102 protein-coding genes and 4 tRNA genes (2 of these 106 cut by a window edge) are annotated in these 115,343 nt (G+C 37.3%); 55 read left to right on the top strand and 51 right to left on the bottom strand.

Translation table 11 applies throughout. The features are described from left to right. The 5 genes from NDQ75_RS12830 to NDQ75_RS12810 all read right to left on the bottom strand — a co-directional run. A protein-coding gene (locus tag NDQ75_RS12830; RefSeq protein ID WP_202029460.1) for an OmpA family protein crosses the window boundary here: on the bottom strand, window positions 1–379 show its start. The gene continues 1,541 nt to the left of window position 1, outside the view; the window shows 379 of its 1,920 coding nt (coding positions 1–379); its start codon is at window positions 377–379; its stop codon lies off the left edge, out of view. A 14-nt stretch (window positions 380–393) separates the two neighbouring features. Next, window positions 394–1,323, bottom strand: coding sequence for a PorP/SprF family type IX secretion system membrane protein (locus NDQ75_RS12825; RefSeq protein WP_202029461.1), 930 nt, complete (start codon window positions 1,321–1,323; stop codon window positions 394–396). Window positions 1,324–1,344: 21 nt separating this feature from the next. Then, a complete protein-coding gene (locus NDQ75_RS12820; protein ID WP_251762029.1) occupies window positions 1,345–2,532 on the bottom strand; it encodes a gliding motility-associated C-terminal domain-containing protein in 1,188 nt (395 codons plus the stop codon). Between the two features lie 130 nt (window positions 2,533–2,662). After that, window positions 2,663–5,053 carry a hypothetical protein gene (locus NDQ75_RS12815; protein WP_202029463.1) on the bottom strand — a complete coding sequence of 797 codons (2,391 nt, stop codon included), beginning with the start codon at window positions 5,051–5,053 and terminating at the stop codon, window positions 2,663–2,665. Between the two features lie 46 nt (window positions 5,054–5,099). Further along, complete coding sequence (locus tag NDQ75_RS12810) at window positions 5,100–10,895, bottom strand: beta strand repeat-containing protein (RefSeq protein WP_202029464.1); 5,796 nt, start codon at window positions 10,893–10,895, stop codon at window positions 5,100–5,102. Window positions 10,896–11,671: 776 nt separating this feature from the next. Here NDQ75_RS12810 and NDQ75_RS12805 point away from each other — a divergent pair. From NDQ75_RS12805 to NDQ75_RS12770, 8 genes are all read left to right on the top strand, one after another. After that, on the top strand, window positions 11,672–12,640 hold the full coding sequence (locus NDQ75_RS12805) for a helix-turn-helix domain-containing protein (protein ID WP_251762028.1): 969 nt from the start codon (window positions 11,672–11,674) through the stop codon (window positions 12,638–12,640). 5 nt (window positions 12,641–12,645) lie between these two features. Beyond that, window positions 12,646–13,596, top strand: a complete 951-nt coding sequence (locus tag NDQ75_RS12800; protein ID WP_202029466.1) for a helix-turn-helix domain-containing protein — start codon at window positions 12,646–12,648, stop codon at window positions 13,594–13,596. A 137-nt stretch (window positions 13,597–13,733) separates the two neighbouring features. Next, window positions 13,734–14,087: a DM13 domain-containing protein gene (locus NDQ75_RS12795; protein ID WP_242513716.1), complete on the top strand. Its 354-nt coding sequence runs from the start codon at window positions 13,734–13,736 to the stop codon at window positions 14,085–14,087. Next, entirely contained in the window at window positions 14,087–14,359 is a 273-nt protein-coding gene (locus NDQ75_RS12790) for a peptide methionine sulfoxide reductase (RefSeq protein ID WP_202029468.1), read from the top strand. The genes NDQ75_RS12795 and NDQ75_RS12790 overlap by 1 nt, the downstream gene beginning before the upstream one ends. Before the next feature lie 54 nt (window positions 14,360–14,413). Further along, on the top strand, window positions 14,414–15,358 hold the full coding sequence (locus tag NDQ75_RS12785) for an aldo/keto reductase (protein ID WP_202029469.1): 945 nt from the start codon (window positions 14,414–14,416) through the stop codon (window positions 15,356–15,358). A gap of 11 nt (window positions 15,359–15,369) precedes the next feature. Continuing rightward, the gene (locus NDQ75_RS12780; protein WP_202029470.1) at window positions 15,370–15,768 is read left to right on the top strand and encodes a DoxX family membrane protein; all 399 of its coding nucleotides are present in this window, start codon (window positions 15,370–15,372) and stop codon (window positions 15,766–15,768) included. Window positions 15,769–16,362: 594 nt separating this feature from the next. Then, the gene (locus tag NDQ75_RS12775) at window positions 16,363–18,054 is read left to right on the top strand and encodes a GMC oxidoreductase (protein WP_202029471.1); all 1,692 of its coding nucleotides are present in this window, start codon (window positions 16,363–16,365) and stop codon (window positions 18,052–18,054) included. 1 nt (window position 18,055) lies between these two features. Beyond that, window positions 18,056–18,649: a gluconate 2-dehydrogenase subunit 3 family protein gene (locus tag NDQ75_RS12770; RefSeq protein ID WP_202029472.1), complete on the top strand. Its 594-nt coding sequence runs from the start codon at window positions 18,056–18,058 to the stop codon at window positions 18,647–18,649. 7 nt (window positions 18,650–18,656) lie between these two features. On the opposite strand, the gene NDQ75_RS12765 is transcribed toward NDQ75_RS12770, so the two are convergent. Together NDQ75_RS12765 and NDQ75_RS12760 are read right to left on the bottom strand one after the other, a co-directional pair. Continuing rightward, on the bottom strand, window positions 18,657–19,094 hold the full coding sequence (locus NDQ75_RS12765) for a GNAT family N-acetyltransferase (RefSeq protein ID WP_202029473.1): 438 nt from the start codon (window positions 19,092–19,094) through the stop codon (window positions 18,657–18,659). 11 nt (window positions 19,095–19,105) lie between these two features. Further along, window positions 19,106–19,393: a GNAT family N-acetyltransferase gene (locus NDQ75_RS12760; protein ID WP_202029474.1), complete on the bottom strand. Its 288-nt coding sequence runs from the start codon at window positions 19,391–19,393 to the stop codon at window positions 19,106–19,108. A gap of 129 nt (window positions 19,394–19,522) precedes the next feature. Between NDQ75_RS12760 and NDQ75_RS12755 the strand changes: the two genes are divergently transcribed. After that, window positions 19,523–19,595, top strand: a tRNA-Gly gene (locus tag NDQ75_RS12755). Between the two features lie 57 nt (window positions 19,596–19,652). Continuing rightward, window positions 19,653–20,381, top strand: coding sequence for a 23S rRNA pseudouridine(2604) synthase RluF (gene rluF, locus NDQ75_RS12750; protein ID WP_202029475.1), 729 nt, complete (start codon window positions 19,653–19,655; stop codon window positions 20,379–20,381). Between the two features lie 9 nt (window positions 20,382–20,390). On the opposite strand, the gene pepE is transcribed toward rluF, so the two are convergent. After that, complete coding sequence (pepE, locus tag NDQ75_RS12745; RefSeq protein ID WP_202029476.1) at window positions 20,391–21,104, bottom strand: dipeptidase PepE; 714 nt, start codon at window positions 21,102–21,104, stop codon at window positions 20,391–20,393. A gap of 245 nt (window positions 21,105–21,349) precedes the next feature. On the opposite strand from pepE, the gene NDQ75_RS12740 reads away from it, so the two are divergent. The 5 genes from NDQ75_RS12740 (at window position 21,350) to NDQ75_RS12720 (ending at window position 26,935) form a co-directional block, all read left to right on the top strand. Then, window positions 21,350–22,096, top strand: coding sequence for a carboxypeptidase-like regulatory domain-containing protein (locus NDQ75_RS12740; protein ID WP_202029477.1), 747 nt, complete (start codon window positions 21,350–21,352; stop codon window positions 22,094–22,096). Between the two features lie 109 nt (window positions 22,097–22,205). After that, window positions 22,206–22,766, top strand: coding sequence for a DUF6702 family protein (locus NDQ75_RS12735; RefSeq protein ID WP_242513717.1), 561 nt, complete (start codon window positions 22,206–22,208; stop codon window positions 22,764–22,766). Between the two features lie 62 nt (window positions 22,767–22,828). After that, complete coding sequence (locus NDQ75_RS12730; RefSeq protein ID WP_202029478.1) at window positions 22,829–25,138, top strand: M1 family metallopeptidase; 2,310 nt, start codon at window positions 22,829–22,831, stop codon at window positions 25,136–25,138. Window positions 25,139–25,332: 194 nt separating this feature from the next. Next, window positions 25,333–26,154 (top strand): type I methionyl aminopeptidase, encoded by an 822-nt coding sequence (gene map, locus NDQ75_RS12725; protein ID WP_202029479.1) that lies wholly within the window; start codon window positions 25,333–25,335, stop codon window positions 26,152–26,154. Window positions 26,155–26,161: 7 nt separating this feature from the next. Next, window positions 26,162–26,935 (top strand): class I SAM-dependent methyltransferase, encoded by a 774-nt coding sequence (locus NDQ75_RS12720; protein ID WP_202029480.1) that lies wholly within the window; start codon window positions 26,162–26,164, stop codon window positions 26,933–26,935. Between the two features lie 11 nt (window positions 26,936–26,946). On the opposite strand, the gene NDQ75_RS12715 is transcribed toward NDQ75_RS12720, so the two are convergent. Together NDQ75_RS12715 and NDQ75_RS12710 are read right to left on the bottom strand one after the other, a co-directional pair. Beyond that, on the bottom strand, window positions 26,947–27,990 hold the full coding sequence (locus NDQ75_RS12715; protein ID WP_202029481.1) for an FAD:protein FMN transferase: 1,044 nt from the start codon (window positions 27,988–27,990) through the stop codon (window positions 26,947–26,949). Further along, window positions 27,971–28,330: a Na(+)-translocating NADH-quinone reductase subunit F gene (locus tag NDQ75_RS12710; RefSeq protein ID WP_202029482.1), complete on the bottom strand. Its 360-nt coding sequence runs from the start codon at window positions 28,328–28,330 to the stop codon at window positions 27,971–27,973. Before NDQ75_RS12710 ends, NDQ75_RS12715 begins: the two co-directional genes overlap by 20 nt. Window positions 28,331–28,549: 219 nt before the next feature. Here NDQ75_RS12710 and NDQ75_RS12705 point away from each other — a divergent pair, with 219 nt between their 5' ends. Beyond that, the gene (locus tag NDQ75_RS12705) at window positions 28,550–29,080 is read left to right on the top strand and encodes an RNA polymerase sigma factor (RefSeq protein ID WP_202029483.1); all 531 of its coding nucleotides are present in this window, start codon (window positions 28,550–28,552) and stop codon (window positions 29,078–29,080) included. Beyond that, entirely contained in the window at window positions 29,080–29,874 is a 795-nt protein-coding gene (locus tag NDQ75_RS12700) for an anti-sigma factor (protein WP_202029484.1), read from the top strand. Before NDQ75_RS12705 ends, NDQ75_RS12700 begins: the two co-directional genes overlap by 1 nt. A gap of 61 nt (window positions 29,875–29,935) precedes the next feature. On the opposite strand, the gene NDQ75_RS12695 is transcribed toward NDQ75_RS12700, so the two are convergent. Then, window positions 29,936–30,661, bottom strand: coding sequence for a TrmH family RNA methyltransferase (locus NDQ75_RS12695; RefSeq protein WP_202029485.1), 726 nt, complete (start codon window positions 30,659–30,661; stop codon window positions 29,936–29,938). Between the two features lie 44 nt (window positions 30,662–30,705). Between NDQ75_RS12695 and tamL the strand changes: the two genes are divergently transcribed. The 3 genes from tamL (at window position 30,706) to accD (ending at window position 35,347) form a co-directional block, all read left to right on the top strand. Continuing rightward, complete coding sequence (tamL, locus tag NDQ75_RS12690) at window positions 30,706–33,246, top strand: translocation and assembly module lipoprotein TamL (RefSeq protein ID WP_202029486.1); 2,541 nt, start codon at window positions 30,706–30,708, stop codon at window positions 33,244–33,246. Between the two features lie 106 nt (window positions 33,247–33,352). Beyond that, window positions 33,353–34,420 (top strand): class II fructose-bisphosphate aldolase, encoded by a 1,068-nt coding sequence (gene fbaA / locus NDQ75_RS12685; protein ID WP_202029487.1) that lies wholly within the window; start codon window positions 33,353–33,355, stop codon window positions 34,418–34,420. A gap of 69 nt (window positions 34,421–34,489) precedes the next feature. Beyond that, entirely contained in the window at window positions 34,490–35,347 is an 858-nt protein-coding gene (accD, locus tag NDQ75_RS12680; RefSeq protein ID WP_202029488.1) for an acetyl-CoA carboxylase, carboxyltransferase subunit beta, read from the top strand. Between the two features lie 79 nt (window positions 35,348–35,426). On the opposite strand, the gene NDQ75_RS12675 is transcribed toward accD, so the two are convergent. Beyond that, window positions 35,427–36,290 carry a hypothetical protein gene (locus tag NDQ75_RS12675; RefSeq protein WP_202029489.1) on the bottom strand — a complete coding sequence of 288 codons (864 nt, stop codon included), beginning with the start codon at window positions 36,288–36,290 and terminating at the stop codon, window positions 35,427–35,429. Between the two features lie 147 nt (window positions 36,291–36,437). Between NDQ75_RS12675 and rpsO the strand changes: the two genes are divergently transcribed. Next, a complete protein-coding gene (gene rpsO / locus NDQ75_RS12670) occupies window positions 36,438–36,707 on the top strand; it encodes a 30S ribosomal protein S15 (protein ID WP_202029490.1) in 270 nt (89 codons plus the stop codon). Window positions 36,708–37,011: 304 nt separating this feature from the next. Further along, window positions 37,012–39,228, top strand: coding sequence for a polyribonucleotide nucleotidyltransferase (locus NDQ75_RS12665; RefSeq protein WP_202029491.1), 2,217 nt, complete (start codon window positions 37,012–37,014; stop codon window positions 39,226–39,228). A 102-nt stretch (window positions 39,229–39,330) separates the two neighbouring features. Here NDQ75_RS12665 and NDQ75_RS12660 read toward each other — a convergent pair whose 3' ends face one another. The 3 genes from NDQ75_RS12660 to NDQ75_RS12650 form a co-directional block, all read right to left on the bottom strand. Further along, window positions 39,331–40,698 (bottom strand): Gfo/Idh/MocA family protein, encoded by a 1,368-nt coding sequence (locus tag NDQ75_RS12660; RefSeq protein ID WP_202029492.1) that lies wholly within the window; start codon window positions 40,696–40,698, stop codon window positions 39,331–39,333. Between the two features lie 236 nt (window positions 40,699–40,934). Beyond that, window positions 40,935–41,684, bottom strand: a complete 750-nt coding sequence (locus NDQ75_RS12655; RefSeq protein ID WP_202029493.1) for a C40 family peptidase — start codon at window positions 41,682–41,684, stop codon at window positions 40,935–40,937. A gap of 23 nt (window positions 41,685–41,707) precedes the next feature. After that, the gene (locus NDQ75_RS12650) at window positions 41,708–42,883 is read right to left on the bottom strand and encodes a thiolase family protein (RefSeq protein WP_202029494.1); all 1,176 of its coding nucleotides are present in this window, start codon (window positions 42,881–42,883) and stop codon (window positions 41,708–41,710) included. A 231-nt stretch (window positions 42,884–43,114) separates the two neighbouring features. Here NDQ75_RS12650 and NDQ75_RS12645 point away from each other — a divergent pair, with 231 nt between their 5' ends. From NDQ75_RS12645 to NDQ75_RS12630, 4 genes are all read left to right on the top strand, one after another. Then, window positions 43,115–45,163, top strand: coding sequence for an HD family phosphohydrolase (locus tag NDQ75_RS12645; protein ID WP_202029495.1), 2,049 nt, complete (start codon window positions 43,115–43,117; stop codon window positions 45,161–45,163). 137 nt (window positions 45,164–45,300) lie between these two features. Next, window positions 45,301–45,384: transfer RNA gene (locus NDQ75_RS12640), tRNA-Ser, on the top strand. 128 nt (window positions 45,385–45,512) lie between these two features. Next, window positions 45,513–45,587: transfer RNA gene (locus NDQ75_RS12635), tRNA-Pro, on the top strand. Between the two features lie 524 nt (window positions 45,588–46,111). After that, window positions 46,112–46,185, top strand: a tRNA-Arg gene (locus tag NDQ75_RS12630). A gap of 162 nt (window positions 46,186–46,347) precedes the next feature. On the opposite strand, the gene carB is transcribed toward NDQ75_RS12630, so the two are convergent. Together carB and rpmH are read right to left on the bottom strand one after the other, a co-directional pair. Beyond that, on the bottom strand, window positions 46,348–49,200 hold the full coding sequence (gene carB / locus NDQ75_RS12625) for a carbamoyl-phosphate synthase large subunit (protein ID WP_202029496.1): 2,853 nt from the start codon (window positions 49,198–49,200) through the stop codon (window positions 46,348–46,350). Between the two features lie 102 nt (window positions 49,201–49,302). Further along, window positions 49,303–49,464 carry a 50S ribosomal protein L34 gene (gene rpmH, locus NDQ75_RS12620; protein WP_008615344.1) on the bottom strand — a complete coding sequence of 54 codons (162 nt, stop codon included), beginning with the start codon at window positions 49,462–49,464 and terminating at the stop codon, window positions 49,303–49,305. 165 nt (window positions 49,465–49,629) lie between these two features. On the opposite strand from rpmH, the gene NDQ75_RS12615 reads away from it, so the two are divergent. Next, entirely contained in the window at window positions 49,630–50,145 is a 516-nt protein-coding gene (locus NDQ75_RS12615; RefSeq protein ID WP_202029497.1) for a DUF2892 domain-containing protein, read from the top strand. Window positions 50,146–50,241: 96 nt separating this feature from the next. On the opposite strand, the gene NDQ75_RS12610 is transcribed toward NDQ75_RS12615, so the two are convergent. Both NDQ75_RS12610 and NDQ75_RS12605 read right to left on the bottom strand, forming a co-directional pair. Continuing rightward, window positions 50,242–51,642 carry a M20/M25/M40 family metallo-hydrolase gene (locus NDQ75_RS12610; protein ID WP_202029498.1) on the bottom strand — a complete coding sequence of 467 codons (1,401 nt, stop codon included), beginning with the start codon at window positions 51,640–51,642 and terminating at the stop codon, window positions 50,242–50,244. Window positions 51,643–51,651: 9 nt separating this feature from the next. After that, window positions 51,652–52,530 (bottom strand): PPK2 family polyphosphate kinase, encoded by an 879-nt coding sequence (locus tag NDQ75_RS12605; protein WP_202029499.1) that lies wholly within the window; start codon window positions 52,528–52,530, stop codon window positions 51,652–51,654. A 153-nt stretch (window positions 52,531–52,683) separates the two neighbouring features. On the opposite strand from NDQ75_RS12605, the gene NDQ75_RS12600 reads away from it, so the two are divergent. Next, window positions 52,684–53,547 carry a hypothetical protein gene (locus NDQ75_RS12600; RefSeq protein WP_242513718.1) on the top strand — a complete coding sequence of 288 codons (864 nt, stop codon included), beginning with the start codon at window positions 52,684–52,686 and terminating at the stop codon, window positions 53,545–53,547. A gap of 850 nt (window positions 53,548–54,397) precedes the next feature. Here the strand turns inward: NDQ75_RS12600 and NDQ75_RS12595 are convergent. Genes NDQ75_RS12595 through NDQ75_RS12585 form a run of 3 tightly spaced genes read right to left on the bottom strand, consistent with a single transcriptional unit; the run spans window position 54,398 to window position 56,195 of the window. Next, complete coding sequence (locus NDQ75_RS12595; protein WP_202029500.1) at window positions 54,398–54,856, bottom strand: COG2426 family protein; 459 nt, start codon at window positions 54,854–54,856, stop codon at window positions 54,398–54,400. A gap of 40 nt (window positions 54,857–54,896) precedes the next feature. Further along, complete coding sequence (gene ribH, locus NDQ75_RS12590) at window positions 54,897–55,379, bottom strand: 6,7-dimethyl-8-ribityllumazine synthase (RefSeq protein WP_202029501.1); 483 nt, start codon at window positions 55,377–55,379, stop codon at window positions 54,897–54,899. 51 nt (window positions 55,380–55,430) lie between these two features. After that, entirely contained in the window at window positions 55,431–56,195 is a 765-nt protein-coding gene (locus tag NDQ75_RS12585) for a tetratricopeptide repeat protein (protein ID WP_202029502.1), read from the bottom strand. A gap of 196 nt (window positions 56,196–56,391) precedes the next feature. On the opposite strand from NDQ75_RS12585, the gene recF reads away from it, so the two are divergent. After that, a complete protein-coding gene (recF, locus tag NDQ75_RS12580; protein WP_202029503.1) occupies window positions 56,392–57,474 on the top strand; it encodes a DNA replication/repair protein RecF in 1,083 nt (360 codons plus the stop codon). 3 nt (window positions 57,475–57,477) lie between these two features. On the opposite strand, the gene NDQ75_RS12575 is transcribed toward recF, so the two are convergent. The 4 genes from NDQ75_RS12575 to NDQ75_RS12560 all read right to left on the bottom strand — a co-directional run bounded on the left by NDQ75_RS12575 (window position 57,478) and on the right by NDQ75_RS12560 (window position 61,070). Further along, window positions 57,478–58,869 (bottom strand): DUF4932 domain-containing protein, encoded by a 1,392-nt coding sequence (locus NDQ75_RS12575; protein ID WP_202029504.1) that lies wholly within the window; start codon window positions 58,867–58,869, stop codon window positions 57,478–57,480. A gap of 158 nt (window positions 58,870–59,027) precedes the next feature. Continuing rightward, entirely contained in the window at window positions 59,028–60,200 is a 1,173-nt protein-coding gene (locus NDQ75_RS12570; RefSeq protein WP_202029505.1) for a hypothetical protein, read from the bottom strand. Between the two features lie 216 nt (window positions 60,201–60,416). Next, a complete protein-coding gene (locus tag NDQ75_RS12565; RefSeq protein WP_202029506.1) occupies window positions 60,417–60,713 on the bottom strand; it encodes a hypothetical protein in 297 nt (98 codons plus the stop codon). 60 nt (window positions 60,714–60,773) lie between these two features. Next, entirely contained in the window at window positions 60,774–61,070 is a 297-nt protein-coding gene (locus NDQ75_RS12560; RefSeq protein ID WP_202029507.1) for a hypothetical protein, read from the bottom strand. Between the two features lie 256 nt (window positions 61,071–61,326). Here NDQ75_RS12560 and NDQ75_RS15930 point away from each other — a divergent pair, with 256 nt between their 5' ends. Then, window positions 61,327–61,449: a hypothetical protein gene (locus tag NDQ75_RS15930; protein WP_262895561.1), complete on the top strand. Its 123-nt coding sequence runs from the start codon at window positions 61,327–61,329 to the stop codon at window positions 61,447–61,449. Between the two features lie 75 nt (window positions 61,450–61,524). On the opposite strand, the gene NDQ75_RS12555 is transcribed toward NDQ75_RS15930, so the two are convergent. Next, window positions 61,525–62,442 carry a DUF6807 family protein gene (locus NDQ75_RS12555; protein ID WP_202029508.1) on the bottom strand — a complete coding sequence of 306 codons (918 nt, stop codon included), beginning with the start codon at window positions 62,440–62,442 and terminating at the stop codon, window positions 61,525–61,527. Window positions 62,443–62,466: 24 nt separating this feature from the next. Beyond that, window positions 62,467–64,908, bottom strand: coding sequence for a M14 family metallopeptidase (locus tag NDQ75_RS12550; protein WP_202029509.1), 2,442 nt, complete (start codon window positions 64,906–64,908; stop codon window positions 62,467–62,469). 687 nt (window positions 64,909–65,595) lie between these two features. Between NDQ75_RS12550 and bshC the strand changes: the two genes are divergently transcribed. Beyond that, a complete protein-coding gene (gene bshC, locus NDQ75_RS12545) occupies window positions 65,596–67,209 on the top strand; it encodes a bacillithiol biosynthesis cysteine-adding enzyme BshC (RefSeq protein WP_202029510.1) in 1,614 nt (537 codons plus the stop codon). Window positions 67,210–67,238: 29 nt separating this feature from the next. Here bshC and NDQ75_RS12540 read toward each other — a convergent pair whose 3' ends face one another. After that, complete coding sequence (locus NDQ75_RS12540; RefSeq protein WP_202029511.1) at window positions 67,239–68,315, bottom strand: BamA/TamA family outer membrane protein; 1,077 nt, start codon at window positions 68,313–68,315, stop codon at window positions 67,239–67,241. 176 nt (window positions 68,316–68,491) lie between these two features. Between NDQ75_RS12540 and NDQ75_RS12535 the strand changes: the two genes are divergently transcribed. Together NDQ75_RS12535 and NDQ75_RS12530 are read left to right on the top strand one after the other, a co-directional pair. Continuing rightward, window positions 68,492–69,064 (top strand): non-canonical purine NTP diphosphatase, encoded by a 573-nt coding sequence (locus tag NDQ75_RS12535; protein ID WP_202029512.1) that lies wholly within the window; start codon window positions 68,492–68,494, stop codon window positions 69,062–69,064. Between the two features lie 16 nt (window positions 69,065–69,080). Continuing rightward, window positions 69,081–69,572 carry a GNAT family N-acetyltransferase gene (locus tag NDQ75_RS12530; RefSeq protein ID WP_202029513.1) on the top strand — a complete coding sequence of 164 codons (492 nt, stop codon included), beginning with the start codon at window positions 69,081–69,083 and terminating at the stop codon, window positions 69,570–69,572. Between the two features lie 708 nt (window positions 69,573–70,280). On the opposite strand, the gene cls is transcribed toward NDQ75_RS12530, so the two are convergent. The 3 genes from cls to NDQ75_RS12515 are packed head-to-tail and all read right to left on the bottom strand — an operon-like array spanning window position 70,281 to window position 73,399. Beyond that, the gene (gene cls, locus NDQ75_RS12525) at window positions 70,281–71,735 is read right to left on the bottom strand and encodes a cardiolipin synthase (protein WP_202029514.1); all 1,455 of its coding nucleotides are present in this window, start codon (window positions 71,733–71,735) and stop codon (window positions 70,281–70,283) included. Then, on the bottom strand, window positions 71,735–72,691 hold the full coding sequence (locus NDQ75_RS12520) for a lytic transglycosylase domain-containing protein (RefSeq protein ID WP_202029515.1): 957 nt from the start codon (window positions 72,689–72,691) through the stop codon (window positions 71,735–71,737). Before NDQ75_RS12520 ends, cls begins: the two co-directional genes overlap by 1 nt. Window positions 72,692–72,733: 42 nt before the next feature. Next, window positions 72,734–73,399: a lipase family protein gene (locus NDQ75_RS12515; protein WP_202029516.1), complete on the bottom strand. Its 666-nt coding sequence runs from the start codon at window positions 73,397–73,399 to the stop codon at window positions 72,734–72,736. A 198-nt stretch (window positions 73,400–73,597) separates the two neighbouring features. Here NDQ75_RS12515 and NDQ75_RS12510 point away from each other — a divergent pair, with 198 nt between their 5' ends. Next, window positions 73,598–73,891 (top strand): GNAT family N-acetyltransferase, encoded by a 294-nt coding sequence (locus tag NDQ75_RS12510; protein WP_202029517.1) that lies wholly within the window; start codon window positions 73,598–73,600, stop codon window positions 73,889–73,891. 127 nt (window positions 73,892–74,018) lie between these two features. Here the strand turns inward: NDQ75_RS12510 and mtaB are convergent, their stop codons facing one another. The 3 genes from mtaB to NDQ75_RS12495 form a co-directional block, all read right to left on the bottom strand. Then, window positions 74,019–75,356, bottom strand: a complete 1,338-nt coding sequence (gene mtaB / locus NDQ75_RS12505; protein WP_202029518.1) for a tRNA (N(6)-L-threonylcarbamoyladenosine(37)-C(2))-methylthiotransferase MtaB — start codon at window positions 75,354–75,356, stop codon at window positions 74,019–74,021. Between the two features lie 167 nt (window positions 75,357–75,523). Then, window positions 75,524–76,699, bottom strand: a complete 1,176-nt coding sequence (locus NDQ75_RS12500; protein ID WP_202029519.1) for a GlmU family protein — start codon at window positions 76,697–76,699, stop codon at window positions 75,524–75,526. A gap of 472 nt (window positions 76,700–77,171) precedes the next feature. Further along, on the bottom strand, window positions 77,172–77,423 hold the full coding sequence (locus tag NDQ75_RS12495) for a type B 50S ribosomal protein L31 (RefSeq protein WP_202029529.1): 252 nt from the start codon (window positions 77,421–77,423) through the stop codon (window positions 77,172–77,174). Window positions 77,424–77,590: 167 nt separating this feature from the next. Here NDQ75_RS12495 and NDQ75_RS12490 point away from each other — a divergent pair, with 167 nt between their 5' ends. The 4 genes from NDQ75_RS12490 (at window position 77,591) to NDQ75_RS12475 (ending at window position 82,955) form a co-directional block, all read left to right on the top strand. Beyond that, the gene (locus NDQ75_RS12490; protein ID WP_202029530.1) at window positions 77,591–78,103 is read left to right on the top strand and encodes a DUF4199 domain-containing protein; all 513 of its coding nucleotides are present in this window, start codon (window positions 77,591–77,593) and stop codon (window positions 78,101–78,103) included. 39 nt (window positions 78,104–78,142) lie between these two features. Continuing rightward, window positions 78,143–79,129 carry a glycosyltransferase family 2 protein gene (locus NDQ75_RS12485; RefSeq protein ID WP_202029531.1) on the top strand — a complete coding sequence of 329 codons (987 nt, stop codon included), beginning with the start codon at window positions 78,143–78,145 and terminating at the stop codon, window positions 79,127–79,129. A gap of 69 nt (window positions 79,130–79,198) precedes the next feature. After that, window positions 79,199–80,917 carry a phospho-sugar mutase gene (locus tag NDQ75_RS12480; RefSeq protein WP_202029532.1) on the top strand — a complete coding sequence of 573 codons (1,719 nt, stop codon included), beginning with the start codon at window positions 79,199–79,201 and terminating at the stop codon, window positions 80,915–80,917. Window positions 80,918–81,116: 199 nt separating this feature from the next. Next, window positions 81,117–82,955, top strand: a complete 1,839-nt coding sequence (locus NDQ75_RS12475) for an ABC transporter ATP-binding protein (protein WP_202029533.1) — start codon at window positions 81,117–81,119, stop codon at window positions 82,953–82,955. Between the two features lie 39 nt (window positions 82,956–82,994). Here NDQ75_RS12475 and NDQ75_RS12470 read toward each other — a convergent pair whose 3' ends face one another. Then, on the bottom strand, window positions 82,995–84,029 hold the full coding sequence (locus tag NDQ75_RS12470; RefSeq protein ID WP_202029534.1) for a WD40/YVTN/BNR-like repeat-containing protein: 1,035 nt from the start codon (window positions 84,027–84,029) through the stop codon (window positions 82,995–82,997). Window positions 84,030–84,113: 84 nt separating this feature from the next. Between NDQ75_RS12470 and NDQ75_RS12465 the strand changes: the two genes are divergently transcribed. Continuing rightward, the gene (locus NDQ75_RS12465) at window positions 84,114–85,325 is read left to right on the top strand and encodes an RsmB/NOP family class I SAM-dependent RNA methyltransferase (protein WP_202029535.1); all 1,212 of its coding nucleotides are present in this window, start codon (window positions 84,114–84,116) and stop codon (window positions 85,323–85,325) included. 90 nt (window positions 85,326–85,415) lie between these two features. On the opposite strand, the gene NDQ75_RS12460 is transcribed toward NDQ75_RS12465, so the two are convergent. Both NDQ75_RS12460 and NDQ75_RS12455 read right to left on the bottom strand, forming a co-directional pair. Further along, on the bottom strand, window positions 85,416–85,886 hold the full coding sequence (locus tag NDQ75_RS12460; protein ID WP_202029536.1) for a hypothetical protein: 471 nt from the start codon (window positions 85,884–85,886) through the stop codon (window positions 85,416–85,418). Between the two features lie 145 nt (window positions 85,887–86,031). Further along, window positions 86,032–86,397, bottom strand: coding sequence for a hypothetical protein (locus tag NDQ75_RS12455; protein ID WP_202029537.1), 366 nt, complete (start codon window positions 86,395–86,397; stop codon window positions 86,032–86,034). Window positions 86,398–86,506: 109 nt separating this feature from the next. Here NDQ75_RS12455 and NDQ75_RS12450 point away from each other — a divergent pair, with 109 nt between their 5' ends. After that, complete coding sequence (locus NDQ75_RS12450; RefSeq protein WP_202029538.1) at window positions 86,507–87,067, top strand: PAS domain-containing protein; 561 nt, start codon at window positions 86,507–86,509, stop codon at window positions 87,065–87,067. 13 nt (window positions 87,068–87,080) lie between these two features. Here NDQ75_RS12450 and prmC read toward each other — a convergent pair whose 3' ends face one another. After that, a complete protein-coding gene (gene prmC, locus NDQ75_RS12445) occupies window positions 87,081–87,944 on the bottom strand; it encodes a peptide chain release factor N(5)-glutamine methyltransferase (protein ID WP_202029539.1) in 864 nt (287 codons plus the stop codon). A 17-nt stretch (window positions 87,945–87,961) separates the two neighbouring features. Next, window positions 87,962–88,438, bottom strand: coding sequence for a GNAT family N-acetyltransferase (locus tag NDQ75_RS12440; RefSeq protein WP_202029540.1), 477 nt, complete (start codon window positions 88,436–88,438; stop codon window positions 87,962–87,964). Window positions 88,439–88,478: 40 nt separating this feature from the next. Between NDQ75_RS12440 and ribD the strand changes: the two genes are divergently transcribed. The 3 genes from ribD to NDQ75_RS12425 are packed head-to-tail and all read left to right on the top strand — an operon-like array spanning window position 88,479 to window position 90,835. Further along, complete coding sequence (ribD, locus tag NDQ75_RS12435) at window positions 88,479–89,540, top strand: bifunctional diaminohydroxyphosphoribosylaminopyrimidine deaminase/5-amino-6-(5-phosphoribosylamino)uracil reductase RibD (RefSeq protein ID WP_202029659.1); 1,062 nt, start codon at window positions 88,479–88,481, stop codon at window positions 89,538–89,540. A 5-nt stretch (window positions 89,541–89,545) separates the two neighbouring features. Next, on the top strand, window positions 89,546–90,169 hold the full coding sequence (locus NDQ75_RS12430; RefSeq protein WP_202029541.1) for an HAD family hydrolase: 624 nt from the start codon (window positions 89,546–89,548) through the stop codon (window positions 90,167–90,169). Window positions 90,170–90,217: 48 nt separating this feature from the next. Then, on the top strand, window positions 90,218–90,835 hold the full coding sequence (locus NDQ75_RS12425; protein WP_202029542.1) for an IMPACT family protein: 618 nt from the start codon (window positions 90,218–90,220) through the stop codon (window positions 90,833–90,835). Between the two features lie 98 nt (window positions 90,836–90,933). On the opposite strand, the gene NDQ75_RS12420 is transcribed toward NDQ75_RS12425, so the two are convergent. After that, complete coding sequence (locus NDQ75_RS12420) at window positions 90,934–91,329, bottom strand: acyl-CoA thioesterase (protein WP_202029543.1); 396 nt, start codon at window positions 91,327–91,329, stop codon at window positions 90,934–90,936. Between the two features lie 201 nt (window positions 91,330–91,530). Here NDQ75_RS12420 and dnaA point away from each other — a divergent pair, with 201 nt between their 5' ends. From dnaA to NDQ75_RS12405, 3 genes are read left to right on the top strand one after another with little or no spacing between them, the layout of a single operon-like run. Continuing rightward, the gene (gene dnaA / locus NDQ75_RS12415) at window positions 91,531–92,958 is read left to right on the top strand and encodes a chromosomal replication initiator protein DnaA (protein WP_202029544.1); all 1,428 of its coding nucleotides are present in this window, start codon (window positions 91,531–91,533) and stop codon (window positions 92,956–92,958) included. Beyond that, entirely contained in the window at window positions 92,958–93,419 is a 462-nt protein-coding gene (locus NDQ75_RS12410; protein ID WP_202029545.1) for a low molecular weight protein-tyrosine-phosphatase, read from the top strand. The genes dnaA and NDQ75_RS12410 overlap by 1 nt, the downstream gene beginning before the upstream one ends. A 34-nt stretch (window positions 93,420–93,453) precedes the next feature. After that, complete coding sequence (locus NDQ75_RS12405; RefSeq protein WP_202029546.1) at window positions 93,454–94,176, top strand: SAM-dependent methyltransferase; 723 nt, start codon at window positions 93,454–93,456, stop codon at window positions 94,174–94,176. Window positions 94,177–94,245: 69 nt separating this feature from the next. Here the strand turns inward: NDQ75_RS12405 and NDQ75_RS12400 are convergent, their stop codons facing one another. The 4 genes from NDQ75_RS12400 to dapF form a co-directional block, all read right to left on the bottom strand. Then, entirely contained in the window at window positions 94,246–94,896 is a 651-nt protein-coding gene (locus NDQ75_RS12400) for a lysozyme family protein (protein ID WP_202029547.1), read from the bottom strand. Window positions 94,897–95,016: 120 nt separating this feature from the next. Continuing rightward, entirely contained in the window at window positions 95,017–96,060 is a 1,044-nt protein-coding gene (gene mltG / locus NDQ75_RS12395) for an endolytic transglycosylase MltG (protein WP_202029548.1), read from the bottom strand. Continuing rightward, window positions 96,060–96,584, bottom strand: a complete 525-nt coding sequence (locus tag NDQ75_RS12390; protein ID WP_202029549.1) for a GNAT family N-acetyltransferase — start codon at window positions 96,582–96,584, stop codon at window positions 96,060–96,062. The genes mltG and NDQ75_RS12390 overlap by 1 nt, the downstream gene beginning before the upstream one ends. Next, entirely contained in the window at window positions 96,584–97,360 is a 777-nt protein-coding gene (gene dapF / locus NDQ75_RS12385; RefSeq protein ID WP_202029550.1) for a diaminopimelate epimerase, read from the bottom strand. The genes NDQ75_RS12390 and dapF overlap by 1 nt, the downstream gene beginning before the upstream one ends. A gap of 309 nt (window positions 97,361–97,669) precedes the next feature. On the opposite strand from dapF, the gene NDQ75_RS12380 reads away from it, so the two are divergent. The 9 genes from NDQ75_RS12380 to NDQ75_RS12340 all read left to right on the top strand — a co-directional run bounded on the left by NDQ75_RS12380 (window position 97,670) and on the right by NDQ75_RS12340 (window position 108,697). Then, window positions 97,670–99,076, top strand: coding sequence for a S1C family serine protease (locus tag NDQ75_RS12380; protein ID WP_202029551.1), 1,407 nt, complete (start codon window positions 97,670–97,672; stop codon window positions 99,074–99,076). A 134-nt stretch (window positions 99,077–99,210) separates the two neighbouring features. Continuing rightward, window positions 99,211–100,665: a glyceraldehyde-3-phosphate dehydrogenase gene (locus NDQ75_RS12375; protein ID WP_202029552.1), complete on the top strand. Its 1,455-nt coding sequence runs from the start codon at window positions 99,211–99,213 to the stop codon at window positions 100,663–100,665. Between the two features lie 274 nt (window positions 100,666–100,939). Beyond that, window positions 100,940–101,434: a hypothetical protein gene (locus NDQ75_RS12370; protein WP_202029553.1), complete on the top strand. Its 495-nt coding sequence runs from the start codon at window positions 100,940–100,942 to the stop codon at window positions 101,432–101,434. Between the two features lie 148 nt (window positions 101,435–101,582). After that, entirely contained in the window at window positions 101,583–102,062 is a 480-nt protein-coding gene (locus NDQ75_RS12365) for a hypothetical protein (RefSeq protein ID WP_202029554.1), read from the top strand. 631 nt (window positions 102,063–102,693) lie between these two features. Continuing rightward, window positions 102,694–103,551 carry a hypothetical protein gene (locus tag NDQ75_RS12360; protein WP_202029555.1) on the top strand — a complete coding sequence of 286 codons (858 nt, stop codon included), beginning with the start codon at window positions 102,694–102,696 and terminating at the stop codon, window positions 103,549–103,551. A 161-nt stretch (window positions 103,552–103,712) separates the two neighbouring features. Beyond that, window positions 103,713–104,357, top strand: a complete 645-nt coding sequence (locus NDQ75_RS12355) for a hypothetical protein (protein WP_202029556.1) — start codon at window positions 103,713–103,715, stop codon at window positions 104,355–104,357. A gap of 252 nt (window positions 104,358–104,609) precedes the next feature. Next, window positions 104,610–106,169: an ATP-dependent nuclease gene (locus NDQ75_RS12350; protein ID WP_207190473.1), complete on the top strand. Its 1,560-nt coding sequence runs from the start codon at window positions 104,610–104,612 to the stop codon at window positions 106,167–106,169. Then, a complete protein-coding gene (locus tag NDQ75_RS12345) occupies window positions 106,151–107,173 on the top strand; it encodes a DEAD/DEAH box helicase family protein (RefSeq protein ID WP_202029558.1) in 1,023 nt (340 codons plus the stop codon). Before NDQ75_RS12350 ends, NDQ75_RS12345 begins: the two co-directional genes overlap by 19 nt. Window positions 107,174–107,395: 222 nt before the next feature. Then, on the top strand, window positions 107,396–108,697 hold the full coding sequence (locus tag NDQ75_RS12340; RefSeq protein WP_202029559.1) for a 3'-5' exonuclease: 1,302 nt from the start codon (window positions 107,396–107,398) through the stop codon (window positions 108,695–108,697). A 173-nt stretch (window positions 108,698–108,870) separates the two neighbouring features. Here the strand turns inward: NDQ75_RS12340 and bshA are convergent, their stop codons facing one another. From bshA to NDQ75_RS12310, 6 genes are all read right to left on the bottom strand, one after another. Then, window positions 108,871–110,013 carry an N-acetyl-alpha-D-glucosaminyl L-malate synthase BshA gene (gene bshA, locus NDQ75_RS12335; RefSeq protein WP_202029560.1) on the bottom strand — a complete coding sequence of 381 codons (1,143 nt, stop codon included), beginning with the start codon at window positions 110,011–110,013 and terminating at the stop codon, window positions 108,871–108,873. Window positions 110,014–110,160: 147 nt separating this feature from the next. After that, window positions 110,161–113,085 (bottom strand): glycoside hydrolase family 3 N-terminal domain-containing protein, encoded by a 2,925-nt coding sequence (locus NDQ75_RS12330; protein WP_202029561.1) that lies wholly within the window; start codon window positions 113,083–113,085, stop codon window positions 110,161–110,163. Window positions 113,086–113,258: 173 nt separating this feature from the next. Further along, on the bottom strand, window positions 113,259–113,744 hold the full coding sequence (locus NDQ75_RS12325) for an ABC transporter ATPase (RefSeq protein WP_202029562.1): 486 nt from the start codon (window positions 113,742–113,744) through the stop codon (window positions 113,259–113,261). A 36-nt stretch (window positions 113,745–113,780) separates the two neighbouring features. Then, the gene (locus NDQ75_RS12320; protein WP_202029563.1) at window positions 113,781–114,572 is read right to left on the bottom strand and encodes a (Fe-S)-binding protein; all 792 of its coding nucleotides are present in this window, start codon (window positions 114,570–114,572) and stop codon (window positions 113,781–113,783) included. A 105-nt stretch (window positions 114,573–114,677) separates the two neighbouring features. Beyond that, window positions 114,678–115,124 carry an LNS2 domain-containing protein gene (locus NDQ75_RS12315; RefSeq protein WP_202029564.1) on the bottom strand — a complete coding sequence of 149 codons (447 nt, stop codon included), beginning with the start codon at window positions 115,122–115,124 and terminating at the stop codon, window positions 114,678–114,680. 26 nt (window positions 115,125–115,150) lie between these two features. After that, window positions 115,151–115,343, bottom strand: partial view of a (Fe-S)-binding protein gene (locus NDQ75_RS12310; protein WP_202029565.1) — the 3' portion only. It continues 1,139 nt past the right edge of the window; only the last 193 of its 1,332 coding nucleotides appear in the window; the start codon falls outside the window, past its right edge; the stop codon is at window positions 115,151–115,153.

Below are 115,343 nucleotides of genomic sequence, written 5' to 3'. Positions count from 1 at the left end.
CTTTGGAAGTTTCACCAAGTCTTTCCCGATATTGATTGTAATAGGAAGCGGCTTCTTCATTTTTACCAGAAGCTTTTAAAGATTGTGCGTATCGCAAGAGATAAATGTTCTCGTAACTATCTGGATAGCCTTTAATTAATTCAGAGTACCATTTTTCAGCTTCTTCATAGCGGGCATTAAAATAATAGGTATTCCCTAAGCGCGAAAGCAATTCTGCAGAGCGATACCCTTTTTTGGCAACATCAAGATAAATCTCATTAGCATCGATAAAAGCCAATGATTTATATTCCTTGTTTGCTCTTTTCATTTTTTTCTCCTGTGATAAAACCATGGAAAATGAGCATCCTAAAAATACCAATGTTAATAAAAACCCTTTCATAATTTCATGCTTTGTTAGAAAAATCTCGGACTCACAACGCGTCGCACCGTTCTTCCAAATTCAAACCTTAGAATAATTTCATGGGAACCCGAATTATAATTCCCAAGTTCTGTGGTATCGTAGTCGTATGCATAGCCTATCATAAGTTGGTCGGAAATTTGAAAAGCCGCTAATCCACTTATGGCCGCACCCCACCGATAGGCAGCTCCCAAGGTGAATTTATCATTGAACAGAAAATTTGCTGATAAATCTACTGATAAAGGGGATCCTGATGAGGCTTTCGTTAGAAGTGCAGGCTTAAATTTCACACTGCTTCCCAAGTCAAAAACATAACCTCCAATCAAGTAAAAATGTGCTCTTTCTGAAGCTGTGGAGGTGGCAACATCATCATAATACCTTGTTTCTAAAACGTTGGGCGAAGACAATCCTACATACCATTTTTCGGTATGTAAATAAAACCCAAACCCGATAATGGCGGAAATTTTATTGATATTGAAAAGGTTCGGGTCTAAGGAAGTATCAGGATTCAATTTATCGACATCCAAATTATAGGAATTCAATCCACCTTTTAACCCGAAAGAAAGCTTTAACACATCGTTTGGCCGAATGGTATACGCAAAATCTGCCGCCACCCAATAACTTTCCGTAGGTCCAATTCTATCGTTTACGAAACTTAACCCCAGCCCCACTTTGCCAACGCCAACAGGTGTATTGGCGGAGAAGTTCATGGTTTCGGGAGCTCCATCTAAACCTACCCATTGCGAACGGTACAACCCATTTAGACTCAACATTCCCCTACTCCCCGCATACGCAGGATTAATAGTAATTGTATTATACATGTATTGCGTGTACTGGGAATTTTGTTGACCGTATGCCACAGAAAAAGTTGCCAAATAGATTGGGAATGAAATGATTATAATTAAAAGTCGTATTGGATAATTCATGTTTTTATGGTTTAACTCCTTTTAATCAGAGGTTAAATACAAATAGCCCGATTCATTGTATACTTGCGTTTCCCCATCACCTTCGTAACTAAATTGCATTATGTAATAATAGGTTCCTGTTGGCAACAATTCATTTTTATTTAAAGTTGCACGTCCTTCCGAATACCCTTTAAAAACGTCACCTCCAATGTCCGTTCCGTAATTATCACTTTCGAAAACCAATATGCCCCACCTATTGAAAATCTTAACACTAATAGGATTGGTATAATCGCAATCTTCTTCATTTTCCCTTTCCACTTTAAAAAAATCGTTCATACCGTCATTATTGGGAGAAATAGCATTGTGTATAGTAATATTTCCACATTCGGGTGCCGGTGGTGGCGCAGGATCAAAGGCTGTAATAGCCAAAGCATAAAGCCCATCAGAGCTTGCCGTAGCCGTTAATGAATTAGGCTCAGACCCTGGCAAGCCAATCAAGTCAACCCAAGTTTGAATTTGAGAATCATAATAAACAATAGTTAAACTCTCAGGTATTTCATTTAAAATGGTAGTTGAAGTTGTTTCATCCCTCCAAAAAATGGTAATTAAAGCCTCATCACCTGACAACCCAGTTATTTCCCAATATTCTTGATCGTCTATAAAATCTATCCCTGGATCCCGATCATCGTGACTGTAGACATCATCGGAATTACGTAAAGTATATTTTGTACTGATGGCTGCGGAAGTACTGTTGCTAGGAGTAACATCCAATTGTCGGTAAAAAGAATCATCACCAATAGGATATCTAAAAAATCCTGAAGGAGCTTTAGAAACAAAACCATCTACAAAACTATTATCAGAAGCATTTTCATGGGAAGCATTTTCTTCAAAAGAAATGGTGCCACCAAAATCGTCATTGTTTACTATTCCTGCATCGAATGTTGCCAGATTGGCGATACTTATCAACCCCTCCAATTCAAAAGAAGCATTATTTCCACTACTTAATAAACCGCTATTATTACTGAACAAAATGTCGTAAAAATAACTCTCATTGGCTCCGGTTATACGTTGTACACCAGCGCCGTTAAAAGCCGTGAGTCCGCCATCCAGATAATCAAAAACAGCATCATTCGTAAAAGACGACTTAAAATGAAGTTCCCCGTCATTATATAATTCACCTGCATTTTGATTGTAAAAATCTTCAAAGACTACCATTTGAGTATTAGGCATGACAGCCATTTCACCCGTATTGATGGTTTGGCCTGTTAATTCTGAGAAGAAAAAACAAATCAAAATCCCAACTGATAGTCTTAAATTTTTACAATACAACATATTCTTTCAGCAGATTACGATTTTATTTTTATGGTATAACATAATTTACATCTGTATTAGCCTGCGCATATTCAATGGCCCATGCCATAGCATTTGCGTAAATAAGGCTGTTATAAACGGTAACACCACTACCATAACCTGGTTTTGGTTGAGGAACCCCAATTGAGGAAATTCTTGCAGGCCAAATATTATTACTGCTATTAGTGGCGTCCCCAGCTGTCCAACCTGAGTCTCCTATTGACATATAACCAAGAGTATTATGTACAAACATCCAAGACCTAGAGGAATCATTCCCATTAGATGCCAAAGAAGTCACCGTCGATGGTAAATTCTCAAAATAACTAGAATTGTTTAAATCCCCTCCCGTTGCTAATCCAGCGGTATCTCCAAAAGGACCGTTAAGAATTGGTTGTCCAGGCAAATTGGAAACGTTCATTACTGAAGTTGAATTTGCCTCGGAAACAGTTACATTTCCTCCACAAATAAGCGTTATTAATGACTCATGACTGCCTGTGTCATTCTCTTGGGAATGAATTAGAACGCCTAATTTATTTTGAACAAAATCATTTAAAATAGTTCTTGAATCTGCGTTCGGTCGGTAATCAAATCCAATCACTACAATATCTATATTATTATTATTAATTAAATCCCGTAAGGTATTACCTTGATTATTATTTCCATTTATAATATTGAAGCCTTCTACAGGTATGGTACCCGTAGCACTAAAGTTAGCACTAGAAGCCAATAACGCACGGGAAGTATTTCCTGTGCCAGAACTAGCAGGCTGATAAATACCACCACCCAAGCCCAAGACATTCATTTGTCGGTAAATGAATAGAACATCTGTTGCACACATAGTGGTTCCCGAAGCACTATTGGAAGTAAGTGTATAATCAAAAGTTCCTCCATCGGTTGGTGTTCCTGTCGCCGTAAGTATTACGTTTTGGGCTCCAGTGGTTGCAAAAGTTCCCGTTCCCGAAAAACTAACACCGTTCACTGTATTTGTAGAAATAGTATAATCACCAACGTACGTTACATTAACCCCCACCGTCAACGTATTCGAGGCTGTCATTGCAATTCCAGGAGCGTAATCTCCAGCTTCTGTTATACTTCCACAATTAAGACTAAACGCTACAGGTTGCGGCGCTACCGTTACATCTACTGTACAAGTAGCATCTCCACCCGGAGTTCCGGACACAGTAAATGTTTTAGTGCCGTCACTCGTGGGTGTTCCCGTTGCGTTTAAAGTAACGGTTTGAGCTCCCAAGGCGGATAAGGTAATTGGTCCTGAAGAAAATGAAAGTCCGTCTACACTATCTGTAGTAATTTCTGTTTCTCCAGTAGCCGTAACATTAATTGGTAATGATATAGTGTTAGCAGATGTAGTTGCCACATCTTCGGTATACACTCCTTCGGGAGTTGCTGATGCACAATCAATTGTGTACGCAACACTTTCTACAGTAACTTGAATTCCCGTACATGAGGCACCATCAGAAGAATTAGATACAATGTCAAATGAATTCACTCCAGAACTTTCAGGAGTTCCCGTTCCTAATAATACAATATCCTGTATCCCTGAATTTGTAAATGTACCAGAACCACTAAACGAATAACCATTTACTGTAGTAGAGCTAACGCTCCAAAAACCAACATTTGTTACATCAACCTGAAGCGTTATTGTATTAGTATTATCCAAAGGGATTCCTCTAAAATAACCTCCTTCTACAACTGGAGCCGGGGCAGCACAAGCTAATGAATAAAGCACATCTGCTGGAGCTATAAGTATGGTTATAGAACATGTATTATCCTGACCGTTAAGAGAAATAGATAGCGCATCTCCTGGCGGAATTGCTCTACTAGGTGTTCCAGTTCCAGGAACATTCAACACATAATTCCCCGCTGAAGGAAAAGAACCTTCTAAATTAAAATAATAACCATTGTCGGTGGTGGCTGAAAAGTTATAAGTTCCAGCCTGTGTTACAGTTACGGGAACCGTCAAGAAATTAGAAGCGTCCAAGGTTTCTCCTTGCGAATAAACTCCATTGGCTTCAACATTACTGCAATCAGTAATATCAAAAACTGCTGGCGGTGGCGTTCCACATATCGAGAGCCAATCGTCTTGGTCTGCACTCCAATAATTGAAACACCCAGAAGTGGTATTAAATATAAGTAGTCCATCGGTTCTATTCGCTGCCGGAATAGCATCACGTTGACCAGTAGTCATTCGCGGAGTTAGAAAACCCTTAGTTACACTTTCAAGCTCCATAACAGCACCTGGAACAGGTGTTCTTGCCGATCCAGAAACCGAGGCATCTTTTACTTTAGTCATATTTACCTGCCCAAGAATAGGATTCATTAATAATAAACAGAAAAAAGATGCAATGACAACTTTCATAATATTGGTATTTCTTTTATTCATGGCATTCATTGAATTTTGGATTGATACTACTTCACTGAAATAAAAATTAATTTGTTTCATGCAGTTTCCGTTCAAGTTTTTTAAGTCTTTCGTCCAAGCTTTTAGTGTATGTTTCCAATTCCTTTATTTTTGTTTCCTTACTTTTCAACTCTTTATTGAGTTCGATAATATGAAGGTAGAGTTCTTCGGTTTTCTCTAATAGCTGAATGGATAATTCAGACATATTGAAAGCATAACCACTATTTGTTTTCTGAAGATGGGAAATAGGTGTAATACCCGGAAGATGCTTGTTTATTGAAATAAACTTTTCTATTTCTGGCAACGACTTGAATTTATAGTCTTCTTTAATATTGGAAAACCCATGGAAGTAACTTTCAAAAACATAGTCTGCATAATAGCTATTTACTGTGGTAATAGCCCCATTTACCCTTAACTTTTCATTTGGCGCAATAGATGGATCGTTGGGCTCGTCAAATCCAATACCAACCCATCCTTGAGTATAAATATTCTCTGTGTTTAAAGTTGCTCCAACTCCTGTATCAACACTGAACCATGGTTCTTCTATTAATGGTGTTAGATTTAAAACATTTAAGTTTCCATTTTCATCAAAATAATCTAGTGTAGTATTCGCTTCATTAACCTCCAATGTTGTAAGTGTTTGGGCTTCCCCTACCAAATCCACTAACTCAAACTCCGTTGGATCTCCATTTTCATCCGTATATATTAAGGCTTGAGTAGAACCATCGTAAGTTAATGAAGTTAAAGTCTGAGTCGCTTGAATAGCCAGAGAATCCAAATAAGAACCTCCATCAGCGCCCGTAGTCAGAAGATTATCCAGGTCGGTGCTGGTAACATTGGCCGTTACCGAAGTATTATCTTCATTGATATAGGTTATTACCCCCGTAGTCGGAACCTGAACAAATGTAGTGGTCGTTTCACCGGCAGCTATGGTTCCAGAAAGATCGACATTATTGGTTACCCCATCTTCATCGGTATAATCCAGCGTTGCGCCAGCTCCTGAGGCCAAACTTGTCAAGGTCTCCACGCCCTGTACCGCAAGAGAGTCCAAGAAAGAACCTCCGTCAGCGCCCGTGGTCAAGAGGTTGTCTGCGTCCGTGCTGGTGACATTCGCCGTGAATGGGTTTGCCTCCTCATCGGTGTAAGTGATAATTCCCGTACCGGAAGCCTGTTCAAATGTCGTAAGCGTTTCTGCACCCTGCACCGCAAGAGAGTCCAAATAGGAACCACCGTCAGCGCCTGTGGTCAAAAGGTTGTCCGCATCCGTACTGGTGACGTTCGCCGTAAAATCGTTCGATTCTTCATCAGTATAGGTGATAATTCCTGTGCCAGAGGCCTGTTCGAATGTCGTCAGTGTCTCTGCGCCCTGTACCGCAAGCGAATCCAGATAAGAACCTCCATCAGTTCCCGTGATCAAAAGGTTCCCCGTATCCGTGCTGGTAACATTGGCCGTGGTTGAAGTATTATCTTCATTGATATAGGTAATTACCCCAGTAGTCGGAACCTGAACAAATGTAGTGGTCGTTTCACCGGCAGCTATTGCCCCAGAAAGATCGACATTATTGATTACCCCATCCTCATCGGTATAATCCAGCGTTGCGCCAGCACCTGATGCCAAACTTGTCAAAGTCTCCACGCCCTGTACCGCAAGAGAGTCCAAGAAAGAACCTCCGTCAGCGCCGGTAGTCAAAAGGTTGTTTGCGTCCGTACTGGTAACGTTTGCCGTAAAGTCGTTGGATTCTTCATCAGTATAGGTGATAATTCCCGTACCGGAAGCCTGTTCAAATGTCGTAAGCGTTTCTGCACCCTGCACCGCAAGCGAATCCAGGAAAGAACCACCGTCAGCGCCCGTGGTTAGAAGGTTGTCAGCATCTGTACTGGTTACGTTGGCCGTAAAAGGAGTCGATTCCTCATCCGTGTAGGTGATGACGCCCGTACCGGAAGTCTGTTCGAATGTCGTTAGTGTTTCCACGCCCTGTACCGCGAGCGAATCCAAATAGGAACCTCCGTCAGCGCCCGTGGTCAAAAGGTTATCAGCATCAGTGCTCGTGACGTTGGCCGTGAATGGGTTTGCCTCCTCATCAGTGTAGGTGATGATGCCCGTACCGGAAGCCTGTTCGAATGTTGTTAACGTTTCCGCGCCCTGTACCGCAAGTGAGTCCAGAAAAGAACCTCCGTCAGCGCCTGTGGTCAGAAGGTTGTCCGCATCCGTGCTGGTTACGTTGGCAGTAAAAGAAATCGATTCCTCGTCCGTATAGGTAATGATGCCCGTACCGGAAGCCTGTTCAAATGTCGTCAGTGTTTCCGCGCCCTGCACCGCAAGCGAATCCAAGAAAGAACCGCCGTCCGTTCCTGTCGTCAAAATATTGTTGGCATCCGTACTGATAACATTCGCCGTAAAAGAAGTCGATTCCTCATCCGTGTAGGTGATGATGCCCGTACCGGAAGCCTGTTCGAATGTCGTCAGCGTTTCCGCGCCCTGCACCGCAAGTGAATCCAAAAATGAACCGCCGTCAGCGCCCGTGGTCAATAGGTTGTCTGCGTCCGTGCTGGTTACGTTGGCCGTGGCTGAAGCATTATCTTCATTGATATAGGTAATTACCCCAGTAGTCGGAACCTGAACAAATGTAGTGGTTGTTTCACCGGCAGCTATGGTTCCAGAAAGATCGACATTATTGATTACCCCATCCTCATCCGTATAATCCAGCGTTGCGCCAGCACCTGAGGCCAAACTTGTCAAGGTTTCAACGCCCTGTACCGCAAGCGAATCCAAATAGGAACCGCCGTCAGCACCCGTGGTCAATAGGTTGTCTGCGTCCGTGCTGGTTACGTTGGCCGTAAAATCGTTCGATTCCTCGTCCGTGTAGGTAATGATGCCCGTACCCGTTGCCTGTTCGAATGTCGTTAGCGTTTCCGCACCCTGTACCGCGAGCGAATCCAAGAAAGAACCGCCGTCAGCACCCGTGGTCAAAAGGTTATCAGCATCAGTGCTCGTGACGTTCGCCGTAAATGGGTTCGATTCTTCATCCGTGTAAGTGATGATGCCCGTACCCGTTGCCTGTTCGAATGTCGTTAGCGTTTCCGCGCCCTGTACCGCAAGCGAGTCCAAGAAAGAACCTCCATCGGCGCCTGTGGTCAAAAGGTTGTCCGCATCCGTACTGATGACGTTCGCCGTAAAAGAAGTCGATTCCTCATCCGTGTAGGTGATAATCCCCGTACCGGAAGCCTGTTCGAATGTCGTCAGCGTTTCCGCACCCTGCACCGCAAGAGAATCCAAATAGGAACCGCCGTCAGCTCCCGTGGTCAGAAGGTTGTCTGCGTCCGTGCTGGTTACGTTGGCCGTGAATGGGTTCGATTCCTCGTCCGTGTAGGTGATGATTCCCGTACCGGAAGCCTGTTCGAATGTTGTCAGCGTTTCAGCACCCTGTACCGCAAGCGAATCCAGATAGGAACCGCCGTCAGCGCCCGTGGTCAAAAGGTTGTCAGCGTCCGTGCTGGTAACATTGGCCGTGGTTGAAGTATTATCTTCATTGGTATAGGTAATGACTCCCGTAGCAGGGACCTGCGCAAATGTGGTAGTCGTTTCTCCCGCGGCAATAACCCCAGATAAATCTACATTGTTCGTATTGGCATTTTCATCCACATAGTCCAAAAAGGCACCCGTACCTGCCGATAAGGTGGTCAAGGTTTCGGATGCAGATACATCCACCAAAAGGCCGCCATCGGTACCTGCCGAAAGATCATTAGGGGTATCCGTCGAAATTAGAGGTACATTCGCATTATTTCCCTCTTCATTGTTGTATACGAGTTCCCCTGCTGCTATTCCCAAAGTCGTATTGGTCTCCGCTGAAGTTATATCTGTTGCTGTCAATAATGAACCGCCATCGGTGCCGGTTGAAAGAATATTGTTTGCATCTGCACTGGTTACACTTGCTGTAAAAGGTGCCGATTCTTCATCGGTATAGGTAACAACCCCCGTGCCTGTGTCCTGTGCAAACAGTGTTGTTGTTTCTCCAGAAGCGATTACACCCGAAATATCAATATTGTTTGTTATGCCTGCCTCATCAGTGTAATCCAGCGTAGCCCCGGCTCCAGCGGTAAGTTCTGTCAAAGTTTCAGATGCAGCCACATCCACCAAAAGGCCGCCATCGGTACCTGCCGAAAGATCATTCGGGGTGTCCGTCGAGATCAATGGTACGTTCGCATTATCACCATCTTCATTGTTGTACACCAGTTCCCCTGCGGTTATCTCCAAAGTTGTATTGGTTTCTGCGGAAGTTATATCTGTTGCTGTCAAAAATGAACCCCCGTCAGTCCCTGTGGTTAAAATATTGTTCGGGTCGGCGCTGGTTATGTTGGCTGTGGTGGGTATCAGATCTTCATTAGTATAAGTAATTATTCCATTAGAAACATCTTGAGTGAATGTCGTAGTGGTCTCACCAGCAGGTGGCGGCACCAACAACAAACCATCCCCACCTAAAAATATTCCGTTTGGAACGGTAGTGGAAATCAGCGAAGATAAAGGTATTTGGGTATCCACTCCATCTTCGTCTGTAAAAATAAAATTACCACTATCTGTAGGACTTGTTCCCTGTACTAAACTAAAGGCAGTAACCGTTTCCGTGGAATCCACAATACTGGTGATTTCATTTAGTACTCCTGCATCATTAAAAATACTACTAGCATTGTTGGTGACGTCTCCCACAATGTCAATGGAAGTTGCTGTTCCATCTTCATCGGTATAGGTATAGGTTCCGTCATTATTGTTTATTAAAGGTGATAAGGTTTCCGAAGCGCTTACAATATTTGAAACTTCCGTTGTTACATTTGGATCGTTAAATATTTGGGTTGCATTGGTAATTACGTCTTCAATTACATTGATTTCTGTAGCCGTTGCATCTTCGGAGGTGTACTGATAAATACCACTCCCTACTGGATTTTCCACCAAACTGGTAATGGTTTCATTTGGATTAGCTTGCTCCCACGTATTAGTGGTACTATTGTAAGTATAAATATCTCCAGTGGAGCTGTCTACATAAATGTCTCCAGGATTACCTTGGGTACTGCTTGTATTTGGATCGCCAATACCTGCTTGTGGTACTGGAAGATTGGTTACGGTACCATCTTCAGAAGTATATGTGAAAGTTCCATCTCCATCTGTATCTGCCAAAGTAGTAATGGTTTCATTTGGATTTGCTTGCTCCCACATATTGGTGGTACTATTGTAAGTATAAATATCCCCAGTGGAGCTGTCTACATAAATATCTCCAGGGTTACCTTGGGTGCTGCTTGTATTTGGATCGCCAATTCCTGCTTGTGGTACTGGAAGATCGGTTACGGTACCATCTTCAGAAGTATATGTGAAAGTTCCATCCCCATCTGTATCTGCCAAAGTAGTAATGGTTTCATTTGCCTTTACGAGTTGATCAAAATCGATAACTTGATTGTTTCCGTTTTCATCCAAATAACTAAATTCTTCCGTATCTGGATCGAAAACAACATTCCCGCCACCCAATTGCTCTACATCTTCTGAAGAAATAACTTTTTTCCAGGAGCTACCTAACCAATAATAAAAACCAGGCTGCAAATCACTATTGGTAGCGGTATTATAGACAAGCAATCCGTTGACATTCCCAGCGGTTATGGTTTGTCCATCACTTGTTGCGGTTAAAGCGACTCTGGGGATTAACAATCCCTTGTCTGCCGCTACTATATCCAATTGCGCCGAATTATTAGGTGCAAGTGTACCAATTCCTACCTGTGAATAAGAGTAACTGACAAATGAAAAAATAACGGCGGTTAATAACAGTATTCTTTTAACCATATCACAATAATTTATTTGTATTAAGAATATCTATAGATAAAAAGGGGGGACAAATACTATTTCACTTTACGAATGAGTAAAACGTAAATGATTAAAAGCTTAAAGGGATTACCTTTAAATAATCCTATCTTAGGATTGGAGGAAAGAGTTTTATGATTAACTAGTACTGTTTATCTTCACATTTCAATGAAAATAGGCAGGGAGAGAACTTTTATCAGAAAGTTAATGGATTATTTATCACTAAGATAGAAATAATTTCTTAATGTTAAAATAAAATCCCTTGTAAATTACTGATAGCCAATAGCTAATAATTTGACTATGCACTTGAAAAATTTAATTTTACAGCAATTTATTAAGTCAATACCAAGAAATCAATAGAACAAATTTCACCTAACAATTAACTTCATATTTTCAATCCTTTTTAACTATATCTAATTTCGGTGTAAAATTAATCCTACAATTTCCCCTAATTCATGACGGCTGTCAGTTTATTCTGTAAAATGCTAATTAATATGAATAGAAAAATGATGCTTAACATGTAAAATCAACTCTTGGAATATTTTTTATTTAAACGAACTAAAGCTTTCGCTAATTCAATTCTAAAATTTCCACCCTAAAACATGACGACGAACATGTTTTTGTGTTAAACGAAATGTTAACATTGCATTATTTTATATAAATTGTGTTAATAATGAACCCATTACGAGGCTTTACAAAATTTAAATCCTGGTTAATGCCTTAAATAAGGTCAAATTGCTATGACTAAGAACAGAAGTATGAATCGTTCAACAGAGAAATATGAAAGCCCCAACAAACTTGTCAAAAACTTTGAATGGAGAGCAAATGATCGGTTGATAGAGGTTGACAAAGAAATTGAGCCCGGAATTAAATATTTCTTAAAATGTGAGGAAGGGCTAAATGCATATTATATAGATATTAATCATCCAGAAGATATTTCTCTTTTTAAGGCAAGTGACAATGATGATTACATGGCCTTCATGTATGTACTTTCTGACAAAACAACCAAAATTATATCCGACGGAAAGGATTACGAACTTAGCGTTTGGGGATATAATTTGGTGATATTAGATGCCACCGTAAAAATGGAACATTGTATTCCACAAAATACTAGTTTAAAGCTCATGTTCGTTTTTATGTCCAAGTTAAAAATAAAGGAAGAACTGCTAAAAAAGGGGTATAACGAGCAAGAAATTAACGCTACCATTTCTTCGGAAAGACAGCGGTTAATAAGGTTTAGTAGAATGAAGGATGACAGTTTTTACAAACTAAAACAACTTTCTAAGAAAAATTTGTCTGATCCCAATTTTAAATTTCATTTCATAGCCACCGTTAATTTTCTGATGTTTAACTGCCTGGAAGTAATAATGCTTCCGAAATTTCCTTCGGAAGACGTGAATGAAAATGATCTTTTCAAAATTATTTCCATACAAAAATACTTGTATGGAAATTTGGATGAACCCTTTCCTTCCATCAAAATCCTTGCAGAAGAGGCACACATGTCAGAAACAAAATTTAAAACACTGTTCAAAAAAATAGTGGGTATTAGTCCAAGCAATTACCACTTAACAAATAAACTTTTGAAGGCTAAAGATTTATTAGATGGTGGAAATTTATCCATAAACGAGGTCACTGAGCAACTTAAATTTTCCAATCATTCCTATTTTTCCCATAAGTTCAAAAAGCATTTTGGTATTACTCCCACAGAATATTTAAAAAATATATAGCTTAGATGAAGATTGTAAAGCATAGTTACACCTTAGACGATAGGTGGATAAAACAATTAGCAAAGGAGTTGAACATTGACTTCAAAAACAACCGAATGCTGTTTGAAGAAAGCTATGCACATGGAAACATATTTTTTTCGCAAGCCACCAATGACATTTCTGTAGTGCTATTCGACTTAAGATATTACGAACCCGTAATTGTTTCCCGATTGGCTACTAAAGAGAATTTGTACATCATTCATTTTGACATGAGTGAGGACTTCAACATTTTTCGTTCACATGGTAAAGACTACCATATTGGCTATCAAAATAATTTAGGATTAACCTATATAGACGGCAAAATCCCAAACATTTTTATTCCCAAAAACAAGAAATCAATGTTTGGAATACGACTTTTAGTAAGGAAAAAGCTTTTAAATCATTTAATCATTGATAAAAAAATTGACCAGCCTTATCTTCATCATAATATTGACGGGGAAAGTAGGATCTTATTGAAATCCTTGAAACAGGAAATTGTTGAAAACCCAGCCGTTGAGGCTTATTTAAAAAACACTGCTTTACAACTTTTTGCTAATTTCTTAGAGAAATTTAGCAAACTAAATAACCGAGAAAACAAATCGGTTGAAGAGAAACATGTATCTCTTGCTAAAAACGTAAGGCAATTTTTATTAATGAATCTACACAATCCTTACCCTGGCAATATCGCATTATCCAAGGAGTTTGGCATATCGTCGGCAAAACTGATTTTAATTTTTAAAGAAGTATATAAAATTACTCCTTTTGACTTTTTCACCAATGAGAAAGTATTGCTCACCCATAAACTTTTAAAAAGTGGTGATTACAAATCAGTGGCGAGTTTGGCAGATGAGCTTAGTATTAGTAACCTAAGTCATTTTTCAAAAAAATACGAATCGGTTTTCGGTAATAAAATCGGTTCAGATTTAAAGAAAAAATAACCGCCCGATAGACTCCTCAGACAACTTTTAAACTGTTTCAAATAATTTCACAACCCTTAAAAAAAGCACACTTATTACTTATAATACTTATAGTTCAAACTATGAAATTGCATCTCTTAACTCTATTATTCATACTAATGGCAAACACAGAAATCAACGCCCAGGAGGGAAATTCTTGGACAGGAAAAACTTATAACATTACAGGGAGCTGGAAAATAACAAATGAAGGTTCATTTTTAATAGGAAACGACTTTTCAACATCTGCTGGACCAGATCTAAAACTCTATTTGGTATCTGGAAATTTGGATACTATCGGTAACCGTGATAAGGTTGGAAACGATTGGGTCTACCTTGGGGAACTTCGTTCGAATAAAGGAGCTCAAGCCTATCAAATTCCAGAAGAAATTAATATTGAAGAATATCAATCCATTATTGTTCATTGCACGGCTTATGCCGTAGTTTGGGGAGGCATAAACTTACACGCTAAATAATGCTTTTAGAAAGAATTCAAGCACTTCCAAAAGGCTATTCAGAAGTTGAGTACAACAACCGAAAATATGGAGTCACTAGGTCTGATTTTAATAACGGAAAAAGCTACAAAGTGTATGCAGAAGAACTGGGAGGCAACGATTTTATAAGCCTTAATTTTTATATTACCCAAGACAAGGAAAATTTAAAACCTTGTGAAATGCCTCAGCAGAAAGTAATACATTTTTTAATGAATTACATATTAATAGAGACTTCTAATAATGAGGATAACTAGAAAACAAAATCTAGTTCTTAACCTTAACAGTTGGCTAATTTAAAAAAATTTAAAATGAGAATAGGTTTAGGCACAGCGGCTCTTGGCAGGCCTCTTTACATTAATGTTAAGCAGGAAAAAACTGCTGTTTCAGATCTAAATGCCTTTAAAATGAAAGGTATTCAAGTACTGGATGCGGCTTATGAAATGGGAGTTCGATTTTTTGATACTGCACCAGGGTATGGATTAGCAGAAAATCTACTGTTGGAATGGTTAAAAAGTAAAAATGATACTACAGTTGAAGTTTCCACCAAATGGGGTTATACCTATGTGGCAAATTTTGATCCCAATGCTAAAGTGCATGAGGTTAAAGAACACAGTTTACATAAACTCAATGAGCAATGGGAATATTCAAAAGGTTTGCAGCCCAATCTTAAATTGTATCAAATTCATTCTGCAACTTTGGAAACGGGAGTTTTAAGCAATGATAAAATACTAGCTAAGTTATTTGAGCTTAAAAAAGAGCAAAACCTTGAAATTGGCGCCACGACTTCTGGACATAATCAAGTCGAAATCATAAAAAAAGCTTTGGATGTTTCAGTTGAAAGAGAACAATTATTTGATTCCTTTCAAATAACCTATAACATTCTTGAACAGGACGTAATAAAGCTTTGCAACGAGCTCTCCTTGCAAGAAAAGAAAATCCTAGTAAAAGAGGCGCTGGCAAATGGAAGAATTTTTAAAAACAATGCATATCCACATTACAAAGAAATGTATGCGTATTTAAGTTTTCTAGCCGATAAATATCAGGTGGGCGAAGATGCTATTGCATTAAGGTTTTGTATGCAAACCATTCCTAAAAGCTTGGTGTTGAGCGGAGCTTCAAATATATCTCATTTAGAAGCTAATTTAAAGGCTAATGACATTGTACTTTCAAAAGAAGAGATAAATAGATTAAAAGAATTTAAAATAAGCTCTTCCAATTACTGGGAGGAAAGAAAAAAACTTACTTGGCAGTAAAAATTTTAGAAATGACTTCAACTAAAAAAATATCTACCCCGGACAAAATTCAAATTGGTATTGCGGCTGTGACCATGGCCTATTTTGGCATTACAAAGCTTACTGGTCAGTTCATTGAAATCTACGAACAATTTGCCGAAGCACTCCCAATAGATGGAGCTACTTTAATGTACATGGGTGGAGTCGCAGAGGTATCCGTTGCTCTCTTTTTGTTGTTAGGACTATTAAGCAATGGAAAGAAAGTTGTATTCTTAGCACTAGGGTTCATTATGCTTTTAGGGACTATGTTTGGTGCATTATCCATAGAATTTTTCATAAGATCCACTCCTTCATGGGGGCTCGTATCCTTAGCAATTCTACTTATTTTTATTGCCGTAAATCAGTTAAGGAAACTCAAAAGTTTAAAATAACATCTACTCCACTTTCTTCACTGGATTGAAAAAATCCTTTCACTTGACAGATCATCTATTTCTAGAAAAATTTAATAAAATTTTAGGCATAACTGACAGTCGTCATGTTTTAGACTATAATTGCTGCATACATTTGTAATGTACAATCGGAATAAGTAGTAAAAGATTTCGATTAGCATGATTTTATATAAAGTTCTAATAAATCAAAAAATAATTAAACATAGAAAGCAAAACACCTAATAACAACAGCTAACTTAAGTTTTACAAAAATAAAGGCACCACTACACAATTGCATAACTGGATTCTCCTAACCTCGGTGCCTTTATTCGTAAAACTTCAGAAGCAAATTTTAAATAGGTCAAAATACATTTCGCTAATACCAAATCTTAGCGAATAACAATAAAAATCTTTGATTGGTTAGATTTTTAGTTAGTTTAGCGTGGGGCTGTCTTCTCAAGACGGCCCCTTTTTTGTTGTCCAAATTATTCAAGATGAACTGAACACTCAAAACAAAAATAAGTTATAGTTATTTTTACTATAACCATTTTATTTATATATTTATCGAAATCTAACATAACGTTCAAATCTAAAATAATGAAAGACAAGCCAGAATATGATGCTATTGTAATCGGCACCGGAATTAGTGGAGGGTGGGCAGCAAAAGAACTTTGCGAGAACGGCCTGAAAACACTGGTTCTAGAAAGAGGCCGAATGGTGAAACATGTGGAAGATTATCCAACCATGAACAAAGACCCTTGGGATTATGAACTAAAAGGGGCATTAACACCAGAAGAAAAAGCAGAACAGCATAAGCAACATCGCGTAGGTTGGGCACCAGACAAAAGTAATCGCCACTTTTTTGTAAACGACTTAAAGCACCCTTATAACGAAATAAAACGCTTTGATTGGATTCGAGGATATCACGTAGGTGGCCGTTCTATCACTTGGGGTCGGCAAAGTTACCGTTGGAGTGAGATGGACTTCGAAGCCAACAAAAAAGATGGTATTGGAGTAGATTGGCCTGTTAGGTACAAAGATATTGCTCCTTGGTATGACAAAGTAGAAACTTATATTGGCGTTAGTGGAAAAAATCTTGGGCTTAAACAGTTGCCAGATGGAAAGTTTCTACCTCCTATGGATTTAAACTGTGTGGAGGAACACTTCCAAGAAAGACTTTCTGACAGCTACGATGACCGACTCGTAACTATTGGTAGAGTTGCCCATATTACTGGTGATAAAAATTTTGAAGGACGCGGCACTTGCCAGTCTAGAAACCGATGCTCTAGAGGATGTCCATTTGGCGGTTACTATAGCAGTAATGCTTCTACCCTACCGGCTGCCGAACGCACGGGAAATATGACATTGCGTCCCAATTCAATCGCTTACGAAATTATTTATGATGAGGGCAAAGAAAAAGCAACAGGGGTTAAAATTATAGATACCGAAACTAAGGAAAAACATGAGTTTTCGGCCAACATAATCTTTCTATGCGCATCTGCCATTGCCTCCACTTCTATTTTAATGCAATCAAAGTCCAACCGATTCCCTAATGGTATGGGCAACGATTCAGGTAAGTTGGGAACAAACATCATGGATCACCATTATCGTTTGGGTGCCAGTGGAAGAATGGACGGATACCTTGATAAATATTTTAAGGGAAGAAGACCCAACGGTTTTTACATTCCACGTTTTAGAAATTTGGGAGGAAATACCGATACAAAAGACTTCATTAGAGGTTACGGTTATCAAGGTGGTGCCAACAGAGGAGATTGGACAGCAAGTGTAGCAGAACTTAGCTATGGTAAAGATCTTAAGGATAAAATTTTGAATATTGGCGATTGGCATCTCGGTATGACAGGCTTTGGGGAAATGCTTCCTTACGACGACAATAAGTTCACCTTAAATTACGAAAAGCTAGATGATTGGGGACTGCCAACGCTGGATTTTGACGTTGAATTCAAAGAAAACGAATACAACATGCGAAAAGATATTGTGGCTCAGGCAGCTGAAATGTTGGAAAAATCAGGTTTCAAAGATGTAACCACTTACGATGATGCGGGAGGACCGGGGTTAGGAATTCATGAAATGGGAGGTGCCCGAATGGGATGGGATCCTACAACATCCGTAGTCAATAAAAACAATCAACTACATGCTGTGTCTAACGTTTATGTAACAGACGGTGCGTTTATGACTTCCGCAGCCTGTCAAAACCCATCACTCACTTATATGGCATTTACCGCAAGAGCAGCCAATCACGCTGTGAAAAACTATAAAAAAATCAGTTAAGATGGAAAGAAGAAAAGCACTTAAAAATATAGGATTATCGTTTGGGTATGTTGCCGCTACCCCTACCCTTTTTTCAATTTTACAAAGCTGTAAAAAAGATGTTTCCGTTAATTGGAAACCTGTCTTTTTTGCTGAAAACCAAGCATTGATGCTAGAAAACCTGGTAGATCTTATTCTTCCGACGACGGAAAACCTTCCAGGAGCCAAAGAACTTAACATCCCAATGTTTATTGATCTCAGCTTTGAAAAGCTACTTGAAGAAAACGAAAAAGAATTGCTTAAAAAGGGCGCTACGCATGCAGCCGCAATACTGGAATCAGACGATTACTCCAAGGAAGTATGTGACTCCCTTCTGGATTCTTATTTCAACGCTCCTGCGGAAACACAACATGAATATTTAGAGAACGCCAGTAAAGAAAATCCTAACGAGAAAGCCCTTATTTATTACTTCTTAAATAAAGTGAGGTCAAACACCATTTGGGCATACAAACAAAGTGAATTTATAGGCGAAAAAGTACTGGTTTACGATCCTGTTCCTGGTCCTTTCCAAGGATGTATTGATTGGGACAATAAACTGGGCTATTCTTTATCCTAAAAATAATTTACATTTTTTTATACATTAAAAAATGTGGGCCTATACCGGGTACGTTAAATGAATTTCCAAATTTTTCGTACCCTATTTTTTTATAAAACAATACAGCAACTTCACGTGCATTTAACCAAATAAATGCACCTCCCCTCTGCAACATCAAACTTTCTGCTTTTTTCACCATTAGCTCACCCAATCCTTTTCGCTGGTACTTTTGTAAAACAGCCATTCCTCGAAGTTGATATTGGTTAGCTTCCTTAAAAACATCTTCGCTGTTTTTTATAAATGTTACCGTTCCAACTATTTCTCCGTTAGATTCCACTCCCACATGAAAGGTGTCCTCAATTGTATCTTCTGGAAAAATAGCAGATTCAAAAGGCTTACCTTCCCTCAAAACTGGATGCCTAACCGAATGTGCCTCCGCAGCCGTAATTTCCCTAACTTTATACACAATTAGTAGATTTAAAATAACACATCTTGATATTCCTCTGTCTTTTCTATCCTAGCCTTCGCGAATGGACATAAAGGCAGTACTTTTATATTTTCCTTTCTAACATATTCAATAAGCGCTTTCAACAGTTTATCACCAACGCCTTCACCTCTTAAGGAATCATCAACCTCGGTATGATCAATAATAATTTTACTACTTCCTGCCACAGAGTATGTCATTTCCGCCAATGTAGTTCCCTCTTTCTCGATATAAAACCGTCCTTTGCTAGAGGATGCTTCTTGTTGAATTTTAAAATCCATATTTAATTTTTTCTAAAAATAACCTATTTCCATACTCAACACACAAATTACCCAGAAAATTAATAAAAAAGTATAAAATTTTCTTGCATAGGAAATAGGACTTTCTTTATATTTGCCCTCACAAATTATGCGGGAGTAGCTCAGTTGGTAGAGCGTCAGCCTTCCAAGCTGAATGTCGCGAGTTCGACCCTCGTCTCCCGCTCTAAAAGCTCAACCTTGGTTGGGCTTTTTTTATTCGGTTATATGTACCTTTGCAACAATGGAAAAACAAGAAACACGCATTAATAAATATTTAAGTGAAGTGGGCTACTGCTCCAGACGGGCAGCCGATAAACTTATTCAGCAAAGGAGGGTTACCGTAAACGGGAGTATTCCCGAAATGGGCACTAAAGTCACTTCTGATGATGAAATTCGTGTGGACGGAAAACTCATAGTAGAACCCAAAGAGGATTTTGTCTATTTGGCCTTCAACAAACCTGTTGGTATTGTTTGTACTACCGATACGCGGGTTGAAAAAGATAATATCATTGATTTCATTAATTATCCAAAGCGTATTTTCCCTATTGGAAGGCTGGATAAACCCAGTGAAGGACTTATTTTTCTTACCAATGATGGTGATATTGTAAACAAAATCCTTCGTGGAAGAAATAAACACGAAAAGGAATACATTGTGACGGTCGATAAGCATATCACCGACGATTTTGTAAAAAGAATGAGTAACGGAATCCCTATTCTCGATACCATCACCCGAAAATGCAAAGTAGATAAAATCGATAGTAAAACTTTTAAAATCATACTCACCCAAGGCCTAAACCGCCAAATTAGGCGTATGTGTGAATATTTGGGTTACAACGTAACTTCCCTTAAACGCATCCGCATCATGAATGTTGCACTAGATGTTCCAGTAGGCGAATACCGTGACCTCACCAAAAAAGAATTGGAAGAAATAGAGCGCTTAACAGCTGAGTCAAAAAAGACGTTTGATTAAAAGTATGTTTCAAAACCGTACCTCGCTCCCACTTTCTATTTCATAGGCGGGTTTGTTTTGTTCAAAAATACGGGCCGTGTGTTCGCCTTGTAGTAAAATGCGGTCGCCTCTTACTTCCAGCCAACTGCCTTCCCGTAATCCAATAACTGGTTGTGTATTGATTTTATGGAATTCGTTGATCCTAGTTTCGCGAGTCTCACCCATATGCTTACTGCCCGAAACGGGATCTAAGTAATGCGGATTAATATTGAAAGGCACCGCCCCCAAGGTTTTAAAACTCGGTGGATAAATTATGGGCATATCATTGGTGGTTTGCATGGTTAGTCCGGTAATATTTGCCCCGGCACTAGTACCAAAATAATGAAGTCCTTCAAAAATGCGTTGTCTTAAAACAGGCATGATTTCGAATTTGTATAGCTGGGAAACCAATAAAAAAGTATTTCCACCGCCAGTAAAAACGGCTTTTGCATTCTTTAAAGCTTCAACAGGGTTTTCAAAAGTGTGCACTCCAACCACTTGCTTCCCTATTCTTTCAAACCCTTTCTTTGCAATTTCGGTATAATCATCGTGGGAAATTCCGCCAGGACGTGCATAAGGAATAAAAACTACCTCATCGGTGTTTTCAAAAAAAGCTTTGAGTGTTGGTAAAATATATTCCAAATAACTGCTACCGTGAATGGTAGAAGTACTCGCTATTATCATATTTTTTAATTGCTCTTTCATGCTTTTAGTATGTAGATTTTTCGTAAATTTATGTAAAAAGAAAAAGCTTCTGAAAAAGAATTGGCCGTAGAAAAAGTTTCGCCTCACATTTCTGTGAAATAATGGAAGGTTAACAAATAATTACTTACAATTTCTTGCTCATTGCTCTTATAAACATTTAATTTACCCTCAGAGTACGATTGATATTCATAGGATGCTTGCGTCCTTCATTAATCTTACAAAGTACGTTATAATAAAACTACACCATGCAAAAATCTATTTACATATTACTCATTGCCTTAGTGGCACCCATCTTTATTTTTTCCCAAAATGAACCACCAGTATTACTAAAAGGAAAAGTATTGTACCGAAATACGAGCGTCCCGAATGAAAATGTTATCAACGTTACGAAAGAACGTGCAACGGCTACGAATGACAGCGGCGAATTTGAAATCTACGTTAATAAAGGGGATAAATTAGCTTTTACAGCGTTAAATTATCAAATGAAAACGGTAGAGATTACGGATGAAATCCTACGGAATAAACGTTTGGTGGTAGAGGTAAATGAAAAAGTCACAGAACTTGATCAAGTAATTATTACGCCAGAGAATGAGGAAGCTTATTTAGCCGTAAAAAACGAGGAATTTAAAAGGGTAGATTACGAAGCCGATAAATCCACCCCTGTTGTAAATTACGCCATCCCTGAAAGTCAGCGTGGTATGCAGTACGGAATTAATTTTGTCAATATTTTCAAAGCATTAGTTAACTCTAAAAAAGACAAGGAAGAAACTGTTAAAATTATGCCCAGCGAGGTTTTACGACAGGTGTACGATGACGAATTTTTTGTTAAAGACCTCAATATTCCACAAGACGAAATTGATGAGTTCCTTTATTATGTTGACGATCAGTTACCATCGCAAACTTTACTGAAGCGAGACAATGAATTTCAACTTATTGATTTCCTAGTAGATGAAAGCAAAGAGTTTCGAGCGCTAAAAACTTCAAAAGAATAAAGAATGGTTTTTAACGGCACTTTGTTTTGCTTAAACCTGATGAATGAACTCAGAATCTTACTTTACGGTTACTTTTTTACCTTAAACTAGGTTAAAGATTTCCAAAAAATTGAAAAAGCACGACTTGTTGGTTATTTTTGAAAAATATTATTCCAGTCGTATGCATCAAATAAAAAGATTACTGCTCTTCATTTACGTTTTGCCCCTTTTGGGTTTTGGTATTTACCATGAATTTTATGTGAGCGTTACCGACATTAATTATTCCGAAGAGAACAAATCCATACAAATGATTTCACGCTACTTTGTGGACGATATGGAAAAGTTATTGAAAGAACGTTACAGAATCAGTCCAAAATTGATGTCCAAAAACGAACTCGACAACGCCAACTTTTATATTGAAAAGTATCTTCATGATAAATTCATCGTGAGCGTAAATGGAGAACCAACTGATTTTAAGTTTATCGGGAAAGAATACGATGTGGATGTAATGAAATGTTACCTTGAAATCCCAAATTTAAAACTTAAAAAGATAGCCGATATTTCGGTGCAAAGCAGGGTGTTATTTGATATCTTTCCAGAGCAACAAAATATTGTTCATATGAATTTTAATGATGAACAGAAAAGTTTTATGCTCGTTAAGGAAAATGATAAAGCTATGTTAAAATTATAAGTTAAACTCGCCAATACACTCAAATTATTTATTTTTCGAGCTATAATTCATTTCTAAACAATATGCATATACTTAAATACCTATTGGCAAGCGTTTGTTTGCTATCAGTCACTGCTATTTCTGCTCAAGAAAAAGGCAAGGAAGAAAAGAAACAAGGGCATTACAACACCAACAAATTTAGACAGATGTATGAGGAGTTTGCCACTCCCAACATGTACCGTACAGGTTCTGGTGCACCAGGCCCAGCTTATTACCAACAACAGGCAGATTATAAAATGGATATCGAACTTAATGACGATACCCAAAAATTAAGCGGTCTGGAAACGATTACTTATACCAATAATTCACCAGACAAATTGGAGTTTCTTTGGGTACAACTAGATCAAAATGTGCGTGCCAAAGATTCTAAATCGCCGTTGAGAGATGGAGAAGGAATCCCTCCTGCTGAAGAAACCGGTAGATTTGCAAGCAAATATTACCAAGAACCATTTGATGGCGGTTTTAATATTCAGCACGTAAAAGATACCAAAGGAAAAAACCTTCCTTACACTATCAACCAAACCATGATGCGTATCGATTTGGACAAGCCTTTGGAGCCAGGTGATAAGTTTGCTTTTGAAATTAAATGGTGGTACAACGTTAACAATCACGTTACAAATAGAGCTCGAAGTGGTTATGAAGAATTTCCAGATGGAAACAAAAATTATGTAATCGCACAGTTCTTCCCACGTATGGCAGTTTACAACGACGTTGAAGGCTGGCAAAACCATCAATTTTGGGGAAGCGGTGAGTTTGCACTTCCTTTTGGTGATTACGAAGTGAATATAACAGTTCCTTCCGATCATATTTTGGATGCTACAGGAAGCTTGCAAAATCCAAAAGATGTTCTTACTGATAAAATGTACAGTCGTTTCGAGGCTTCAAAAAAATCATTCAACAAGCCTGTTTTTATTGTTACTGAAGAAGAAGCCGTACAAAATGAACAAGGACATTCTACCGATCAAAAGACTTGGAAGTTCAAAGCTGAAAACGTTCGTGACTTTGCTTTCACAACATCTAGAAAATATATTTGGGAGCGTCAAGCTGTAAGAATGAACAGTGGTAAAACTGTAATGGCGGTGTCTATTTATTCCAAAGAAGGTAATCCGCTGTGGGAAGAATATTCTACCAAAGCAGTAGTACAAACTTTAAAAACTTACTCTAAACACACATTTGATTACCCTTACCCAAAAGCGGTATCTGTTCACGCAAAAAACCAAGGAATGGAATACCCTATGATTTGCTGGAATTACGGAAGACCTAATGAAGATGGTACGTACAGCGATCGTGTGAAATTTGGAATGATAAGTGTAATCATTCACGAAGTTGGACATAACTATTTCCCAATGATTGTAAATTCAGATGAGCGTCAATGGGGATGGATGGACGAAGGCATCAACACTTTTTGCCAGTACTTAACGGAGCAAGAATTTGCAAAAACATACCCTCAAGCAGTTGGCCCTGATGGAAAATATCCTTCTCGAAGAGGGGAACCTTCTAAAATTGTGGATTATATGAAAGGTGACCAAGATTATATTGCACCAATCATGTCTAACCCAGAAAACGTTTACCAATTGGGTGCCAATGCCTACGGAAAACCAGCTACAGCCTTAAATATTTTAAGGGAAACTGTAATGGGACCAGAATTATTCGATTATGCTTTTCAAACTTATTCGCAACGTTGGATGTTTAAGCACCCAACTCCGGAAGATTTTTTCAGAACTATGGAAGATGCTTCTGCTGTAGACCTTGATTGGTTCTGGAGAGGATGGTTCTACACTACCGATTACGTTGACATAGGCGTAGGCGGCGTTAAAAAATACCATGTTTCGTCTACTCCAAATTCAAAAGTTAGGGAAATCTTAGAACAAAGAGGTATGGACGAATCTGATCTACCTGATTTGGTTTATTTCGTAGCTGAAGATAGTGATGAGTATAAAAATGAAGTAGCTAATAAATCAGAAAGCGAAAACTTTAAATCGCTTAACGAATATATGATGGATAATTTTACTCCTGAAGAGCGAAATAACTTGAAGAAACCAAAATACTTTTACGAAATTACATTCACCAAACCTGGAGGAATCCCTATGCCATTAATTGTAGAGTACACTTATGCGGATGGGACAAAAGAGTTGACACGTTATCCAGTTGAAGTTTGGAGAAAGAACGACAATGAAGTTAAAAAAGTAATGGCAACCGATAAAGAAATTACCGATATTGTAGTTGATCCGAAAGCGGAAACAGCAGATATCGATACTGAAAACAATTCGTGGCCAAAGCAAAAGAGCGAATCAGATTTTGATAAGTTCAAAAAGAAAGTCAAGAAGAATTAATTCGGAAATCATATTTCACAAAAAAGGCCATTTCAAATTGAAGTGGCTTTTTTTGTTAGTTTCCTTTTTTTCATTTCGCAACTGAAACAAGAGAATCCGTGGAAAGGGTTTAAAACAAAAAATAATACTTATTTTTGCACCTTGCTATGCGATTAAGGCTAAAAAAGATAATTTCAAGTTTAAAATTACGACAGATGATTCAGATAAAAACACTCGAAGAAATTGAATTAATGCGGGAAAGTGCGCTCATCGTTTCTAAGACTTTGGGAATGTTGGCCACAGAGATAAAACCGGGTGTCACTACAAAACATCTAGATAAAATTGCTAAACAATTTATTAGGGATCAAGGAGCAGAACCTGGATTTTTAGGTTTGTATGGCTGTCCATCAACTCTGCTTACCAGCACCAATGAGGCAGTAGTTCACGGGCTCCCAACCGATGTTCCACTTAAAGAAGGAGATATTGTGTCTGTAGATTGCGGCGCTTTAAAAAATGGATTTTATGGAGACCATGCTTATACCTTCGAAATCGGTGAAGTGGATGCAGAAACTAAAAAGCTTTTAGATGTTACCAAAGAATCTTTGTACATAGGGATTAGGGAGTTTAAGAAAGGGAATCGTGTTGGCGATGTTGGTTTTGCTATTCAACAATTTTGTGAGAACCATGGATATGGTGTGGTTCGGGAATTGGTAGGCCACGGATTAGGAAAAAAAATGCACGAAGACCCCGAAATGCCAAACTACGGAAAAAGAGGGCGTGGTAAAAAATTCTTAGACGGTATGGTAGTTGCCATAGAACCTATGATCAATATGGGGACTCATAGAATAAAACAGCTTAAGGATGGCTGGACCATTGTTACTGCAGATGGCAAACCAAGTGCGCATTTTGAACACGATGTAGCTTTAATTGACGGAAAACCTGAAATTTTATCAACTTTTAACTACGTTTACGAAGCTTTGGGTATACAAAGCAATGAAGAAGACGAATTTAAAAACCACGTAACGGCAAATAGCTAAACTTCCATTGAAAAGGCTTTTTAAATTTATTTTAAACACTATCCCCAGACCCTTACTTATAAAATTAAGCTATTGGGTGCGGCCAATTATGGTCACCATTTATAAAGGAAGTAATTTTACCGATCCCATAGACGGAAATAGCTACAAATCTTTTCTTCCTTATGGATACGAAAATCAGCGGAGCAATGTTTTGGCACCTGGCACATTATCGTTGGAACGTCACCGTTTACTATGGCTTTACTTAAAAAGTGAAACAAACTTCTTCTCAGAACCTTTAAAGTTATTACATTTTGCTCCGGAACAGGCGTTTCATAAACGTTTCAAGAAGTTAGAAAATATCGATTATACTACAACTGACTTGGAATCCCCTTTGGCAGACATAAAAGCGGATATCTGTAATCTTCCTTTTGAAGAAAATGCCTTTGATGTAATTCTCTGTAACCACGTGCTGGAACACATTAAAGACGACAAAAAAGCGATGCAAGAATTATTTCGGGTTATGAAACCAGGAGGATGGGGTATCTTTCAAATTCCTCAGGACATCAACAGGAAGGAGACTTTTGAAGACGACAGCATTGTGGATAGAAAAAAAAGAGCCGAAATTTTCGGCCAATACGATCATGTTCGCATTTACGGAATGGATTATTTTGATAAGCTACGTAGCGTCGGATTTGAAGTTGAAGAAGTTAAAATACAATCGAAATTATCTTCCGAAGAAATAAAAAAATACGCCCTTAACCCTAACGAAATTATTCCAGTTTGCCGCAAGCCGCTTAAATAATTTTCGTTTTATTATTCTACCAAAAGCTCTTGGAACCCTTTGGTTTTATATTCAACTAAGTCTCCGTCTTTATCGGCGCTAATAATGTAGGCTTCAATAATCGAGGTTGTCTTCAGCAATTCTTTAGCTTTATCGAGCGGCATTACCATGAGTGCCGTAGCATAAGCATCTGCTACCATACACGTTCTTGCAACCACCGAAACACTTAAAACATTACTTTTTTGAGGGTAACCCGTAAGTGGATTTATTATATGAACATAATGCTCCCCCGTTTCTTTGTCTATTCTAAATTTTCTATAATTCCCGCTAGTTGCCATTGCTTTATCCATAAGTTTTACTTTCGCAATGAGAACACGTTGTTCTTTATCTTGAATAGGACTATCTATAGCTACCACCCAATTTTTAATTTTACTGGTTTTTTCACTATTCCCTTTTGTGAGAATCTCTCCCCCTACTTCAATCAAGTAATTTTCAACCCCGTTCCTATCAAACATTCTTCCAATTAGATCGATGGTGTATCCTTTGGCAAGCGCATTAAAATCCAAGTAAATATTTTTATTGGCTTTAACAATTCGTCCATCGGCAGACATAAAAACCTTATCAAAACCTGTAAACTCCAATAAACTATCTACCTCTTCCTGCTGCATATCATCTATCGCCATTTCTGGACCAAAGCCCCAAGCATTGGCCAATGCACCAATGGTGGGATCAAAAAAGCCATCGGTTTTACGCCAAACTTTTTTCGCCATTCTATAGACTTCTTTGAAATACTCATCCACCACGATGGTAGAATCACCTCTATTGATGGCAGAAATATCAGAAGTTGGTAAATAAGTAGACATCGAAGCATTCACGCTATCAAAAACGGCTTCAATTTGTTTTTTCAAGCTAACGGTATCGTTTGGCGCCTCATATTTTATACTATAGGTAGTTCCCAAAGCATACCCCTGCTCCACTTTAAACCCGCCATCTTCCTGCGCATTGGAACAGCTGAATAAAAACCCAACTGAAAGAACGAACGATACTAAAATCTGTTTAAATTTCAATGATCCCATTATAATTGATAATATATTTTTCTCCTTTTTTTAGTGGCGCTTCATAATTTTTGGCGTTGGCAATCCCCACTCCCGCATAATAGGTTTGCGCTTTAAATTTAAGCGCATGTTCTTTCATGGTTTCCATAAAAGTGACGTTAAACTTTGCTGGATTTTCTGGATAAAGTATTGCTTTTACAACAATAAAATGAAGCTTTTTGTTTTTTAGGCATACAAACTGAGGATCTTTTTTAAGCTGACTGTTAACCGACATGAATTCAAAGCCTTGTTTCTCTAAATCCTTTCCAACCACATTCATTGCTAGATTATGCAATTCCTGTTCTGTAAACTCGTCTGTCATAAAAATTTATCTTGAATTAGCTTTAGTCCCTCAATTGCAAAACAAAAGTAAACATTTCTTTCTGAAGTTTGCCTCGACGCTCACAACAAAACGGTGATTTCAAAATGAGCAGTTTCACTACAACATAAGAACAAACAATAATAGTTTGAAGTCATTTTTTTTGTCAATCTAAAAACAAATTTGTTTCTTTAAAGAATAAATCCTCTTTTTGTTGTTATCATGGAACAAGAGCTACTTATGAAACGTATCGTGGAAAAAGACCCCAAAGCCTTCGATACATTATACCAAAATTATTCCCAAAGTTTATTAGGTGTTATTTATAACATTGTAAGAAGCGAAGAAATAGCAGAAGAAATCCTTCAAGATGTCTTTATAAAGATATGGGACAAAGCTCATACCTACACCCCTGCGAAAGGACGAATATTCACGTGGATGCTCAATATAGCACGCAATGCAGCCATTGATAAAACAAGGTCTAAAGGATTTAATAAAAGCAAAAAAAACCTTAGCTCCGAAAGTTTCGTAGATATTTTAAAAGATCACGATAACTTAAACGACCAAGTTGATGCAATAGGAATTTCTAAATATGTTACCAAATTAAAGGAAACGTGTAAGTCATTAATAGAGCTTTTATATTTTAAAGGCTTTACACAAAAAGAGGCCTCGGAAGAACTTAACATCCCTATTGGTACTGTAAAAACTAGAAACAGAAATTGTATTTCAAACTTAAGGGAAATGCTACTTAGATAATGGATATTAGAGAATACATAGAATCTGGAATATTAGAGCTTTATGTGGCGGGAGTGCTAACAGAAAAAGAGAACAACGAAGTCTCTGAAGCGATAAAAAAACATCTTGAACTTAAAGAAGAAGTTGAAGATATAGAAACGGCTATTATAAAGCTTACAGCCGCGGTGTCCCCTAAAGATGCGCAAAAGCTCTACGATAAAATTAAGCAGAATGTGCTTAAGGAAGAACCTAAAGTGGTTACGTTACCTCGTAAGAAAACGAATTGGGCTGCTTATACAGGTTGGGCTGCCGCAGTTATTTTGGCAGTTGGATTATTCTATCTGTCACAACAGAAAAACAATATTGAGTACGAACTGGAAATAACGGAAGCTAAAAATGCTGTTTTAGAAAATAAAATTGCTGAAACTAGCCGTAATTTGCAGAAAGCAGAGGAATTGGTCACCTTACTTAGGGCACAAGACATAACGACTATTAATTTGGGTGGACAGCAAGTATCACCTGAGTCGTATGCCAAAGTATACTGGAAAAAAGACAATAATGTAGTCTATATTGATGCTCTTGGGCTTCCGGAACCTCCTCCTGGCAAAGTTTATCAAGTTTGGTCACTTACGCTAGACCCACTTACACCTACTAGTTTAGGTCTTTTGGAGGATTTTGTTAGTGATGACAATAAGGTTTTCGAACTTCAGAATCCAAACGAATCGCAAGCTTTTGGTATTACACTTGAGCCAGCCGGTGGTAGCGAAACACCAACCATGGAGCAATTGTATACATTAGGGGTTGTTCAGTCGTAAATAGATTAAACCTTTCTAAACAAAACCTGAAATAGAATTTTAGGAATAAAGCATATAACTGTCACCTCCGTTTGAACTCACTCAATAAAATGGCGGTGGCAGTTGCTACATTCAAACTTTCCGTAGCTTGCATTGCACCAAAACGTGGAATACTAATAGTGTTTGACATTGTAGAAAGAATATTTCCTGAAATGCCATTGGCCTCATTTCCCATAACCAAAACTGCTGCATTCGGTAAGGTTGCTTTGTAAATGTTCTCGCCATCCATCATCGCGGCGTACTTAGGTAAAGAAGTGTTTTTCAAAAATTTCTCTAAGTCGGTATACACTATATTTACTCTTGAAAGCGAGCCCATTGTTGCCTGTACCACTTTTGGATTGTAACAATCTACCGTAGTCGCACTACAAACCAAGTTGGAAATACCAAACCAATCGCACAACCGAATAATAGTTCCCAAATTACCTGGATCACGAACTTCATCCAAAGCAACTACAAGGGAATCTTCTTCAATTTTGGAAGGAGCTTTTATGTAAAAAACCGCCAAAACTGAGCTCGGCGACTTTAAAGCACTCATCTTTTTCAACACTCCTTCTGGAACAACCGTCAATTTAGAAGCTTCGAGTTTTTCTTCACCTTCTTCAGTAGCATACACTTTGTATGGTTTAAAGTCAGAAGCCAACAATTCTTCTACCACCTTTACTCCTTCAGCAATAAAAAGACCATGTTTACTACGATACTTTTTTTGATGTAAGCTCGTTATAAGTTTTATTTCGCTTTTGCTAACCATCCAAATAGTGTATTTTTGACGTCAAAATTAATTTGAACATCCCTTTGAGACAATTTTTTGTAAAAATAACAGTATTATTCTTTTTAATACTATTTATATGTGCTTGTAATGCCACAAAAAAGGTAAACGAAGGGGAATTATTGCTTACCAAGAACATTATATTGGTTGACAGCACTAAGGTTAAAGATGATGAAATTTTAGGACTGGTAACACAACGCCCGAATAACGCAGGAAGACTGGCACTTTATAATCTCGCTCGCTCTCAACCGGATTCTTTTTATGCAGCCAAACTTCAAAACTCCTTAAAAGATATTAGTTTTTTTGAGCGATTTATATCCAAAAAACAATTAGTTCAGGTAGCCGATTATAAAATCAATTTTAATAATTGGCTGATGAATACTGGGGAAGCTCCCACAATTATCAATCAGGAAAAATCCAATACTTCTGCCCAGCGCATTAAAAGTTATTACGAGACAAAAGGATACTTTAACAATCGGGTGAACTTTGAGATTGACACGACTAATAAAGGGGACAAAAAAGCCGATGTGGTTTACAATGTATCATTGGGAAATGCTTATTACTTAGACTCTATAAATGCTTCCATTTCTTCTAAGGATATTGATTCCATTTACCAGAAATACAAACCTTTTTCCGTCATTAAAAAGGACCAACAATTCAATTTAGATAATTTTCAAGCGGAAAAAGAACGCCTAAACACGCTTTTTATAAACTCAGGAATCTATAAGTTTCAACCCAATTCCATTAGTTTTGATATTGTAAGGGATACTGCTTCCAAAGAAGATTATAAAATGCCTGTAACAGTAAGTATTAAGAGTCTTTCGGAAACGCAAGAAGACACTTCGTTACATAAAAAATATAAAGTTCACCACATTAAAAATGTGAATATTTTTGCCGATTATTCTTTTAATGAAAATTTAGATTCCTTAGAATCCATTGATTATGAAGGGTATAAAATATTTTACAAAGACAAGCTAAAATATCGCCCAAAAGCGCTTACCGATGTTATGGCCATACACCCCGGCGATGTTTATAAAGAATCCGACCGAGCCTTGACAGCAAAGCAGATAAACAACCTAAAAATTTTCAAATACCCGAACATTACCTACTCTTATGCAGATAGCACAAATAATAAGCTAAATACCAGTGTTTATTTGGCGCCACGTCCACGATTCTCCCTAGGTTTCAGTTCAGATGTCTTGCATTCGAACATTCAAGATATTGGTATTGCATTTAGTACTTCCGTGGTGAGCAGAAACATTTTTAGAGGGGCAGAGACATTAGATTTAGCGCTTCGTGGAAGCGTAGGCTCTTCCACCGATTTTAAAAACACGACGAGTAGCTTTTTTAATTTAGCTGAATTTGGTGGGGACATTGGTTTGAATTTTCCGCGTATTTTACTCCCATTCAACACCAGCAAAATCATTCCTAAATACATGGCGCCTCAAACCCGATTTTCGCTGGGTACGGTGCTCCAAAAAAATATTGGACTGGACAAACAAACCTTTAATGGGATTCTTCGCTATTACTGGAGTCCGAGTACAAAACGAAAGAATATTTTTGAATTACTCAACATCCAATACGTAAAGAACCTCAACATCGATAGGTACTACGAGGTGTACGATAATAGTTACGAAGACCTTAACGGAATTGCTGGCACATATGTACCAGAAGCAAACCCCGACTACTACGACGATAACGGAAATCTTGTTATTCCAGAAGGAACAACTGGCTTTACCAACGATGTTCTGGATGGAACAATCTCTACCTCTAACGACGATTTCAATGAAGTTTCCCGATTGGAGAACAGAGAGGAGCGACTCACATCCAACAATTTAATCTTCGCAACTAACTATACTTATTTTAAAAATAACCGAAGAAATTTTAACGACAACAACTTTTTTCAATTCAGAGGAAAAATAGAACTTGCTGGAAATTTATTATCTGCATTGGCTCCCATTGCCAATTTTGAACAAAATGAAGACGGCAACAACTTACTATTTGGGGTTCAATATTCTCAATACGTAAAAACAGAACTTGATTACATAAAATACTGGCGATTATCTAAAAAAGATGTACTCGCCTTCCGTAGCTTTTTAGGAGTTGCTATTCCCTACGGAAACGCAGATGACATTCCGTTTATACGAAGTTATTTCGCCGGTGGTTCCAACGACAACAGAGCCTGGCAGCCCTACTCTTTGGGACCGGGTAGAACAGATAATGAGAATGATTTTAATGAAGCTAACTTAAAAATTGCCTTTAACTTGGAATACCGCTTTAATTTAATTGGTGATTTTAAAGGAGCATTGTTTGCCGATGCAGGAAATATTTGGAATTTCCTTGACGACGTGGAAGATGAAGAGGCCGTTTTTGAAGACCTCAACTCACTAACCGAATTAGCTTTAGGAACAGGATTTGGAATACGGTACGATTTTAATTTCTTTGTACTTCGTTTTGATGTTGGTTTTAAAACCTACGACCCCTCTTATGAAAAAGGAAATAGGTGGTTTACCGATTACAACTTTGGCAATGCCGTGTACAATATTGGTATTAATTATCCTTTCTAAGCGAGCTAAATTTATTATTTTTGCAAACGCATTGAAGTAATTTTAAGTTTTTTAAATTACTCAATCACATAAAAACAACTAAATATAAATTTGAAACTAAAATTTTATGAGTCACAACATTAAACCAGGTGTAGCCACAGGTGATGAAGTTCAAAAAATCTTTAACTATGCCAAAAAGAAAGGGTTTGCACTTCCCGCAGTAAATGTAATTGGTAGCAGTAGTGTTAATGCAGTTTTAGAAACAGCTGCAGAATTAAATGCTCCCGTAATCATTCAATTTTCAAATGGCGGCGCACAGTTTAATGCTGGAAAAGGACTCTCTAACGAAAACCAACAAGCAGCCATCGCCGGCGCGGTTGCTGGAGCAAAGCATGTTCATGAATTAGCTGAAAAATATGGTGTTCCTGTAATTTTGCATACAGACCACTGCGCAAAAAAATTATTGCCTTGGATTGATGGTATGCTAGATGCCAGCGAGGAGTTTTACAAAATAAATGGTAAATCTCTTTTTAGTTCTCACATGATTGACCTTTCTGAAGAACCTATCGAAGAAAACATGGAAATCTGTAAGGAATATCTTGCCCGCATGAGCAAAATGGATATGACTTTAGAAATTGAGCTAGGTATTACAGGGGGTGAAGAAGATGGCGTTGACAACACAGATGTAGATGCTTCTAAACTTTATACACAACCTGAAGAAGTTGCTTATGCATATGAAGAACTTTCTAAAGTTTCTCCAAGATTCACTATTGCAGCAGCCTTTGGTAACGTTCACGGTGTATACAAGCCAGGAAACGTAAAACTTACACCTAAAATTCTTAAGAATTCTCAAGAATACGTTTCAGAAAAATACGGATTAGAGAATAATTCTATCGACTTTGTATTCCACGGTGGTTCTGGTTCTACAGTTGAAGAAATAAGAGAAGGTATTAGTTATGGCGTAATTAAAATGAATATCGACACCGATCTTCAGTATGCTTACCTAGAAGGTATTAGAGATTACATGAATGACAAAGCTGAGTATTTAAAAGCCCAAATCGGAAACCCAGAAGGTGCCGATGCTCCTAATAAAAAATACTACGACCCAAGAGTTTGGATTAGAGAAGGAGAGAAAACTTTTGTAGCACGATTGAAAAAGGCATTCGAAGACCTAAATAATGTAAACACATTATAAAAACTGATTACACATCCTGAAGGTTCATAATAAATCTTCAGGATGTTCCCTTAAAATACAGTAAGAAATATGACTTGGTTCAAAAGAAAAGAAAAAGGTATACAGACCTCTACGGAAGAGAAAAAAGACACTCCTAAAGGACTTTGGTACAAGTCCCCTACCGGTAAAATTGTTGAAGCAGATGAGCTTGCTAAAAACTTTTATGTAAGCCCGGAAGACGATTACCATGTAAGAATTGGGAGTAAAGAATATTTCTCTATTTTGTTTGATGACAATAAGTTTAAAGAGCTAGACCCTAACTTAGAGTCTAAAGACCCGTTAAGCTTTGTTGACACCAAAAAGTATTCTGATCGATTGAAGCAAGCTCAGGAGAAAACCAACTTAAAAGATGCTGTAAGAACGGCTGTTGGAAAATCTAAAGGCAAAGATTTAGTGGTAGCCTGTATGGACTTTGCTTTTATTGGTGGTTCTATGGGAAGCGTGGTAGGAGAAAAAATCGCTCGAGCCATCGACTATTCCATTAAAAAGAAGATTCCATTCGTTATGATTTCGAAATCGGGGGGAGCTAGAATGATGGAAGCCGCTTTATCGTTGATGCAGTTGGCTAAAACATCCGCTAAATTAGCCCAATTGTCAGATTTAGGAATTCCTTACATTTCGTTATGTACCGATCCAACCACAGGAGGGACTACAGCTTCTTACGCTATGTTGGGCGACATTAACATTGCCGAACCTGGCGCTTTAATTGGCTTTGCAGGTCCGCGTGTTGTAAAAGAAGCTACCGGAAAAGATCTTCCGGACAATTTCCAAACTTCTGAGTTTCTATTGGAACACGGCTTTTTAGATTTCATTTCACACCGAAGAGATTTAAAAAATAAGATCAATCAATATATTGACCTTATCCAAAACCAGCCGATACGAGCGTAATCAAACGTTTATTTAAAATAAAAAAATCCGTAAAGTTTTCACTTTACGGATTTTTTGTATTCTCAAAGTAAGGAAAAAACTATTTCTCCAATACTATTTCTACTGAATTTCCTTCAGGTCCAGTTACGGTGGCTTTGTCATCACATTCTCCATCACCGTAATCTAAATCGGCCATGGCGTCCTCACTGGTAATCCTTAGAACACCACTCACCAAGTATGGGCAAAAAAGTTCTGCTCTCAATGGCGTCGTAGCTTCCGCGTTATAGGTTACCCCGTCACGTGTTGTTAAACTTGCAGTTCCAGTAACTTCAAAAGCACTTTTCAACCATTCTTGGGTATCATAACCTTCCACCCAAACACGTGTCTGCTCAGAAGAATAATCCAAAGTAGTTTCGTCTTGATAAGCAAAAGTAACCTCTGTGTTAACCATTGACTTAGGATTCTGACCTTCTTCAAAAACATTTTCAAAAGACTTTGTTCCGTTTACGGTAACAGTATCTACCATAAAGTTTTCAAAAGTTACTTCAGAATTGTTCATAAAAGAAGTTGAATCGGCATTGTTCGCAGTACTCATCATAAGTTTACCTGCCAACATTCTTCCATCGGGCATTTCACAACCTTCACCAAAATCCAACGTAGCCATAAAACTATCGCTAGTAGATTGGGTAGTAACAGTAAGGCACTCTGGCAACCAACCTTTGGCGGCTAACGTACTTTTGCTAGCTGTTCCACCTTCTTCCAAGCCGGAACCAGAAACCACATTCACGATATTATCAATATCTTCCGAAAGCTGCGTAGCTTCCATGGTTGTTTTCACCTCTTGCGGACTTAGGGCTTCCGTTTGGGGATTATCCATAGAATCGTCAGAATCATCATTACAAGAAACAATTAATGTAGTAGCGGGTATTAGAATCATTAATGCATTTCTCCAAATTGATTTCATAAACATAAAATTTAATTAATAAATAGGTTTTACTTCGTTTTCAAATATATAATAATCAAAACGTAGAATATCCTAAAAAATTGTTATCTTTGCGCCCGTTGATAGAAACCCTATCAAATACATAATAATCATTTAAATAATATTGGCATGTATTTAGCTAAAGAAAAGAAGGCAGAAATATTTAAAAAATATGCCGGTGACGAAAAAAACACTGGATCTGCTGAAGGACAAATTGCATTGTTCACACACAGAATTGATCACCTAACTGGACACTTGAAAAAGAATCGTAAAGATTTCAACACAGAGCGTTCACTAGTTAGTTTAGTAGGTAAAAGAAGAAGCCTACTTGATTATTTGAAGAAGAAAGATATTACAAGATATCGTGCTATCATCAAAGAATTAGGATTAAGAAAGTAAGACACGAGGGAGCAATTTGCTCCCTTTTTTTGTTTTTAAACGATTTTGAACACCAACGTAATAAGTCGTAAAAACCTGCTCTCCTTAATTTAACATCGGTAATACAACTATAATTACTACCTTTAGCACATTATAAAGATTAAAATGCCCAATTTGGGTTTTTGATATGTCCGTCAAGCGGATAAAAAAGCTTTACATAAACAGTTTTTCATTGGGAACAACAACTACAACAACACAACAACTACTGCTTTTTGCGGTAACCCATTGTTTAACTCCCTGCGCAACGCAGGTAAATTAAAAAATTATGATTCCTGAAGTAAAACAAGAAATTATTGATTTAGGGGATGGAAGAACCATTACCCTAGAAACGGGAAAATTAGCAAAACAAGCTCATGGGAGTGTTGTGGTACAATCTGGAAAATGTATGTTATTATGTACTGTGGTTTCCAATTACCAACAATCAGACGTTGACTTTTTGCCGTTAACTGTAGATTACAGAGAAAAGTTTGCAGCTGCTGGCCGTTATCCTGGTGGATTTTTCAAAAGAGAAGCCAGACCTAGTGACGGTGAAGTTTTAACTATGCGTTTGGTAGATCGTGTACTACGTCCATTGTTCCCGAAAGATTACCATGCAGAGACACAGGTAATGATCCAATTAATGTCTCACGATGAAGATGTTATGCCAGATGCTATGGCAGGATTAGCCGCCTCTGCAGCTATTCAACTATCTGACCTTCCTTTTGAATGTCCTATTTCTGAAGTAAGAGTAGGTCGAGTAAATGGTGAACTAATCATCAACCCAACCAGAAAACAATTGTTAGAATCGGATATCGATATGATGATTGGTGCCTCAGCAGATTCTGTGATGATGGTGGAAGGTGAAATGGATGAAATTTCTGAAGAAGAAATGGTAGAGGCTATCAAATTTGCCCATGAAGCCATTAAAGTGCAATGTGAAGCTCAAGTAAAATTAGCGGAAGCATTCGGAAAAAAAGAAACCCGTGAATACGATCCGGAGAGAGAAGATGAAGATTTGGCGAAGAAAATTCACGAAATGGTATACGACAAAGTGTACGCCATTGCAAAAGCTGGTTCTTCCAAGCACGAAAGAGGCAGCGCTTTTGCAGCTATAAAAGAAGAAGTAACTGCTACGTTTACCGAAGAAGAGCAAGAAGAGTTTAAAGACTTAATTTCTAAATATTATAGTAAAGCAGAGAAGGAAGCCGTAAGGAATCTAACTCTAGATGAAGGTCTGCGTCTCGACGGTCGTAAGACTGATGAAATTAGACCTATTTGGTGTGAGGTAGATTATCTCCCATCTACACATGGTTCTTCCATCTTTACACGAGGGGAAACCCAAGCGTTGGCTACGGTGACGCTAGGAACAAGCAGGGAAGCAAATCAAATAGATATGCCATCTTATGAAGGCGAAGAAAGATTCTACCTTCACTACAACTTCCCTCCATTTTCAACTGGGGAAGCGCGCCCAATACGTGGTACGTCTCGCCGAGAGGTTGGTCATGGTAACTTAGCGCAACGAGCCCTAAAAGGAATGGTTCCGGAAGATTGCCCTTATACAGTGCGCGTGGTTTCTGAAGTGTTGGAATCTAACGGTTCTTCTTCTATGGCAACTGTTTGCGCAGGTACAATGGCCATGATGGATGCTGGGGTGCAATTAAAAAAGCCTGTTTCTGGTATTGCCATGGGATTAATTTCTGATGCAGATTCTGGAAAATATGCTGTACTATCCGATATTTTAGGAGATGAGGATCACCTAGGGGATATGGACTTTAAAGTAACTGGTACTGCAGATGGAATTACAGCTTGCCAAATGGACATTAAAGTAAAAGGGCTAAGCTATGAAATTTTAGTGAACGCTCTGCACCAAGCTAGAAGTGGTCGTTTACATATTTTAGAAAAACTTACTGACACTATAGCTGCTCCAAACGAAACCGTTAAAGAGCACGCTCCTACCATGGTTACCAGACGAATTGAAAATGAATTCATTGGTGCTTTAATAGGACCTGGCGGTAAAGTAATTCAAGAATTACAAAAAGAAACGGGTACCACAATTGTTATAAACGAAGACCCAGTTACCGAAGAAGGTATTGTTGAAATCCTTGGAGTAGGAAGCGAAGGAATAGAGAAAGTACTTGCAAAGATTGATTCTATTACTTTTAAACCAGAAAAAGGAGAAGTTTATGAAGTTAAAGTAATTAAAATGCTTGATTTTGGAGCTGTGGTTGAATACACTCAAGCACCAGGCAATGAAGTTTTATTACACATTTCTGAACTAGCTTGGGAACGCACCGATAATGTTACTGATGTAGTAAATTTAGGTGATGTGTTTGAAGTGAAATACTTTGGAGTTGATCCAAAAACCAGAAAAGAAAAAGTTTCTCGAAAAGCTATTTTACCTAAACCGGAAGGCTATAAAGAAAGACCTCCCCGTGAAAAAGATGGCAACAGAGACAACAGATCTAGGGACAATAGAGGCGATAGAAAGCCAAAAAGAAATTAATCCTAAAGATTAAAGAATATTTAAAATCCCAATGAGGTTCGCTTCATTGGGATTTTTTTTATAATATATGTTTTTAATTCTTCTCGAAAGACACTTCACTACTCAGCTAAAATCTTCGGGAAATGGATGTTGCCATCCTTCCCTATATTTTCTTGCCAGCAACGCATTAGCTGCATCATCACTAAGAAATTTCCTCGTGGCTGGATTGTAGCGCAACGGTCTTTCAAGCTTCATGGCTAAGTTGGCAATAATACAACTGGCTGAAGAAATATGGCCTTGCTCGATAGAAGCAACAGGCTTTTTCCCTTGGTCTATGGCACTTAAGAAATCCATCATATGGCCTCTTGTGGCCGGAGCTACATGAAGTTCAATATTTTTCTCGGTGACATCTTCGGGAAACTTCTCCCTTTCGTAAACCACATCTTTTTTAATATGTGTTTTTCCATCCGTGGAAATAAATTCATATTTCTTTACACTCGCCTTTAAAACTCCTTTTTCACCGTGAATAAAAAATGCCCAAGGATATTCGGGGTCGTCTGGTCTTCCCCAACTTCGGTGATTCCATACGCAATTAAAGTCTTCATACTCAAAAATAGCCGTTTGGGTGTCCGCTATATTCGAAAAACCTCCTTTTTGAACAAAAATACCACCTTGGGACTGTATTTTAATTGGCCATCCCAAACCTAGCATCCATCTTACCGCATCAAGCATATGCACACACATATCCCCCATAATTCCGTTTCCATATTCCATGTGGCTTCTCCACCAACTCCGGTGTGGTAGCCCTGTATAATCCAATTTTGGTGCTGGGCCGCACCACATATCGTAGTCAAAGAAATTGGGAATTGGTTTTGTTTCCCTAGTTCCGTTGGCCCGCATGTGGTAATAGCAACACATTTCTACGTGCCCTATTTTACCCAGAAGACCTTTATCTATAATATTTTCTTTCGCATCGATTAAATGTGGGGTGCTCCTTCTCTGAAGTCCCACCTGTACCACTTTATTATATTTTTGGGTAGCCTTGACCATAGCCTCCCCTTCCATTACGTCTACGCCTGTTGGTTTTTGTACATATACGTGACATCCAGCCTGAAGCGCTTCAATAGTATTTAAAGCATGCCAATGGTCTGGTGTTCCTATTAAAACCACATCCATTTCTTCGGAAGAAAGCATGGTTCTATAATCGGTGAAGAGTGCGGGACGTTTTGATTGGTTATTTCTTCGCGAAATTAATTCCGAAGCTTCATTCAACATATTTTTATCCACATCACACAGGGCAACCACTTCTACATCGGTTACTTGAATCAACCGAAGTAAATCGTTTTTTCCGTACCAACCGGTACCGATTAAACCCACTTTTAATTTTTTTGAAGGAAACATGAGATGATGCCCGTAAGCACCATAGGCCGAAAATATAGTTGCGGCAGCGGCAGACTTTAAAAAATGCCGGCGGTTAATGTAAAATGACATTGGTTAGTGTTTTGCCAAGTAATTTACAAAATTTAAGGGAGTTATTTCACTACTGTTCTTACGCTATAATTTTTCAATCCAATGAATGGGTTAATTATGGAGGAGCAAAGGTTCAGAGGGGCAAAGTTGCAGAGTTTTCGTCGTTCGTTAATCGCTTTCCATGAATAACTAGGAAACACTGGCTACTGCATATTGAATACTGAACACTGGCTACTATTCCATTCCTTCAGAAGAAATTAAACTATCTTTTTAATTACCCGAAGTTTATGGGTGTGCATTTTTTTATCCACATTAAAAATCCCTGTATGGTCTAGACGGTCAATTCGCACTTTTCCGTAGGAATGGATTATATAATTATCTTTCATTATAATACCTACATGAACGATATTCCCTTCATCATCATCAAAAAAGGCAAGATCTCCTGGTTCGCTTTCTTCAATAAAACTGAGCGCCTCTCCCTGTTTAGCTTGTTGAGCGGCGTCCCGAGAAAGCTTATAACCATTAAGTTTATAAACCATTTGTGCCAGTCCGGAACCATCGATTCCAAAAGGCGTTTTCCCTCCCCATAAATACGGACTATTAATGTATAGAAATGCGGTTTCTACGAGCCTTTCTTTGGGAAGCACACCTTGTTTCTTCTCACCATCAAAACTGGCATTAAGATGATGTGCACTGCCAACATTACACCCTAAAGGAATGGGAAGCAAATTGTTTTGAGCATCATAAATGAATTCTACAAGATCGGCAGACAACACCATGGTTTCACTTTGGATAGCGTGGTACATGGCTTCATCTATTAGCTGAAATTGCACATTTTCAATCCACCCTTCATAATTATCAAAAGCCAAACGAATTCTGCTCCAATACTTTCGTTGTTCCAACACTTTAAAATGTTCGCCGTACAGTACCTGAGAACTTAATTCTCCATGGTGTTGGGGTTCACTACGTAAGGGAACTATGCTTAAATGGCAAATTCCGTATTGCATTTACAAGGTATTGCTTAATAAAATTAATTTCTTTCAATAATTATTGCTGAAGCACCACCACCACCATTACAAATAGCTGCTGCTCCTCTTTTAGCATTATTTTGGTCTAAAACGTTTAGAAGCGTGATTAGAATACGTACTCCTGAACAACCTAGTGGGTGGCCTAATGAAACCGCTCCACCGTTTACATTTACATTTTCATCCGATAATCCTAAGATTTTCATGTTTGCCAATCCAACTACCGAGAATGCTTCATTGAATTCAAAGAAATCAATATCCTCAAGAGATAAATCTGCTTTAGCCAACGCTTTTGGAAGCGCCTTTGCAGGCGCTGTTGTAAACCATTTAGGCTCTTGAGCGGCATCTGCATAACTTATAATGGTCGCCAAAGGCTTTATTCCCAACTCCTTTGCTTTTTCCTCGCTCATTAAAACCACTGCTCCTGCTCCATCGTTAATTGTAGAAGCGTTGGCAGCCGTAACGGTTCCGTCTTTACTGAAAGCAGGTCGCAACGAAGCTATTTTTTCAAGTTTTACATTCCTATATTCCTCATCTTCATTCACTACAATGGCATCTCCGCGTCTTTGCGGCACTTCCACCGGAACTACTTCATTCTTGAACTTTCCTTCTTCCCAAGCCTTTGCTGACCTTTGGTATGATTGAACAGCAAAAGCATCTTGATCTTCACGACTAAAACCATATTCCGTAGCGCACGCATCTCCACAAACACCCATTGCATTTTGGTCGTAAGCATCTACAAGACCATCTTTTTGTAAGCCGTCTTCCAGTTTTCCCGGACCAAACTTGGTTCCTTTTCGCATGTGTACGTAATGCGGAATCAAACTCATATTTTCCATTCCACCAGCAACAACTACCGAAGCATCGCCCAAAGCGATAGCTTGGGCCCCTTGCATAACGGCCTTCATTCCACTGGCACAAACTTTATTTACCGTTGTACATGGTACGGTATCGGGAATACCTGCGTACAATGCCGCTTGTCTCGCAGGCGCTTGACCCTCGCCAGCCTGTACTACGTTACCCATTAACACCTCTTCTACTATAGACGGATCTAAATTTATCTTTTCCAAAGCACCTTTAATTGCCACTGCACCTAATTTTGGGGCAGAAACCGTTGAGAGTGCTCCTAAAAAACTTCCAATTGGAGTTCTTGCAGCCGAAACTATTACCACTTTCTTCATAATACTCGTTTTGTAATTGCGAATTTAGTTAATTTAAAAAGATATTTATAATAAGTTGATTTTTTATAGCATTTCTAACTAATTCAGAAATGAAAAACGCGCCATTTTCAAACAACTTTTCTTGGACCTCCATTTGTCCACAACGCATTAAATACTACTGAATAACGTGGACGATGCTATTTTTTGTTACATTTGAATATTAATAACCCCACCGAGGTTAACTCCTAATGAATGAAGAATTTTTTGGATAGTATTTACAAAAACCAATCTTTAATCTATAAAGGTTTCCTTTTTATCGCCACCATTGTTCTTGTGGTCTATCTTTTCCCAAAGGGAGGAAAATTTAAATACGATTTTCAGAAAGGAAAATTATGGCAATACGAAACTTTGTACGCGCCATTCGATTTTGCTATTTACAAAACCGACGAAGAGCTTAAAAACGAAAAGGCCGCCATTACTGCCAATCACCCTGATTATTTTAGATACGACCGAACAATACGGGATGCCGTTTATAATAGTTTTGTAGAAAAGTTCCCTTCTTATTTTTTAGCTGAAGATTTTAATGGGGAAACGTTGAATAAAATTAAGTCGAATGCAAAAGAGCTTTTAAACCGAATTTACGACAAAGGCGTTGTGCAAAGCAGTACCGATTACAAAGAAGATAAAGTGGTAAATGTGGTACAAGGAAACGAAGAAAAAACTGTATTGTACGGCAGCTTCATAAAGCTCAATCAACTGGAAAGAACAATTAATTCTTATCTATCTGAAAAAAAGCTTACCGACTTTAGAGAATCTTTCAGCAGTTTATACTTCGATATTATTCAACCCAATATATTTTTCGATAGTGATTTAACAGAAAAAACACTCGAGCGGGAACTGGCAAAAGTAACCACCACTCGTGGAAATATTGACAAAGGAAAGCGTATAATCGCCAAAGGAGAGGTTGTTGAAGGCGAAAAATACAATGTGCTAAATTCACTTCGTAATGAATATCAGTCCAAACTATGGAATGAAAATAATTACAACTGGATTGTCTTCGGATATACCATTTTGGTGGGAGTCACACTTTTTATGCTCCTCCTTTTCTTAAAAAAATATCGCCCAGAAGTTTTTGTAAATAACAATAAAGTCACTTTTATATTTTTCAATATTCTAGTGATGATTTTTCTCACTACGACCATTGTAAAATTTAATGTGCAATACGTTTACGTAGTGCCTCTTTGTATCATGCCTTTGATACTAAAAGCCTTTTTCGACCCTCGATTAGGCCTCTTTACGCATGTTTTAACGGTACTACTGCTGGGTTTTATTGTTCCTAATAGTTTTGAATATGTTTTCCTCCAGACGATTGCTGGTATTGTAACCATACAAACCATTTCTGAACTTCATAAAAGAGCCAATCTTTTTATATCGGTAGGTCAGATCACATTGGTTTACATCATTGCTTATTTTGCCTTCTATATTATCCATGAAGGTAATTTTGACAACATACACTGGGTTACCTTCGGATTATTTGTACTGAATGGACTCGCGACCTTGGCGGCCTTCCCACTTATTTACATTTATGAAAAATTGTTCTCCCTCGTTTCTGATGTTTCGTTATTAGAGCTTTCCGATACTAATTCTAGACTATTAAAAGAACTTTCAGATAAAGCCCCGGGAACTTTTCACCACTCGCTTCAAGTGGCAAATTTAGCGGAAGCGGCAGCGAACGAAATTGGTGCTAATTCCATGTTGGTGCGTGTAGGAGCTCTCTATCATGATATCGGAAAAATGAACAATCCTACCTATTTTACTGAAAACCAAACCACCAGCGTTAATCCGCATAACGAACTTTCACCGGAAGAAAGTGCCAAAATTATTATAAACCATGTCATTGAAGGTATTGAAATGGCGAAAAAGAATAATTTACCAGATAGAGTTGTAGATTTTATAAGGACCCACCACGGTACATCCTTGGTCTACTATTTTTACCGAAAAGCGCACGAATTGGAAGAGCAAGTTAATAAAGAAGACTTTCAATATCCCGGTCCGATTCCTTTTTCCAAAGAAACTGCCATTTTAATGATGTCAGACTCGGTTGAAGCGGCATCCAAAAGCTTGAAAAATCCAACTTTTACCATTATAAATGATTTTGTAGATAAAATTATCAACAAGCAAATAGAAGAAGACCAGTTTTTAAATGCAAACATCACTTTTAAAGAAATACAATCCATAAAAAAAGTACTCAAACAGAAACTTACCAACATTTACCATCTAAGAGTTGAATATCCCGAATAACATAGTACACTGGTTGCTAGAAGAGTATTAAAAAGATTGAAAAATATTTACCAAAATAGTTGCATTGTTCTAGATGAACTCATACATTTGCATCCGCAATTTCAGGTTGCACGTTCATAATAATAGTAAAGAAAATAGGAGAGGTGCCAGAGTGGTAATGGAGCAGATTGCTAATCTGTCAACGCGTAAGTGTTGCCAGGGTTCGAATCCCTGTCTCTCCGCTTTTTTATTTAGTTGTAGAAGAAATAAATCATACTAAACATCATGATTTATTTTGTTACGACGATATTTCAAGAGTGTACTTCTCGACAAAAATCGAGATAAACTACACTACGAGAAACAACACCTTCGGGGTGTAGCGTAGCCCGGTTATCGCGCCGCGTTTGGGACGCGGAGGTCGCAGGTTCGAATCCTGCCACCCCGACAAAAAAGCCAGCATTTAATAATGCTGGCTTTTTTTATAATCTCATTTTTCCTAGACAAATGCTTCTCATGATAGAAAGTTTGGAAAACCTAAATCTTATCTACTCCCTGAGCCCATATTAAACTAATTTTCTTTCTTTAGCAAACTCATCCCCACATAGGCTATCAACCAAACAACAACCCCTACTAGCGCAGCGTATTTACCTACTAAAATAAATATTCCTTCCATACCCTAACTGTTTTTTCTGTAACTACAAACGTACTTTATTGAAAACATTTGAAAACTGACATAGATCATGTTTAGCGATTAACAATTATTTTTTTATTAGCCTACAAAAATGATTTTCAGCACATTGTTTTTTAATTAAGAAAAAAGGAGTTGATTTTGTTGTTTTATTAGAAAAGGTGATTATCTTTGCACCGCCTTTACGATAAAGGCCAATGCAACGAAGTTCAGTATCATTTATGGTTTGTTTATTCTTATGAAAAAGACAACCATTTGATTTTAAAATATTTTAGATAATCGGTCGCGTAGCTCAGCTGGATAGAGCATCTGCCTTCTAAGCAGACGGTCACAGGTTCGAATCCTGTCGCGATCACAAACAAACCCTGTAGAAATGCTCTACGGGGTTTTTTGTTTTATACCTTATTCAATTACGCTTCCTGTAACGCTTTCCCTGAAAAACCTTTTGGAATAACGCAAAAACAAAAAAAGCTGCCTCTGGTGAGACAGCTTTTATAGCAATATATTGTTCTACAAATTACTTGCTCAAATACATTTTTCTTCTTTGATAAAGATCGTAGAACTCATCATCTTTTAAGCTATCTATAAACAAGATGCTTTCCCCTGTACTCTTCATTTCTGGCCCTAAATTCTTGTTCACGTTAGGGAACTTATTGAAAGAGAATACTGGTTGTTTAATAGCATAGCCCTCCAATTTTGGATTGAAATTAAAGTCTTTCACCTTTTTCTCACCAAGCATTACTTTGGTTGCATAATTAACGTAAGGTTCTTTGTACGCCTTGGCAATGAAAGGAACCGTTCTCGATGCTCTTGGGTTTGCCTCAATGATGTATACTTTGTCGTCTTTTATAGCGAACTGAATATTGATTAAGCCTACCGTATTAAGTGCTAAAGCAATCTTTTTAGTATGGTCTTTAATCTGCTCGATTATTAAATCTCCAAGGTTAAATGGAGGCAGGGTAGCATTGGAGTCTCCAGAGTGAATACCGCAAGGCTCAATGTGCTCCATAATACCTATAATGTACACATCTTCCCCATCGCAAATGGCGTCTGCTTCTGCTTCAATTGCTCCATCTAAATAATGGTCGAGTAAGAGTTTGTTATTTGGTATTTTTCTAAGAAGATCTACTACGTGTTCTTCTAGTTCTTTTTTATTGATAACAATTTTCATTCCTTGACCACCTAATACATATGATGGACGTACCAAGATTGGGAAATTCAATTCTTCGGAAAGTGCCAATGCTTGATCAGCAGTTTCAGCAACTCCAAATTCTGGATAAGGAATGTTGTTATCTTTCAACAATGTTGAGAAACTTCCTCTATCTTCAGCTAAATCTAAAGATTCAAAGCTCGTTCCGATTATTTTTATTCCGTATTTATTAAGCTTTTCCGCAAGTTTTAGAGCAGTTTGTCCACCCAACTGAACAATTACCCCTTCCGGTTTTTCATGACGAATGATGTCGTAGATATGCTCCCAGAATACAGGCTCAAAATATAGTTTATCGGCTGTATCAAAATCAGTGGAAACCGTTTCAGGATTACAGTTGATCATAATGGTTTCGTAGCCACATTCTGCAGCTGCCAATACCCCGTGAACACAACAGTAATCGAACTCAATCCCTTGTCCGATTCTGTTTGGACCTGAACCTAGTACTACAATTTTCTTTCTGTCGGTTACAACGCTTTCATTTTCAGAATACACTTTTCCGTCAGCGGTTTCTACCACGTCTTCAAAAGTAGAATAGTAGTAAGGAGTTTGTGCTTTAAATTCCGCAGCACATGTATCAACCAATTTATAAACTCGGTTGATGTTTAATTCCTCACGTTTCGCGTGCACTTCACTTTCCCAACAATTTAGCATGTGTGCAATTTGTCGGTCTGCAAATCCTTTTTGTTTTGCCTCTAAAAGCAAGCTTTTCGGAAGTGTTTCTATGGTGTGAGTTGAGATTTCTTTTTCTAGGAAATGAAGTTCTTCGTATTGTCTTAAGAACCACATATCTATTTTAGTAATCTCGTTGATGCGGCTCAATGGTATTCCTATTTGAATTGCATCGTAGATTGTGAAAACCCTATCCCAACTGGCATGGGTAAGTTTTTCAATAATCTGATCGTAATTTTTATATCCTTTTCCGTCGGCACCTAGTCCGTTTCTCTTTATCTCTAAAGATTGAGTTGCCTTGTGCAGTGCTTCTTGGAAAGAACGCCCAATACCCATAACCTCCCCAACACTCTTCATTTGGAGTCCGAGCTCTCTATCAGATCCTTCAAATTTATCGAAGTTCCAACGAGGTATTTTTACGATTACATAATCTAGCGTAGGCTCGAATAAAGCCGAAGTAGATTTCGTAATTTGGTTTTGTAATTCATCTAAGGTATAACCGATAGCCAATTTACTGGCAATTTTTGCGATTGGATATCCTGTTGCCTTCGATGCCAATGCTGAAGATCTAGAAACACGTGGGTTAATTTCAATAGCAATAATATCTTCCTTGTCGTCCGGACTTACTGCAAACTGAACGTTACAACCACCTGCAAACTCCCCGATACTTCGCATCATATGGATGGCCATGTCCCGCATTTTCTGGAAAGTTCTGTCAGAAAGTGTCATTGCCGGCGCTACCGTGATAGAATCCCCTGTGTGGATTCCCATCGGGTCCATATTTTCAATAGTACAGATAATAACTACGTTGTCGTTATCATCCCTAAGCAATTCCAGTTCGTATTCCTTCCATCCCATCATGGCTTTGTCAATCATCACCTCATGAATAGGGGAAATCTCCAATCCTCTACTTAAATGACCGTCAAAATCTTCTTGTTTGTAAACAATTGATGCCCCTGCACCTCCTAAGGTGTAGGATGCGCGAATCACTAAAGGAAAACCGAAGTTTTGTGCAATTTCTTTTCCTTTTAAGAAAGAAGTCGCGGTGGCTTGTGGAGCCATTGGGATTCCAATTTTCAGCATCAATTCGCGGAATTTCTCACGGTCTTCCGTAATATTGATAGCGTCGATATCTACCCCGATAATTTCAACATTAAAATCTTCCCAAATTCCTTTTTCATCAGCTTCGATACAAAGGTTTAATGCAGTTTGTCCTCCCATAGTTGGTAAAACTGCATCGATATTTGGGTGTTTCTTTAAAATATCGATTATGGATTTGGTGGTTAGGGGTTTTAAGTATACATGATCTGCCATCGATGGATCTGTCATGATAGTAGCAGGGTTGCTATTTATCAAAATGGTTTCAATTCCATCTTCTCTTAATGAGCGTAGTGCTTGCGAACCGGAATAATCAAATTCACATGCTTGCCCGATAATAATAGGGCCAGATCCTATTATCAATATACTCTTAAGGTCTTGTCTTTTTGGCATCTTTTAAAAAACTATTTACTTTGAATTATGGTGTTACAGGATATAAAAAAAGGCGTTACTAATAAAAGTAACACCTCTATATTTAATAATCAAATTCGATCATTATTTCTTATGTCTAGGTTCAGAAGAAACAGATAATTTCTTTCTACCTTTTGCTCTTCTGCTAGCAAGCACCTTTCTCCCATTCACAGAGGCCATTCTCTCTCTGAATCCGTGCTTATTTCTTCTTTTTCTCTTCGAGGGTTGAAACGTTCTTTTACTCATTGTTAATATCTTTATCTCTTTGGTAATTCAATATTTAACGGCTTGCAATATACTTCACAAAAGCGCGGCGCAAATATACAAAGAGTTTTTACTTTAGCAAACACCTTTTTAAAAATATTTTTATTTGTTTTTATTACCTTTGCCCTTCAATTGAAAATACCCAATATGTTCAACAAAAATATAAAATTAGTAATAGCCGCATTAATCATTGCTTACGCCGTTTATCAATTTGTGGAAGGGAATATAGGCAATGGGATATTCTTAATTCTATTGTCGCTTATTTTTATTTTCCTTTATTTTAGAAATGAAATGATTTTACTGGCTTTTCTTAGAATGAGAAAGCAAGATATGGAAGGAACCGAGAAGTGGTTGAATAAAATTAAAAATCCTGAAAGTGCTTTAATTACTAAGCAACAAGGGTACTACAATTACCTAAAAGGCATTATTTCTTCCCAAACAAATTTAACGCAAGCTGAAAAATACTTTAAAAAATCGATTAAGCTTGGTTTAACAATGGATTATGATTTGGCAATGGCAAAATTAAGCCTTGCCGGAATTGCGATGCAGAAAAGAAGAAAAAGAGAAGCTACAATGCTTTTAAATGAAGCCAAAAAACTTGACAAACAAAATATGCTGAAGGATCAAATTAAAATGATGCAACAGCAAATGAAGAAAATCTAGATTTTTTCTTTTTTACAAACCAACACCCCAAAGATTTTTAAATCTTTGGGGTGTTTTCTTTTGAGCCAATTTAGTGGCTTAGCCTTATTGAATAGCTTATCCTTTTATCTTACTTTGTTGAACCGTCCCGTACTTATCCATTAAATATATTAACGAAGTCATAGTCGCTGCGCCGAGCTCTAATTCTCTTTTATTTACCGCATCAAATGTGTCATTAGCGGCGTGATGATGATCGAAATAGCGTTGGGAATCGGGTCTTAGCCCAGCCAATACGGTTCCATTTCCTTTAAGTGGTCCCACATCGGCGCCGCTACCACCTTGCTCGAAATAATGAATGAGATAGGGTTTAAAAAGTGGTTTCCAAGAAAGTATTTGCTCAAAATTAGCTTCGTCACAATCAAAGGAAAATCCTCTTGGGGTAAAACCTCCGGCATCACTTTCCAGCGCAAAAACATGCTTTTCACCTTTTTCTTTGGCCACTTCAGCATATTTTTTTGCACCCCTCAATCCGTTTTCTTCATTCATAAAAAGTACCACACGAATGGTTCTTTTGGGTTTGTATCCTGTTTTTTTCAGCAATCGAAGCACTTCCATACTCTGTACGCATCCTGCGCCATCATCATGCGAACCATCGCCTAAATCCCAAGAATCCAAATGACCACCCACGGTAATAATTTCATTGGGATATTCACTTCCTTTTATCTCTCCTATCACGTTATAGGATTGTACATCGGGAAATACTTTACAGGTTTGTTTAAAGTAGAACTTAATATTTTTATCCAAAGCCAGCATGGTACTCAACAATTCAGCATCGTTGGTGCTTATGGCTGCCGCAGGTATTCTCTTGGCAACGGGTAACTCGCCATAACTCATACTTCCTGTGTGCGGCAAATCGTCCAAGCGTAAATTCATAGATCTCACCACCACACCTACGGCTCCAAATTTGGCAGCTTCTGCAGCACCCGAATAACGCTGATCTACACATCCTCCATACGCTTCAAAAGTTTGAATAAGTTCTGGCTGCATGGGGCGGTTGTAAAAAACGATTTTTCCTTTAATTTTATCTTCTCCCAGTTTTTCCAACTCTTCTAATCCCTGCACTTCTATCACCTCGGCTTTCAATCCGCCCAACGGCGTAGCAACCGAACCGCCCAACGCACATATATTCACGTTGTTGGTCATGCCTGGAGAAGTTTCAATATAAGCAAACTCCTTAATGCCACGTGTCCATTTTGGAACCATCACAGGTTGTAACCATACTTTGTCCAACCCAAGGGAATCTAATTGTTCCTTGGTGTATTTTACTGCTAATTCAGCATTAAAAGAACCCGATAGTCGGCCTCCAATTTGGTTAGAAAGATAATCCAGCCATTCATAGCTTTGACCTTCCGTTAAGGAAGCCGTGTAAATTTGTCTAAGTTGCTTTTCGTCTTCGGTTTGGGACACTCCTAAAAATGGTAGTAAAAAAAGGAGAAATACAATTGTTTTTCTTGTCATCAGTAATAATTATTCTTTATTCAGTTGTTCTTTATATTGCTCTAAATGTTCTTTAATTTTTGGATCTAAAGTTGGGTACTTAATATCTTTATAATCTTTTAATTCATCATATAAAATATCAGCCACGATTACACGGGCAGCCTTTTTGTTATCGGCCGGTATAACATACCAAGGTGCTTTTTCCGTAGAAGTAATATTAATCGCTTCTTGATAATACTGTTGATATTTATCCCACAACATTCGCTCCTTTAAATCAGCAGGGGAGAATTTCCAATTTTTCTCTTCCAGATTCAATCGCCTTAGCAGTCTGTTTTTTTGTTCCCATTTCGACAAATGAAGGAAAAATTTAAAAACTATCGTTCCATTTTGCACTAAATGTTTTTCAAAATTCTTAATCTGCTCAAAACGATTATGCCAAAAATCCTCTGTGATATCTTCTACGGAATTAATTCCTGGAATGTTTTCACCTAAAATATATTCTGGATGGACACGCGTCACCAACACATTTTCGTAATGCGTCCTGTTAAAAACACCAAACTTTCCTCTTGCCGGAAGTGCGATGTAGTGGCGCCAAAGGTAATCGTGTTTCCGCTCCAAATCGGTTGGGGTTTTAAAACTATGTACCACCACACCCCGCGAATTAAAATCTTTAAAAACTTCCCGAATGAGACTGTCCTTTCCGGCAGTATCTATCCCTTGAAAACAAATAAGCACACTGTATTTTCCGTGTGCATAGATGATGTCTTGAAAATCTCCCAGTTTTTTTCTGATATGTTTTAAACGGTCTTTTAATTCTTCTTCGGAAGCTCCCAAATTGTTTTCCGTAGGAATATCCTTTAACTGAATAGAAGACGTAACTCTGTATTGAGAAGATTTAATTTTATCCATATAACTATATTTTGTTTAACACTGAAGAATTTAAAAAAACCAGTGCAATAAGATACTTGCTGAATTTCAAGATTTAACCACAACCCGAAATAAGTTTACCACAAAGTTTTTTAAAAATACAATTAATATTGTAATATTGCTTTGCCCAAATTAATGAACTTAAGAATACATGCTATGAAGAACGCTACGCTTTTTCTGTTACTTATCCTATCCGTAAATTTTTCCATCGCGCAATGCAGCTCTGCTTATTCGCAGGCTACCTATGCATTGGCACACACTAAAAAGTCTTTGAATGCCGATAATTTCGACCATCAAATGTATTACGCCGGTCGTGCCATCGATGCCTTGGAAAAAGCCAAAACACTGGTGGAAAGTTGTGGTTGCGACGATGCCATAAACCCAATTTTGGATGGTTTGGATAATTTAAAACAAGCGGAAGAGCCAGCAGATTGGGAAGCTGGTAGATTTTATGCCAAACATGGTTATGAATATCTTCAAGAACTTATGACGAAACTGGATATTTGTACCACCAGCGCCGCAAGCGTTAGTTACGAAACCAATACTTCTACCGTTAGTTCTACGGAAACTTCTATAGTTGAATCTACGCCTACTGAGGCAAATTCCTCTACTCAAAACAGTTTGCTATCGCAACAACAACAATTGGAAGCAGAGAAGCAACGATTGATGGAGCAGCAAAGGCTTTTGGAAGAAAAAATTGCAAAGCAACAGCAATTGGCAGAACAGGCCCGAGTAAACCGTCAGTTGGAGCTTGAAAAGCAACTCCGATTAAAACACCAAGCAGAACAGGCGCTTTTCGATTTGGAAGAGAACTACAAATCCTTAGCTCAGGCGCTTGGCTGTCAAGACGCATTAAATGTTTTAAATGGTGGATACGCTCGTGAAGACAGTGCTTTAAACAATGAAACCTTGGCACAAACAAAAGCATACTACTTGAATTTAACTACACAAACTGAGCAAAAAGTATTAGGGGCTTTAAACAAGTGTGCCGGAAAGTAATTTTTGGTTGACTGTTGAGTGGTAAATGTTCAAAGTTCATTAGATTTCGTTGTCCCATAAACTTTTGAGTCATATCGACCATCGGGAGATATCTCACTTGACCGCTTCTCGTTGGTGTGTGATTTCTCTGCCTTCCTTCGGTCGGCATCGAAATGGCTAGAGACTTCAGACCTCAAACAGCCATAAATCTTTAAATCATTCAATTCTTCAATCCTTAAATTCTAAGATTATCCATTTCCTACACGGAAAATTGCCGTTCCCGCGGCGAGGGGAGGGTCATTAGGTTGAGGGGAAGGTCTAAGTACCCGAGGGAAACGTCTTTCTAGTCGAGGGAAATACTGTGAGGTGTGAGGGGAAGGTCATCATGATGAGGGAAACGCTGATAAGCTTGCGGGAAAGGACTGCAAGTTAAAAAGACAAAGTTTTCATTTTGGCCTTTTAAGTTTAAAATCCAATATCAAAATTATTTTTTAGCCTCCCGCCTATGGCTTACTGCGTAGCGCAATCGTAAATTGGTTGATTGGTTAAATGGGTTAATTGTGGAATCAGGTAGTTGTTAAGTTGTTGAGTCGATAAGTTGAGAAAGTTTTTTCGTTTTGGAAATAATGATAAATTCAACTTTTCCAGCCTCCAACATCTAACCTCCGGCATACGACATAAACGTAAATGAGTCAATTCTTCAATCTTTAAATCCCTTGAATTGTTAAATCGTTTAATTGTGAAGTTGTTAAGCCGATAAGCTGTCAAGTCGCAGAGGTTCAAAGTTAGCTAGTTGCTCGTTTTAGTTGTCCGCATGTGCAATGAAAAGAAACTTCAAACCAAAAACCCTTCAAAATTATTACAGCCTCCCCTATTTCACTCCGTGGTAAGTGGCTACGGTCATTACCATCACCATTACGCAAGAGATAAAAATACCGATGGTATTGGCTAAAAAGGCTTGCTTGTAAGGCATTCTAAAAAGGTAAGCAGCAATACTTCCAGCATAGACTCCCGTTCCTGGAATGGGCAACATAACAAAGAGTAACACGCCCCAAAACCCATATTTCCCAATACTGGAACCAGAACCCGTTTTAACCCTTTTGGCGACTTTAATGGCGTTTCTTTTATAAAACTTCCAACGTAGCAGGCGCCCATTTAACGAATCTAGAAAGAACATCATTATAGGAAACACAAACACATTCGCTACAAAACAAGCTACGAATGCTATATATAGATTTACCTCATTGAAGATAGCATAAGGAATCCCTACTTTAGCTTCCCCGAATGGAGAAATACTCCATAACATTGCTACAACTATATCTATAATCATCCCCTACTCCTTTCTTTTTTTAGACAGTATATAAATGGGATTAGCTCCCCAAAGCTGCCATTTTTATAGCTGCAATAGCGGCTTCTGTACCCTTATTACCGTGTTTTCCGCCACTTCTGTCAATAGCCTGTTGCATGTTGTTATCGGTGAGAACGCAAAATATCACAGCCGTATCATACAAAACGTTCAGGTCTTTAATCCCTTCCGCAGTAGCGTTGCACACAAAATCAAAATGTTTGGTCTCTCCTTGAATTACACTCCCAATGGCAATTATTGCATCGGGTTCGTGCTTTTTAATCATCTTTTTAGCACCATGGGTAAGCTCAAAACTGCCAGGAACGTCCCAGCGGATGATATTCTCCTCCAGTGCACCACAATCCAACAGCGCTTCCATAGCTCCTTTACAAAGTGCTTCAGTTATTTCTGAATTCCACTCTGAAACAACAATCCCAAACCGAAAATCTTTCGCATTTGGGATTGTAGCTTTATCATAAACTGATAAATTTTTATTTTCTGTAGCCATAATTTTATAATTCTATCAGCAAAAATTTACTGATACAAAGTTAGCTATTGCTTACTTAAGCGTTTCTGCTTTTCCGATATAAATATCGATTGTTCTTCCTTCTTCAGAATCTGCATATTCGTTTTTAATTCTGTTGAAGTATTTCAAAGCTTTCTCATTGTTACCTTCTTGCAAAGAAAGTACGCCGGCTTTAAATAAAAATTTAGGTGTAGTAAACGCGTTATCGGCATGGGCGATGGCTTTTTCATAATATTCCAATGCATCGACATCTTGGCCCAATTGCACAAAAGCGTCCCCAATTCCACCTTTTGCCAAAGCTCCTAAAATAGGGTCGTCTGACTTAAAGTCTTCTAAATACTCAATTGCTTCTTGGTATTTTTGAGTGTTTAAGTATGCCATTCCAGCACTGTAATGCGCTAAATTCGCTGCTTTGGTTCCACCGTAATTATCGATAATGTCCAACAAACCGTATTTCCCATCCGCACCGTTAAGCGCCAAACCGTATAAGGAATCTTTTGCTGTGCTGTTTACCGCTTCATCAAAATATTGCTGCGCAAAGAACATTTCGTTGGAAGCCTCAGCCTCCTTTGGTTTCATTACAAACTGTTGGTATCCTAAAAATCCGAGTACTACAAGTACTACAGCGCCAATTCCACCTAAAATATATTTTTGATTGCTCGCTACCCACTCTTCCGTCTTACTAGCACTTTCATCTAAGGTACTAAATACCTCTTCCGTAGTACTATGTTCATCATGTAGAGGGTTCTCCTCCTTTTTGTGTGGTTTTTTATAGCCTCTTTTCTTATACGTTGCCATGTCTACATTTTTATTAAGCCTCGCAAAAATAAAATTTTTATTGTAATAGGAAAGGGAAATTATTTGATAATTTCAATTGCTGCATTTTTTATTTTACTAATTTCGTCCGCAGGAGTTTTTTACTTCTTAAACAATCGCTTGGAAACTCTTTTTTTATGCTGAATAAGATGTTTTCCTTAAATGAAGCATTCCGTAAATGCAATTAGAAAGATTATCGCTCATAAACTTTAAGAATTTCGACTCGCAAGACTTTTCTTTTGATGCTAAGATAAATTGTTTTGTGGGGCGTAACGGTATTGGCAAAACCAATGCTTTGGATGCTATTTATGTTCTTTCCTTTGGAAAAAGTTACTTTAACCCTATTGCTTCCCAGAATATTAAGCACGGGGAGGGATTTTTTGTAATCACCGGTGAGTACCTTCGTGATGATAAAGAAGAAAAGATTGTTTGCAGCCTTAAAAAGGGGCAAAAAAAGATGGTAAAGCGTAATGGAAAAGTGTACGATAAGCTCTCGGAACACATTGGTTTTCTTCCCTTGGTTATTATTTCTCCTGCTGACCGTGACCTTATTATTGAAGGAAGCGAAACGCGCCGCAAGTTTATAGACAGTGTTATTTCGCAAAGCAATAAACCGTATTTACAACACCTTATTAATTACAATAAAGTGCTGGCACAACGAAATTCCCTGCTGAAGTATTTTGCGCTCAACAATACTTTTAATGCTACCACTTTGGAAGTTTACAATGAGCAAATGCAGGAATACGGACAAAAAATCCACGAAGCTCGCAAGGAGTTTTTGGAGACCTTTATCCCTATTTTTAAAAAACGTTACGCTTCTATTTCTGGTGGAAAAGAGGAAATTAACCTTACTTATCAAAGTCAGTTGCTGGAAAAAGACCTCAGCACACTTTTCAAAGAAAATTTGAATAAGGACAAAGCCTTGCAATACACCTCAGTGGGAACGCATAAAGACGATTTGAGTTTTGAAATTGGCGAATACCCAATTAAAAAGTTTGGCAGTCAGGGACAGCAAAAGTCTTTCTTGATTGCCCTGAAATTAGCACAATTCGATTTTATAAAAGAACAGGCCGGCCACACTCCCATTCTTCTACTGGATGATATTTTTGACAAACTGGATGAAAACCGTGTGAGTCAGATTATCGAGCTGGTAGACCGCGATGAATTCGGACAAATATTTATAAGCGACACCCACCCCGAACGAACGGAAAACGTAGTTAAAAAAACCCACCAAAGCTATAAAATGATAGTGTTGGAGTAGGTTTTATGATTCAAATTTTAAATTCTCAATAGTTTCTTTTACAAAATTCGAATATGATTTCGAAAAATATTCCTCATTATACCAATTTCTCATTGCAGGAATTATCTGTTTCAAATAAATAAATTGCCTTTTTTCAATATAATCCTTAGAAAGTTTCGTAGCCGTTTCATAATCCCCCAACTGTTCTGCTATAAAAATCTCGCCAGCCCTTACAAAATGCTCATACAAAGTTATTTTCCAGCTTGAATAAGCTTGTTCAGACATTTTTTCTTTAATAGGCTCAAAAAGATGCTTTTTATCATCAATTAAAGAGTCTTCTATTTTATCGATTACAGGATTAACAAAAGAATGTCCAAATTCGTGGACTGAAATATTCCTTAGTTCTGATGAATTTGAATACCCAAGCTTTAGGTTGTTTAAATCATTTATTTCCAAGGGTAAAGTTAATGACCCAAAAACATACCCTATTCTATCGCTCTTTGTAATTGCAAATCCTTGACTGAAAGGCATTGTTAAACTTGCATTTAAAAAGTAACCATTCGCTTTCTTGGCATATAAATGCTCCATTTCTGTAATAAAATCTTCTTCTGGCAAATTGTTATTTACCTCTTGTATCATCTTGTCATAAAATGGCTGATACTCCTCTAAAAAAACATCAAAATTAATTTCCTTATAAAATCCCCTTAAAGCCGTGAAAAATCTCCTTTCTTCTTCAATTGATTCAAAAACATCTTGAAAATCTAGGCTTTCTTGTCGGAAACTAGAATTTGGAAGTTCAGGAAGGTTAAGAACATATTTGGTATAATCCAGATACCAACGCTTTTGAAAAAATTCATCTAAAACCTTTAAACTTTCAGATGTTTGAAAGTTTTTGAATTTTTCTGCAATTTTTAAATTCAATCCATAAAGTTCTTTGACTTTCACTTTTCTTCCCTCATAGTCAAATGTACTTTCATTCTCTTTTAAATTTTGATACATATTTGATAGAAAAAATGCCAGACTTAGCAATTCAAAATTAGAATTGTACAGTACTTGAATTTTTGGTCTTTTGTATGTAGGATACTCTAATTTAAATTCACCTTTTGCAGCTTCACCTGTTATTTTTACATACAAAGGAGTGTTTAAATCTGTTTTTAAATGAATGGTTTTATTAGGGTAAAACTTAAAGTTATCTCTGTTAACTTCTAAAGATATGTTTCCGCTGGTAGTATTTGTAAAATAACTTAAATATGCAATTTGACTCGAATCTTCTTTTATTTTAATATTTTCTTTTCCATTAAACTCTTCAAATGTAGCATACAAAGTGTTATCGTTCTGCTCACTTTGCCAATTCCTTGTGGTACTGCAAGAAGTCATAATCAGAATAAGCAAAAAATATTTTAGCTGAATTTTCATATAAATTGCATTTAATGTTCAATTAAATGGGTTCCTAAGAAACTTAGAACTGGTTTATACCCAAACGCGCGGTTATTACTCATCTTCAAAACTAAAGAAACCTATCGCTTATTTCATCATAGAATAGCGAATTTAATAACATTTTTATTAAGAATATTTTACTTCCAGCCAAAATTATCTATCCACATTTCTATGTTGTTTTTGCCAGGGTAGTAGTTTAGGTCTAGGCGGAGTTCATACACTTCGGGCAATACATGTCGGTCGCCTTTTACTTGTTGGAGATGTAAACTATCTATCGGAATACTTACTTTTTGCCAGCTTCCTTTTTTGTAATCTAGGTAAAAAGTGGTGTCCTGTAAAATATCATTCCAATGCTCGGAAGTTAGGTATAGCCAACTCCCATCAAAATCATCACTGTCCGGAGTGATGTAATAGGAGAAATACAATGTTTTTACTTTGGTAAAGTCCACCGGCTTCCCCGTAACTTTATCCATTATGGGCAAAAAGGCGATGTATTTATTGGTATCGTTCCCTTTTACACGTATAGCGCGGCTAGGGTTTCCCGCAACGTTTTTTGCCAATGCTTGGTAAGACGACTCGTAACTGCGGTAAGCAATATGTTTTTTAAGCGTAGCTTCATCATCAAAATTTATTTCGTAAGGAATGTTATTTTCCAACTCTACTCTTTCCGCTAGACGGGGAACAAAATTACCTTCGGGTTTTTGCTGGGTAAGTTTCAGGCTGTGAATGTAAATCGAAGAACTATCCGCTTGGTGAGCGTTATATGGATTTAACGATAAAAGCTGCGTTTGAGGCAATGGATTTTCATCACCACTCCAATTTTGGAACTCAGCAGCAATGTCTTTCATATCTACCGTCATTTCTATCCATTGGTTTTCATTTTGGTAAAAGTTATTGAATACTTCCTGTCCACCACCAAAATTACCTTTAGCATCTTTAAAATTGAATTTCAATGCACTTATCCAACTGTTTTTGGGTACATACATTTTTACCGTTAAGTAACTTGATTGACTAAAATCTATGGTATGGCCGAAAAGTTTTTCGAAATCGATAAAAGCATCCGAAAACTCTGCTTTTGTTTTCACTTCCAATGCTGGAAGTTCACCGACGGTTTTAAAAGCTACAGCGCAATCACTTCCGTAAAGAATAGAATCCTGTAGCAGCTTTTGGACGGTTTCTTCATCAGAAAAATTAATTGTGAAAGAAGCTTGATTTTTACTGTAATATGAAGTTTCACCCTTTTTACAGGCGGTAAGAGTTATTATCAAAATGAATGCTATAAAAGCTTTGGAATTGGCAAACATCGGCATAGGTTTGACTGGTTTTAAGCCATCTAAGATACTGATTAATTATAAGTTGTAAACGAACTTACAGCTTTGTTTCAGATGCTATATTTTCATTTTATTCATAAATAATAAACTAAAAAAATGCCTTCCCTTTGTTAAGAGAAGGCATTTTTCTATCTAACGCCTTTAAATTCTATTTCAGTTATTTATTGGCAAAAGATAATCACCTAAAACGGATTGTTATTGCTCAATCCACTCACCGTTTTCATTAGCATATAAATGCCCGGCTTGTTCACCCATTTTCACTTCAATCTTGTAAGTTCCTTCTTCATTCACATACGCTTTTGTAAGCTCTGCGTCAGGATAATCTGCCTGAAGCGCTTCTTGAATTGCTTGTGGAACTTCTGCTACAGCTATTTCTTTATAATCGTCTTGTGCGATTGTAATTTTTGTGTCGTTACCAAGGGTTGTTGGAACGGCTGCAAATGCTGTCATACTTCCTAATGCCATTGCGGCTACTAAAACTAACTTTTTCATGATTCTTGTTTTTAAAATTTGACTTTAAATTCATTTATATTGAAGGTAATGTGGTGCAATCTATTGCTCAATCCACTCACCGTTTTCGTTTGCGTACAGATGTCCCGTAGTTGTCTCCGTGGTTACCTCTATCTTATAGGTCCCCTCTTCATTTACATATGCTTTTGTAAGCTCCGCTCCCGGAAAATCCGCTTCTAATGCTTCTATAATGGCTGCTGGTACTTCTGCTACAGCTATTTCTTTATAATCGTCTTGTGCGATTGTAATTCTTGTATCGTTACCTTCTGTTGATGGAACGGTTGCAAATGCTGTCATACTTCCCAATGCCATTGCGGCTACTAAAACTATCTTTTTCATAATATTTAATTTTTATTGTTGTGATTATTACTTTGTTTCTTGCTTAGTATAGTGCTATTATCGTACCAAGGGAATCTCAATGACTCCCAACAGCATTAATTAACTGAAAAACAATTGATTATGATTTACGCCTATAAATGCACACTGTGGAATTATTGTGTAATTGGGAAAAATACTGTGTAAGGAATATACAGTATTTGAATTCGGGATTGAAGAATTGAATGATTAAAAGATTCACGGATTACAGTTTTTGAAGATGCTGGAAGCTAGAGTTCCAAGTCATTTCGATGCCGACCGTAGGAAGGCAGAGAAATCACACACCGAAGGGAAGCAGCCGAAAGAGATATCTCCCGCTGGTCGATATGACATTTCAGTTTGAAGAATTCTAGCTCTAAACTTTCGAAGAAAGAACAAAGAAAAAACTTTGGACCTTTGAACCTCAACGACTCAACACCTAAAAATCCGTCAACATCTTTAATTGCGAATTAGAAAGTGATTTTTTGTAAAGTACTAATCGATATTTTAACACGGTAGGAGTAGTCTTAGACAACGCAACTGGATTTTTACCGGGATACACTGCATTTTGCATGCTATTTTCCTTGCGGAGTATCCATTCATCAATTGGTTTTGGATTGTCGGTACTTGCGATAATTATCAGTCCTGACGTATCTTTTCCTTGAAAAGAAGCTTCCATGTTTATATAGTTGCCCGCTTTTACCGCCTCGGTTTTTGGCGTTACACGGTTTCCTTCAGAAGTAAAAACAATATCTTCAGGTAATAAAATTCGTGTGGAGAAACCGCCGTAGCCTTTTATATCGTTTGAACCACCTATTTTTACATTGTCAACCAAGGGTTGCAAGGTGATTTCAAAATCGATTACACGGTAATTTGTTGTTGAAGGATGTACACTAATCGTAGCTTTTTCTTGAACAAAAGGCTGATTTCCCTCTTGAAAATGAGGAGACAACCAATTTACATCTGTAGACAAACTCAGCGAACCGTCACTATTTTCTTCGGAAGCAAGTTTTGTTACCTCCCAATTGAAATCTTCACACAACCAGGCATCGCCCATTCCTTTTCCGTCCACCAAAACCTGATGCCACGTCCAGAACACACCTCGGTGATGTGGATGGTCTTCAGGAAAATCTTCTGTAAGCACATTCCCATCCAAATCATACAACGGATGTAAATAGTTTGCTCTTGGATACTTCCCGTCAAGGGATTTTGTTTCTTTCTGATAAAAAAAAACTTTCTGGTCTCCTTCAGAAACCAGTAATCCCTGATCTGTTTTTTCCACATTAAAATTTTGCGCGGAAGATAGATTTACTCCGAATAAGATTACTGATAGTAATAGGAATGAACGTGCTTTCATATCTTATGTTATTTTTGTTCTTACTTACTTCACCATAAATACTGCATTGACGAAAAAGAGTTTTCCATTTTCCCAAAACCCTCTAAAAATAGGGTTGTCTACCATATAAACTACTTTACCTCTTCCGAAGTCTTCTGTACCGAAAATCATGCTATTGGATTGTAGTTTTTGTGCATTCGCTCCCGCGAAACCAGCAATTGGCGTTTGCTCTTCTTCCATATAAACAGCATTCTCACTGTCTAAAAAACCGTAGCCATCGCCACTTAATTTTAAAGTGAAATAGGTGTCATTGTAACCATAAGCAAGCGGATTGGTAACATCTACTTTGGTTTTGTAAATGGCACCTGTTATTAAATTGCTGATGTATTCCCGCGAACTCAACGCATAGCTCTTTGGCATGTTTAGAGAGTCTTTTGCTTTTTCCTCAAGCTTTTTTGCCTCAACTCCAAAAGCTTTGTCTTTATCTAAAACGCTTACGGCATTTCCAATGGCAATTAGTTTTCCGCCGTTGCGCACCCAACTTTTAATGGTTTCCATGCGGGCATCGCTTATAGTGTAAAGCTGTGGTAGAATTAAAACGTCATATTCGGCTAAATCGATTCTATCAAAGTATTCGTCATCTAGCACGGTGATTGGGTATTGTAATTGCTGCTCGAAAAAGTGCCAAACTTCCCCAAAATTCAGTGTAGAAACACTTCCGCCAGATAATGCGGCCACTTTTACAGGAGCTATCATCTCCACAGAGCTCGAACCGAAATCCTTTCCTGAATCTACAAAACCGGTAGCAACCGATGTTATTTGCTGACCATTCTCCTTAGCAGCTTTCTCCAGTATGTTCACAAACTCTTTTTTATTCGTGTTATCACTTTTGGTAATAATCAAACTTCCGTGATCAAAGGATTTTCCGTTGAGTTCAAAAGGTTCATGCGAGTAGCGGACTTTAATATTTTCTTTTAGCAATTCCGTTAAAAATCGGGCGTCGTCCATACCGTTCCAGTCCGTCACAAAGGCATATCCATTGGTATTTAACGTCGTGCTTTCATTTGGTAAAGTTTTTTCAGAAGTATTGATTAAACTTTTTGAAGCCACCGCATCCAAACCGTAGGCGTATGGAAGCGACCAAGCAGTAATATCGTAGGTAAGAGAATCGCTCAATTTGGTTTCTGGCTCAAACAACACCGTTACCAATGTCGATTTTGGTTGATTAGTACTTACCACTAATTTGTAATTGTCTCCATCTAAACTCCCAGATTTTTTGTCTGTATAGCTCAAACCCTTTACACCAGACTTCGTGTAACCATATTGTATGTTGTGCACGTCTAAAAGTTTGGCAAGCGATTTCATTTTCTCTTCGTCACCCGACATGGCATAACTTTTATAGGTGAAATCTTTATTTCCGTAAAACTTTTTAAACTGTTCGTTGAGTTTCTCCACATTTTTGGCAGCCATTTCTACAGTTGAAATTCCAGTAGTGTAATGGTGCGCAATTCTATCTTTTAACGTTAACGTATCGCCATTGCTTACTTTTACGCCCAAACCGGCACGGCCACTTCCACCCTGCTCGTATGTCATTCCAATAGCGCCATTATAGGTTGGATACGTGTCTCCATAACTTGGGTACAGCAAATCAAAACGTTCTTTGGTGAAATAAAACCATCCATTCTCATCAAAATAAGTAGCGTGGTTTTTACCGATTTCCTTTTGAAATTCCTTTTGCCAATCGGTAATCAACTCGTGCATAGGCTCTGCTGCCGGTGGAAAATAATATGGATCATCCATTCCCTGCTCGTGAAAATCCACATGGATATGCGGTAGCCATTGGTTGTAAACCTTTAACCGCTGCTGACTTTCCTTTTGCGTAGCCCAAGCCCAATCCCTGTTTAAATCGAACATATAATGATTGGGCCTACCAGCCAACCAAGGCTCATGGTGTTCCTTTGAGTTTTTATCTACTGTGTACGGCGAATTTTTAAATCCGTTATAAAAATTCACGTAACGGTCGCGTCCGTCCGGGTTTAAACAAGGGTCGACAATTACCAAAGTATTTTCTAACAGCTCCTTTTTGGAAGTCACCAAATCATAAATGGTCATTAAAGAAGCCTCCGTGCTTACGCTTTCATTACCGTGAACATTATAGCTAAGCCAAACCACGGCAGTTTCCGAAGCTCCTTCTCCGCTAATCGCTGCCATGTGATTATCTTGAATCGATTTTAAATTATTTATATTTTCTGAAGTAGAAACATACGCCAACAACAACTCCCTGCCTTCATTGGTAGTTCCATACGATTCCAATTTTATCATTCCCGGCAAAGTGGCGGCCAAATATTTGTAATAATCTACCACCTGATGATGCCTAGAAAAGTTTGAACCCAGCTCGTACCCCAAAAATTCCGATGGGGACTTTACGTTTTGGGCAAATGAAAAAAGGGTCAGGAAAAGAGACAGCAATAAGAATCGTAACTTCATTGTTTGGAATTAAAATTTATTTTCAAAGCTACTAATATACCAGTTGTTTTTGTAAAATTTCTATAAAAAATCCCTGCAAGCGCATTTGTAGTCGGTTTTTAGCATTTTTTGGCAGTTGAGACCTACAAGGTTTTAAAAACCTTGCAGGACTGGACGGCTACATTTAACAATTCCCAATATACTATTCACTATTCATGTGGGCGCTCCCCAAAAAATCATAATTTTTGGGGCGGGCTTTCCGCTGTATCTATTTTGCCTTATTTTTACATTTTAAAGTGATTGTCAAAAAAAACAAGCGTAAAGATTTTCTTTATGTCCGACCTAACCGAAGGGCAAAATAGGATGCCGCTGCAATCCCTAGCGCAAAAGGGAAATACATTTTTCAAGACAGTGACGGTTGCTAATTTTAAAGAAAAGAATGCGTCCCAATGAGTATTTGTTTTGTTCTTTGCGCATTGTAAAGTTTGTTTTGGCCTGTCTATAAAAATATTGAAAATCAAGGAAGCAGTATGGACAAATGATAAAAATCTGTTTGAGACCGACCGTAGGGAGGGTGAGTTATTTTTATCAGTGGCTGGGGGTTCCGTAGTATTTTCTTATATTTTTATGGCAAGCCTAGATTTTTTTGGTTCGTTTTTTCATCAATGGAAAAAATGAACACATTTGTTTTTTCAGAAATAAAAAAATATGCCAACACAATATATATCATTTAAAGAAACAGGATATTTCTCTAATCTTATTTGCGACTACCTTGCGCAAGACCCAAAACTAACTCCTTTTTACAATCGCTATCCTACCCTAGAAAATTTTAAGCTTCAACTGGAAGAAAAAAAGAAGTCCTTTCCGAAGAAAAACCGTGATGTATTGGTAAAATCTTTGCAGGAACAGTACAATACCTTAAAACCTTCCGCAAAAACAGTACAACACATAAATAGCTTGACCGAAGAAAATACATTTACAGTTGTTACGGGACATCAATTGAATTTATTTACGGGTCCGCTTTACTTTCTGTATAAAATTGTTTCCACTATCAATTTGGCAAAAAAGCTTCAGGAACAGTATCCCGAAAATACTTTCGTACCTGTGTATTGGATGGCTACAGAGGATCACGATTTTGATGAAATTAACTTTTTTAATTTCCGTGGTAAAAAATTTCAATGGCAAGGCCCTAATTCCGAAGGAAGCGGAGGCGCTGTAGGTGAACTTCCAACCAATGGATTAGAAAATGTTTTTGAGTTGTTCAAAAAAGAATTGGGAATAGGTGAGAACGCAGAGACATTAAAAAAGTGGTTTCAGGACGCTTACCTAAACCACGATAACCTTACCAATGCGACTCGCTTCTTGGCCGATAAATTGTTTGGGGAAAACGGACTCGTAATTATAGATGGAGCCGACAAAAACTTAAAGCAATTGTTTGTTCCTTTTATGGAAAAGGAGCTGTTTGAGCAAGAATCCCAAAAAGCCGTTAGCGAAACCATTGAAAAACTAAATCATGCGGATGCTTCGTATAAAATTCAGGTAAATCCGAGGGATATCAATTTGTTTTACCTGAAAAAAGGCCTTCGTGAACGCATTGTAGAAGTTGATGGACGTTACCAAGTTTTTGAAACCGATATTTCTTGGAGCAAAGAAGAACTGAAGAAACACCTGGAAGAATACCCAGAACGGTTTTCTCCAAATGTAATGACACGACCGCTGTATCAAGAAGTAATACTTCCAAATCTATGTTACATTGGCGGCGGAGGTGAATTAGCATATTGGTTGGAATTAAAAGAATTCTTTAAGCAAAATTCCATCCCATTCCCCATGCTGCTGTTGCGTAATTCTGCATTAGTTGCTACCGAAAAGCAAGCCAAAAAACTAGAAAAACTCAACATTTCTTTTCAGCAATTATTTTTAAAACGCGCATCTTTTATCAATAAGAAAGTTCGCGAAATAAGTGATATTGATATTAATTTCAATAAACAAAAAGAACATTTGGTAAAGCAATTTGAAGAAATGTACCGTTTAGCAGAACTTACCGATAAATCGTTTTTAGGAGCCGTAAAAGCACAGGAAGTGAAACAATTAAAAGGCTTGGAACACTTAGAAAAACGTTTGTTGAAAGCGCAAAAGAAAAAGTTGTCCGACCAAGTTTCTAGAATGACCGATTTACAAAATGAACTTTTCCCCAACGAATCTTTACAAGAACGAACGGATAATTTTGCCAATCTTTACGATGAATTCGGAGACAAGCTCATAAAAACCCTGTTAAGTGAATTAGACCCTTTGAAACAAGAATTTGTAGTGATAACGATGTGAAATGTAGCATGAAACCAAACGCTTCCTATTTAAAAAGCTTCTCCAATTCTAAAGTAAATTCCCCAATCGCTTTTACCTACGGCGGCGTCTAGACCTATGTTAAATTTCGCTTTTTTAAACGCTTGATATCGGTATCCCACGCCAGCGCCGGGAAAAACACCCCAGTTATTCGCCTCTGTATCCGATCCATAAATTGTGGCTAGGCCCGCAAAACCGACCAAGCCCATTTTATTACCAAAATTATAGCGGTATTCGCCCTGCAGCGCCATGAGTCCGTCGCCCCGAAACTCCCCTTGGGAATACCCGCGAATATCCTTTCCTCCTACGGTCACCTGTTGCTGAAATGCAATATCTCCCAATCCAAATTGTCCCGAAAATCGCATGGCCAAGACATCTTTTCCATTTTTCATAGGGATATATTTATTGTATTCGGTTAAAATTTTATTTGCGGTAGAATCGTTGGCAAACCATTCGGGAAAAGAAATGAACCGGAGCTTTGCTTTTTCACCGCTCATCGGGTAGTAAACATCACTTCGGGAATCGTAAAGTGCATTTAATTCAATGGCGTTTGTTTCTACTATAGATGGCGGCTGTACATCATCTTCGTAAACCGTGTCGTAATACGCATAAGTATAGGTTAAACCGCCATATAAATTTTCTAAAACTCTTCTCTGCACACCCAAACTTACCACGGTAGCTTTTGTTCCATAATCGTAAAAACCGGGCGTAACATCTTCACTTTCCATAAAAAATTGGGAATTGTAATCGCCAGTTAGCATAAAAAACTTAGCACGCCATCGGTCTTCAGCAAAGAAAAAGCGATTAAAAAAAGCTATAAAATAGGAGCTATTGGTGGTATAAACAGCTGATAACCCCGAGATGGATTTTGGAGAAATGGTGTCGGTTTTATTTAATCGGTACATCGCCATAGGAATCGCTCCAAACATAAACTCCAAGTTTCTGTTATAACTCAAAAATGGCATTACGGTTAAATCTACCCGTTTTTCTTTTTTGTCGTTCTCATCAATCGAATCGTTTTTTTGCGTTTGGGATAGAAGAAACTGAGAAAATAGAAGAAAAGAAACGATTAATACATATTTTTGCATGTGTTCATTTTTTGTTTCAGAAAGAATCCTCTTAAATATACAACTAAAAAATAACACCAAAACGTTTAATCAACTCAAAAACAACGCTATGAAATGCCCGTTAACCAATTGTAAACCCACCGAAATTATTAGTAGGGCATTCCATTTGACCAATAAAAACAAATAAATATAAACAGATGAAACTCGTTTTTGCTACCCATAACCTTAATAAATTAGCGGAAGTAAAAGCCATGCTTCCCGACTCCATAGAATTATTGAGTTTGGATGATATTGGCTGCACCGAAGAAATTGAAGAAAACGGGAAAACCATTGAAGAAAATGCTGCCATTAAAGCGAATTACGTTTTTGAAAAATATAACTACAATTGCTTTGCGGATGACACCGGGTTAGAGGTTGAAAGTTTGGATGGTGCACCGGGTGTGCATTCTGCCCGATATGCAGGCGAACAAAAAAACGATAGTGATAATATTGATAAATTGCTGAAGGAACTTAAAGATTCCGATAAGCGATCAGCTCGGTTTAAAACGGTTATTTCTTTGCGCACCGATAGGGAACGAATTATCTTCAATGGAATTGTTAACGGAGTTATCACAGAAAAAAGAAAGGGAAAGAACGGGTTTGGTTACGACCCCGTTTTTCAACCGGAAGGCATGCAACTTACTTTTGCCGAGTTATCTTCCGAAGAAAAAAACAAAATGAGCCACCGAGCTAGAGCCATGGAACAACTCATCGATTATCTGAATACGTAAAACCTACCATAATTACATGAAAATATTTTTCAAGCCTATTGAAGAAAAAGATTTATTCCTAGTTAAAGAAATTTACGATTGGTACATAGAAAATTCAACAGCAACCTTTCACACCGAACCAATTACCTTAGAAGAACTAAAAGAACTTTTATATTTTAATCATCATCGCTATCACTCGTTTCTAATTTACGCCGACGACGAGTTAGCTGGATATTGCTTTACCACGCATTTTAAAAAGCGACAGGCTTACAACATGACTGCGGAAGTGACCATCTACCTTAAGAACGGGTTTGAAAGTCGCGGCATTGGAAAGAGGTCACTGGATTTTATAGAGGAAAAAGCCAAAGCCAACGGTATAAAAAATTTATTGGGGATTATCACTGGTGATAATGTTGGTAGCATTGCCCTTTTTAGCAAATGTGGCTATTTTGAATGCGCCCGCTTTAAAAACGCCGGCGAAAAATTTGGGAAGATTCTGGATGTTGTAGGCTATCAAAAGGAGATTTAGGATTTCTTTGATTTAGAGATTGAAAGATTTAATGATTAAAAAATTTTAAGATTCGATAATGTTTGAGCTTTGAGGTCTCTAGTCATTTCGATGCCGACCAAAAGAAGGCAGAGAAATCACATTATAAATAGGATAGCTGAATCCAATATTTCCTGCTGGTCGATATGACGTTCCGCATTATAAACTACCTTTCCCTCGACCTCCACAACGTTTCCCTCATCATGATGAGCCTCCCCACGACCTGTAAAGCCTTTCCCTCGGCTAAAGTGACGTTTCCCTCGGGCACTTATACCTTCCCCTCAACCCAATGACCCTCCCCTCGCCGCGGGAATGGCTATTTCTCGTGTAGGAATCATATAGTTTTAGGATTTAAAGATTTAGTCTGTTTCGGTTTAAAGTTTAAGTTGGGGCGAAAAAGCCTATTGCTTAAAGCTTAGTGCCTACTAAAAACGAGCATCAAACAATGAGCAACAAGAAAACTTTGTCACTTTGAACCTTTGAACCTTTGCGACTTATCGACTTAACAACTCTACAATTAAACCATCGACTCATTTACGAATTACGGTTTTAGATTTACGATTTTTAAAGGAAAGTTGAAGAAGGAAGCTGGAGGCTGGAGACGGGAAAAGTTAGATTTCTCTGATTTCGAAAAACGAAAAAACTTTGTGCCTTAAACTTTGAACTTTTAAAATTTTAAATCCAACCAACTCACAGCAACGGTGCCCAGAGTCTGCAAAAAGATTCTTTTAAACGTTGTGAAAGTCCGCGTTCCGCCCATCTTTCTGGATCCACTTGCTCGCTATCCTGAAGGTCTTCAATAAAAATTTCCAACATTTGTTTGGTCACATTTTCATCATAAATAAGTGCATTTATTTCAAAATTGATAAGGAAACTACGGTAATCCATGTTCGAAGTGCCAATAGTGGTGAAAACATCATCAACAATCATTGTTTTCGCATGGATATTCCCCTTGTTGTATAAATACACCTTCACTCCTGCCCGTAAAAGCCGGTCTAAATAAGAATGGGTTGCATAATTGGCCGCCCATGAGTCACAGGTTTTTGGAATAATTAATCGTACGTCCACTCCACTTTTAGAAGCTGTGGACATGGCCAGCGCCATTTCATCATTTGGTATGAAATAAGGAGTCGTAATATAAACATAACGGTCTGCTTCATTAATGGCGGTAAACATTGCCTCCATTATGTTGGCCCATTCTGTGTCGGGACCACTTGCCGCGATTTGTATTGGAGTTTTATCTTCTATTTCGGTATCGGGAAACCAACTTTCCTCTACCTGAATGTCTTCATCCGAAACGAAATCCCAATCTAAAGAGAAATGAAATTGGAGCATTCCCACGGCCTGCCCTTCAATTCTGGCATGAGTATCTCGCCAAAAACGCCGCCCTTCCTTATTTATATATTCATCTGCAATATTTATACCCCCAATATACCCTATTCTACCGTCTACAACCACTATTTTTCGATGGTTTCTATAATTGGCTTTACTGGCAAATTTGGGAAAATAAACCGGCATAAATGGGTAAATCTCTACGCCGCTGGATTTTAAACTATCGATGGTTTTATTGGATAATTCGCTGGCTACAGAGTCATAATTTACTTTAACCGATACACCTTCTTCCGACTTTCTCTTTAGGATTTCAATAAGCTCCATTCCTATTTCCCCATCCTCGATAATATAATATTCCAAATGAATCGTGGATTGAGCATTCTTTAAATCCTCAAAAAGCCTTTTGAATTTTTCTTCTCCGTTAATAAGAATATCAACTTTATTATTAACCGTTACGGGAGATTGGTTATCGCTGTCTATCAGCTTTATAATTTTGGTGTTCCCATTTAAAACTTCTTTCCCAATGTTATAGGCCTCCTTTTTGTTTAAAACCAACTGCTGTGCCCAGTCTTTTATATTCTTCTGATTAAGGACATTCTTCTTTTTAAAAATTTTAAATTTCCTGTAATCTTGTCCGAAGAAAAAGTAAACCACTAATCCGATAAACGGGAAAACCAACAGCGCCATGATGTAGGAAAGCGTTTTGGTTGGATTTATATTTTTTAATAAAATGGTTACTGCGGCAGCTAGTGCTAAAAGATAATTTACCACGAGCAAGGTTTGCCATAGATTGTCTTTAAAGAAACTCCACATTATTGAAGCGGTGGATAATATCCCTTTTTAGGGATTTCTATGTAATACTGTTTTTTGGATGCATTATTGAGATGTGTTTCCCGCAACCACGGATTGTGGATTTTTAATGTTTTGTAAGTTATACCGTTTTCTTTTGCAAACTTTGGAAAGTCAGAAATTACCGTGTCTACAGGCAATTCATTAACAGGGATATGTGTATATAAATCTTCTTCATCAAAATTAAAACCGTACTCATTTGGGTGCGATAAAATCTCTTTGATGGCTAAAATTCTAAACACGTAACGCCCTGTCTCTTCACCTAAAAGCACATTGTAATAACCTTCAATCTCTTGACGCTCTAACTGTTTCGCCATACCATACTGACCGGCATTGTAAGCCGCCGCAGCCATTGTCCAAGTACCAAAGCGTTCTTTTGCTTTTTTAAGGTACTTGCAAGCCACTTCGGTGGACTTTTTAATATGGTAGCGTTCATCAACGTTATCGTTAACTTCCAAGCCGTATTCCCTAGCGGTGCCTTTCATTAATTGCCAAAATCCAGTAGCACCGGCAGGAGAAACTGCCTGTGTTAATCCACTTTCAATTACAGCAATGTATTTTAAATCGTCTGGTACGCCATGAGCCTTTAGAATAGGTTCAATAATAGGAAAGTATTTGTTCGCCCTTTTTATCAATAATAATCCGTTGGACTGCCAATAAGTATTTACCAAAAGTTCCCTGTCCAGTCTTTCTTTTACATCTGGGTCTTCTACAGGCACGCGTTCTCCTGCAAAATTGATTCCATCTGGTATTTTCAGCGCATACACGTTATAGTCTTGCACCAAGCTTAAACTATCTTTATTTTTTTCTTTTACAGAATTCTGTACCGTAACTGGATTAGTGGACTGTACCGCATTTATAAAAATTGCTGAAATACTTACCACTCCCAATAAAATTAATACTGTTTTAATTCGATTCATCTTGCCCCAATAAATTTTTTATAAATATACAAATTAGATTTTTCAGTTTTCCAAGATTATCCTTGGCAGGTTTTCATTAAACCATTTATATCTGTTGATAATCATAATGTGTGTTCCGCCCTCAATTGTAATACAATTTTTAATATATACTGAAGGAAAAACTGCATCTTTATCCCCATGAATATGGATTACATTATTGTTTGGTGTTACTTGACGCCAATTAACTATGTTATCTACCGCCCAATCGATATAATATTTGTCCCTAACAGATAAATATTTCTCATACAAGTGCAATCGTTTTGAAAGCGATACCCCAAAAGCATATTTTGCAAGCAATTCGATATTATTTATCATACCCGTTGGCAATAATTTATGCGCTTTGGTATATTTTGCAAAAACCATACGACGCGGTAATTCTTTGTTACATTTAACGCTGGAAATAATAATTATTTTCTTTACGGAAATAAATTTTGCCATTTCCTGAACCAAAATCCCTCCAAAGGAAACGCCTATCAAAACAGGATTTTCATGAGCAATATCTGCAGCCATTCGCTTAGCATACGACTCTATGCTCTCATTTTTATTGGGAATTTTCCATTCCAAATAATGAAGCTCAAAACTATCTTCTGGTAATTTTATTCTCTCAAATATAAGGGAGTTCGCTGCCATCCCCGGCATAAAGTATATATGTGTAATTTGAGTAGCCATATATATTAACAATTGAAAAATAGATGATTAGCTATTTTTTCGTACCTTTGCATGGCTAAAGGTATGTAATTCTTCATCAATATTTATAGCGACCAAAACTAATTTTTACCAAAATTTAACGCATTTCTATGTAGCCATTGAAATACGTATGGAAATTGACATTTTTGGCATTTAAAATGAATTTTAAACCTTGAAATAATGAATGAAGTAGTAATTAATGACAATGAGTTTTTGCGCCAATACGAAGCAAAAATTGATGGTAAGCTAGCGAAAATTGAATACGCTTCTCAGGAACGCAAAGTTTTTTTAACAAAGCTGGTTATCCCAGAAGAAGTAACCGACCCTGACTTCAAGGATGAATTCATCACTACCGTTTTGAAGCATATTGAAGGCAAAAATTTAAGCGTAGTCCCTACAAGCCCCCAAATAGCCGGTTTTCTAAGAAAACACAAAGAATTTAAAGATTTATTACCTGTAGGGATAAGGATTTAAAAAGTTGTATTGAGCTTGTTGAGGAACAAATGCTTTGACCTGCCTGAAATACCATGGCAGGCAGGCAAGCTCAGTATTACAATCGAATACTTCATTCTTTAGTCAATAAAATGGACTCCCCATTATTTTAAACAGTCACCGCGCTTTCCTTCTCAACAAATTCAATACGAACCATCCCATCATCATCGATTTTTGTCAATTCAACCGGATGTAATGTATTTACCAATTCAGGATTCCATGGTGCTTTTACTTTTACGTAGTTTTCGGTAAATCCGTGAATATATCCTTCCTTATTTTCTCCTTCAAATAAAACAGTTCTAACAGAGTTAATCTGACTTTCGTAAAAAGCTCTTCGCTTTTTAGCGGATAACCCTCGAAGCATTTTACTTCTCTTAGCACGTACTTTATTCGGAACAACACCTTCCATTTCAGCTGCCAATGTATTATCCCTCTCGGAATACGTAAAAACGTGTAGGTAAGAGATGTCCAATTCATTTAAAAAATTATAGGTCTCCAAAAAGTGCTCGTCGGTTTCACCAGGAAACCCAACAATTACATCTACGCCAATGCAAGCATGAGGCATCACTTCTTTTATTTGACTTACCCTATCTACATACAACTCCCTTTTGTACCTTCTGCGCATTAACCCCAAAATATGGTTACTTCCACTTTGTAAAGGAATATGAAAATGTGGCACAAAAGTCCTGCTTTTCGACACAAAATCAATCGTTTCGTTTTTAAGTAAATTAGGTTCTATGGAAGAGATTCTCAGCCTTTCGATTCCTTCAACTTCATCCAACGCTGTGACCAATTCATAAAAAGTATGTTCGTGTTTTTTATTACCGAATTCCCCTTTTCCGTAGTCACCGATATTTACCCCTGTAAGAACAATCTCTTTTATTCCTTGTTCTGAAATTTCCTTGGCATTTTTCAATACATTTTCCAACGTATCACTCCTCGAAATCCCTCTAGCAAGCGGAATGGTACAATAGGTACATTTATAATCGCACCCATCCTGAACTTTCAAAAAAGCGCGGGTTCTATCGCCAATGGAATAACTCCCAACGTAGAAATCGGCATCTTCAATTTCGCAGCTATGCACTTCGCCGAAATCGTTTTTGGAAAGGTCGTTTATATAATCGGTAATTTTGAATTTTTCGGTTGCTCCCAGTACCAAATCAACGCCATTAACATCAGCAAGTTCTTCAGGTTTCAACTGGGCGTAACATCCAATAGCAGCCACAAAAGCATTTGGATTCACTTTTTGGGCCTGCTTTACTACCGATTTGAAGCGTTTATCAGCATTTTCGGTAACCGAACAAGTATTAATTACATAAATGTCTGCTTTCTCCGAAAATTCCACACGGTCAAAACCCTCTTCCGTAAAATTTCGGGCGATAGTAGAAGTTTCAGAAAAATTAAGCTTACAACCTAAGGTATAAAATGCGACCTTCTTTTTTTCCATTTCGGCTCTTTTTTAAGACGGAAACCGTCTTTATTCATGCTTTTCAAAAAAGCGTACAAATATACCAACTTCTTTGGAGGTAATAAAACATTCTATTGAATTGATTATCAAAAGATTTGAGGTTTCAGAAAGAACTCAAAAACTCAGGAGAGATTAAATTAAGTTGTCTAATCTTTTCGCCAACGCTTGGTACTTTCAAAAACAGCATCCAAAATGGCTTCTTCTTCCGAAGTAAATTCACATTTTCTGCGTTCCATCATGGCTTTTGCTGTTTGGTAGGCCTTCTTAGGATGGTATGTGGTGAATCCACCTGTGCCGCCCCAGCTAAAACTGGGAATAAAATTTTTCTGATATCCGCTTCCAAAAATATTAGCACTCACCCCAACAACCGTTCCTGTATTGAACATGGTATTGATTCCACACTTGCTATGGTCTCCCATCATGAGTCCGCAAAATTGCAATCCTGTTTTTGCAAAATTCTCGGTTTCGTAATTCCACAACCTAACGGGAGAATAATCATTTTTAAGATTAGAGGTATTGGTATCTGCTCCAATATTACACCATTCCCCTAGCACGGAATTCCCTAAAAACCCTTCGTGTCCCTTATTTGAGTTTTGGAACAACACTGAATTGTTGATTTCACCTCCAACTTTACAAGCAGGACCAACGGTAGTTGCTCCATAAATTTTTGCTCCCATTTTAACGATAGCATTATCACACAGGGCAAAACCTCCACGAATCACGGTTCCTTCCATCACCAAAGTATCCTTTCCCAAATAAATAGGTCCGTTACTGGCATTCAGTGTACAAAATTCTATAGACACACCTTCCTCTAGAAAAATATTTTCAGGAGCGATTACATTGTTGCTTGAAGGAATAGGCTTACTTTTTCTTCCATCGGTCAACAAATTGAAGTCGGCTTCCAAAGCCTCTGCATTCTTGGAAAAAATATCCCAAGTATTTTGCAATTGCAAACATTCACCTGTGTATTCAATAGCTTCGTAACTTTCCAAATCCACTTCTTCCTGCGCTTCCGAAGTAAAAAAAGCAATCACCTCTTCACCACAAAAGATGGCTTGTCCTTGTTCCAAACCTTTAACCAACGCTACCAATTCTTCATTTGGAAAAAAAGCGGCATTAATCAAAATGTTTTCCTCCAACTCAACCATTGGGTACTTTTCCGACAAGTATTCTTCTGTAATTGTGGTAGTAGTATATCCTAAATATTTCTCCCATTTCTCACGGATTGTCAAAATTCCCATACGGATATCGGCAACTGGACGCGTGTAGGTGAATGGAAGCAGGGCATTTCTAACCGGCCCATCAAAAAGGATGTAATTCATGATTTGAAATTTTGGATAAAGATAATGAAATTAGACCTGAAAAGCTTTAAAAACTAGTAGTGCTTAGTGTCATTTTCGGCTAATGGAATTAGGAAACGAAATTTCCGAAAAATCCAAAGAGACCTCGACCCTGGTGGTCGGGGTTAGCGTTCGTGCCCGCCGTCGGCAGAAAGGTGCCATTATCACATTTTATTGAGCCTTCTTATTGAATTAGGAAACGAAATTCCCAAAAAAACCCAAGGAGACCCCGACGCTGACGGTCGGGGTTAATTCCACCATCAAATTCTATTGCGCCTTCGGCTTATTGAATTTGGGTGTCAGACTCACGAAAAAGCCAATGAGACCCCGACGCTGACGGTCGGGGTTAATTCCACCATCAAATTCTATTGCGCCTTCGGCTTATTGAATTTGGGTGTCATTAACAAAAAAACCCCTGATGGTATCAGAGGTTCTTAAAAATATGTTGGTGCTATTATTTTTTGAACTTAGCGTATTTGTTCTTGAACTTATCGATACGTCCTGCAGTATCCACAAGTTTAGATTTACCAGTGTAATAAGGATGCGATGTTCTAGAAATCTCCAATTTAATTACAGGATATTCCACACCATCAACCTCTAACGTCTCTTTCGTTTCTGCTGTAGACTTTGTAATGAATACATCTTCATTAGACATATCTTTAAAAGCTACCAATCTATAATTTTCTGGATGTATACCTTTTTTCATCGCTCTATATTTTAAACTTCAGAATTTTTTCGAGGTGCAAATTTATACATTTATTTTGGATAACCAACACTTTACCCCTAAAAAAATACGATTATTTTATTTTTCGGTTTCTTGTAACAAAGATAAGGGAAAAGCTACTAATTTTGTTAAAATATAATTTCAAATTTATGGAAAGTAATTCTAAAAAAATAATAAAAGAATTCGTTTTACCATCAGCTATTCTTGCTGGTACCGCCAGAGTTGTCATCGATACAGTTCCAAAAATACTATCCCCTAACCCCATAATTTATTATTCCACTTTTTTAATTTGTTTCATACTTGAAATAATTTTAATTACAATTTTTATAAAAAAATGGAAAAAGAAAAATGATGGATACCTCAACATAAAAGAAGCTTTATTAATCGGAATCACTATGATGGTTGTGATTGGGATAATTTATAGTATTTCATCATTTATTTATGACACTTACGTCGATCCAGACTTCCAAGTAACAATGCTATTAGAATGGGGAGAAATGTTTGGAAGCCGGGAAGCAATTGAGCAGCAGCTAAATGACACCCCTTCTAAAGGCAAAAGTTTCTTTGGAATATTCTCTACAATACTTTGGTTTGCTTTCCTAGGCTTTATCATATCCATGATTACAGGTAGTTTTCTTAAAAAATCCAATAATGAATACTAATTCCTATCTTTGAATTTATTTTAGGATAGAATTTCACCAATGGATATATCAGTAGTTATACCACTACTCAACGAACAAGAGTCTTTACAGGAATTACACGATTGGATTGTGCAAGTGATGCAATCCAATCGTTTTTCTTATGAAATAATTTTTATAGATGATGGGAGTACCGATAATTCTTGGGAAACCATTATGCAATTGGCCTCCACAAGCACACATGTAAAAGGCATTCGTTTTTTGAAGAATTTCGGAAAATCACAAGCCCTGCACGCCGGATTTGAAATGGCAAAAGGTGATGTGGTTATTACTATGGACGCCGATCTTCAAGACAATCCCGAAGAAATCCCTGCACTTTATCATCAATTAAAAGAGCATCATTTGGACTTGGTTTCCGGCTGGAAAAAAGTGCGTTACGATTCGGTTATTTCTAAAAACCTTCCTTCAAAATTGTTTAATTGGGCGGCGAGAAAAACATCCGGAGTTAAATTAAACGATTTCAATTGCGGACTAAAAGCCTACAGAAATCAGGTAATTAAAACCATTGATGTCCATGGCGAAATGCACCGTTACATCCCTGTTTTGGCGAAAAATGCTGGTTTTAATCGCATTGAGGAAAAAGTGGTGAAACACCAAGCCCGAAAATATGGTACTACAAAATTTGGCATGGAACGTTTTATAAACGGCTTTTTAGACCTTATTACCATTTGGTTTATTTCAAAATTTGGCAAACAACCTATGCATTTATTTGGAGCGCTGGGTGTTCTAATGTTTATCATCGGGTTCTGTTTCGCTATATATTTGGGCATCGATAAGCTTTTTTTCTCGCCTTATGGCCGATTAATTACCCAACGGCCACAATTCTACATTTCCCTTACCGCTATGGTAATTGGTACGCAATTATTTATTGCTGGCTTTTTGGGAGAACTTATCCTTAGATCTAAAAAACAGGAAAAACGATATAAAATCCTAGAAACTGTTCAGCCAAAAATTTCTACGGAAACTATAGAAATTTCAAAACCCGAATAAATTTTCATCTTAAGCATGGGATTAATTCCCATTTCTTGAGTAACTTTAAGAAAAACAACTATTCACACAATGAATTCAGAAAAAATACTTAAAAATGCGGAAGCTTGGTTAACTGATTTTTTTGACCTCAACACCAAAAAAGAAGTTCAAGAGCTTATTGATAACAATCCTGAAGAACTTAACGAGCGATTCTATAAAAACCTAGAGTTTGGAACTGGCGGTATGCGAGGAACTATGGGCGTTGGCACCAACAGAATCAATAAATATACACTTGGTAAAAACACGCAAGGTCTAAGCAATTACCTAAAAAGGTCTTTTCCAAATGAAGAATTAAAAGTTGTTATCGCTTACGATTGCCGACACAACAGCGATACGCTTGCAAAGGTGGTAGCCGATGTTTTTTCTGCCAATGGTATTAAAGTATTTTTATTTTCTGAATTAAGACCCACACCAGAGCTTTCGTTTGCAGTTAGGCATTTAGATTGCCAATGTGGTATTGTGCTTACCGCTTCCCACAATCCACCCGAATACAACGGTTATAAAGTGTATTGGAAGGATGGCGGACAAATAGTGCCGCCGCAGGATAATGAAATTATAAAGGAAATAGAAAGTCTTTCTTTTGAAAACATCAATTTTAATTCTGAAGAAAGCAAAATAAAATATATTGATAAAGAAGTCGATGAAGCTTTTATTGAAGCTTCAGTTGAAAATGGAAGTTTTGGAGCGAAAGGCAAAAACGATTTTTCTATTGTTTTCACTTCCCTTCACGGAACTTCTATTACTGTTTTACCGGAAGTTTTAAAGCGGGCGGGTTACAAGAACGTTCATGTTGTTGAGGAACAAGCTAAACCTGACGGAAATTTCCCAACGGTAAAATCTCCCAACCCAGAAGAACCCGAAGCTTTGGCAATGGCCATTAAAAAAGCCAACGAAATCAATGCCGATATGGTTATTGGTACCGATCCCGATAGCGACCGTTTGGGAATTGCCGTTAGAAATAACAACGGAGAAATGGAATTGTTAAATGGAAACCAAACCATGGTTTTAATGACGCGTTTTCTCCTGGAAAAATGGAAAAAAGAAGACCGCATTAATGGCAATCAATTTATTGCTTCGACCATTGTTTCCACGCCAATGATGAAAACTTTGGCAAAAAGCTATCATGTAGAATACAAAGAAGCCTTGACAGGTTTTAAATGGATTGCTAAGATGATTAAAGATTTTCCAATGCAAGAATTTATTGGTGGCGGTGAGGAAAGTTTTGGGTACATGGTAGGCGACTTTGTTCGTGATAAAGATGCAGTTACCTCTTCCCTATTGGCTTGCGAAATTGCTGCGGATGCGAAAGCAAAAGGAAGTTCTTTCTACAAAGATCTTTTAAAATGCTACGAGGAATTCGGACTCTATCGTGAGAAACTTATTTCGTTGACCAAAAAAGGAATTTCCGGAGCCGATGAAATCAAACAAATGATGATCGACCTTCGTGAAAACCCAATTAAGTCCATCGACGGTTCAAAAGTAAATTATTTGGAAGATTACCTCAGTGCTACCCGCATTAATTTGCTTACAGGGGATAAAGAAGATATTGATATCCCTTCATCCAATGTTTTAATTTATTACACAGAAGACGGAACAAAAATAGCGGCCAGACCCAGCGGGACAGAACCAAAAATAAAATTCTATTTCTCTGTAAAAGGGGAATTGGACAGCGTTTCCAATTACAATCAGGCTGTTGCCAAAATGGACGAAAAAATAGATAGGATTATTGCTGAACTAAAGATTGGCTAAATCACTTTTATAGAATTAAAACAGGCCTGGTTTTAATGTCAGTCTGAGCTTGTCGAAGACCCTTAAGAATTAAACTTATTTCACTTCGACAGGCTCAGCATGACAATCGTAATAGTTAATTTCCTAGGCCGACTTATTTTTAATAATTAAACTTACCTTTGTTGCCCATAATATAGATTACTCAGCATATTTTTTTTGAATGAACTACTTTAAAAAAATACTTCGTTTTGCTAAGCCTTACAAAAAGTTTGCTTACCTAAACATCTTCTTTAACATTCTCTATGCCCTTTTCGGCACGTTGTCTTTCGTGGCCTTGGTACCTGTTTTAAAAGTTATATTTAATGACAAGAAAATTGTAGCTACAAAGCCCGAGTACAATGGATTCGTAGACACACTTGTTAACATTAAAGACTACGGACAGAATTATCTCAACTATTATCTTTCTGATTTGATTGAACAGCGTGGAAGTTTTTATGCTTTAATGTTGATGGTGGGAGTAATCATTTCTCTTTTTCTACTGAAAAACTTATCCAACTATTTAGCCATGTTTTACATCACCTATTTAAGAAATGGAGTGCTTAAAGACATTCGGACTAAAATGTATGATAAAATAGTCTCTCTTCCACTTTCATTTTATTCCGAAAAGAAAAAAGGAGACACTATTTCAAAAATGAGCGGTGACGTAGAAGAAGTAAGGAACTCTATCCTTTCAGTATTGGAAATGATTGTTAGAGAGCCCCTCACCATCGTTTTTTCATTAATTTTCATGTTTGCTTTTAGCACCAAACTCACATTATTTGTATTTATATTTATTCCAGTAGCAGGTTTTATTATTTCCGCCATAGGGAAATCCCTAAAAAAACAATCGGTCAAAGTTCAACAGGAACAGGGAACGTTTCTTTCTATTTTAGAAGAAACCATGTCCGGACTTCGTGTAATAAAGGCTTTTACTGCAGAAGGCATTTTTAGCAAACGTTTTTCAAATTCCAATGATCGTTTTTATAAATACTCCAATGCCGTACTGAACCGCCAAAATCTGGCTTCGCCAATGAGTGAACTTTTAGGTATTATTGTAATTGGTGTTTTATTGGTTTACGGAGGTTATCTCGTTTTTGTAGATGAAAGTATGGAAGCCAGTTTTTTTATTGGATACATAACGCTAGCCTATAATATCCTTACGCCAGCAAAATCCATTTCCAAAGCTAGTTATAGCTTAAAAAGGGGTAATGGAGCCGCAGAACGTATCCTTGAGCTTCTAGAAACTGAAAACACCATTAAGGACGCTCCAAATGCGGTTGATAAAACTTCTTTCGACAAAGAAATCAGCATTGATAAAATCGATTTTAAGTATGAAGAAGAATTGGTTTTAAAACAATTTTCGTTAGAAATTCCTAAAGGAAAAACGGTCGCTCTTGTGGGACAATCCGGAAGTGGAAAAAGCACCATCGCCAATTTGGTCACGCGTTTCTATGATGTTAACAACGGAAGCATTTCCATAGACGGCATCAACATCAAAAATATTTCCATAAAAAGTTTGCGAAGCCTTATGGGTATTGTAACCCAAGATTCCATTTTATTCAACGATACGGTTGCCAACAACATCCGAATAGGGAAACCCAATGCTACTCCCCTTGAAATTGAAGAAGCTGCCAAAATTGCCAATGCTTATGAATTCATTAAAGATCTCCCAAATGGATTCGACACCAATATCGGTGATGCAGGAGGAAAATTGAGTGGCGGACAAAAACAGCGATTATCCATCGCAAGGGCTGTACTTAAGAATCCGCCTATCATGATTTTAGATGAAGCCACTTCTGCGCTGGATACCGAAAGCGAAAAGTTAGTTCAACTTGCATTGGAAAACATGATGAAAAACCGAACTTCTATTGTTATTGCCCACCGTTTATCTACTATCCAAAACGCAGACAGCATTGTGGTTATGCAAAGAGGTGAAATTGTAGAGCAGGGAACACATCAAGAATTACTGGCTAAACAAGGTGTTTATCAAAAATTGGTAGAAATGCAGTCGTTTGAATAAAACAAAAATTATTGGACAGTAAATCTCAATAATTTTTCATTACTTAAAAGTCAACTTAGCTAACCTATTTTTTCCAGCTGCAAAGGCTGTGGAATCATCAATAAATCGAATGGTAAAAAAAGATTCATCAGAGATTTGTTTCCAAGAATTACCACTGTCGTTTGAAAATGAAATTCCCTTAAATCCAACAGCCACCAATTCTTTTGCCTCACGGCCCGGCAAATATTGCACACAAGAACGGTATCCTGGAATACTTCCATCTGCAACCAATTTCCAGGTTTTGCCACCATCTTTGGTAACGGCTTTATTACCATAATTTTCATCTGGTTTGGTATAATCGCCGCCAATTACAAATCCGTTCATTTCATCATAAAAATCCATGGTATAGATTCCTTGCGCTGCTTTTCCTTGCACTATCGGGGTTTCATACACCTCCCAAGTTTTTCCCTTGTCAGGCGAAAAAAACACCCTTGCTTTATTTCCACCCGTAGCAATCCAAGTTTTATCACCAACAATAACAATGTTAGTATCACTTGCAGCAAAAGCGGCCTCCCCTTCTACTCCGGCGGGCAGAACATCGCAACTAAGTTTTCTCCAAGTATTTCCCCCATCGCGAGTAATTATTATTGAAAGACAAGCATCCGTAGGGTCGCCCATGGCAATGCCTTCTTGGTTATTCCAGAATTTCATAGAATCGTAAAACACTTTTTCATCATCTTCCCGATAAACTAACTCCATATTTCCACGATCCCCAGTTTTATAAAGCAAAGCCGGATTTCCGACTGTTAACATAAAAAAATCGGTATCCGTGCTAGCTACTGCGCGAAATTCTAAAGCCAAAGAATCCTGCATCATTTTTTGTGTCACCACTTTATCCGTAGCAACATTATAAATACCAAAAACGTTATTGGAACCAGCAAAACCAACGTTTCCTTGCATAAGCGTAATGGCACGAATACTTACCGAATCGGTAAATACTTCTTCTACAACTACTTCTTTAAAATCACTTGGAATAAATTTTTCCTTTCCGCAGGAAACTAGAACAAATAGGGAAAAAATCAATATTTTCTTCAAAACCGTATAATTTGGTATAAAAATAACTTTTATCGCTTACAAAGCGATACCTTTGCACCCAATTATTTTTTAAAATAATAACGTATGCGACTCCATAGAAATTTAGTTTATGCTGTTATAGATGGTTTACAGCTCATTTTTAATGAAGGGAAATATGCCGACAAAGTGGTAGAACAACTCCTTAAACGTGATAAAAGATGGGGAGCTAGAGATAGAGGTTTTATTGCAGAAACTACTTACGATATTGTACGATGGAAACGACTTTATGCTGAGATTGCTGAAGTTAAAGAACCTTTTAATCGCGAAAACCTATGGCGTATTTTTGCTGTTTGGGCAGTACTCAAAGGCATTAAACTTCCTGATTGGCCTCAATTGGAGGGTACACCCAACAGAAGAATTAAAGGTCGATTTGATGAGCTTTCTAAAACAAGAAAATACAGGGAATCTGTTCCCGATTGGTTAGATACGCTAGGTGAAAAAGAAATGGGTGAAGCTCTTTGGACAAAAGAGCTTAATGCGCTGAACAAACAAGCTGAAGTTATAATTCGCGTAAATACTTTAAAAACCAATAAACATGCTTTGCAGGATGCCCTTATGGATGAAGAAATAGCGACTTTGCCCATTAAAGGTTACCCAGACGCCCTTCAACTGAGGGAAAGAGGTAATATTTTTAAAACAGAAGCTTTCAAAAACGGACTGTTTGAAGTTCAGGATGCTTCTTCTCAATTGGTAGCTGAATTTTTAGACGTTCAACCTGGAATGCGTGTTGTAGATGCTTGTGCGGGTGCGGGTGGAAAATCGCTTCACATGGCGGCTAAAATGGAAAATAAAGGGCAGATTATAGCTTTAGACATCTATGGGAACAAATTAAAAGAACTCAAAAGAAGAGCTAAAAGAAACGGTGCTCATAATATAGAAACTCGCGAAATAGATTCCACAAAGGTTATTAAAAAGCTCCATAATTCGGTGGACCGCGTGCTTATTGATGCACCATGTAGCGGATTGGGTGTTCTACGCAGAAACCCAGATGCAAAGTGGAAATTACAACCGGAGTTTATTGATAACATCAAAGAAACCCAGCAGCAAATTTTAAACGACTATTCCAAAATGATAAAATCAGGTGGAAAAATGGTTTATGCAACATGTTCCATTCTTCCTTCTGAAAACCAAAATCAAGTAGCAGCCTTTTTAAAATCTGAAAACGGTAAAGACTTCAAATTGGTTAAGGACAAAAAAATATTGGCTTCGGAATCTGGTTTTGACGGATTTTACATGGCCTTATTGGAAAAAGCATAGTTTTAGGCGTCTGCCTAATGTCTTCCTGAGCTTGTCGAAGGATTAACATTTACCTGAAAAGACTTCGACATGCTCAGTCTGACACCATGACTACATTCCAATTAAACTCATCGCTTGTTTTAGCAACTCTGGGTTACTGCCTATGTAACTCATCAATTTGTTGGTTAATTCCGGATTGCTAAATACATATTCCAATAGTTTGCCTTTCGCGCCGGGATTTTTCTTCAAAAAACCAGCTACTTGCGATTTGGCTTCTGGATTTGTCTTTACATAATCAATCGCTTTTTTCTGAACTTCAGATTTATTATTGATTAACTCTGTTTTCAACTTTTCCTGAGCATCTTCGTTATTCATAAGGTAGGACTTCATTTCATCCGTACTCATTGAAGACATATCGGCCATTTGACCCGAAGCGCTGTCCATTTGGTCGGAAGCATCATCCATGGCTCCGGAAGCTTGATTGGACATACTGGAAGCAGAATCAGAAGCTGATTTGGTTGCATCGCAACTGGAAAGGGCAATGGCTCCAAAAGCCATTACTGCTAAAACTAACTTTTTCATATTGATATAATTTTGTTGATAATTACATGTAATATACAACTTTATATCGTTACATAACAGCAAGTTAGACGTTTATTTATTTAATAAAACCTCACTATTTTACTAATTTCTTCGGAAGGAAAATTATTTAATTTTAATAAATCCACTAAGTAGCTGGAAGTGGGTCTCCAACTTTAATATCGCATCGATGACCAGGCTGCCCGTGTTCAGGATTAAGCTTAGGCGCAGTATTCAATAGTGAATTGCTAGAAGGCGATGTCAAAGGTGCCCCTACTGCGATGTCACAGCGGTGGCCGGGTTGTCCGTGGGCAGGATTTAGTCCATTCCCAGTTGCTGATTTTTGAGGCGCTGTATTTTTGAAAGATTCTACCGGAGTTTCCTCTGCTGCCTTTTCGCTATCGTACCCTTCCAAAGTTTCCTTTGTAGACCAACTATTTTCATTGTTAGTCACGTAATAAATAGAAACTATTGCTCCAACGATTACCAACCCTACAACCAATACTTTCTTCATAAAGTTTAATTTGAGCTCTAAAATTAAGAAAAATCATTATATTTGAAACATCTACCAAACACACCCAACCTTTAAACAGACATTTTTTACCTTGTAAATTGTACAGAACATGAAAAATGATTTAAAAAACATGATGTGTTTGGACATCTGCCTTCCTGAACTGGAAAAAGAAAAAAAAATTACAACAGCGCTTGATTTATCCTCTATTAAAAGTATGCCGCTGGTGAGTTGGGACTTTTTTAGCCTTTTCCATTGGGAAAGATTACAAGGTTTGAAAAAATCCGCTGAAATAGAACAGATACAGGCATTTGCTGAAAAATTTGGTTGGAGAAACGACATCCCATCAATTTTTAATAGTAATGATTATGAAGCCCTTGTTGTAACCAATAGCGAACAGGATATTGTTTGGGTAAACGATGGTTTTGTTTCCATGACGGGTTATTCCAAAAAATTCGCCATCAATAAAAATCCTAAATTTTTACAAGGTGAAGGCACAACTGAAAGTTCTAGGCAAAACTTTAAAAAACAACTTTTAGAGGACACTCCTTTTAAAGAAGTAATTGTGAATTACAAAAAGGACAATACACCGTACAAATGTGAAATCAAAATTTTTCCATTGTACAGCGAACAAACCACTCATTATTTAGCATTGGAAAGGGAAGTTGTGTAGAAAGCTTATTAGCTTATTTTTGAGCTTTCAACATGCGCTCGTTACCGAATAAATCATTCTTCAGGATAATGTTGTTAAAACCTTGTTCCCGTACGAGGCTCTGCATTTCCCTGCCCAAATATTGATTGATTTCAAAATATAGAACCCCTTGGCTAGACAGATTTTCTTTGGCTAATTTCGCAATCTTTTTATAAAAAATTAAAGGTTCGTTATCAGTTACAAAAAGCGCAGTGGCAGGTTCGTAAACCAGCACATTATTTTTCATTTCAGATTTCTCCAATTCGCGAACGTAAGGAGGATTGGAAACAATAACATCAAAATGTTGAATATGTGGAAAAATTACCTTCAGTTTATCAATATTTAACACATCTGCTTTTGCAAAAGTTATTTGTGCGTTATTGTTCTTTGCATTTGTTTTTGCCACCTTTAGAGCTTCTTCAGAAATATCTATTGCACAAACCCTTGCATTTGGAATATTTTTAGCCAAAGCAATGGGAATACACCCCGAGCCTGTTCCAATATCCAAAATATTTAAACGTTCAGCTCCTTTAAAATCCTTTATAATCCAATCTACCAATTCTTCTGTTTCTGGTCTCGGGATTAAAGTATGTTCGTTTACCATCAATTCCAGACCATAAAAATAAGCCTTGCCCAGTATTTGCTGAATAGGTTTTTCATTCTTAAGGTCTGCCAACGCTTTTTGCAACACCGATATTTTTTCATCGGATAAAACAGTTTGAATGTTTTGAACTACTTCAAAAGATTTATAATCTAAATAGTGCTCACACAACCAATTGAAATAAGCATTTACCTCCTCTATTCTATAAATACTTTGCAGCTCCTCTCGAAATTGTTGTCTTAACTCCCCTAACTTCATGTTATTCCTGTTTCTTCCTAAAGATCTTTCAACATCCAAACAGGGCATGAATAGTGCCCCGTATTGCCCATTGGGGCATCTATATAGTAAAAACCTGCCTTTTTATACAGTTTTTGCGCATCCGTCATATAAGGCATGGTTTCAATATAACATTGTTTAAAACCAAACTCCCGTGCTGCTTCCAAGCAAACATTCATCATTTGCATGCCCCATCCTTTGCCTCTGGCTCCGTGGGAAAAATACATTTTTTGCAGCTCACAAACAGTTTCTTTCTCATTCGTTAAATGAGCGATTCCCGCTCCTCCTAAAATCACACCGTTTTCTTCCAAAACATAATACACCGAATTCTCTTTCTGGTAGGTTTTATATAGATCTTCCAGAGCCACATCTTCGTAAGCTGTTCCCACTTTTGGTGCTCCCATCTCTACAATAACCTCTCTCACAATCTCAGCCATTCTTTCATTGTCTTTTGGCTGAATTTCTCTTATTTTCATGGATTATTACAATGTTTTAATAGTATTTTTGCCTTTCGGGATGAAGATACATGAAATCTACATAAAACGATGCATTGAACTGGCCAAAAATGGACTTGGCAACACCTATCCAAATCCTATGGTAGGATGCGTTATTGTTGCTGATGGAAAAATTATTGGCGAGGGATATACGAGTCCGGCAGGACAAAACCACGCTGAAGTGAATGCCATCCAATCGGTTAAAGATCGTTCTTTACTGAAAAAGGCTACTATTTATGTAACCTTGGAACCTTGTTCCCACTACGGAAAAACTCCTCCCTGTGCCGATTTAATCATTAAAAACAACATTCCAAATGTGGTAATTGGCACTTTAGACCCTCATGATAAAGTTTGCGGTCGCGGTGTACAAAAATTAATGGAAGCTGGTCACCATGTTACTATCGGTGTTTTAGAGGGAGAATGTAAAGCATCCAACAAGCGTTTTTTAACTTTCATTGAAAAGAAAAGACCTTATATTATTTTAAAATGGGCGCAAAGCGATGACGGGTTTTTGAGTCCGAAACCAATTACTTCCCAAGAGCGCAAACCTATTTGGATAACCAATGCGTTTTCTAGACAATTGGTGCATAAATGGCGCACCGAAGAACACGGAATTTTAGTAGGAACAAATACAGTTGTTAAAGACAATCCAAAACTAAACAGTAGGGATTGGCAAGGGAATTCCCCTACCCGCATTGTCATAGACAGAAACCTTAGAACTCCAAAAGAATCGCATGTTTGGGACGATACGGAAGAAACTATTTTTATAACAGACAAAAAAACGGCACTACCCGAAGCCAACTTCAACAAGATTACTTTTGAATCGGTTGATTTTGAAGATCGCTTGGCGGAACAAATTGTAGAAAAACTTTATCAGCATAATATTCAAAGTCTTATCGTGGAAGGCGGTGGCCAAACTTTACAGACCTTTATAGATGCGAATCTTTGGGATGAAGCGAGAGTTTTCACCGGAAATGTTCTATTTGATAAAGGTACACCATCACCCAAATTACCGAATAAAGAACTACTTGAAAAGAAACAGCTCGGCGAAGATGTTTTAAAAATCTATTCAAACAAGTTGTAACCGATATGAAAAAGCCCATTAAAAATATCATTTTCGATTTCGGAGACGTTTTTATCGATCTTGATAAACCGGCGACTACCAGTGCAATTTTAGAAAAGTATCCCGACTTTATTTTAACTGAAGAAATGATTCGTTTAAATGAAAATTACGAAATAGGCGCTATCACTTCTCTCGATTTTATAAATGGATACCAGCAATTTCTTCCGAAGGAAACTACCGAGAGTATTGAAAAAATTTGGAATAGCATTATTTTAAATTTCCCTCCACACCGAATGGAGTTTATAGAAAAGTTAGCAAAAGAAAATAATTTCCGATTGTTTTTACTTAGCAACACCAATGCACTTCACATCGAACAGGTAATAAAAAATATTAGTAAAGACCGCTATGATCGTTTCAAAAACTGTTTTGAAAAATTTTACTTATCCCACGAAATCAATTTAAGAAAACCCAATGCCGATATTTTCGAATTTGTTTTAAATGAAAACAATTTAAAAGCTGAAGAAACACTATTTGTAGATGATACAGCCGAACATATTGCTACTGCCCGTAAATTAGGACTTCATACTTGGAATTTGACCCCCGAAAATGAAGACGTCACCGAATTATTTCAAAAAGACTTATTATTTTGACGAAAGTGTTAATAACTTCGAATTTCGTTATCAACTAAACTAAAAACTTTGACAGATATTTTCAATACCATAGCCAAACCTTCTTCCGAAGTTCTTTTTAAAGACAAGGGTAGTAAATTTTTCGGTTATGCATTTCCTATTGAAAGCGAAGAAGACGCCAAAAATTATCTTGAAGAAATTAAAAACAAACATAACAGTGCGCGCCACCACTGTTATGCATGGCAGTTAGGCTTTGAAAAAGACAACATACTTTTTCGCGCCAACGACGACGGCGAACCCTCCAACTCTGCCGGTATGCCAATTTATGGACAAATTCAATCTTTTGATATAACTGATGTATTGATTGTGGTAGTACGTTATTTCGGCGGGGTTAAGTTGGGCGTTGGCGGACTCATAAACGCTTATAAAACCGCAGCGCAAATGAGTCTTGAAGCATCTGAAATAATTGAAAAGACAGTAGATACCCACTTTTTAATCTCCTTCGAATACAAGCACATGAATAATGTAATGCGCATTATAAAAGAAAGAAACTTACAACTGGTTGACCAGACAATGAATCTTTCCTGCGAAATAACGGTCAGCATTCGAAAGAGCCTATCCCAGCAGGTTATTGAAGCCTTTAAGCCCTTTTACGAAATTGAAGTAAAAGAATTGGATAATTCGTAGAAAACCTTTAACAATAAAACATATATTCTATTTATTACGTGTTTTATATAAAAAAAGGCATTTTAAACACAATTTTCCAGACATAAAAGCAGTGAATTCTATAATTTATTGAGGATATAATCTGGACAACGAATTGGCCGAAAAGTGTTGCTGTCAATGAATGCTAAAACCGTGTTCGCTTCAACCAGAATTTCGCCATTTTCATCGAAAATATAATAGTCGAATTCAATCTTAACAGTAGGTTTCTTTTTAAGGGTTGCCTGCACCGTCAAAACATCGTCATAACGCGCGGATTTCTTATAGTTTATCTGTAGGGAGACTACTGGCAACATCACCCCATTCTCTTCCATCCATCGGTAAGACACGCCGAACTTCCTTAACCACTCAACACGCGCAATTTCAAGGTATTGAGCGTAATTTCCGTGATAAACTACACCCATTTTATCGGTTTCGCTGTAGCGAACTCTTATGTTAATTTTATTTGTTTTTTCCATTAAAAAATGTATTTTACAAGTGTTAAGAAAGTATGAACAGAAAGTTAACAATCATGCGAAAAAAAAAGTATAAATTCAACCACCTTTCATTTTTTTTTTCAGTTTTTTGTTCACATATTTGTTTAATCTAAATCGGTAGTCGATTTCTATAATTCTATTCACTGCCAAACCTGACTAACTATTTAAAAATTTAATCAAAGAATGAACGTAACTGCGGAATCTGTATGGGAAAATTGTCTACATTTCATAAAGGACAACATACAACCTCAAGCATACAAAACTTGGTTTGAACCCATAAAGTCTGTAAAGTTAACAGATAATGCTTTGAGTATACAAGTTCCCAGTAAGTTTTTCTATGAGTGGCTTGAGGAACATTACGTTAAACTTTTAAAAGTTGCCCTTACCAAAGAATTGGGTGAAAATGCAAAGTTGGTTTACGTAATTAGAATGGAAAACACCTACGGAAATAAACAGCCGTTTACAGAGAGTATTCCAAGTTCCAATCGCGCCAACATGCAACCTCAAGAATTAGACGTTCCTGTTAAACATAAGAATCCGGAATTAAAAAATCCTTTTGTAATTCCAGGAATCCGTAATATTAAAATTGAATCCCAACTTAATCCCAATTACAGCTTTGATAATTTTCTAGAAGGCGACTCCAATAGATTGGCGCGCTCCGCTGGATTAGCTGTTGCCAATAAGCCCGGAGGGACTTCCTTTAATCCTTTATTGATTTTTGGTGGTGTTGGTTTGGGAAAAACGCACTTGGCGCACGCCATTGGGGTAGAGATAAAAGATAAGTATCCTGAAAAAACGGTTTTATATATTTCTGCGGAAAAATTTACCCAGCAGTATATTGAATCTGTAAAGAAAAATACCAGAAACGACTTTATTCACTTTTATCAACTAATAGATGTGTTGATAATTGATGATGTTCAGTTTTTCTCTGGAAAATCAGGTACTCAAGATGTGTTTTTCCATATTTTCAACCACTTGCACCAAAATGGAAAGCAAGTAATCCTCACATCGGACAAAGCTCCGGTGGACATGCAGGATATCGAACAACGCTTGCTATCCCGATTCAAATGGGGCTTGTCTGCCGAATTGCAAAGTCCCGATTTCGAAACACGTATTTCGATCTTAAAAAATAGATTATATCGTGACGGTGTGGAAATGCCAGAAGAAATTGTGGAATGTGTGGCAAGAAATATTAAAAGCAATGTTCGTGAATTGGAAGGTGCTATCATTTCCTTGATTGCACAATCTTCTTTCAATAAAAAAGAAGTTACCATAGAACTCGCCAATCAGATTGTTGAGAAGTTTGTTAAAAATACCAAGCGTGAAGTTTCCATTGATTACATCCAAAAAGTAATTTCTGATTATTTCCAAATGGACGTGGAAACTCTTCAGTCAAAAACGAGAAAAAGACATATTGTTCAAGCACGTCAATTAGCCATGTTCTTTGCCAAGAAATATACTAAAGCTTCTTTGGCCAGCATTGGATCCCAAATAGGGAAAAGAGACCATGCCACGGTGCTACATGCCTGTAAGACTGTTGATAACCTCGCCGAAACTGATAAACAATTTAGAAAATACATCGACGATCTAAATAAAAAATTCGCTCAATAATGCAGGTACGCGTACTTATGGTTTGCTTGGGAAACATTTGCCGATCTCCATTGGCAGAAGGTATTCTAAAATCTAAAGTAAACCCGCAAAAAGTATTTGTAGATTCTGCTGGAACATCCAATTACCATATTGGCTCGAAACCAGATCCAAGATCTATTCAAATAGCTGCAAAATACAATATCGACATCACCGATCAACGTGGCAGGCAATTCACCCAGCAAGATTTTGACGATTTTGATTTGATTTTCGCCATGGACAACAGCAACTACAAAAACATCATCCTGCAGGCCAGAAACGAGGATGACAAAGCGAAAGTCCATCTCATTCTTAACAAACTCACCCCAGGTGAAAACCTTGATGTTCCCGACCCATATTACGGCGGTGTAATGGGATTTGAGAATGTTTACAAAATGCTAGACGAAGCCACAGACGTAATTGTAAAAGAGATTTCCAATTTGTAGTTTCTTCGTATCTTAGAGCCGTAAACTCCTACCCATGGCTACAAACAACAAAATCGGCAAACTCTATTTAATCCCAACCACTTTGGGAGATGTAGAACCTTTAGAAGTACTTCCACTTTCCATTAAGAGAATTATTGAAAACACTGATTTTTATATTGTTGAAAATGAGAAAACGGCGCGGAGATTCATCAAACGAATTAGTCCGAAAAAATCGCAACCAAACCTTAAAATACAGGTATTAAACAAATACACCCAACCTGAAGAAATCCCAACCCTAATCACTCCATGCTTGAATGGTCACGATGTAGGCATTATTTCTGAAGCGGGTTGTCCCGGAGTAGCAGATCCTGGAGCTGATGTTGCTGCTATTGCTCATGAAAAAGGCATAGAAGTAACCCCGCTTGTAGGACCATCGTCCATTCTATTGGCTTTAATGGCCAGTGGGATGAACGGACAAAGCTTCGCATTTAATGGTTACCTACCTATTGATAAATCTGAAAAGAAAAAAGCACTTAAAGCTTTAGAAAAGCGCTCTAAAGAATTAAATCAATCACAGATTTTTATGGAAACGCCTTATCGAAACGACAAACTTCTGGCAGATATAACAGGAATACTGGCTGGAAATACAAAGCTCTGTGTTGCGACAGACATAACGCTTCCTTCAGAGTTCATTAAAACCCAAGAAGTACATCAGTGGAAAGGTGCGAACGTAAACCTTCATAAAAGACCCACAATCTTTATTTTACATGCCGTTTAAAACAAAAAAACCTCAAAACTTCCGTTTTAAGGTTTATTCATAAACTGTTTTTTTTTAATAGCTATACTCTTAAATTTTCGCCATTCTGTTCGGCTTTACGTGAGATACATCATATCCGGAGAATTTACGCATGTAATAACGTATCGAAGCTCCGTTTGCATCCGCAAAACCACTAGCCCCGTGTGTGCGCAAATATCTTTTTACATTTCCTGGACCTGCCAAATGAGCGGCAGCCAAAATACCAGACTCCGTAACCTTAACTCCATTAAAAACTCGGCCTACATACCATTCAATATCCTTTCTTAACACCCACTTGTTTCTTTCAAGATTGGCAATAAAAGCACGTTCCTGCAATTCCGGATCGTTAAGAAAATCAACATTAGCGTCGATTCCGATTGTTTTTAAGGTAGAGGCACCAAATTGATATTTCCCCATATACCCCAATTGGTTCACCGTAAAATAATCACCTCTTGACTCTTTAAAAGCCAAGGCTTCTTTAAAGCCGTTGAAGGATTTCCCTAAAAAAGGAGTTCGGATCACCTCATCAGCCTCCTCTTCATTATCCAGCATTACAACTGAATATGCTAAAGGCGCCGAAATTTTATTAATTTCATGAACTTCTACATTGGTTTTTTTTGTGGAAGTAAAACCTAAACTTGCTACAATTACTAAAATTAAAACAGCTACTAAAACATTGAATTTTAATATTGTTTTTTTCATAATTTACCATTTCTTTAAGCCTTACATCAAATAGATTGATTGCTTAAAATTGAGCGGGCAAATATACGACTTTTTTAATAATCAGAAAATCAATAAGTTAAAGTAATCTTAAAGTTTAAATTAGCGGTTTATAGCCTGCGAATTCATCCATTTTACATAAGCTTGCTTGTTTGCATTATGCTGGGAAAGGGTTTTCGCGAATTTGTGATATCCAAAGTTTTTGACATCTGCTACAAAATAGTAATAATCATTTTTTTCATAATTTAACACAGCATCAATCGCAGATATGTCGGGCATCGCTATGGGTCCGGGCGGCAATCCAGCATATTTATATGTGTTATAAGGAGAGTCGATTTCCAAATCTTTATACAGTACTCTTTTAATTATTTTGTCCCAATCTCCTGATGTTTTATGACTAGCAAATATAACCGTTGGATCTGCTTGCAACAACATTCCTTTTTTCAAGCGGTTCATGTAAACGCCAGCAACACGAGGGCGCTCATCTACCATAGCCGTTTCTTTATGCACAATAGAAGCCAACGTAATTACTTCTAAAGGCTTTAAACCTATACTTTCAGCCTTTTTTAAACGGGTTTCATTCCAAAACCTTTCATATTCTTTACTCATACGGTCGCGAAATCCTTCCGCAGAGGTATTCCAAAAGAACTCATAACTGTTGGGAATATACATGGCCAGCGCCGTTTCTTCATTGAATTTAGTATTTTCTAGGAAGCTAGCTTCGTTAAAACTATTCAGTAAGGAAATACTATCTGCTTCAATTTGCATAGAAATCCTACCAGCCAACTTAGCCAACGTCTCTTGATTATTGAAAGAAACATCTATAGGAATATTTCTGCTACGAAGGGAATTAATGATTTCATTGTTATTCATCCCTTTTTTAATGGCATATTTTCCAGCTTTTATATTGCTTATATAACCTTTTCTTTCTGCTACTTTTTCAAATGTAGCCATATTTTCAAGCAGTGGTTCCAACTGATCTGCTACCTCTTTAAAATTGGCATCGGAAGGAATATACACGTACGCCTCTTCATTTTGAAAAGCTGTATTGGGTGAAAAAACAGCATTATACACATAATACACAAAAACAAAACCGAGCACTGCACCTATGAGCGCCACGGCCACTAAAATTTTTCTTATATACATTATTTATTGATCTTTTGATATAGGATTTCGTTTTGAAATTTTCCTGAAGTATAGTTCCAATCTTTTTTTACCCCTACTCTTTCAAACCCTAAGTTTGAAAAAAGATGGATACTGGGTTTATTATTTTCTGAAATATTGGCATACAATTGATGCATATCCAAATGGTTAAAAGCATATTCAATCAACAGGGACAAAGCTTCTTTACCAACACCTTTATTTCGGTTGGCTTCCTCCAAAACTATAATCCCCACGCCTGCACGTTTATTTTTCGGATTAAAATCGAAAATATCGATAAAGCCAAGCAGCGTATCCGAATAATTGGAAATAGCCAAACGCAATTGTTTAGCCTCGTAGATGTCTTTGTGACTATTCGCCAAGTATTGTTTTAAAATAAATTTGGAATAGGGTGCCAGCGTTTCACTTACCTCCCACACCTTTTCATCATTTTCCAAGGTATAGAGGAAATCCAAATCCTCGGCTTCCAAAGCCCTTAAATAGACTGTATTTCCTGAAAGTGTGATCATTAAGCTGTAATTGCGCCTGAAAAAACATACGTGGCTGGTCCTACCAAATGAATATTCTTATATCCTTGTCCGTTTTTCTCAAAAGACACTTGCAATTCGCCACCTGGCGTTTTAAGTGTCACTTTATTACTGGACGTCTTTTTAGTTTCGTGCATAGCCAACGCCACTGCCGTAACTCCCGTTCCGCAAGAAAGGGTTTCGTCTTCCACTCCGCGTTCATATGTTCTTACGGCAAACACATCTGGAGATTCCTGAGCTACAAAATTTATATTGCTACCCGCGTTACCATATTTTCCGTAACGCAATTTCTCGCCATGCACTTTTACATCCAGATTTGGCAAGTCTGACACCAATTGCACATGGTGCGGAGAACCTGTATTCAAAAATGAATAAGTATCAAAAATATCGATGTTGGGTACATCTTGCATTGCCAAACTCACTATTCCATCATATATTTTTGCATGATGCAAACCATCAACCGCTACGAAAGTGCATTCGCTTTTGATAACTCCTAAAAATTCAGCAAAAGCCACCAAACACCTTCCGCCATTACCACACATTGAGCTTTCATTTCCATCAGCATTGAAGTAAACCATTTTAAAATCGGCTTCTTCAGAATTCTCTAACAAAATCAATCCATCGGCACCTATGCCAAACTTTCGGTCGCATAGCCGGTTTACAAGTTTGGTATCATTTTTGGGAAATGTATGTTGACGATTATCGATCATTACGAAATCGTTTCCAGTTCCTTGATATTTATAAAAAGTAATTTTCATTCTATTAAATGCACGATTTTAAACTAATTGACAGGTTGTAAGCATTTTTAAAAGTCGCTAAAACCCTAATGGACAAAGCATTTATTTCAAATTTTGCCCTGTTTGGCAAATATACAATTTTGCTTTCGTTTAAACCATTGTTAAAGTGCGTTAAAGTTGAAAAAAACCTTGAATTATCAAGTATTTTTAAAGGGTTTCTTTTATAGTTCTTTGCTATAAGAAACACTAGAAATTTAAGTGTAACCTATTCCACCAACTATGGTGAAACACCATGATTTGTGGAATGCAATAAATTTATATAAAATAGCCATGAAAAAATTTTTGAGTTTATTACTAGTTTCTATGCTGGGGGGTGCGCTTACCTTGGGCGTTTACAAATACGCTTTTGAGAAGGAAGTCACTGTAGTGGAAAACAAGGAAAATCAACCAAAATTTGTTACTGCCAGCTACAACCCAACTACATTACAAAATGAAGAAAATGTAAGCTTTACGGAAGCTGCCTCTAAAACGGTGCATGCGGTAGTCCACGTTAAAAATAAGACCGTTAGTCGCGGTCCATCCAACATTATGGAGTATTTCTACGGTTCTGGCGGACAACCCCGCGCCCATGTGGGAACGGGTTCTGGAGTGATTATTTCTCCAGACGGTTATATTGTCACCAACAACCACGTAATTGCCAATGCTACGGAATTACAAGTTACTTTAAACAACAACAGATCATACAGAGCGGAGCTTGTGGGTACCGACCCAGAGACCGATATTGCCCTTATAAAAATTGAAGCCGATAAAGACCTTCCTTATTTGGCATTTGGAGATTCCGATTATACCAAAATAGGTGAATGGGTATTGGCAGTTGGGAATCCGTTTAACCTAACTTCTACGGTTACGGCTGGTATTATTAGCGCCAAAGCAAGGGATTTGGATGAAACCGACGGTAAATTCCAGTCTTTTATTCAAACCGATGCAGCGGTAAACCCAGGAAATAGCGGTGGTGCCTTGGTGAACACCAACGGCGATCTAATCGGTATAAATACGGCTATAACCTCCCAAACAGGTTCTTATATTGGGTATTCTTTTGCTGTACCCAGCAATATTGCCAAAAAAGTGGTGGAAGACATCATGGAGTTTGGTAACGTACAGATGGGAACTTTAGGAATTAAAGGACAAGATTTAGCCGTTGTTAATGGTCGTTTAGAAGATATCAACGAGTCGCAAGGAATTTTAATCGCTGAAGTTTTCAAAAAATCGGGAGCTTATAAAGCAGGATTACGCCGCGGGGATATCATCAAACAGATAGACAACATTAAAATTAGTAAGTTTTCAGACCTTACGGGGTATCTCCGAAGCAAAAGACCTAATGACGAAGTGCAACTTTCCATCCTTCGTGACGATGAAGCCATAAGTGTTCCGGTGACACTCATCAATAATAGTTCTTACATCTATTCTATTGATGAAATAGGAATTTCCCTTCAGGAGCAAACAAAATCCGACAGGGAATTTTACAACAACCAAGACGGTCTCGTGATAAGCAGCAGCAATGAATACAACACCCGATTGGGTATTAATGGAAAGCTTTTGGTAGGTATTAACGATGATAAAATAAAAAACATCAACGATGCCAAGAAAGCGGTAGAAAAAGCAAAATCCTACGGAATGATGAGCTTGGTTATTATGGATGAAAACGGAAACAAAGAACGTTTGGTTTACAGAAACTAGCGTTTACAACATAGAAGAATAAAGGAGTCCTTAGCGGGACTCTTTTTTTTATTAAAAATCCTTTACGAAAACGTTTGAAATATATACTTTTGCCGAAAGTTTAAACATCGAAACACAAACTAAGACAACACATCATGGCAGTAAAAAACGATTCTTATGAAAAGGAATTGGCTTTTCAAGCAGACCGCAGAAAGGCAACCGTAGAATTCATAAAAATTGCAAGCGATTTGTGGTACGACAATTCCGTAGAACTGGTATTGTTCCGCAACCAATTAATTGACAAAAGCGTTAGCGAGATAATGAACTTGCACAAATACGCGGGCGAATTTGTACAGAAACCCATTTCTATTTTCGACTCTGTAGATATTGCACGCGCCATTAGCAATATGAGCCTCCCTCCTGCTAAAATAGATATCGGTAAACTTACCTATGAATTCCACTTGGAGGATCCTTCGGCTTATGCAGACACCACTTCCTTTGTGATTGACAAACTAAAAGGCGCCCACAAAAGCAAAGAGATTCAACCTAAAGATGTAGTGCTGTATGGCTTCGGAAGAATTGGTAGGTTGCTGGCACGCGAACTTATGGCCAAAACCGGCATAGGTTCCCAGTTGAGGCTTCGCGCTATTGTTACCCGTGGCGAACTTACCGATGACGTTTTGCTGAAAAGGGCCTCCTTATTGGAAAACGATTCGGTGCACGGCTTCTTTCCTGGTACCGTGGCAGTAGATTTCAAGAAAAAAGCATTAATAATAAATGGTACTACCGTTCAGTTTATAAACGCTGCAAAACCGGAAGATATTGATTATACCAGCTACGGAATACAAAAGGCATTAATTATCGATAACACAGGAGCCTTTCGTGACGATAAGGAACTGGCAAGACACTTAAAATCCAAAGGGGCCGAAAAGGTATTGCTTACAGCGCCCGGAAAAAATGTACCGAACATTGTTTATGGGGTAAACCAAAAGGAATACGACCCTAAGAAAGTGAATATTTTTTCCGCCGCTTCCTGTACCACCAATGCTATTACTCCCATTCTAAAAGCTGTTGAAGATTCGCTTGGTATTGTAAAAGGACATTTGGAAACCATACACGCCTACACCAACGATCAAAACTTGGTAGATAATATGCACACCAAATACCGAAGAGGGCGCGCAGCCGCTTTAAATATGGTGATTACCGAAACCGGCGCTGGAAAAGCGGTAGCCAAAGCCTTGCCTTCTTTGGAAGGTAAATTAACGTCTAACGCCATACGCGTACCCGTTCCCAATGGTTCCTTGGTTGTTTTGAATTTAGAGGTTGAAAAAAACACCTCTAAAAATGCCATTAATGCCATTCTAAAGAAATATGCTTTGGAAGGTGACTTGGTAGAACAAATAAAGTATTCGCTGAACAACGAGTTGGTTTCTTCGGATATTGTTGGCACCTCTGCCCCCTCTATTTACGATAGCAATGCCACCATTGTCTCGGCAGATGGTAAAAATTTGGTGCTGTACATTTGGTACGACAATGAATACGGTTATAGCCATCAAGTAATTAGGCTTGCCAAATACATTGCCAATGTAAGAAGGTTTACCTATTACTAGCCTACGGACTTCAGCTAAGATTTATAACATCCGGATTTAAATGACAAACCACATCATCCAATTATTTTGGTGATGTGGTTATTTTTTAGGTTTCTTTGTTTAAAACTTCAGTTTCCATCCCTAAAGTCCCAATGTTTGAAAGTAGGTTTTGCTGAAAAGCGAGTAAACGGGAATTTTACAGTTGTAGCTAAAAAAAAATAGATTGATTCAGTTTATTTACTCTTTTTAAACGCAACTAATTGATTATAGGCACATCTGATTAAAAAGCTTTATTATGAAAAAAATCTTTACCCTTTTACTTATTAGCATTTTAATGTTCAGTTGTTCGAATGATGATGATGGAGAAGAAATTGATTGTGCTCTTTTTGACCCTATGGTCTCTAGTTTGTTAATTCGGTTAGTGGACCAAGACGGCACGAACCTAATTGAAAATGGCACCATAAATCCAGAAAATATAACAGTAGAAGGCAACTTTCCGAATCCTGACTTCCAGTATTTACCTCCCAGGGAAGGTATTGATTCAGATGACAGTACGAAATACAACCATACTCTTTTACTTAATATTCCATATCAGTCAAACTTTACTTATACTATTAATTTAAACGAAACTGAATCAATCGATTTGGAATTTGATGCGAGACTGGAAGAACTTCCTTGCGAAGTATCATTTTTTATTCCAACTAAACTTACCTACGAAGGACAGGAAATAAAATCTGAAAATGGAGAAAACAGTGAGTTTAATTTCTTGGCTGAAATTGAGATAAAATAGTATTCTCAACGGCCGCTGCAACTACATGTTTTTTTTCCGATGTTGTTATACGTTATAGATTATAAGCGTCATTTAACATCTTTTAAGCTAAATAAATAGAAATAAAGCGCTACATTGAAGCTATTATTAATTAATATCTATTTATTTTATGAAAAATGTAATTGAAACCAAGTTAACTCCGGAAATCATGCAAAACATTCTTTTAAAAATTAAAGAGTTGGAAGAAGCTACAGAGGGCTTGTTAGTAGCACTAACCGAGGAAGAGCGAACTAAATACGGTTCTATTAACGAGCTTAATAAATTGGTGGTAGATAAGGTGTACGACCATCATAAGCGTAATCCTGAACTGAGCAGCAAAGACATTGACTGGACTGAATTTAAAAGCGACCGTGAAGCGAGGGTTTTTTATGAGAACGCAGGAGCACGAATAAAAGGTATTGGCTACCGTATGGAAAGCACCAAGATTTTGCATGATTATGACAATTACCATGATGCTCTTTTAGACTACAACCATGCAAAGTACAAAAAAGAAGCAGGGGCACCAGGCTATACCGAGAAGGTAGCCGAAATTAGTCAGTTTTTTCCAAGGTCTGCCAAGCAGCGTTTTACCAGCGAAGAAGGAAACTAACGAGTAAAGAGCTTTAGGGCAATCCCATGAGGCATTTTTAAGAAAACCATTTAATATCGAGGCAAGCCTCGGGACATTTAAATCTCGATTATCGAGTAACATAGCTTCTAACTACGCATTTAGCCGTGGCACCCATACTTTTAGGTGCCACGGCTATCTTTTTAGGTGTAACACCTAAAATTTTAGGTCCGACACCTAAATTTTTAGGTCTCGGACCTAAAGTTTTAGCCTCCAGACCTAAACGTTTAGCCTCATTCGTTAAACTTTTAGGTGATTAACCTAAAAGTTTAATGACCCTACCTAAAGTTTTAACCTTTGCACCTAAAAGTTTAGGTGCAAAGGCTAAAAACTTCATTAAAACACCTAAACGGATGGTTATACTACCTAAACGGAAGGCCATTTAACCGAAAAAATTGACCGTTTGACCTTATCGTTTAATGAATGGGGCTTATCATTTTAATTTCAATGTTAATACTGAAATTTTTGATTTGATGTAATCTCTACATTACTAGGAGATTATATATAGTAGTTATGTTTGTTTCAGTTGAAATGGATATGAGGTATATAAGTATTGCGTGATTATATACTTCGTTACCCAACATTAACCAAACCAACACTAAAACCAAAACCAATGAAAAAAATAATCGTATTAACTATTCTAACAATTTTCACATCAACATTTGTTGTTGGACAAGACCAAAATGAAAACCTTGATGCGCCTTTAGGATTAAGAGTAAAGAAAAACGGAAATGATTATTTGATTTATGCAGATGACAATTTAAACCCAAATTTTCAAGATTACAGAAAAATAAACTATCAAGTATATTTTAGAAAAGTTAATTTCCCAGAAAAAGATGTAGGTGGAGTAAAATATCAATTAATCACCATACCAGGAAATAGTAAAAAACAAAACCAGAATAAAGTTCAATTATTGGCTGATGGTTCTAAATTTTATCCCAGAGCAGGAAAAACTGTAAATGAATCTGACTATGACCAAAATTTTTGGATTGCAGTTGACATTATAGATAATGAAACTAAAACAGAATATTACAAGTATGCAAATGATGTTTTTTCAGGTTTACTAACAGCCCCATTTAAATATCGTTTGAAAAAAGGCGATGCACCTGAAGCAATAATTGACGGAGATTTTAATATTGCGCCATTTATTGGTTGGAAATGGAGAGTTTCTTCTGTAAGACCTTTTTATGTAGCACCATTTGGTTTTGCTGGTGTAACTTCCTTAAATTATAATTCTGCTAATAATTCAAACATAATGGATGCTGATAAACTTGAAAATGGAACTGGACTGACTTACGGTTTAGGTCTTTCTTTTAAATTTGGAGATATATCGCCCGGATTTATAGTGGGCTGGGACAAAGGATTTGGAGATTTGGGGAATGGATTTAAATACAATGATAAACCTTGGATTAGTTTTAGTATAAATTATGACTTTTTTAAACCAACAAGAACTGCTGAAGGAAATCAATAACATTGGGTAACAATAGCTATAAGTAATTGCTTGTTCTCGCCTACTTCTGAATCCCGAAGCTTCGGGACTCACGGATTTTCAGTTTGGTGTGTACTTGCAAAATTAAGTGCTAAACCATGCACTACTCATAGCCGAAACCGTTGATATTAATTTAACTAACCATGAAAAAAGCTAAAAAACCGAAAAGGAATAATCTTTACACCAAAAACTATTTTTTTGTATTAAGTGTTATTATCCTAATTCTAGGACTAATAGCTTTTTCAGACAACTATTTGTTTGATATTCATCAAGAGAGCAATAGTAACCCCATTTATATCATTCACGGATTAATTATGTTCTGGTGGTATACAACAATTGTAATTCAAACAAATCACATTCGAAAATTGAATGTTAAAGCTCATAAAAAATTAGGAATCATTGGCTTTTTCATCGCTTGTTTAGTTATAATAAGTATAGGCTATTTAAACTTCATTGACGTTCCCTACTCTGAACTGCCTTTTTTCGGAAAAGCCAATAGAATATTCTTTCCTTTCTTTATTTTACTAATTGGCTTGGCATATCTAAAAAGAGATAAACCTGAACTGCATAAACATTCTATATTTGTTGCTATTCTTTTAATGATGGAACCTCTTTTAAGCAGAGTAGGAATGAATACAGGGACAAATGCAGCAGTTGTTGCACCTATCATCTGGCTTGCTTTATGGATATCATTATTCGTTTATGATATCATCCGATTAAGAGGGTTACATTTTTTAACTTATTCTGGACTTATTTTTTGGTTCGTGGTTTATGCAATCGTATCATAAAATCTTCTGTCCATAATGTTCATAAAAACTAGTGGTTTAACCGCATAAACCAAAGAAAAAATACGGCCATAAATACTAGAAAAAATAATGTATAAATAAAACTTAAAATGGTTGGTTATAAAAAACCAGCCTTTTTTAATGCCTATTTGTAAGAATTTTACTTATTTTAGTTGAAATTAATAGGAGGTATATAAGTGCTATGTGTTTATATACTTCATTGTAAACAATGCTAAAACAAAGATTCGAACCAATATGAAAATTATAAAACTTAAACTTTTTAACTTCAAAAAATTCGAATTTTTAGAAATAGATTTCAAAGACAATTTGAATGTTCTAATTGGTGATAATGAATCTGGAAAAAGTTCAATACTACTAGCTATTGACTTGGCTTTTAGAGGCAGCAGAAATCGAGTTGAAACCGAAGGACTAGATCTACTATTCAATTCTAAAGCTGTTGAAAATTTCTTCCTGACTAATACATATGAAACCCTACCTAAACTAAAAGTTGAATTGTATTTTGATAATCTAGGAGATAAAGACGATTATTACGGTAGGAATAATACTCTTGGAACTGACCAATTCGGATTTTCACTGATTTGTGAACCGCGTGACGAATTAAGCAAGGATATTTCTGAAATTTTAGCGGAAGGGAAACAGAACTTTCCGTTCGAATATTATTCAATTGCTTTTCACAAATTTTCCGGACAGCCATACCTAAGTTTCAAAAAAGACTTCAAGCATATTCTATTAGATAATACTCTTATAAATAATGAATATGCTACAAATCAATATATAAAGACCTTATACGATAGCAACGTTTCTCTTTCAGAAAAAAACAAACACTTAAATGAATATCGTAAATACAAGAATGATTATCGCGAAAAAATTTTAGCTGACGTCAATAAAAAGACAGGAGATTATCAATTTGGAATCAAAAATGACAAGAAATCAAACTTGGTAACAGACCTAACTATAACCGAGGAAAATATTGATATTCAAAACAAGGGAAAAGGTCGTCAATGTTTCATAAAAACGGAGTTTGCTTTACAAAAAAATCAAAATGAATTAGATTTTGTTTTACTAGAAGAACCCGAGAATCATTTAAGTCATTTGAATATGAAAAACCTCATTTCAAGAATAAATGATTCCAAAAACAAACAAATTTTCATTGCTACTCATAGTAATTTAATTAGTTCAAGGCTAGATTTAAGAAATACCATTTTGTTGAACAGTAATAGTTCAATATCTATTAACCTAACCCATTTAGAAGATTCTACTGCAAACTTCTTTATGAAAGCCCCAGATAACAATATTTTGGAATTCATTTTATCTAAAAAAGTAATTCTTGTAGAAGGAGATGCGGAATTTATTTTGCTAGAAAGATTTTTTGAAATAGTAACAGGTAAAAATCCAAACGAACTAGATTCTCACATAATTTCGGTGGATGGTACAAGTTTTAAAAGATATTTAGAGATTTCTAAACTATTAAATATCAAAACAGCAGTTATCAGAGATAACGATTCAGATTATCAAAAGAACTGCATAGACAGATATGCTAAATACATAACACCAAATATTCAAGTTTTCTCTGAGACTGATAATTCTATCTCAACATTCGAGATTTCAATGTTTAATTCAAATACAAAAATTTGCAATGATTTATTTTTACCAGGAAGAAAAACGAGAAGTGTTCAGCAATTTATGCTCGATGAAAAAGCTGAATGTGCATTCGAAATCTTAGACAAAAAAAGTGCCGAAATAATTGTTCCTGATTATATAAAAGATGCTATAGAATGGTTGATAAAAAATTAATCTTAGCTGTTGCAGGCTCAGGAAAAACAACCAATCTGATTGACAGCCTAAATCTTGAAGAAAGATTCTATTTAGTTACATACACGATTACAAATACAAGTTTAATACGTAAGCGCATCATTAAAAAATTCGGCTATTTACCAAACAACATTCAAGTTTTTACATATTTCAATTTCCTATATAGTTTTTGTATCAAACCTTTCTTGTTTTATAAATACAACCTCAAAGGGATTTATCTTGAGAATTCGCCAGAACAGACAAATTACTTGAAAAATTCAGATATAAGAAAATATATAAGCAAAAGTGGATATGCTTACCATAATAGATTAGCTAAATTGATTGAGTTTGAAAATTTAATAGAAGATGTTAGATTAAGATTGGAAAAGTTCTGTGACCATTTTTATTATGATGAAGTACAAGATTTGGGAAGCCACGATTTTAATTTTATTATGGAATTGTCAAAATCTAAACTTAATTTTTTGTTTGTTGGAGATTTTTACCAACACACGTATGTAACTAGTTTTGACAGAAATGTTAATGCAAATCTGCACAAGGACTATAACAAGTATCTAAAAAAATATCAAGATTATAATATTGCAATTGATTTAGAGACTTTAAGTAATAGCTGGAGATGTAGTCCTACAATATGTAATTACATTACTGATAATCTAAAAATTCAAATTGGCTCTCATAGAACTGATGAAACTAAAATTGAATTAATTGAAGACAAGGAAATGCTCGTGGAAAAACTAAATGATGATGCCACAATTAAATTGGTTTATAGCAATGCTAGCAAAAGAAAGTTCAAAGCAAAAAATTGGGGAGAATGTAAAGGAGAAGATGACTTTATAGATACTTGCATATTACTAAATCAAACGACATATAAGCTCTACAAAAAAGGAAAATTGGAAGAATTAGCAAGCAGAACAAAAAATAAACTGTATGTTGCTCTATCTAGGACAAGAGGAAACTGCTATTTAGCAAGTGAAAAACTATTGGAATAAAGCACAGTTTACAACAACGTATATAAAAAATAGCGGGTTAAGTGCTTAAACTAAAGAAAATTAATAAATCATAGGTCTTTGTTTAACTGAAAAGTTAGTGTGTAAAATCCGCTACTATGCTTATTCCAGACCGTTGGCATTCATTATCGGAGAATATTTAGAAATTAAAAAATAGCAGAGATTTTAGGAAAATCAGAATTGTTATAAATACTAATTTTTTTTATGAAATTAATTAGAAGAAAAACATTGCATAAAGCCTTGCTTAAAAGATTAAAAATTTTAAAATCCAACACATTATTTATCACTAGTTTTAGGGTCTTGTCACGAGATTTACTAGAAATAGAGTTAGCCCAAAAAAAGTTTTTGGGTCATCGCACTTTGGTTGGAAGTAATATAATAGATGATAACAATTCGAGTGATGAAGTTTTATTATTCAACTACTTATTTATTGAGCCTAATGAATTATTACCAACTTTTCCAGAGTTGACAATAGATTCATCTCAATTAATGGATCTCATTAAGGATTGGTATAATGATGATGTTGATAATACGCACGATACAGTTGCCTGTCATATTCATCCCATTAAAAAAATTTATACAAAAAAAAACAAAATTTTAACACCTACGATTTCCGTTACTGAATTTTGTGAATCTCAAATACAAGACTTTGAGTATTGGACAAATGAACTACCTGAACATGATGATGTTAATGAAATAATTAAAGAATATCATTTTTCAAAAAATATTAATTTTTTAAAAACTGAACATTCAGATGAGTACATATTAGATAGGAGTTCTGGAGATAAAATTTATAGGTATACAAGAATTCAATTTGTTGAGGACAAACCTAAGGACATTATTATCAAGAATAAATTAACCGAATCGGACTATAATCTTTTTAAATCTGAAACTAGAAAGAATAATTTTGATAATAATAGAAACAAAAATGAAACTTATCTTTTTTTTGACACAGAAACGACTGGACTTCCGAACAATTTCAATGCACCTATTACAGATTTAGACAATTGGCCTAGAATGGTCCAATTGGCTTATATACTAACTGATAATCGGGGTAATAAAATTTCTACCGGAAATTTTCTCATAAAACCAAAAGATTATTCAATTCCTATATCATCTACAAATATTCATGGTATTTCAAATGAAAGTGCAATAAAAAATGGATATGATATTTCCAAAGCGCTTAATATATTCTGTTCTATAATTGAAAAAGCCGATTTTCTTATCTCACATAATTTTGACTTTGATGAAAAAATTTTAGGAGCCGAATTATTAAGAAATAAAATTTATAACCCAATACCCAAAAAACATAAAATATGCACTATGAAAAAAACAACAAATCTCTGTGCTATAAATAATGGTTCAAAAGGATATAAATGGCCAAAATTATCAGATTTGTATTATAAGTTGTTTAAAGATGATTTTTATGGTGCTCATAATGCGGAAAATGATGTTGAAGCGTTGACAAAATGTTTTTGGGAATTAAGGAAACTCAAAAAAATTTAAAAAACAGAATGCCGACATCGTATATAGTTTATTTCTAGTTCTCGCCTACATCTGAAAGTCCTCGCGGATGTTCAGTTTATTGTGTACTTGCAAAAGTCCGTACTAAACCATGTAACTACTCATAACCGAGACCGTTAGGCGAAAAAACAAAAATGCTATTCTAAAGCACTCCACTACAAAGCTTTACCAAAGGCTTTAGCAAATGCTTTCTCGTAAATTTCCTCGTATTGGGGAACAACATTATTTATATCGAACTTTGTTGCTTGCTCGCGAGCTTGTTTTTTGTAAGTGTTTAAGGTAGAATCGTCTTTTAGTATTTTAATAGCATTGGCGGTCATAGATTCTACATCCCCTACTTCACTTAGGTAACCACTAAAACCATCTTTGTTAACCTCTGGTATTCCACCTGTATTACTGGAAATTACCGGAACTTCATTTACCATAGCTTCCAAAGCTGCCAAACCAAAACTTTCTGTTTGCGAAGGCAAAAGAAATAAGTCTGAAAAGCATAAAATCTTATCCACCTCATTGCTATTCCCCAAAAAGACAACCTTTTTACCAATACCGAGACTGTCTGCCAAGGCTTCGGCCTCTTCCCTCTCTGGGCCTTCCCCTACCATAATCAGTTTAGCCGGTACTTCTTTTTGAATACCATGGAAAATGTTGATTACATCGGGAATACGTTTTACCTTTCGGAAATTACTGATATGCGTAATAATACGCTCGTTTTCTTCCGCCATCATTCCCCGTTGGCAATCGGTAAACGAATATTGGTATTTGGAAACATCAATAAAATTAGGAATTACATGAATCTTCCTTTTAATATCAAACAAGCGCTTGGTATCCTCCTGCAAACTCTTGGAAACCGAAGTCACCACATCCGATTTATTAATACTGAACGTCACGGCAGGTTTGTAAAATGGATGGTTTCCTACCAACGTGATATCGGTACCGTGAAGTGTGGTTACAATGGGTATTTTAATGCCTTGTGTCTTTAGCATCTTTTTGGCCATATACGCCGCATAGGCATGTGGAATGGCGTAATGCACGTGAAGTACTTCTATTTTATGCAACTTCACCATATCTACCAATTTGCTCGACAGGGCAAGCTCATACGGTTGATAGTGAAATAAGGGATATTCCGGAACATTTACTTCATGAAAGTGAATCTTTCCTTTAAGAAGTGCCAAACGAACGGGCTGCTTATAGGTTATAAAATGAATTTCGTGACCTCTACTTGCCAATGCCATACCAAGTTCGGTGGCAACAACACCGCTTCCTCCAAAGGTTGGGTAACATACAATCCCTATGCGCATAGTTTTATCTCAATTTACTCACTAAGTGAGATTTATAATCCCTCGTGCCAGCCTGACTGGCAAAGACAGGCCTTAATCGAGGTTGTTTATTCTTCAACCTGAGTCGGTATTATTCCTCTCAATTTACAGTTGAGCTGTAACTTTTTATCATCTTTCAATAGATTCGTAGATAATCTCCTGAATCACAGTACGGGTACCTTCTGTAATTAATTTTCTGTTCAGCATGGTAGGGTACGTTCTGTTGGATAGAAAAATATATACCAATCCGTCTGCTGGGTCTGCCCAAGCATAGGTGCCTGTAAATCCGCTGTGCCCAAAACTGGTCATGGAAACACAGCCGCAAGTGGGACCGGATTCCCCCAACTGAGGTTTATCAAAACCAACTCCTCGTCTATTATCGTTATCGCAGTAATAACAGGTGTTGAATTTATCCAAGGTTTCTTCGCTAAAAAAACGTTTCCCGCCATAATATCCTTTCTGCAAATACATCTGCATCATTTTAGCCAAATCGTTGGAGGTACTAAACAAACCTGCATGGCCACCAACACCTCCCAACATAGCGGCACCCATATCGTGCACATATCCTTGAATGGTTTGATACCTAAAATAATCATCTACTTCGGTAGGAACTATTTCTGCTTTCCCAAACTTTTCCAAAGGATTATAAGTGGTATAATTCATGCCCAAAGGTTTGTAAAAACGCTCCTGTGCAATTTCATCCAAAGGTTTTTTATAGTGGTCTTCCAAATAGCGCTGTAACAATAAAAATGGTAAATCGCTGTATTTGTATTCCAACCTCCGTAATAAATCACTCTCCTTGATTTGCTGAAGTATAGAATCACGGTAATCATCCCGTATGTAAAGATGATCGGCTACTTGTGTTTTAAATTTCCTGGTCGGTTCCTCTTTGTAGTACTTATCCAAAGGTTTTTTAGTACCCTCATCCAAAGTGTTCACATAAAAAGGTATCCATGGCTTTAAGCGTGCGTAATGGGAAAGCACTTCCAACAATTTTAAGTCGGCTTTGTTGCTACCTTTAAGTTCGGGCAACATTTCCCCAAGGGTAGTATTAAAATCGAGTTCCCCTTTTTCTACTAACTGCATGATATTGGGAAGCGTAGCCATTATTTTAGTGAGGGAGGCAACGTCGTAAAGGTTATTGCTATGTACTTTTTCAGCTTCGGCATCGTAAGCGAACCTTCCAAAGTTTTTGTTATAAATTACCTTCCCCCTTCTGGCAATAAGAATTTGTCCGCCCGGTGTAACCCCAGAACGGATAGCCGTTTTCATAACGGAATCTACTTTCTTAAGTGTGTTGCTGTTCATACCGACACTTTCAGGAATACTATATCCCAAACGGAACAGTGAATTGGTAACAAAACCTCTATTTTCGGGAAGTTTGGCGTGTGCCATTACAGGCAAGTTACCCTTTGAAGCAATCGCTCCAAAAATTATTTCTGCTGAACTTTCTTGCGAGATCGGGTCATTTAAATAACTCACCACAATAGATTCAATATTGTCGATACTTTGAAGATCAAGCAAAGTATAAGGTTTTACAAAAACATCAAGAATGACTTTATGTTTTCTTGCGATTTCATAAATCTTCACTTTCTCTTCGTCTGATATTGTGGCGTCCTTCCATGGCGTTTCCGTAGAACGGTGATGACCGATAATTACCAAATTATAAGGCTCTAAGGATTTGATTAAATCGCCTAAATTATCATTTTGAATATGGTCCACATTTCCATATTTCTGAAGTGTCTTCAAAAAACTTTGGTGTTCTCCATCGCCTAAACTTACGTAGGCTATTTTTTTATCTTCTAAATTTCGAATAGGGATTAATTGTTCGTCGTTTTTAGCAACGGTAATGGCATTTTCCATCACCTCTTCAAACAACACCTTGTCTTCAATACGGTTTAAATCTTGGTATAGATTGGTGGTATCCACCGGTTGGTAATTGTGCAACCCGACTTTATACTTTGCCTTAAGTACTTTTTTTACTGAATAAGCCAATCTCTCTTCGGAAATCACACCGCTTTCATAGGCTTCAGCCAGTTTTTGTATTCCTTTTTCGGTATCATCGGAAATCAGTAACATATCATTACCCGCCAAAAAAGCTGACAAATCCACGTTTCCGGAATCAGCATAATTCGCCACACCCTTCATCTCCAGCGCATCCGTGAATATGAGTCCGTTAAACTGAAGCTTCTCTTTTAGCAAATCAGTAACAATTCCTTTTGATAAAGACGAAGGAAATCCTTCCCGCGACTCCAAACTAGGAACGTTTAAATGCGCCACCATAACACTGGCGAGCCCTTTTGGAAATAATTTTTTATACGGATAAAGTTCTACCGTATCTATTCTTTCTTTATCAAAATCTACGGTTGGTAAGGTTTTATGGGAATCTTGCGAAGTATCTCCATGCCCCGGAAAGTGCTTCGCGTTTGCCAACACCCCCGCCGATTGCATTCCTTCCATAAAAGCCAACGCTTTTGCAGTTACTTTATCTCTATTTTCCCCGAAAGAACGGTTCCCTATAATGGGGTTTTGCGGATTCGTATTGATATCTACATCGGGAGCGAAATTAATGTGCATTCCCAAACGCTTGGTATGCTCACCGATATGCTTTCCAACGCGACGTATTAAATCATCGTCTTTTACCGCTCCCAAAACCATATTATACGGAAAAGCAAAAGTAGAGTCCAACCGCATGGAAAGTCCCCATTCTGCGTCCATGGAAGTAAGCATTTTTACTTTAGAAAGTTCCTGTAGTTCATTATTTAGTTTGGCGTGCCGATATGGCCCACCGGTAGAAAAAATAATTCCTCCAACTTGATTTTCTTGCACCAACCTTTTTACCTCATCCGTATGCGATTTTCCTTGACCGGAAAATGCCCTTATCATAAAAAGTTGTCCTATTTTTTCTTTTAGTGAAAGTGAATTGTAAATGCTATCGACCCAAGCTTTTTGTTGCTCAGCATCCGGCGATAGCAACGGGTCTACCTGCTGACCATTCATTTTGAAAATTGCAAAACAAACCACCAACAAAAAAACATTTCTTTTTATAATCATGAATAAGTTTTATTAAAAAGGAAAACAATACTATGAAGCAATTAGAGTCTTTCTGGGTTCAGAAAAACTTAAATCACTTTTACAAAAGAAAGTTAAATTGCGGTAAAAAACGAGGCTTTTTACTTAAAAAAGTAAGAAATAAACGTTAAAATTTATAGTGGATCTATAGAATTTTAATTCATAAATCGGGCGTGCCAACTATCCCTAGCTGGAACTTCCCAATAATTTTCATATTCTTCTTTGTTGGTTACCAAGTTATTAAAAACTATGGTATTTTGGGAAACGGCTCTTTGCTTTGCCATTTTCTTGAAATCCATTAAGGGTTTATAAGCTATAAAATCCCCCTGGCGGTAAGAAACATTCATTTTATCAAGAAGATCAACATTATAGTCCTTTTCCAACTGCTGAATAAAACGCACCGATGCATCTATAGAACAACCGCTTGCGGCATTAAATTCTTGATCTAAAGCTATAATGATAAACCTTTTATAACGAATCTCAAAAGAAGCCTTGAGATTGGCTCCATGCGCTGTCCATTGTTGAAGGAAGTCTTCAATTTTGGTATTCAACTCGGTAATTTCTTCTTCTGTAAAACTTCTATTAGCCTGGTAAATCCAAACTCTTGCAGTTTCTGATAAATTATTGAACGCTACAAACATTTTCTTTTGGTTTAAAAGATTCCTTCTACTCCTTAATTATAAATCTTCAGCATTGGCTATAAGCTCTGCTACATCCATTACTTCTATCACTCCTTCTTTATCTTTCCCTTTCACACCATCTGTAAGCATGGTGTTACAGAACGGACATCCTGCTGCAATAATTTCCGGTTTGGTTTCGATAGCTTGCTCTGTACGTTCAATGTTTACGTCTTTGTTTCCTTTTTCGGGCTCTTTAAACATTTGCGCACCACCAGCGCCACAACACAAACCTCTTTTTTTACAACTTTTCATTTCTACCAATTCGGCATCCAGCTTTTGGATAAGCTCCCGGGGGGCTTCATAAACATCGTTAGCTCGACCTAGGTAGCATGGATCGTGAAAAGTTATACGCTTTCCTTTAAATTTCCCTCCTTCAACCGTTAATCGACCATCTTCCAATAGCGATTTTAAAAACTGGGTGTGATGAACCACTTCATAAGTTCCACCCAAAGAAGGATATTCATTTTTGATAGTATTAAAGCAATGCGGACAAGCAGTAACTATTTTTTTAATTTCATAGCCATTCAATACTTCAATATTGGTCATAGCCTGCATCTGAAACAACATTTCGTTTCCTGCACGTTTGGCAGGATCGCCAGTACAGCTTTCTTCAGTACCCAATACTGCAAAATCTACTTTTGCTTTGTTCAATAATTTCACAAAAGCTTTGGTGATTTTTTTGGCTCTGTCATCAAAACTTCCGGAGCAACCCACCCAAAATAAAACTTCGGGGGCTTTTCCAGCTGCCATCATTTCTGCCATTGTAGGTACTTGTATTGTCTCGCTCATGCTATCTGATTTTTGCTAATATAACTTACCAAACCCATAAAGTTGGTAAAAGAGCCACTTCAAATTAATATTGAAGTGGCACTCTAAATTTATACGATCTTTTATTTAATCGTGTTTTCCGTCATCAAACACTTGGATTTTCACTTGCTTATCAATTAAGTCTGTGAATTTCCCGTTGTATCTTGTTGCTTTCACTAAGTGATTGTCTATCCAGTGATAGTTTCCTCCTCTTGGTTTCCCCATCACCATACCATGGTATTTAAACCCATGACGATCTAACCAATCCTCGGTTGTTTTTCTATGCTCTTCTGTTCTAGAAGTAAAGAAATAAATTATATGGCCTTGGTCGAACCACTTATTTAAGGTTTTTAAAGCATCTGGATATACTTGTGCCGTCGCCATACGCTCTGGCTCTTCATTTGGAATATCATCACAAATAGTCCCGTCGATATCTATTAAATAATTTTTTATTCCTTTTGGCAGTACCGGACTAATATGTTCTCCGTCCTGTAATTTCTCATTAAGTAATTTCTCTACTTCTTCTTTGTTCATTTTAAAGTATTATTTGTTGGATTAAATTATTCGTTCTTCCAGTTTAATCGATCCATTTGATTGTATGGCCAAGGTGCTCCATTATTCTCTACATTCCCCATCATATTATTAAGCTCCGTTGGTGCTGCCGATTGTTCCATCACTAAATAACGGCGCATATCCATGATTATGGACAATGGATTGATACTTACTGGACAAGCTTCTACACAGGCGTTACAG

It is taken from the genome of Galbibacter mesophilus, assembly GCF_023721415.1.
Lineage (GTDB): Bacteria > Bacteroidota > Bacteroidia > Flavobacteriales > Flavobacteriaceae > Galbibacter > Galbibacter mesophilus.
Note: the sequence above shows the minus strand (reverse complement) of the source record. Positions and strands in the feature narration are given on the sequence as shown.

Excerpts from the sequence above, each read along its gene's own strand:
- NDQ75_RS12500 (WP_202029519.1), bottom strand. The coding sequence starts at position 76,699 with ATGAATTACATCCTTTTTGATGGGCCGGTTAGAAATGCCCTGCTTCCA.
- NDQ75_RS12420 (WP_202029543.1), bottom strand. The coding sequence starts at position 91,329 with ATGGAAAAAACAAATAAAATTAACATAAGAGTTCGCTACAGCGAAACC.
- rpsO (WP_202029490.1), top strand. The coding sequence starts at position 36,438 with ATGTATTTAGCTAAAGAAAAGAAGGCAGAAATATTTAAAAAATATGCC.
- mtaB (WP_202029518.1), bottom strand. The coding sequence starts at position 75,356 with ATGGAAAAAAAGAAGGTCGCATTTTATACCTTAGGTTGTAAGCTTAAT.
- NDQ75_RS12350 (WP_207190473.1), top strand. The coding sequence starts at position 104,610 with ATGAAAATTATAAAACTTAAACTTTTTAACTTCAAAAAATTCGAATTT.
- NDQ75_RS12600 (WP_242513718.1), top strand. The coding sequence starts at position 52,684 with ATGAACTTAAGAATACATGCTATGAAGAACGCTACGCTTTTTCTGTTA.
- rpmH (WP_008615344.1), bottom strand. The coding sequence starts at position 49,464 with ATGAGTAAAAGAACGTTTCAACCCTCGAAGAGAAAAAGAAGAAATAAG.
- NDQ75_RS12325 (WP_202029562.1), bottom strand. The coding sequence starts at position 113,744 with ATGTTTGTAGCGTTCAATAATTTATCAGAAACTGCAAGAGTTTGGATT.
- NDQ75_RS12465 (WP_202029535.1), top strand. The coding sequence starts at position 84,114 with ATGCGACTCCATAGAAATTTAGTTTATGCTGTTATAGATGGTTTACAG.
- rluF (WP_202029475.1), top strand. The coding sequence starts at position 19,653 with ATGGAAAAACAAGAAACACGCATTAATAAATATTTAAGTGAAGTGGGC.
- NDQ75_RS12660 (WP_202029492.1), bottom strand. The coding sequence starts at position 40,698 with ATGTCATTTTACATTAACCGCCGGCATTTTTTAAAGTCTGCCGCTGCC.
- NDQ75_RS12390 (WP_202029549.1), bottom strand. The coding sequence starts at position 96,584 with ATGATCACACTTTCAGGAAATACAGTCTATTTAAGGGCTTTGGAAGCC.
- NDQ75_RS12775 (WP_202029471.1), top strand. The coding sequence starts at position 16,363 with ATGAAAGACAAGCCAGAATATGATGCTATTGTAATCGGCACCGGAATT.
- NDQ75_RS12495 (WP_202029529.1), bottom strand. The coding sequence starts at position 77,423 with ATGAAAAAAGGTATACATCCAGAAAATTATAGATTGGTAGCTTTTAAA.
- bshA (WP_202029560.1), bottom strand. The coding sequence starts at position 110,013 with ATGCGCATAGGGATTGTATGTTACCCAACCTTTGGAGGAAGCGGTGTT.
- NDQ75_RS12400 (WP_202029547.1), bottom strand. The coding sequence starts at position 94,896 with ATGAAAAAAACAATATTAAAATTCAATGTTTTAGTAGCTGTTTTAATT.
- NDQ75_RS12430 (WP_202029541.1), top strand. The coding sequence starts at position 89,546 with ATGAAAAAGCCCATTAAAAATATCATTTTCGATTTCGGAGACGTTTTT.
- mltG (WP_202029548.1), bottom strand. The coding sequence starts at position 96,060 with ATGTATATAAGAAAAATTTTAGTGGCCGTGGCGCTCATAGGTGCAGTG.
- NDQ75_RS12715 (WP_202029481.1), bottom strand. The coding sequence starts at position 27,990 with ATGGGATCATTGAAATTTAAACAGATTTTAGTATCGTTCGTTCTTTCA.
- NDQ75_RS12820 (WP_251762029.1), bottom strand. The coding sequence starts at position 2,532 with ATGCCTAATACTCAAATGGTAGTCTTTGAAGATTTTTACAATCAAAAT.
- NDQ75_RS12810 (WP_202029464.1), bottom strand. The coding sequence starts at position 10,895 with ATGGTTAAAAGAATACTGTTATTAACCGCCGTTATTTTTTCATTTGTC.
- NDQ75_RS12655 (WP_202029493.1), bottom strand. The coding sequence starts at position 41,684 with ATGCAATACGGAATTTGCCATTTAAGCATAGTTCCCTTACGTAGTGAA.
- NDQ75_RS12605 (WP_202029499.1), bottom strand. The coding sequence starts at position 52,530 with ATGGATAAAATTAAATCTTCTCAATACAGAGTTACGTCTTCTATTCAG.
- ribH (WP_202029501.1), bottom strand. The coding sequence starts at position 55,379 with ATGGCTACAGAAAATAAAAATTTATCAGTTTATGATAAAGCTACAATC.
- NDQ75_RS12515 (WP_202029516.1), bottom strand. The coding sequence starts at position 73,399 with ATGGCTACTCAAATTACACATATATACTTTATGCCGGGGATGGCAGCG.
- NDQ75_RS12475 (WP_202029533.1), top strand. The coding sequence starts at position 81,117 with ATGAACTACTTTAAAAAAATACTTCGTTTTGCTAAGCCTTACAAAAAG.
- cls (WP_202029514.1), bottom strand. The coding sequence starts at position 71,735 with ATGTGGAGTTTCTTTAAAGACAATCTATGGCAAACCTTGCTCGTGGTA.
- bshC (WP_202029510.1), top strand. The coding sequence starts at position 65,596 with ATGCCAACACAATATATATCATTTAAAGAAACAGGATATTTCTCTAAT.
- NDQ75_RS12770 (WP_202029472.1), top strand. The coding sequence starts at position 18,056 with ATGGAAAGAAGAAAAGCACTTAAAAATATAGGATTATCGTTTGGGTAT.
- NDQ75_RS12610 (WP_202029498.1), bottom strand. The coding sequence starts at position 51,642 with ATGACAAGAAAAACAATTGTATTTCTCCTTTTTTTACTACCATTTTTA.
- pepE (WP_202029476.1), bottom strand. The coding sequence starts at position 21,104 with ATGAAAGAGCAATTAAAAAATATGATAATAGCGAGTACTTCTACCATT.
- NDQ75_RS12370 (WP_202029553.1), top strand. The coding sequence starts at position 100,940 with ATGAAAAAAATCTTTACCCTTTTACTTATTAGCATTTTAATGTTCAGT.
- NDQ75_RS12740 (WP_202029477.1), top strand. The coding sequence starts at position 21,350 with ATGCAAAAATCTATTTACATATTACTCATTGCCTTAGTGGCACCCATC.
- NDQ75_RS12365 (WP_202029554.1), top strand. The coding sequence starts at position 101,583 with ATGAAAAATGTAATTGAAACCAAGTTAACTCCGGAAATCATGCAAAAC.
- NDQ75_RS12710 (WP_202029482.1), bottom strand. The coding sequence starts at position 28,330 with ATGACAGACGAGTTTACAGAACAGGAATTGCATAATCTAGCAATGAAT.
- dapF (WP_202029550.1), bottom strand. The coding sequence starts at position 97,360 with ATGAAAATTACTTTTTATAAATATCAAGGAACTGGAAACGATTTCGTA.
- NDQ75_RS12815 (WP_202029463.1), bottom strand. The coding sequence starts at position 5,053 with ATGAATAAAAGAAATACCAATATTATGAAAGTTGTCATTGCATCTTTT.
- NDQ75_RS12410 (WP_202029545.1), top strand. The coding sequence starts at position 92,958 with ATGCAGGTACGCGTACTTATGGTTTGCTTGGGAAACATTTGCCGATCT.
- NDQ75_RS12665 (WP_202029491.1), top strand. The coding sequence starts at position 37,012 with ATGATTCCTGAAGTAAAACAAGAAATTATTGATTTAGGGGATGGAAGA.
- NDQ75_RS12805 (WP_251762028.1), top strand. The coding sequence starts at position 11,672 with ATGAATCGTTCAACAGAGAAATATGAAAGCCCCAACAAACTTGTCAAA.
- NDQ75_RS12315 (WP_202029564.1), bottom strand. The coding sequence starts at position 115,124 with ATGAACAAAGAAGAAGTAGAGAAATTACTTAATGAGAAATTACAGGAC.
- NDQ75_RS12650 (WP_202029494.1), bottom strand. The coding sequence starts at position 42,883 with ATGAAGAAAGTGGTAATAGTTTCGGCTGCAAGAACTCCAATTGGAAGT.
- fbaA (WP_202029487.1), top strand. The coding sequence starts at position 33,353 with ATGAGTCACAACATTAAACCAGGTGTAGCCACAGGTGATGAAGTTCAA.
- NDQ75_RS12570 (WP_202029505.1), bottom strand. The coding sequence starts at position 60,200 with ATGCCGATGTTTGCCAATTCCAAAGCTTTTATAGCATTCATTTTGATA.
- NDQ75_RS12355 (WP_202029556.1), top strand. The coding sequence starts at position 103,713 with ATGAAAAAAGCTAAAAAACCGAAAAGGAATAATCTTTACACCAAAAAC.
- NDQ75_RS12560 (WP_202029507.1), bottom strand. The coding sequence starts at position 61,070 with ATGAAAAAGATAGTTTTAGTAGCCGCAATGGCATTGGGAAGTATGACA.
- NDQ75_RS12705 (WP_202029483.1), top strand. The coding sequence starts at position 28,550 with ATGGAACAAGAGCTACTTATGAAACGTATCGTGGAAAAAGACCCCAAA.
- NDQ75_RS12795 (WP_242513716.1), top strand. The coding sequence starts at position 13,734 with ATGGCAAACACAGAAATCAACGCCCAGGAGGGAAATTCTTGGACAGGA.
- NDQ75_RS12785 (WP_202029469.1), top strand. The coding sequence starts at position 14,414 with ATGAGAATAGGTTTAGGCACAGCGGCTCTTGGCAGGCCTCTTTACATT.
- NDQ75_RS12460 (WP_202029536.1), bottom strand. The coding sequence starts at position 85,886 with ATGAAAAAGTTAGTTTTAGCAGTAATGGCTTTTGGAGCCATTGCCCTT.
- NDQ75_RS12455 (WP_202029537.1), bottom strand. The coding sequence starts at position 86,397 with ATGAAGAAAGTATTGGTTGTAGGGTTGGTAATCGTTGGAGCAATAGTT.
- NDQ75_RS12565 (WP_202029506.1), bottom strand. The coding sequence starts at position 60,713 with ATGAAAAAGTTAGTTTTAGTAGCCGCAATGGCATTAGGAAGTATGACA.
- NDQ75_RS12490 (WP_202029530.1), top strand. The coding sequence starts at position 77,591 with ATGGAAAGTAATTCTAAAAAAATAATAAAAGAATTCGTTTTACCATCA.
- NDQ75_RS12800 (WP_202029466.1), top strand. The coding sequence starts at position 12,646 with ATGAAGATTGTAAAGCATAGTTACACCTTAGACGATAGGTGGATAAAA.
- NDQ75_RS12790 (WP_202029468.1), top strand. The coding sequence starts at position 14,087 with ATGCTTTTAGAAAGAATTCAAGCACTTCCAAAAGGCTATTCAGAAGTT.
- NDQ75_RS12760 (WP_202029474.1), bottom strand. The coding sequence starts at position 19,393 with ATGGATTTTAAAATTCAACAAGAAGCATCCTCTAGCAAAGGACGGTTT.
- NDQ75_RS12535 (WP_202029512.1), top strand. The coding sequence starts at position 68,492 with ATGAAACTCGTTTTTGCTACCCATAACCTTAATAAATTAGCGGAAGTA.
- NDQ75_RS12520 (WP_202029515.1), bottom strand. The coding sequence starts at position 72,691 with ATGAATCGAATTAAAACAGTATTAATTTTATTGGGAGTGGTAAGTATT.
- NDQ75_RS12360 (WP_202029555.1), top strand. The coding sequence starts at position 102,694 with ATGAAAAAAATAATCGTATTAACTATTCTAACAATTTTCACATCAACA.
- NDQ75_RS12485 (WP_202029531.1), top strand. The coding sequence starts at position 78,143 with ATGGATATATCAGTAGTTATACCACTACTCAACGAACAAGAGTCTTTA.
- NDQ75_RS12340 (WP_202029559.1), top strand. The coding sequence starts at position 107,396 with ATGAAATTAATTAGAAGAAAAACATTGCATAAAGCCTTGCTTAAAAGA.
- NDQ75_RS12675 (WP_202029489.1), bottom strand. The coding sequence starts at position 36,290 with ATGAAATCAATTTGGAGAAATGCATTAATGATTCTAATACCCGCTACT.
- NDQ75_RS12320 (WP_202029563.1), bottom strand. The coding sequence starts at position 114,572 with ATGAGCGAGACAATACAAGTACCTACAATGGCAGAAATGATGGCAGCT.
- NDQ75_RS12695 (WP_202029485.1), bottom strand. The coding sequence starts at position 30,661 with ATGGTTAGCAAAAGCGAAATAAAACTTATAACGAGCTTACATCAAAAA.
- NDQ75_RS12380 (WP_202029551.1), top strand. The coding sequence starts at position 97,670 with ATGAAAAAATTTTTGAGTTTATTACTAGTTTCTATGCTGGGGGGTGCG.
- NDQ75_RS12405 (WP_202029546.1), top strand. The coding sequence starts at position 93,454 with ATGGCTACAAACAACAAAATCGGCAAACTCTATTTAATCCCAACCACT.
- map (WP_202029479.1), top strand. The coding sequence starts at position 25,333 with ATGATTCAGATAAAAACACTCGAAGAAATTGAATTAATGCGGGAAAGT.
- NDQ75_RS12700 (WP_202029484.1), top strand. The coding sequence starts at position 29,080 with ATGGATATTAGAGAATACATAGAATCTGGAATATTAGAGCTTTATGTG.
- NDQ75_RS12550 (WP_202029509.1), bottom strand. The coding sequence starts at position 64,908 with ATGAAGTTACGATTCTTATTGCTGTCTCTTTTCCTGACCCTTTTTTCA.
- NDQ75_RS12555 (WP_202029508.1), bottom strand. The coding sequence starts at position 62,442 with ATGAAAGCACGTTCATTCCTATTACTATCAGTAATCTTATTCGGAGTA.
- NDQ75_RS12480 (WP_202029532.1), top strand. The coding sequence starts at position 79,199 with ATGAATTCAGAAAAAATACTTAAAAATGCGGAAGCTTGGTTAACTGAT.
- NDQ75_RS12540 (WP_202029511.1), bottom strand. The coding sequence starts at position 68,315 with ATGCAAAAATATGTATTAATCGTTTCTTTTCTTCTATTTTCTCAGTTT.
- NDQ75_RS12615 (WP_202029497.1), top strand. The coding sequence starts at position 49,630 with ATGTTCAACAAAAATATAAAATTAGTAATAGCCGCATTAATCATTGCT.
- NDQ75_RS12345 (WP_202029558.1), top strand. The coding sequence starts at position 106,151 with ATGGTTGATAAAAAATTAATCTTAGCTGTTGCAGGCTCAGGAAAAACA.
- NDQ75_RS12440 (WP_202029540.1), bottom strand. The coding sequence starts at position 88,438 with ATGAAAATAAGAGAAATTCAGCCAAAAGACAATGAAAGAATGGCTGAG.
- NDQ75_RS12825 (WP_202029461.1), bottom strand. The coding sequence starts at position 1,323 with ATGAATTATCCAATACGACTTTTAATTATAATCATTTCATTCCCAATC.
- ribD (WP_202029659.1), top strand. The coding sequence starts at position 88,479 with ATGAAGATACATGAAATCTACATAAAACGATGCATTGAACTGGCCAAA.
- NDQ75_RS12645 (WP_202029495.1), top strand. The coding sequence starts at position 43,115 with ATGAAGAATTTTTTGGATAGTATTTACAAAAACCAATCTTTAATCTAT.
- NDQ75_RS12595 (WP_202029500.1), bottom strand. The coding sequence starts at position 54,856 with ATGATTATAGATATAGTTGTAGCAATGTTATGGAGTATTTCTCCATTC.
- NDQ75_RS12585 (WP_202029502.1), bottom strand. The coding sequence starts at position 56,195 with ATGGCAACGTATAAGAAAAGAGGCTATAAAAAACCACACAAAAAGGAG.
- accD (WP_202029488.1), top strand. The coding sequence starts at position 34,490 with ATGACTTGGTTCAAAAGAAAAGAAAAAGGTATACAGACCTCTACGGAA.
- carB (WP_202029496.1), bottom strand. The coding sequence starts at position 49,200 with ATGCCAAAAAGACAAGACCTTAAGAGTATATTGATAATAGGATCTGGC.
- dnaA (WP_202029544.1), top strand. The coding sequence starts at position 91,531 with ATGAACGTAACTGCGGAATCTGTATGGGAAAATTGTCTACATTTCATA.
- NDQ75_RS12510 (WP_202029517.1), top strand. The coding sequence starts at position 73,598 with ATGAATGAAGTAGTAATTAATGACAATGAGTTTTTGCGCCAATACGAA.
- NDQ75_RS12780 (WP_202029470.1), top strand. The coding sequence starts at position 15,370 with ATGACTTCAACTAAAAAAATATCTACCCCGGACAAAATTCAAATTGGT.
- recF (WP_202029503.1), top strand. The coding sequence starts at position 56,392 with ATGCAATTAGAAAGATTATCGCTCATAAACTTTAAGAATTTCGACTCG.
- NDQ75_RS12575 (WP_202029504.1), bottom strand. The coding sequence starts at position 58,869 with ATGAAAATTCAGCTAAAATATTTTTTGCTTATTCTGATTATGACTTCT.
- NDQ75_RS15930 (WP_262895561.1), top strand. The coding sequence starts at position 61,327 with ATGCTGGAAGCTAGAGTTCCAAGTCATTTCGATGCCGACCGTAGGAAG.
- NDQ75_RS12375 (WP_202029552.1), top strand. The coding sequence starts at position 99,211 with ATGGCAGTAAAAAACGATTCTTATGAAAAGGAATTGGCTTTTCAAGCA.
- NDQ75_RS12530 (WP_202029513.1), top strand. The coding sequence starts at position 69,081 with ATGAAAATATTTTTCAAGCCTATTGAAGAAAAAGATTTATTCCTAGTT.
- NDQ75_RS12450 (WP_202029538.1), top strand. The coding sequence starts at position 86,507 with ATGAAAAATGATTTAAAAAACATGATGTGTTTGGACATCTGCCTTCCT.
- NDQ75_RS12730 (WP_202029478.1), top strand. The coding sequence starts at position 22,829 with ATGCATATACTTAAATACCTATTGGCAAGCGTTTGTTTGCTATCAGTC.
- prmC (WP_202029539.1), bottom strand. The coding sequence starts at position 87,944 with ATGAAGTTAGGGGAGTTAAGACAACAATTTCGAGAGGAGCTGCAAAGT.
- NDQ75_RS12330 (WP_202029561.1), bottom strand. The coding sequence starts at position 113,085 with ATGATTATAAAAAGAAATGTTTTTTTGTTGGTGGTTTGTTTTGCAATT.